This window comes from uncultured Citricoccus sp. (genome assembly GCF_937871995.1).
Taxonomy (GTDB): domain Bacteria; phylum Actinomycetota; class Actinomycetes; order Actinomycetales; family Micrococcaceae; genus Citricoccus.
In genome coordinates this window covers 1-87,142 of record NZ_CALMQR010000031.1, presented here as the reverse complement: position 1 = coordinate 87,142, position 87,142 = coordinate 1, and the positions used below count along the sequence as shown (strand labels likewise).

68 protein-coding genes and 2 riboswitches are annotated in these 87,142 nt (G+C 72.3%); of the genes, 30 read left to right on the top strand and 38 right to left on the bottom strand.

What is annotated here, in order from left to right:
* The 3 genes from Q0283_RS02905 to Q0283_RS02895 all read left to right on the top strand — a co-directional run.
* On the top strand, nucleotides 1-840 hold an 840-nt coding region (locus tag Q0283_RS02905), incomplete at its 5' end, for an aminotransferase class V-fold PLP-dependent enzyme (RefSeq protein WP_298042783.1).
* Complete coding sequence (gene sufU / locus Q0283_RS02900) at nucleotides 837-1,289, top strand: Fe-S cluster assembly sulfur transfer protein SufU (RefSeq protein ID WP_298042780.1); 453 nt, start codon at nucleotides 837-839, stop codon at nucleotides 1,287-1,289. The genes Q0283_RS02905 and sufU, both read left to right, overlap by 4 nt.
* A 132-nt stretch (nucleotides 1,290-1,421) precedes the next feature.
* On the top strand, nucleotides 1,422-2,861 hold the full coding sequence (locus Q0283_RS02895; RefSeq protein ID WP_298042777.1) for a PHB depolymerase family esterase: 1,440 nt from the start codon (nucleotides 1,422-1,424) through the stop codon (nucleotides 2,859-2,861).
* Nucleotides 2,862-2,888: 27 nt separating this feature from the next.
* On the opposite strand, the gene Q0283_RS02890 is transcribed toward Q0283_RS02895, so the two are convergent.
* On the bottom strand, nucleotides 2,889-4,052 hold the full coding sequence (locus Q0283_RS02890; RefSeq protein WP_298042775.1) for an alpha/beta hydrolase: 1,164 nt from the start codon (nucleotides 4,050-4,052) through the stop codon (nucleotides 2,889-2,891).
* Nucleotides 4,053-4,178: 126 nt separating this feature from the next.
* Here Q0283_RS02890 and rlmH point away from each other — a divergent pair, with 126 nt between their 5' ends.
* The 4 genes from rlmH (at nucleotide 4,179) to Q0283_RS02870 (ending at nucleotide 12,378) form a co-directional block, all read left to right on the top strand.
* Nucleotides 4,179-4,637 (top strand): 23S rRNA (pseudouridine(1915)-N(3))-methyltransferase RlmH, encoded by a 459-nt coding sequence (rlmH, locus tag Q0283_RS02885; protein ID WP_298042772.1) that lies wholly within the window; start codon nucleotides 4,179-4,181, stop codon nucleotides 4,635-4,637.
* A 61-nt stretch (nucleotides 4,638-4,698) separates the two neighbouring features.
* Entirely contained in the window at nucleotides 4,699-9,903 is a 5,205-nt protein-coding gene (locus Q0283_RS02880) for an ATP-dependent helicase (RefSeq protein WP_298042770.1), read from the top strand.
* 39 nt (nucleotides 9,904-9,942) lie between these two features.
* Nucleotides 9,943-10,977, top strand: a complete 1,035-nt coding sequence (locus tag Q0283_RS02875) for a DNA-formamidopyrimidine glycosylase family protein (protein ID WP_183523250.1) — start codon at nucleotides 9,943-9,945, stop codon at nucleotides 10,975-10,977.
* Nucleotides 10,978-11,187: 210 nt separating this feature from the next.
* Nucleotides 11,188-12,378 carry a glucose-1-phosphate adenylyltransferase family protein gene (locus tag Q0283_RS02870; protein WP_183523249.1) on the top strand — a complete coding sequence of 397 codons (1,191 nt, stop codon included), beginning with the start codon at nucleotides 11,188-11,190 and terminating at the stop codon, nucleotides 12,376-12,378.
* Nucleotides 12,379-12,504: 126 nt separating this feature from the next.
* On the opposite strand, the gene Q0283_RS02865 is transcribed toward Q0283_RS02870, so the two are convergent.
* Together Q0283_RS02865 and Q0283_RS02860 are read right to left on the bottom strand one after the other, a co-directional pair.
* A complete protein-coding gene (locus Q0283_RS02865) occupies nucleotides 12,505-18,024 on the bottom strand; it encodes a carboxyl transferase domain-containing protein (RefSeq protein WP_183523248.1) in 5,520 nt (1,839 codons plus the stop codon).
* A 58-nt stretch (nucleotides 18,025-18,082) separates the two neighbouring features.
* On the bottom strand, nucleotides 18,083-20,020 hold the full coding sequence (locus Q0283_RS02860) for a ketoacyl-ACP synthase III (RefSeq protein ID WP_183523247.1): 1,938 nt from the start codon (nucleotides 20,018-20,020) through the stop codon (nucleotides 18,083-18,085).
* 270 nt (nucleotides 20,021-20,290) lie between these two features.
* Between Q0283_RS02860 and Q0283_RS02855 the strand changes: the two genes are divergently transcribed.
* Genes Q0283_RS02855 through Q0283_RS02845 form a run of 3 tightly spaced genes read left to right on the top strand, consistent with a single transcriptional unit; the run spans nucleotide 20,291 to nucleotide 23,886 of the window.
* The gene (locus Q0283_RS02855; protein WP_183523246.1) at nucleotides 20,291-21,316 is read left to right on the top strand and encodes a pseudouridine synthase; all 1,026 of its coding nucleotides are present in this window, start codon (nucleotides 20,291-20,293) and stop codon (nucleotides 21,314-21,316) included.
* The gene (locus tag Q0283_RS02850; RefSeq protein WP_183523245.1) at nucleotides 21,313-21,915 is read left to right on the top strand and encodes a DedA family protein; all 603 of its coding nucleotides are present in this window, start codon (nucleotides 21,313-21,315) and stop codon (nucleotides 21,913-21,915) included. Before Q0283_RS02855 ends, Q0283_RS02850 begins: the two co-directional genes overlap by 4 nt.
* Nucleotides 21,916-23,886, top strand: coding sequence for a DMT family transporter (locus tag Q0283_RS02845; protein ID WP_298042759.1), 1,971 nt, complete (start codon nucleotides 21,916-21,918; stop codon nucleotides 23,884-23,886). It begins immediately after the preceding gene.
* Between the two features lie 33 nt (nucleotides 23,887-23,919).
* On the opposite strand, the gene Q0283_RS02840 is transcribed toward Q0283_RS02845, so the two are convergent.
* Nucleotides 23,920-24,237, bottom strand: coding sequence for a hypothetical protein (locus Q0283_RS02840; protein ID WP_183523241.1), 318 nt, complete (start codon nucleotides 24,235-24,237; stop codon nucleotides 23,920-23,922).
* Between the two features lie 73 nt (nucleotides 24,238-24,310).
* Between Q0283_RS02840 and Q0283_RS02835 the strand changes: the two genes are divergently transcribed.
* From Q0283_RS02835 to Q0283_RS02820, 4 genes are all read left to right on the top strand, one after another.
* Nucleotides 24,311-25,468 (top strand): NADH:flavin oxidoreductase/NADH oxidase, encoded by a 1,158-nt coding sequence (locus Q0283_RS02835; protein WP_183523239.1) that lies wholly within the window; start codon nucleotides 24,311-24,313, stop codon nucleotides 25,466-25,468.
* Between the two features lie 22 nt (nucleotides 25,469-25,490).
* Nucleotides 25,491-26,267, top strand: a complete 777-nt coding sequence (locus tag Q0283_RS02830; protein WP_298042755.1) for a glutamine amidotransferase — start codon at nucleotides 25,491-25,493, stop codon at nucleotides 26,265-26,267.
* A gap of 66 nt (nucleotides 26,268-26,333) precedes the next feature.
* Complete coding sequence (locus Q0283_RS02825; protein ID WP_010143666.1) at nucleotides 26,334-26,873, top strand: NUDIX hydrolase family protein; 540 nt, start codon at nucleotides 26,334-26,336, stop codon at nucleotides 26,871-26,873.
* Between the two features lie 3 nt (nucleotides 26,874-26,876).
* Nucleotides 26,877-27,869, top strand: a complete 993-nt coding sequence (locus tag Q0283_RS02820) for a DUF6707 family protein (protein WP_183530149.1) — start codon at nucleotides 26,877-26,879, stop codon at nucleotides 27,867-27,869.
* A 1-nt stretch (nucleotide 27,870) separates the two neighbouring features.
* On the opposite strand, the gene Q0283_RS02815 is transcribed toward Q0283_RS02820, so the two are convergent.
* Entirely contained in the window at nucleotides 27,871-28,971 is a 1,101-nt protein-coding gene (locus Q0283_RS02815; protein ID WP_183530151.1) for an FUSC family protein, read from the bottom strand.
* A 128-nt stretch (nucleotides 28,972-29,099) separates the two neighbouring features.
* Here Q0283_RS02815 and tgt point away from each other — a divergent pair, with 128 nt between their 5' ends.
* Nucleotides 29,100-30,413, top strand: a complete 1,314-nt coding sequence (gene tgt, locus Q0283_RS02810) for a tRNA guanosine(34) transglycosylase Tgt (RefSeq protein ID WP_183530196.1) — start codon at nucleotides 29,100-29,102, stop codon at nucleotides 30,411-30,413.
* A gap of 66 nt (nucleotides 30,414-30,479) precedes the next feature.
* Here tgt and Q0283_RS02805 read toward each other — a convergent pair whose 3' ends face one another.
* The 9 genes from Q0283_RS02805 to Q0283_RS02765 all read right to left on the bottom strand — a co-directional run bounded on the left by Q0283_RS02805 (nucleotide 30,480) and on the right by Q0283_RS02765 (nucleotide 44,099).
* Nucleotides 30,480-32,306 (bottom strand): ABC transporter ATP-binding protein, encoded by a 1,827-nt coding sequence (locus Q0283_RS02805; protein WP_298042747.1) that lies wholly within the window; start codon nucleotides 32,304-32,306, stop codon nucleotides 30,480-30,482.
* Nucleotides 32,303-33,229: an ABC transporter permease gene (locus tag Q0283_RS02800; RefSeq protein ID WP_183530155.1), complete on the bottom strand. Its 927-nt coding sequence runs from the start codon at nucleotides 33,227-33,229 to the stop codon at nucleotides 32,303-32,305. The genes Q0283_RS02805 and Q0283_RS02800 overlap by 4 nt, the downstream gene beginning before the upstream one ends.
* The gene (locus Q0283_RS02795) at nucleotides 33,226-34,215 is read right to left on the bottom strand and encodes an ABC transporter permease (RefSeq protein WP_298042743.1); all 990 of its coding nucleotides are present in this window, start codon (nucleotides 34,213-34,215) and stop codon (nucleotides 33,226-33,228) included. Before Q0283_RS02795 ends, Q0283_RS02800 begins: the two co-directional genes overlap by 4 nt.
* A 123-nt stretch (nucleotides 34,216-34,338) precedes the next feature.
* Complete coding sequence (locus Q0283_RS02790; RefSeq protein WP_298042740.1) at nucleotides 34,339-36,177, bottom strand: ABC transporter substrate-binding protein; 1,839 nt, start codon at nucleotides 36,175-36,177, stop codon at nucleotides 34,339-34,341.
* A gap of 49 nt (nucleotides 36,178-36,226) precedes the next feature.
* Nucleotides 36,227-37,609 (bottom strand): LLM class flavin-dependent oxidoreductase, encoded by a 1,383-nt coding sequence (locus Q0283_RS02785; protein WP_183530159.1) that lies wholly within the window; start codon nucleotides 37,607-37,609, stop codon nucleotides 36,227-36,229.
* Nucleotides 37,610-37,693: 84 nt separating this feature from the next.
* Nucleotides 37,694-37,808, bottom strand: a riboswitch (SAM riboswitch).
* A gap of 209 nt (nucleotides 37,809-38,017) precedes the next feature.
* Entirely contained in the window at nucleotides 38,018-39,313 is a 1,296-nt protein-coding gene (locus Q0283_RS02780; RefSeq protein ID WP_255459795.1) for an acyl-CoA dehydrogenase family protein, read from the bottom strand.
* Entirely contained in the window at nucleotides 39,310-40,722 is a 1,413-nt protein-coding gene (locus Q0283_RS02775; protein ID WP_183530161.1) for an acyl-CoA dehydrogenase, read from the bottom strand. Before Q0283_RS02775 ends, Q0283_RS02780 begins: the two co-directional genes overlap by 4 nt.
* A gap of 94 nt (nucleotides 40,723-40,816) precedes the next feature.
* Nucleotides 40,817-40,932, bottom strand: a riboswitch (SAM riboswitch).
* A 220-nt stretch (nucleotides 40,933-41,152) separates the two neighbouring features.
* Entirely contained in the window at nucleotides 41,153-42,841 is a 1,689-nt protein-coding gene (locus tag Q0283_RS02770) for an AMP-binding protein (protein ID WP_255459796.1), read from the bottom strand.
* A gap of 13 nt (nucleotides 42,842-42,854) precedes the next feature.
* Nucleotides 42,855-44,099 (bottom strand): acyl-CoA dehydrogenase family protein, encoded by a 1,245-nt coding sequence (locus Q0283_RS02765; RefSeq protein WP_183530163.1) that lies wholly within the window; start codon nucleotides 44,097-44,099, stop codon nucleotides 42,855-42,857.
* Between the two features lie 86 nt (nucleotides 44,100-44,185).
* On the opposite strand from Q0283_RS02765, the gene Q0283_RS02760 reads away from it, so the two are divergent.
* Entirely contained in the window at nucleotides 44,186-44,884 is a 699-nt protein-coding gene (locus tag Q0283_RS02760) for a TetR/AcrR family transcriptional regulator (protein ID WP_183530164.1), read from the top strand.
* Between the two features lie 30 nt (nucleotides 44,885-44,914).
* On the opposite strand, the gene Q0283_RS02755 is transcribed toward Q0283_RS02760, so the two are convergent.
* On the bottom strand, nucleotides 44,915-45,709 hold the full coding sequence (locus Q0283_RS02755) for a queuosine precursor transporter (protein WP_183530166.1): 795 nt from the start codon (nucleotides 45,707-45,709) through the stop codon (nucleotides 44,915-44,917).
* A 245-nt stretch (nucleotides 45,710-45,954) separates the two neighbouring features.
* On the opposite strand from Q0283_RS02755, the gene Q0283_RS02750 reads away from it, so the two are divergent.
* Complete coding sequence (locus Q0283_RS02750; RefSeq protein WP_183530168.1) at nucleotides 45,955-46,848, top strand: hypothetical protein; 894 nt, start codon at nucleotides 45,955-45,957, stop codon at nucleotides 46,846-46,848.
* A gap of 38 nt (nucleotides 46,849-46,886) precedes the next feature.
* Here the strand turns inward: Q0283_RS02750 and Q0283_RS02745 are convergent, their stop codons facing one another.
* On the bottom strand, nucleotides 46,887-47,837 hold the full coding sequence (locus Q0283_RS02745) for a DUF6282 family protein (protein ID WP_183530170.1): 951 nt from the start codon (nucleotides 47,835-47,837) through the stop codon (nucleotides 46,887-46,889).
* 118 nt (nucleotides 47,838-47,955) lie between these two features.
* On the opposite strand from Q0283_RS02745, the gene Q0283_RS02740 reads away from it, so the two are divergent.
* Both Q0283_RS02740 and Q0283_RS02735 read left to right on the top strand, forming a co-directional pair.
* Complete coding sequence (locus tag Q0283_RS02740) at nucleotides 47,956-49,290, top strand: MFS transporter (protein WP_183530172.1); 1,335 nt, start codon at nucleotides 47,956-47,958, stop codon at nucleotides 49,288-49,290.
* 249 nt (nucleotides 49,291-49,539) lie between these two features.
* Nucleotides 49,540-49,794 (top strand): hypothetical protein, encoded by a 255-nt coding sequence (locus tag Q0283_RS02735; protein ID WP_183530174.1) that lies wholly within the window; start codon nucleotides 49,540-49,542, stop codon nucleotides 49,792-49,794.
* 173 nt (nucleotides 49,795-49,967) lie between these two features.
* Here the strand turns inward: Q0283_RS02735 and Q0283_RS02730 are convergent, their stop codons facing one another.
* The 13 genes from Q0283_RS02730 to Q0283_RS02670 form a co-directional block, all read right to left on the bottom strand.
* Nucleotides 49,968-51,059 carry an ABC transporter ATP-binding protein gene (locus Q0283_RS02730; protein WP_183530176.1) on the bottom strand — a complete coding sequence of 364 codons (1,092 nt, stop codon included), beginning with the start codon at nucleotides 51,057-51,059 and terminating at the stop codon, nucleotides 49,968-49,970.
* Nucleotides 51,056-52,042, bottom strand: coding sequence for an ABC transporter ATP-binding protein (locus tag Q0283_RS02725; RefSeq protein ID WP_221243877.1), 987 nt, complete (start codon nucleotides 52,040-52,042; stop codon nucleotides 51,056-51,058). Before Q0283_RS02725 ends, Q0283_RS02730 begins: the two co-directional genes overlap by 4 nt.
* Before the next feature lie 83 nt (nucleotides 52,043-52,125).
* Nucleotides 52,126-53,025, bottom strand: a complete 900-nt coding sequence (locus Q0283_RS02720) for an ABC transporter permease (RefSeq protein WP_183530180.1) — start codon at nucleotides 53,023-53,025, stop codon at nucleotides 52,126-52,128.
* The gene (locus Q0283_RS02715) at nucleotides 53,012-54,046 is read right to left on the bottom strand and encodes an ABC transporter permease (protein WP_183530182.1); all 1,035 of its coding nucleotides are present in this window, start codon (nucleotides 54,044-54,046) and stop codon (nucleotides 53,012-53,014) included. Before Q0283_RS02715 ends, Q0283_RS02720 begins: the two co-directional genes overlap by 14 nt.
* On the bottom strand, nucleotides 54,043-55,824 hold the full coding sequence (locus Q0283_RS02710) for an ABC transporter substrate-binding protein (protein ID WP_298042715.1): 1,782 nt from the start codon (nucleotides 55,822-55,824) through the stop codon (nucleotides 54,043-54,045). Before Q0283_RS02710 ends, Q0283_RS02715 begins: the two co-directional genes overlap by 4 nt.
* A gap of 144 nt (nucleotides 55,825-55,968) precedes the next feature.
* Nucleotides 55,969-57,018 carry an amidohydrolase family protein gene (locus tag Q0283_RS02705; RefSeq protein WP_183530186.1) on the bottom strand — a complete coding sequence of 350 codons (1,050 nt, stop codon included), beginning with the start codon at nucleotides 57,016-57,018 and terminating at the stop codon, nucleotides 55,969-55,971.
* 84 nt (nucleotides 57,019-57,102) lie between these two features.
* Nucleotides 57,103-58,206 carry a zinc-binding dehydrogenase gene (locus tag Q0283_RS02700; protein WP_183530188.1) on the bottom strand — a complete coding sequence of 368 codons (1,104 nt, stop codon included), beginning with the start codon at nucleotides 58,204-58,206 and terminating at the stop codon, nucleotides 57,103-57,105.
* Nucleotides 58,207-58,302: 96 nt separating this feature from the next.
* The gene (locus tag Q0283_RS02695; RefSeq protein WP_221243878.1) at nucleotides 58,303-59,175 is read right to left on the bottom strand and encodes an SDR family NAD(P)-dependent oxidoreductase; all 873 of its coding nucleotides are present in this window, start codon (nucleotides 59,173-59,175) and stop codon (nucleotides 58,303-58,305) included.
* A complete protein-coding gene (locus Q0283_RS02690; protein WP_221243879.1) occupies nucleotides 59,168-60,274 on the bottom strand; it encodes a hypothetical protein in 1,107 nt (368 codons plus the stop codon). Before Q0283_RS02690 ends, Q0283_RS02695 begins: the two co-directional genes overlap by 8 nt.
* A complete protein-coding gene (locus Q0283_RS02685; protein ID WP_183530190.1) occupies nucleotides 60,274-60,837 on the bottom strand; it encodes a UGSC family (seleno)protein in 564 nt (187 codons plus the stop codon). Before Q0283_RS02685 ends, Q0283_RS02690 begins: the two co-directional genes overlap by 1 nt.
* Nucleotides 60,838-60,847: 10 nt before the next feature.
* Nucleotides 60,848-62,014 (bottom strand): NDMA-dependent alcohol dehydrogenase, encoded by a 1,167-nt coding sequence (locus Q0283_RS02680; RefSeq protein WP_298042704.1) that lies wholly within the window; start codon nucleotides 62,012-62,014, stop codon nucleotides 60,848-60,850.
* Nucleotides 62,015-62,028: 14 nt separating this feature from the next.
* Nucleotides 62,029-63,519 (bottom strand): aldehyde dehydrogenase, encoded by a 1,491-nt coding sequence (locus tag Q0283_RS02675; RefSeq protein WP_183530432.1) that lies wholly within the window; start codon nucleotides 63,517-63,519, stop codon nucleotides 62,029-62,031.
* Nucleotides 63,520-63,543: 24 nt separating this feature from the next.
* Nucleotides 63,544-64,653, bottom strand: coding sequence for an NDMA-dependent alcohol dehydrogenase (locus Q0283_RS02670; RefSeq protein ID WP_183530430.1), 1,110 nt, complete (start codon nucleotides 64,651-64,653; stop codon nucleotides 63,544-63,546).
* A gap of 340 nt (nucleotides 64,654-64,993) precedes the next feature.
* Between Q0283_RS02670 and Q0283_RS02665 the strand changes: the two genes are divergently transcribed.
* From Q0283_RS02665 to Q0283_RS02655, 3 genes are read left to right on the top strand one after another with little or no spacing between them, the layout of a single operon-like run.
* The gene (locus Q0283_RS02665) at nucleotides 64,994-65,785 is read left to right on the top strand and encodes a 3-oxoacid CoA-transferase subunit A (protein WP_298042700.1); all 792 of its coding nucleotides are present in this window, start codon (nucleotides 64,994-64,996) and stop codon (nucleotides 65,783-65,785) included.
* The gene (locus tag Q0283_RS02660) at nucleotides 65,782-66,459 is read left to right on the top strand and encodes a 3-oxoacid CoA-transferase subunit B (protein WP_183530426.1); all 678 of its coding nucleotides are present in this window, start codon (nucleotides 65,782-65,784) and stop codon (nucleotides 66,457-66,459) included. Before Q0283_RS02665 ends, Q0283_RS02660 begins: the two co-directional genes overlap by 4 nt.
* Nucleotides 66,460-66,503: 44 nt before the next feature.
* Nucleotides 66,504-67,439, top strand: coding sequence for an SDR family oxidoreductase (locus Q0283_RS02655; protein ID WP_298042697.1), 936 nt, complete (start codon nucleotides 66,504-66,506; stop codon nucleotides 67,437-67,439).
* 155 nt (nucleotides 67,440-67,594) lie between these two features.
* Here Q0283_RS02655 and Q0283_RS02650 read toward each other — a convergent pair whose 3' ends face one another.
* A complete protein-coding gene (locus Q0283_RS02650; RefSeq protein ID WP_183530422.1) occupies nucleotides 67,595-68,509 on the bottom strand; it encodes an SDR family NAD(P)-dependent oxidoreductase in 915 nt (304 codons plus the stop codon).
* Between the two features lie 30 nt (nucleotides 68,510-68,539).
* Complete coding sequence (locus tag Q0283_RS02645) at nucleotides 68,540-69,532, bottom strand: SDR family NAD(P)-dependent oxidoreductase (protein ID WP_298042694.1); 993 nt, start codon at nucleotides 69,530-69,532, stop codon at nucleotides 68,540-68,542.
* 247 nt (nucleotides 69,533-69,779) lie between these two features.
* Between Q0283_RS02645 and mftG the strand changes: the two genes are divergently transcribed.
* From mftG to Q0283_RS02605, 8 genes are all read left to right on the top strand, one after another.
* Nucleotides 69,780-71,426 (top strand): mycofactocin system GMC family oxidoreductase MftG, encoded by a 1,647-nt coding sequence (gene mftG, locus Q0283_RS02640; RefSeq protein ID WP_183530418.1) that lies wholly within the window; start codon nucleotides 69,780-69,782, stop codon nucleotides 71,424-71,426.
* A gap of 135 nt (nucleotides 71,427-71,561) precedes the next feature.
* The gene (mftA, locus tag Q0283_RS02635) at nucleotides 71,562-71,684 is read left to right on the top strand and encodes a mycofactocin precursor MftA (RefSeq protein WP_221243873.1); all 123 of its coding nucleotides are present in this window, start codon (nucleotides 71,562-71,564) and stop codon (nucleotides 71,682-71,684) included.
* Nucleotides 71,684-72,013 carry a mycofactocin biosynthesis chaperone MftB gene (mftB, locus tag Q0283_RS02630; protein ID WP_298042690.1) on the top strand — a complete coding sequence of 110 codons (330 nt, stop codon included), beginning with the start codon at nucleotides 71,684-71,686 and terminating at the stop codon, nucleotides 72,011-72,013. Before mftA ends, mftB begins: the two co-directional genes overlap by 1 nt.
* Entirely contained in the window at nucleotides 72,010-73,242 is a 1,233-nt protein-coding gene (gene mftC, locus Q0283_RS02625) for a mycofactocin radical SAM maturase (protein ID WP_183530131.1), read from the top strand. The genes mftB and mftC overlap by 4 nt, the downstream gene beginning before the upstream one ends.
* 30 nt (nucleotides 73,243-73,272) lie before the next feature.
* A complete protein-coding gene (gene mftD / locus Q0283_RS02620) occupies nucleotides 73,273-74,466 on the top strand; it encodes a pre-mycofactocin synthase MftD (RefSeq protein WP_183530129.1) in 1,194 nt (397 codons plus the stop codon).
* Complete coding sequence (gene mftE, locus Q0283_RS02615; protein WP_221243872.1) at nucleotides 74,463-75,212, top strand: mycofactocin biosynthesis peptidyl-dipeptidase MftE; 750 nt, start codon at nucleotides 74,463-74,465, stop codon at nucleotides 75,210-75,212. Before mftD ends, mftE begins: the two co-directional genes overlap by 4 nt.
* A complete protein-coding gene (locus tag Q0283_RS02610; RefSeq protein WP_298042682.1) occupies nucleotides 75,209-76,693 on the top strand; it encodes a glycosyltransferase in 1,485 nt (494 codons plus the stop codon). Before mftE ends, Q0283_RS02610 begins: the two co-directional genes overlap by 4 nt.
* Nucleotides 76,694-76,737: 44 nt before the next feature.
* Nucleotides 76,738-77,514 (top strand): IclR family transcriptional regulator, encoded by a 777-nt coding sequence (locus tag Q0283_RS02605; RefSeq protein WP_221243871.1) that lies wholly within the window; start codon nucleotides 76,738-76,740, stop codon nucleotides 77,512-77,514.
* A 118-nt stretch (nucleotides 77,515-77,632) separates the two neighbouring features.
* On the opposite strand, the gene Q0283_RS02600 is transcribed toward Q0283_RS02605, so the two are convergent.
* The 7 genes from Q0283_RS02600 to glyA all read right to left on the bottom strand — a co-directional run bounded on the left by Q0283_RS02600 (nucleotide 77,633) and on the right by glyA (nucleotide 87,136).
* Nucleotides 77,633-79,045: an aminomethyl transferase family protein gene (locus tag Q0283_RS02600; protein WP_183530126.1), complete on the bottom strand. Its 1,413-nt coding sequence runs from the start codon at nucleotides 79,043-79,045 to the stop codon at nucleotides 77,633-77,635.
* A 246-nt stretch (nucleotides 79,046-79,291) separates the two neighbouring features.
* Nucleotides 79,292-80,686 (bottom strand): L-serine ammonia-lyase, encoded by a 1,395-nt coding sequence (locus tag Q0283_RS02595; protein WP_183530123.1) that lies wholly within the window; start codon nucleotides 80,684-80,686, stop codon nucleotides 79,292-79,294.
* Nucleotides 80,683-81,336, bottom strand: coding sequence for a sarcosine oxidase subunit gamma (locus Q0283_RS02590; protein WP_183530121.1), 654 nt, complete (start codon nucleotides 81,334-81,336; stop codon nucleotides 80,683-80,685). Before Q0283_RS02590 ends, Q0283_RS02595 begins: the two co-directional genes overlap by 4 nt.
* Nucleotides 81,329-84,238, bottom strand: coding sequence for a sarcosine oxidase subunit alpha family protein (locus tag Q0283_RS02585; protein WP_298042674.1), 2,910 nt, complete (start codon nucleotides 84,236-84,238; stop codon nucleotides 81,329-81,331). The genes Q0283_RS02590 and Q0283_RS02585 overlap by 8 nt, the downstream gene beginning before the upstream one ends.
* Nucleotides 84,235-84,591, bottom strand: coding sequence for a sarcosine oxidase subunit delta (locus Q0283_RS02580; protein ID WP_183530117.1), 357 nt, complete (start codon nucleotides 84,589-84,591; stop codon nucleotides 84,235-84,237). The genes Q0283_RS02585 and Q0283_RS02580 overlap by 4 nt, the downstream gene beginning before the upstream one ends.
* Nucleotides 84,592-84,611: 20 nt before the next feature.
* Nucleotides 84,612-85,829, bottom strand: coding sequence for a sarcosine oxidase subunit beta family protein (locus tag Q0283_RS02575; protein ID WP_183530115.1), 1,218 nt, complete (start codon nucleotides 85,827-85,829; stop codon nucleotides 84,612-84,614).
* Nucleotides 85,830-85,831: 2 nt separating this feature from the next.
* Nucleotides 85,832-87,136 carry a serine hydroxymethyltransferase gene (glyA, locus tag Q0283_RS02570; protein ID WP_298042786.1) on the bottom strand — a complete coding sequence of 435 codons (1,305 nt, stop codon included), beginning with the start codon at nucleotides 87,134-87,136 and terminating at the stop codon, nucleotides 85,832-85,834.
* Nucleotides 87,137-87,142 lie beyond the last annotated feature (6 nt).

The window sequence follows — 87,142 nt, the reverse complement described above, 5'->3', positions numbered from 1 at the left end:
CTGGCCGCCCGGACCGGTGCCACGCTGAGGTACATCCCCGTGACCGACGACGGCGCCCTGGACCTGGAGGCGGCCGGCACCGTCATCACCGACCGCACCCGGCTGGTGGCGTTCACCCACGTCTCGAACGTGCTGGGCGTGGTGAACCCGGTCCAGGAGCTGGTGGCCCGCGCTCGCGAGGTCGGCGCCCTCGTGGTGCTCGACGCGTGCCAGTCCGTCCCCCACCTGCCGGTGGACTTCCCCGCGCTCGACGTGGACTTCGCCGCCTTCTCCGGCCACAAGATGCTCGCGCCCACCGGGATCGGCGCCCTCTACGGCCGCCGGGAACTGCTCGCGGCCATGCCGCCGTTCCTCACCGGCGGGTCGATGATCACCACCGTCACCATGGAGGCCGCCGAGTACCTGCCCCCGCCGCAACGCTTCGAGGCCGGCACCCAGAAGGTGTCCCAGGCGATCGCGTGGGCAACCGCGGTGGACTACCTGCAGCAGATCGGCATGGACCGGATCGCCGCCCACGAGGCCGAGCTCGGCCGGCGGCTGCTCGGCGGCCTCCGGGAGATCCCGGGGATCCGGGTGCTTGGCGGGGACATCGAGGGTGAGCGGGTCGGCCTGGCGAGCTTCGACGTCACCGGGGTGCACGCCCACGACGTCGGCCAGTTCCTGGACGATCGCGGGATCGCGGTGCGCGTGGGCCATCACTGCGCCCAGCCGCTGCACCGCCGCTTCGGGGTGACCGCCTCGACACGGGCCAGCACGTACCTGTACACGACCGAGGACGAGGTCACCCGGTTCCTCGAGGGCGTGGCCGGCGTCGGCGAGTTCTTCGGGGTGCGCGCATGAGCGCCGCCGACCTGCAGGGCCTGTACCAGGAACTCATCCTGGACCACGCAAAGACCCCCTCGGGCACCGGGTTGATGGAGTCCGCCGATGGGCAGTCACACCAGCTCAACCCCACCTGCGGGGACGAGATCACGCTGCAGGTGCACCTCGGCGAGGGGGACACCGTCGCCCACCTCCGCTGGCAGGGCCACGGGTGCGCGATCTCCCAGGCCTCGGCCTCGCTGCTGTCCGAGCTCGCGGAGGGCCTGTCCACCGCGGAACTGACCGAACGGATCGACGCGTTCCGCACGGCCATGCAGTCCCGGGGGAAGATCCAGCCCTCTGAGGAGCTGTTCGGCGATGCCGTGGCCCTGGGCGGGGTCTCCCGCTACGTGGCCCGGGTCAAGTGCGCGATGCTCGCCTGGGTGGCCGCGGAGGACGCGCTCGCCCAGGCGACCGCGGGCCGCTGACCGGGACCTTTCGCGGCTGGACGGCATTCCAGCTGTTACCTGAATCACCTATCAGGTGTACCGTGCTGTGATCCAGCTCACAGCCGCAGTGCCCGGGAGAGGATGCCCGGCCGGCGTGAGGGAGGAGGAATCATGACCCCACCCGCTCACCCTGACCGGGACGACGCGTTCGACCGACCGGGCCCCGATCACCGCGGCCCGTCGGTCCCGGGCCCCACCGGACCACGGCGGACCCGTCGGCGACTGGTCCCCGTGCTGCTGGCCACGGTCCTGCTCTCGGCCCTGGCAGCCACCCTGACCCTGGTGGGGACCTCGTCCATGGCACAGGCGATCATCTGTCCACCGGGCTTCGAGACGCTGCCGGGTTGCACGGACACCGCGGGCGACGGGAGCGGTGACGACGGCACGAATCCGACGGGGACATGGACCACCGAGTCCATCGCCGGGATGAGCGTGAACCTCTATGTGCCCGAGACCGCCCCGGCCCACCCGGACGGCAGGGCCCTGATGGTCACCCTGCACGGCTGCGTGCAGAAGGCCGCGGACCTGAGGAACGGCGGGAACTGGGCGGCCACGGCCGACGAGTACGGCATGGTGGTGGCCGTCCCGGCGGCACCGAACGGCGGGGTCCTGCTCGGCTGCTGGGACTACTACGACGCCCACCACTCACGCACCTCCCCCGCCCGGCACGATGACAACCTGCTGGGGCTGGCCTCCGCCCTGACCTCCCGGACCGCGCTGGGAGTGGACGCGGACCAGGTCTACCTGACCGGCCTGAGCTCGGGCGGCGGTCAGAGCATGGTCATGGGCTGCCTGGCCCCGGACGTCTTCGCGGGCATCGGGATCAACGCCGGCCCGACCGTCGGCACCACCTCGGGGCAGATCTCCTCGGTGGCCACCTCCAAGGCCCAGGGCACCTCCACGTGCCGGGCCTTCGCGGACACCGCGGCCTCCTCCTTCGGCACCCAGCTGACCTCGGTCGTCTACGGCAGCAACGACTCCGTGGTGGCACCCGGGTACAACCCGCTCAACGCCGAGATCATGGCGGGGCTGTACGGCGCGACATCGACCTCGTCGTTCTCGCTGGCCGGCCTGGACGGGGCCAACACCGCCGGGGCGGGAACCCTCTACTCGGACGCGGACGGCCCGCGGGTATCCCTGGTCCAGAACACCGGACTGGGACACAACTGGCCCGCGGGCGGCGGTCCAGGCGGTTCCTACATCTCCACCCAGAGCATCGACTACCCAGCGTACGTGACGGAGTTCTTCTTCGAGAACAACCGCCGGACCGGGCCGCCGCCGACCGGGGAACCGACGCCCACGCTGGAACCGGACCCCACGCAGGAGCCGGACCCCACGCAGGAGCCGGAGCCCACCGCCGGTCCGGAGCAGTGTGTCACCGCGGCCAATGCGGACCACCGGTCTGCCGGCCGCGCGACCTCCTACGGCGTCAACCCCTACAACCCGTACTACGCGGTCGGGTCCCAGGACTACCTGGGCCAGGGTGACGCCACGGTGACCAGCCTGCACCGGTCCGCGGACGGCGTCTTCGACCTGGTGCCGTCCTGCTGAGACACCGGCGGAGCAGCCGTTGAGTCCTCAGGACGCAGGGTCCCGCCGCCGGTCCAGCTGCCGGTCCAGGAAGTCGGTGATGACATCCCAGGTCAGCTGCTGGCCCGGCGGCGGGGCCGGGTCCAGGTGGGCGGACTCCACCTCGGTGTCCAGCACGGAACCGGACGCGGCGAAGCGGAAGTCGTGGCCGACGTCGGCCACCTCGTAGTAGGCGGTGGGCACCCCGGCGGCGTCGAGTGCCGCGAACAGCAGTGAGCTCTGCCGGTACGGCACCACCCAGTCGTCGGTCCCGTGCGCGATGAGGGTGGGAGGGTCCCCTGCGTCGATGTACGCCAGGGGGCTCGCGGCGATGGCCAGGTCCGGGTGTCGGAGCGTCGAGGCCCCGATGAGCCGGGACTCGAAGGCCTGCAGGTCATCGTGGCAGCGGGTGACCCCGTAGGTCTCGTTGAACCGGTCGCAGGCCCCGGGCAGCATCTGCGAGGTGATGGAGAGGAAATCGGTGGGGGCGAAGAAGTTCACCACCGCGTGCACCCGCGAGGACACCCCCGTCACTCCCAGTTCCCCCTCCAGCGCCGGCTCGCCCGACGTCACGCCGAGCATGGTGGCGATCCAGCCACCGGAGGAGTTGCCCGCGGCCACGACCCGGTCCGGGTCCAGTCCGAACTCCTCGGCATGGGCGCGGATGAAGCGCACGGCCGCCTTGGCGTCGTGCACCTGGGCCGGGAAGACCGCCTGCTCGGAGCTGCGCACCGAGAACAGCGCCACCGCGTAACCGCGCCGCACCAGCTGTTCCGCCACCGGTTCGCCGCCCAGGTTGCCGTGGTCCGAAGTCCAGCCCGATCCCTGACTCCACAACACCACGGGGTACGGCCCCCTGCCCCGCGCGGGCACGAAGAGGTCCAGGGTGCCCGCGTTGCCGGGCAGGACCGCGTACTCGAGCCCCAGCAGCGCCTCGGCGCCCCGGGGCAGGACCCGGGACGACGGCGGCCCGGCCTGCGCGAGCAGGGCCGGCACGGCCACCGCGATGACCACCGCCAGGGCGATCACCACCGCGAGGACCCCGGCGGGGGTCCAGCTGGGAGTCCAGCGCCGCGGGGAGCGCCGGCGACGGGAGGGGGACCCGGGGTCCGCCGGCGTCGAGGATCCCGGCGAGCCGGCGGGCGGCCCGGGGGCGTCGGCGGGAACGTCCATGCTGGAGCCTTTCGCGGACCTGGCCGGCCCATCCGGCGATGCCTCCACATTAACCGGAGGAATCGCCCCGGTCAGGGCACGGTTCCGTCACGGGCGCGCCGCACGAGGAGATGTCAGGATGGACCCATGAGCGTGAGGATCCTGGCCGTTGGCAAGAAGCACGAGTCCTGGGTGTCCGAGGGCATCGACCGCTACTCCAAGCGCCTGAAGAAGCCCTTCGACCTCTCCTGGCAGCTGCTTCCGCACTCGTCCCGCGAGGGCGACGCCGCGCGTGCCGAGGAGTCCGCGCGGATCCTGGCGAAGGTCGACGGCCGGGACCACCTGATCCTGCTCGACGAGCGGGGCACGGGTTTCGACTCCCCCGGTCTGGCCCGTCACCTCCAGGGGCGGTTCGACCTCGGCCAGCAGGTCACGCTGGTGATCGGCGGCGCCTACGGCGTGGACGCCTCGGTGCACGAGCGGGCGGACACGGTGTGGTCGCTGTCGAAGCTGGTCTTCCCGCACCAGCTGGTCCGGCTCATCCTCGCCGAGCAGCTCTACCGGGCCCAGGAGATCGCCGGGGGCCGGCCCTACCACCACGTCTGAGCGTCCAGCGGCCGTCCCGGCCCCCGTTCCGGTGTCCGCGCCGGGGCGTACGCTGATGCCGATGACAGTTCTCCCGGATGCGCAGGCGGTCCTGGACCGCTTCACGCCCGCCACCCGCGAGTGGTTCGCGGGAGCCTTCGCGGCGCCCACGGACGCCCAGATCGGCGCCTGGGACGCGATCTCCAGCGGCCAGCACGCCCTCGTGGTCGCCCCGACCGGTTCCGGCAAGACCCTCTCGGCCTTCCTCTGGGCCCTCGACGGGTTCCTGCGGCCTGCCGGGGACACCTCGCCGCCGTCCAGGCCGGCACAGGACCCCCTGCCGGGTGACCTGCCCGTCCCGGCCCCGGGGAAGCGGCCGAAGAACCTCACCCGGGTGCTGTACGTCTCCCCGCTCAAGGCCCTCGGCGTGGACGTGGAGCGGAACCTGCGGGCGCCGCTGATCGGGATCACCCAGACCGCCCGGCGGCTGGGCGAGGAACCCCGTGACGTCAGTGTCGGCGTACGCTCCGGTGATACCCCGGCCCGCGAGCGCCGTCAGCTGGTCAGCAGTCCCCCGGACATCCTCATCACCACCCCGGAGTCGCTCTACCTGATGCTGACCTCGCAGGCCCGGTCCACGCTGGCCGGGGTGGAGACCGTCATCGTGGACGAGGTCCACGCGGTGGCCGGGACCAAGCGCGGCGCGCACCTGGCCGTGTCCCTCGAGCGCCTCGACGCCCTGCTCCCCGCCCCGGCCCAGCGGATCGGGCTGTCCGCCACCGTGGAGCCGAAGGAGGAGGTCGCCCGGTTCCTCGGCGGCATCCAGCCGGTGCGGGTGGTGGCCCCGGGGTCGGCCAAGTCCTGGGACGTGCACGTCACCGTCCCGGTGCCGGACATGACCGAGCTGCCCTCGGCGGCCGGCGCCCACGACCTCGGACCCGGTTCCGGCCTGGAGGCCCAGGCCTCGATCTGGCCGCACGTGGAGGAACGGATCGTGGACCTGGTCGCACGCAACCGGTCGACCATCGTCTTCGCGAACTCCCGGCGGCTGGCCGAGCGGCTCACCGGACGGCTCAACGAGATCTGGGAGGAGCGCCGGCTCGCCGCGTCCCTGGACGCGGAGGCCGGATCGGACGCGGCTGACGGCGGGCACGGCGGTGGGCGGGAGGAACCGGCACGCCTCGGTGAGGTCCTGGCCGGGGCGGTGCCCGGCGCCCGGGGAGACCGGCCGGCCCCGGGACATGCTCCCGCCCAGTTGATGGGCGGGTCCGGCCAGTCTGCCGGGACGGCCACCGAGGGCACCGGCACCGAGTTCGCCCGGGCCCACCACGGTTCGGTCTCCAAGGAACAGCGCGCCCTCATCGAGGACGCGCTGAAGACCGGCCAGCTGCGCTGCGTGGTGGCCACCAGCTCGCTGGAGCTCGGCATCGACATGGGCGCCGTGGACCTCGTCATCCAGGTCGAGTCGCCGCCGTCGGTGGCCTCGGGCCTGCAGCGCGTGGGCCGGGCCGGGCACCAGGTCGGGGAGACCTCCTCCGGCTGGTTCTTCCCCAAGCACCGTGGCGACCTGGTGGACACCACCGTCGTGGTGGAGCGGATGCTGGCCGGGAGGATCGAGTCCCTCACGGTGCCGGCCAACCCGCTGGACATCCTGGCCCAGCAGACCGTGGCGGCCTGCGCCCTGGACGAACTCGACGCCGAGGCCTGGTTCGACCGCCTGCGCCGCACCGCCCCCTTCGCGACCCTGCCGCACTCGGCCTACGAGTCCGTCCTGGACCTGCTCTCGGGCCGCTACCCCTCGGACGAGTTCGCCGAGCTGCGCCCCCGCGTGGTCTGGGACCGCGAGGCCGGTACCCTGACCGGTCGCAACGGCTCCCAGTGGCTGGCGGTCACCTCCGGCGGCACGATCCCGGACCGCGGGCTGTTCGGCGTCTTCCTGGCCGGCTCCGATGACCCGGCGGGCGGTGGTGCGGACGGCCCGACGGCGGCCGGCACCGCCCGCACCGGCGGCCGCCGCGTCGGCGAACTGGACGAGGAGATGGTCTACGAGTCCCGGGTCGGGGACGTCATCGTCCTGGGCGCCACCAGCTGGCAGATCCAGGACATCACCCACGACCGGGTGCTCGTCATCCCGGCGTTCGGCCAGCCCGGGCGGCTGCCGTTCTGGCGCGGAGACGCCGAGGGCCGCCCCGCCGAACTGGGCGAGGCGGTCGGGGCCTTCCGCCGCGAGGTGGAGACGGCGCAGTCCGCGGCCGCGCCGTCGTCGGAACCCTCCGCCGAGGACGGGGGCGCCGGCGCCGGGACCCGGGCCGCGGACCGGTTGCAGGCCGCGGGCCTGGACGAGTGGGCCCGGGACAACCTCACTGCCTACCTGACGGAGCAGCGCGAGGCGACCGGGGTGCTGCCCACCGAGAAGACCCTCGTCGTCGAGCGCTTCCACGACGAGCTGGGCGACTGGCGCGTGGTGCTGCACTCCCCCTACGGGATGCCGGTGCACGCCCCATGGGCGCTGGCCGTGGGGGCCCGGCTGCACGCCCGGTACGGGATGGACGGCTCGGCCATGGCCGCGGACGACGGGATCGTGCTGCGCGTGCCGATGATGGAGGACGAGCCGCCCGGAGCCGAGCTGTTCCTGTTCACGGCCGAGGAACTGGAGGAGATCGTCACCGCGGAGGTGGGCGGATCGGCGCTGTTCGCCGCCCGGTTCCGGGAGAACGCCGCCCGTGCCCTGCTGCTGCCGCGGCGAGACCCGCGCAAGCGTTCACCGTTGTGGCAACAGCGCCAGCGGGCGGCCCAGCTGCTGGAGGTCGCCCGGAAGTACCCGCAGTTCCCCATCATCCTGGAGACCGTCCGGGAGTGCCTCCAGGACGTCTACGACCTGCCGGCCCTGAAGCGGCTGGCCGGCCGGATCGAGGACAAGTCCCTGCGCCTGGTGGAGACCACCACGCAATCCCCCTCCCCGTTCGCCCAGTCCCTGCTGTTCGGCTACGTGGCCCAGTTCATCTACGAGGGCGACTCCCCGCTGGCCGAGCGCCGCGCCGCCGCCCTCTCGCTGGATCCCGGGCTGCTCAATGAGCTGCTGGGCCGGGCCGAGCTGGCGGACCTGCTGGACCCGGGCGTCATCGCCACGGTCGAGGCCGACCTGCAGCGGCTCTCCCCCACCCGGCGGGTCAGGGGAACCGAGGGACTGGCGGACCTGTTGCGACTGCTGGGCCCGCTGACCGCCGCCGAGGCCGCCGCCCGCATGCAGTCACCGGAGACCGAGGACTCCGAACCGGGTGCCGGTGCCGCGACGGAACACCAGGCCGCCACCCTGCTCGACGAGCTGGTCGCGGCGAACCGGGCCCTGCGGATCCGGCTGGGCGGGCGGGAACACTACGCCGCCATCGAGGACGCCGCCCGCCTGCGCGACGCCCTCGGCGTCGCCCTGCCCATGGGCGTCCCGCTGGCGTTCATCGAACCGGTCACCGACCCCCTCGGCGACCTGGTCTCCCGCTATGCCCGCACCCACGGCCCCTTCACCGCCACCGAGGCCGGCGCCGCGCTGGGGCTCGGTGCCGCCGTCGTGCTCCAGGTCCTGCAGCGGCTCGCGGCCGAGCGCCGCGTCAGCGAGGGACGCTACCGTCCCGGCGGGACGGGCCAGCCAGGGCCGCTGGACACCGAGTGGTGCGAGGTCGAGGTGCTGCGCCGCATCCGGCGCCGCTCGCTGGCCGCCCTGCGGGCCGAGGTCGAACCGGTGGAACAGCCCGCCTACGCCCGCTTCCTCGCCGACTGGCAGCACCTGGATCCCGCCCCCGGCGGCGGCTCCCCGGCCACCCTGCGCGGCGGGGACGGCGTGGCCACCGTCCTCGACCAGCTCTCCGGCGTGCCGGTCCCGGCCAGTGCGTGGGAGTCGCACGTGCTGCCGGCCCGCGTGCGCGACTACGCCCCGTCCCAGCTCGATGAGCTGCTGGCCACCGGGGAGTTCCTCTGGTCCGGCACCGCCGCGGCGGCCGGCAACGACGGCTGGATCGCGTTCCACCACGTCGACTCGGTGGACCTGAGCCTGGCCCGCGCCGAGGACTTCGAGCCGAACCCGGTGCACCGGTCGCTGCAGGAGGTGCTCGACGGCGGCGGGGCCTGGTTCTTCGGCCCGCTCGCCGGCCGCGTGCGCGAGGGCTGGAGCGGTGACGACGACCGTCCGACGAACGCGGACGTCCTCGCCGCCCTCTGGGACCTGGTCTGGGCCGGGCGCGTCGGCAACGACACCCTGGCCCCGGTCCGCGGGCTGCTCGGCCAGGGACGGACCGCCCACAAGTCCCGGGCGCGCACCCCCCGCGCCCGGCCCGCCCGTCCCGGACGCGGCGCCCGCCTCTCGCGGCTGCGGCGCCTCGAGGAGGTCACCGGTTCCCTCGACGCGGCCCTGGCCGGTGACGACGGGACCTTCCACGGGCCCGCCGGGACGGGACTTCCCACCGAGCTCGGGCCCACGGGAGCCGCGCGGGCCGCGGGACGGTGGTCGCTGCTGCCGGCCCCGGCCACCGACCCCACCCTGAGGGCCCACTCGGCCGCCGAGTACCTGCTGGACCGCTACGGCGTCATCACGCGGGGCTCGGTCATGGCCGAGGAGGTGCCCGGGGGCTTCGCCACCCAGTACCGGCTCCTCACCCGGATGGAGGAGGCCGGCCAGGTCCGCCGCGGGTACTACATCGAGCACCTCGGCGCCGCCCAGTTCTCCACCGGGGCCACCGTGGACCGGTTGCGCGGCTTCGCCCGCCAGGACGTGGCCGAGTCCCCCGCGGCGGGTCCGTCCACGGCGGCCGCCCACGTCGCCCCGGCCGGTGTGACGTGGTCCCCGCCGGCCCCCTCGGCCGCCACCTCCTGGACGCCGCCCGGACGGAACCCCCGTCCTGACCCCGGTCCTCCCGCCGTCGCGCTGGCCGCCACGGATCCCGCCAACCCCTACGGCGCGGCCCTGCCGTGGCCGGAGATCCCCGCCGGCCAGGACGGGGTGCGCCCCACCGGCCAACGTCCGGGACGCAAGGCCGGAGCCGTCGTCGTGCTCGTCTCCGGTGAGCTGGTGCTGTACGTGGAGCGCGGCGGGCGCACCCTGCTGTGCTTCTCCGAGGACCCGGACGTGCTCGGGCCCACGGCCCGGGCCCTGGCGTGGGCACTGCGCACGGCGCGGGTGGAGAAGATGTCGCTGGAGAAGGTCAACGGCCTGCCGGTACCGGGCACGGCCCTGGCCGCCGCCCTGTTGGAGGCGGGCTTCTACTCCTCGCCCTCCGGCATGAGGTTCCGGTCGTGAGGCCCGCCAGGACCTCACGGGAGCGCCCCGGAGGCCGGCATGCCCGAGGGTGACTCCCTGGTCCGGGTGGCCAACCGGTTGCGCCCCGTGCTGGCCGGGCAGTCCCTGCTGCGCACCGACTTCCGGGTCCCCCAGCTGGCCACCGCAGACCTGTCCGGCAGCACCGTGGGCGCGGTGTGGCCGCGGGCCAAGTACCTGGTCATCGAGACCGGTGAGCGCGCCGTGCTGTCCCACCTGAAGATGGAGGGGCACTGGGACGTGTACTCGCGCACCGGTCCCGACGGCGGCCCGGTCCGGCCCCGGTGGCGCTCCCCCGGTTGGCAGGCCCGGTGCGTCCTGGAGACGGCCGGGGACCAGGTCGTCGGGTTCCAGCTCGGACTGCTGGAGGTACTGCCGACGGCCTCCGTCGCCGAGCGGCTGGCCTTCCTGGGACCGGACCTGCTCGATCCGGCGTGGGATGACCCCGCGGACGCGGCCCGGCTGCTCCGTGAGTCGGTGGCGCGGCTGCAGGCGGACCCGCAGCGGCCGATCGGGCTGGCCCTGCTGGACCAGCGCCTGGTCTCCGGGATCGGCAACATCTACCGCTGCGAGACCCTGCTGCTGGCCGGGCTCCACCCCCACCGGCCGGTGGGTGCCGTGCCGGACCTGCCCGGACTGGTGCTGCTGGCGCGGGACCTGATGCGGGTCAACACCGGCCCCGGGCCGCGCGGTACCACCGGGGTCCTGCCCGACGGCGACGCCGCCTACGGCGTCCGGGTGCGGCCCGCCCCGGAGGGGCGCCGCGCGGGGGGCCGGCGGGACGCGGGCGGCGCGCGGTTCACGCCGGGCGGGGTTCCCGTGGACGGCGATCCACGCGGCCGCGCCGGAGCGGCGAGCACGGCAAGCGCTGCCGGCGCTGCCGTTGCTGCCGGTGCCGGGCTGCCCACCCGCCGGCAACCGAACTACTGGGTCTACGGCCGGGAGCGGAAGGGCTGCCTGCGCTGTGGCGGACCGGTCGTCGTCGAGCAGTTCGGGGACCTCGAGTCCGGGACCCCCGAGCGCGTGCTCTTCTGGTGCCCCCACTGCCAACGGTGACGGCCGGGTGGACGGGGTGGATCGGCTGACGACACCTGACGGTTGACGGGGCGGGGTCGGCTGACGGGGTGGTTGCGCACGGGTTACCGTGAAGGCCGGAACGAACGCCGGGGCCTGACACGGTGGCGAGCCTGCGGGCCGCCCACCGGAGGGCGCCCGGGGACCATCCCCGGCGCCGGGAGCCCGGACGCCGACGCGACAGGAGGAGCCATGGCCGACCCCTTCCCCGACGACCCCGCCCGCCGCACCGTGGCCCTGGTGCTGGCCGGCGGCCGCGGATCACGGCTCTCGCCGCTGACCGATGCGCGGTCCAAGCCCGCCGTCCCCGTCGCCGGGCAGTACCGGCTGATCGACGTGGTGCTGTCCAACCTGGCCCACTCGGGGCTCCGGGACGTGTGGGTGGCCGAGCAGTACCGTCCCTTCACCCTGAACCAGCACCTGGCCGGGGGCAGGCCCTGGGACCTGGACGGAACCCGCCACGGCCTGCGGATCCTGCCCCCCGCGGAGGGCCGCATCGAGGAGGGGTTCTCCGCCGGCAACGGCCACGCCCTGTTCCAGCAGCTGTCCCTGCTGGAGGCCTTCGGCGCGGAGACCGTCGTGGTGCTCAGCGCCGACCACCTCTACCAGTTCGACCTCGGTCCGGCCCTGGACCAGCACCGCGAGCGCGGCTCGGACCTGACGGTCGTGACCACCGAGACCGACGAGGACCCGTCCCGGTTCGGCGTGGTGCAGGTGGCCCGCGACGGCACGGTCACCGACTACGACTACAAGCCCGAGGACCCCGCCGGGAACCTGGTGGCGGCCGAGATCTTCCTCTTCGACGTCGCCGCCCTGGCCCGGGCCACCCGCCGCCTCACCGCGGAACGAGACGACCCGGAGGGCACCTCCCTGGGTGACTACGGGGAGACGATCCTGCCGCACTTCGTCCAGGAGTGCCGCGTCCACGAGTACCGGCTCGAGGGGTACTGGAGGGACATCGGGACCATCGACGCCTACTTCAAGGCCCACATGGAGCTGCTGGAGCAGCGAGGCCTGCAATTGAGCAGGCCCGGCTGGCCGTTGATCACCAACGCCGAGTCCACGCCCCCGGCCTGGATCGACACGAGGGCCACCGTCTCGACCTCGCTCATCTCCGCCGGCGCCCGGATCCACGGCGAGGTCGAGCACAGCGTCATCGGGCCCGGCGTGGTCGTGGAGGCCGGGGCCAGGGTGTCCCGGTCGGTCCTGCTGGGCCAGGCGACCGTGCCGGCCGGCGCGGTGCTGGAATCGGTGATCGCCGACGTCGGCGCCGAGATCCCCGCCGGCCGGACGGGCCGCACCCGGCCCGGCCCCGGCAACATCACCGTCCTGGTGCCGGCCGACCGCGGGCCGGACAGCGACGACGAGACCACCGGCCACTGACCCGGACCGCCGGGCCGGACAGCTCAGGTGCGGGACCCGTCGCCGTCCGGGGACGTCCCCGGCGCCGGATCCCGCACCTGATGCACGGGTGGTGCGGGCCCGCGGTGGAGCGGGCCCGCACCGGCCTCACCGCACGTCGGCGGTCTGGGCCTCCTCCGCGTCCTCGAGGGTGACGCCGGCCTGGCGCAGCCCGCGCTCGACGGCATCCACCAGGTAGGGCCGCAGTCCGCCGGCCGGCACGATGACATCCACCGAGCCCACCTCGCGGGCCCGCTCGATGCTGTGCTTGCGGTCGAACTCGGAGCCCACCTCGCTGAGCTTCTCCGAACGCACCTCGGCGCGCAGCTCGGTCAGCTGGACGAGCATCCGGGCACGGTCGGTGTCATCCGCGGCCTCCACGGCGGCGATCAGCTCCTGGACCCGCGGATCCGCGGCCACCCGGGCGTTGACGTCCTTGGTGAACACCACCGCGGCGGCCGAGGACCCGCCGAGCACGGAGGCGTAGGCGCCCTCGACGGCGGCGACCTCCATGGTCTCGTTCAGCGTGCCCGAGAAGACCACGAAGGCACCGCCGTGGTACCGCGTGAGCACGCAGAACACGATCGGGCCGTCGAAGTTCACGATCGCCCGGCCGATCTCGGCGCCGTACTCCAGCTGCCAGGTCCGCATCGACTCCGGGGAGCCGTCGAAGCCGGACAGGTTGGCCAGCACCACCAGCGGCCGGTTGCCGCTGGCCGCGTTGATCGCCCGCGCCGTCTTCTTGGACGAGCGCGGGAACAGGGTGCCCGCGGTCCACTGGTCCGGACCGTCGGTCGGGTACTGGCCCGTGCGCTGCACCGCGCGGGACTCGATGCCCACGAGGCACACCGGGTGACCGCCCAGGTGCGCGTCGAAGACCACGGAGGTGTCGGCGTCGGCCATGTCCGCCCAGCGCTCGAGCACCTTGTGGTCCTGGTCCGCGACCGCCCGCATCACCGTGCGGATGTCGTAGGGCTTCTTCCGGTCCGGGTTCGCCTCGGCCGAGAAGATGTCCCCGACCGTGGTGAAGTCGCTGGACGGGTGGGTGTGCGGATAGGTCCGCACGTCCCGGTCCACCGGGTCCGACGTGGGAGCCGGGCGCGGGAAGCGCTCCCCCGGGGCGACGTAGGCGTGGTCGTAGTGCGCGAACAGCACGTCCACCGCCGAGGCCAGGTCCGGGGCCCAGTACTGCGCCTGGCCGTTCGGGCCCATGACGCGGTCGTAACCACCGATGCCGAAGTTGTCCTCGGCGGAGACACCGCCCGCGTAGTCCAGGGAGTGCTTGCCGGTGAGCACCATGGCGCTGTCCGGGGTCATCACGAGGATGCCCTTGGTGTGCATGAGCATGGTCGCCTCGGCGTTCCAGTACGGCTGCGCACCCACGTTGATCCCGGCCACGACGATGTTCACCTCGCCGCCGCCCTGCGTGAAGGTCACGATCCGGCGCAGCGCGCGGGACACCCAGTCCATGTTCTCGGTGCCGCGATCCATGGAGATCTCGGCACCGGCGGACAGCGCGAACCACTCGACCGGGATGCCCTTCTCCTCGGCGAGGTCGATCGCGGCCACCACCCGGGCGCACTCCGGCTCGGCCAGCGAGCCCAGCGCCTTGGTCGGGTCCCCGAACAGCACCACGCGGCTCATGCCCTCGGGGTACCGCTTGGTCGGCGTGGTGACCACGCCGGCCACGATGCCCGCCGTGTTCTTCCCGTACGGACGGTCCACGGGGACCATCCGGCCGACCTCGTCCAGGTCGTGTTCGCTGAACGAACCCGTCTCGCCGGTGAGCATGGGGATGATCTCGTACGGGTACACGTTCCCGCGGGACCGTGCCCGGTGGACCTTCTGCGTGTAGGCGTCCATCGGCGGCAGCGGCTCCGTGTCCGGCTCCGTCACCCGGATGCTGACGCCTCCGGCCTCGAAGACGTAGCGCAGGGCCTGCTCGTGCGGCTCCGCGCCCGGCCGGTCCTGCATGCGGAAGACCAGGGTGATCTCCTCGAGGCCCACACCCAGGGTCAGCGGACGGAGGTTGCGGGCCACCACGGCCGCGATCTCCTCGATGCGGTGGTCGAACACCGGCCAGGCGTACAGCACCACCCGGTTCGCGAACAGCCGGCGCTTGGTGCCGCGCCGGGCCTGCGCGCGGCGGATGCCGGCCAGGCAGGCGGCGATGGTGCGCTCGGCCACCGGCAGTCCGGTGACGTTGCCCTCCGCGTCCAGGTCCGGGGTGACGTCGCGAATCTCGGCGAGCGCCACGATGCGCTCGTCGGCCGGGTTCTCCTTGGCCTCGAGGTGGAAGAGGAAGGTGTCCGGTTCGGCCGGCAGTCGCGTCCCGTTGAACTCCTTCAGTCGCCACAGTTCCACGCGCTGACCCGTGAGCGGGTGCATGTCCCGCGTGACCCGCTCCTCCTGCAGCTGCCCGCCCGAGGGACGGAAGGTGAACTGGCGGTGGGCCGAGCCCGCGGGGCCGAAGGCGGCGACGCTGACGCGCCGGGCCACGGCGGTCCAGCCGGTCGCCGAGAGCGCCTCCCGCAGCGCGTCGGACATCTCGTCCGGGTCCTCGGGACGGCCGTCCCAGGACAGGTAGAGGTCCAGGACGATCTCGCCGTCGAGTCCGGCCGCGACCGGCTCCAGGGCCGAGAGGGTCTCCCGGAGCCCTTCGAAGGACCCCACGGCGGAGACCAGTGCCAGCCGGGTCCCGCGCAGGTCGAAGGTCCCGGTGATCACGGGGCGCCCCGCCGCCGTGACCGACTGCACGTCGGTCAGGGTGCGGATCTTGTAGAACCGGCGTGTGATGGCCTCGAGCAGTTCGGCCTCGCCGATCCGGTTGCCGCGCACCGACTCCCCGACCAGGCTCAGGATCGGCTCCGGTCCGGCGACGATCTCGTCGATCCGCGCCTGGCGGTCGCCGGCCTCCGGGTGCGCCGCGAGGTAGGAGACGCTGCCCCGCACCCGGTCGAAGACCTGTTCACGGGCAGCCCGGATGCGCGGCTCCTCGAAGAGGCGGTACCGGAGGTTGCGGGCCACGTCGCCGATGACCGAGAACCGGGCCTGGGTCGCCACGACGAGGCGGTCCAGCACCTCCTCCACGCCCCCGATCGTCCGGCCGATCGGCTGGCGGTCCTCGAGCCAGCGCTCGAGCAGCCCCAGGACGACGGGGACCTGGTGGTCGATGCGCTGCTGGGCCAGGAACAGGCGGAAGACCGCCTGCTCCAGCTCCGGGGTGCGGTCCAGGCTCATGACGTCGTAGTGCCGCAGGGCACGGGAGAGCCGGTCCTGGAACGACGTCGGCAGGCCCTCGCCCTCCGCGTCCAGGGAGTGCAGGTAGGTGTGGAAGTGCTCCCGCGGGCTGTGCACGCGGGTGTCCAGTTCGTCCTCCCGCAGTGCCGGCCGGTTGCGGGCGAGTTCGCACAGGTCCGCGAACGTCGTCAGCAGGTCGAGCTCGGCCTGGACCAGTCCGGCATCGTCCAGGGACTCGCGCTGCACGACCTCGTCGTAGTCGGCCAGCAGGTCCTTGCCCCGGGTCTCGCTCACGTCGAAGCCGGTGAGGAGGGCCCGCAGGCCGTGCAGGTGGGCCAGGGCCTCGCTCCGCGAGTCCTCCCCCGTGGTGATGTCCCCGGCGGTGAACTCGACCCGCGGGGCGTCGTCCGCGACGGCCTGGTCGTCCGCGGACTCGAGCCGGACGAGGGAGGCACCGGCGTCGACCTGGGTGTTGACCGCCGCCAGCACCTCCTTGACGCGGCCGGCCTGCGGGGCGCGCACGGAGGTCTCCATCTTCATCGCCTCGAGCACGACGAGCACGTCCCCGGCCTCGACCTCGTCCCCGACGCTGACCGGCACGGACATGACGACCGCCGGGGAGGGGGTGCGGACCAGTCCGGCCTCGTCGCGCGAGATCCGGTGGGAGACGCCGTCGACCTCGATGAGGTGGCCGCCGGTGCCCTCCACGGCGACGACCATGGAGGTCCCCTTGCCGGTGACGACCCGGCGCTCGTACTCACCCAGTCGCTCGACGTCGACCTGGGTCTCCCCGTGGTCGCCGATCACCCGGTACCGGTGCGGCCCGGTCTTCTTGACCGTGAACGCGTAGGGCTGGCCCTGGTGGGCGAGCTCGACCGGGCGGCCGACGGTGTGGTCGGCGCGCGGGCGGCCACCGTAGGCGGCGGCGAGGAAGCGCTGGCGCTCCAGGGCCTCCTCCGCCTCATACACCTCGGCGGCGGCCGTCAGCAGCGCGATGTCGGCCTTGTCGGACAGGGACGTGCCGGTGCCCGCGCCGGTCCGGTCCAGCCAGCCGGTGTCCGCCGAGGCCGTGATGAGCTCCTCGCGGTCCAGCAGGTCCAGCAGGAAGGACTTCGTGGTGGTGCCGCCCTCGATGACCACCGTGGTCTCCCGCAGCGCGGTGCGCAACCGTGCCAGCGCGGAGTCACGGTCCGGGCCCCAGGCGATGATCTTGGCGACCATGGAGTCGAAGTCCGGCGGGATGACGTCGCCCTGGCCGATGCCGGTGTCCACGCGGATGCCCGGTCCCAGCGGCAGGTCGAGCAGCTTCACGGTGCCGGGTGCGGCGGCGAACTCGTTGTCCGCGTCCTCGGCGTTCAGCCGGGCCTCGACCGCGTGACCGTTCTCGGCCGGCATCTCGCCCTCGAGCGGCTGGCCGGCGGCGACCTGCAGCTGCAGGCGGACCAGGTCCAGCCCCGTGGTCTCCTCGGTGATCGGGTGCTCCACCTGGAGCCGGGTGTTGACCTCGAGGAAGGTGAACAGCTGCTGTTCGGGCTGGTAGAGGTACTCCACGGTTCCGGCACCGAGGTACCCGGCGGCCCGGACCAGGTCGGCGGAGACCTGACGCAGGTGATCGGACTGCTCCCGGCTCAGCAGCGGCGAGCTGGACTCCTCGATGACCTTCTGGTTGCGGCGCTGGATCGAGCAGTCGCGCACGCCCGGGGCCCACACGTTGCCGTGGGCGTCCGCCATGACCTGCACCTCGACGTGGCGGGCGTGGGTGACCAGCCGCTCCATGAACACCACCGGGTCACCGAAGGACCGCAGCGCCTCGCCCTGGGTGCGTTCGAAGGCGGTCTCGAGCTCGTCCTCGGCGTACACCTTGCGGATGCCGCGGCCGCCGCCGCCGCTGCGGGCCTTGATGATCAGCGGGTAGCCGATGTTCTGCGCGTGCCGGCGGGCGTCGGCCATGCTCTCCACGGGCCCACCGCTCCACGGGGCCACCGGGACGCCGACCTTCTCGGCCAGCAGCTTCGCGGTCACCTTGTCGCCCAGCCGGCGCATGGCCTCGGCCGAGGGACCGATCAGGGTGATGCCCAGCTTGTCGCACAGCTCGGCGAAGTTGGGGTCCTCGGCCACGAAGCCCCAGCCCACCCAGGCGGCGTCCGCCCGGGACTCGACCAGCGCACGCTCCAGCTCGGCGTAGTCCAGGTAGGGGCTGCCGGTCCCCGTCTTGCGCAGGGCCACCGCCTCGTCGGCCTGGCGGACGAACATGGCCCGCCGCTCGGCCTCCGTGTACATGGCCACGGTGCGGATGCCGTGGCCGAACTGGGCGTTGACCTCCTTCACGGCCCGGATGAGCCGCACTGCGGCCTCACCGCGGTTCACTACTGCGATACGTTCGAACATTCCTGACGTCACCGTCTTTCCGTCACGGGGCTGGGGGGAGTTGTCGGGGTCCACGTGCTCAGTTGAAGGCAACGGCCACGTCCTCGACGGACGACCCGTGCTCGAACACGTGGGCGTCGGCGGCGGCGGCCGGGGCGGCCATCACGGCGGGGTCGACCCGCATGATCGCGTAGCCGGCCACCGATCCGGCACCGAAGCCCGGCGCGAAGATCCGGGTGGGCCGGTCGATCACGCCGTCGCGGACCGCGTCGAAGATCGCCAGGGGAATGGACGCGGAGGAGGTGTTCCCCACCCGGTCGATGTTGAAGAACAGCTGCTCGGGGGTCAGGCCGGACTTCGTGGCCAGGTCGATGACCATGGACTTGTTGGCCTGGTGGGGCACGATCAGCTCGACGCTGTCCAGCAGGGAGGAGGCCCGCCCGTCGGGATCCGGCAGTTCGGAGATCTCGCCCAGCATCTGGGCGAGGTACCGCCCGGCCAGGTCCTTCACCTCGGGCCCGTAGACGGTGAGGTTGTTGTCGAACTCCGGGTTGGGCCAGATGATCGAGTTCACCTGGCTCACCGGGCCGGACGCGTAGGTGTTGAGGTACTCCAGGTCCGGGGTCTCACCCTCGGGCGCGACGCCGATGAGCAGTGCCGCGGCGCCGTCGCCGAAGATCATCCGCGAGGGCCGGACGTTGCCGATCTTGTCCGAGAACTTCTCGGCGCAGACCACCAGCACCGGGCGCTCGACGTCCTGCAGGATGCGCGTGGCCTCGGCGAGCGCGTACGGCAGCCCCGCGCAGGCCGCGATGAGGTCGTAGGAGGCGTTGGTCTGGTGGATCCCCAGCTCCCCGGAGACGTAGGTGGCGATCGAGGGCATCAGCCGATCGTTGGTGCACGTGGCCACGATCACCGCCCCGACCTCCTCGGGCCCCACGCCGGCGTGGTCCAGCGCGGACCGGGCGGCGTTCAGCGCCAGGTCCTCCACCTGGGAGAAGGTGTAGAGGCGCTCGCGGATCCCGGTCTTGTCCACGATCTGCTCGGCGGTCATCGGGGACCAGTTGTAGGCGGAGTTGCGGATCAGGTCGTCGTTGGTGCAGATCTCCTCGCCCCCGGCCACCGCCAGGGCGAGGATCCGGGGCTGGACGGTCAGGTCCCGCACCACGATGGGCTTGTACGGGCGGACGGGGGCCTTGGCCTCGACGGCCGGCGCCCCGGCGCGACGGCGTCCGCTGTGGCCGGTGGTGGCGCGGCGGATGAAGCGCTGGACGTCACGGCTCTTGGGACGGTAGACGATCACGTAGTCCTCGTCCCGCAGCTCCCGGGCCTCGACCAGCTCGGTCTTCGACCGGTCCCAGGGGAACTGGTTGTGCAGCACCATCGACCAGCGGCGCAGGGCCTCCAGCTGGGGGACGTCCTCGTGGACGTCCAGGATCTCCTCGTCCCGGAACACGGGGTAGTTGGGGTCGTAGTCGGTGATCCGTGCCACCAGCTGGGACGGGTCGGCCAGGATCTGCTCGACCGTCGGCTTGATCGCGGACAGCTCGGTGGCGTGGAACCTCCGATGCGCGAACACGTCGAAGAGCGTCTTGAAGACCTCGTCCTCGACCGTCGCGTCCCACCGCGCGTCCAGGGTGGGGTAGACCTCGCGCACGGCCTCGACCTTCCGGCCGCCGTCCTCCCACGGGGTCAGCGCGGGGATGTAGACGTCCTCGCGGTTGCGCGGCACGTCCTTCCACCGGGTCACGTGCTTGTCGTACATCGTCATCGCGTACCGGTTCGTCCAGAACAGGTTCATGGCGATGTCGCGCAGCAGGTCGGAGCGCCGGGCGTACTTGCCCTGTTCGATCCGCTGCAGGATCTCCGTGCCGCTCGGTGCCTTGGACTCGAAGTCCCGCTGGATGACCTCCTCGAGCGTGTCCAGGCTGTCCAGTGCCGTCACATCCAGCTCCGGGATGAAATTGGAGGGGAAGACGAGCCTCCCGTGGCTGTTCTTCATGACGGACTGCAACATCGTGATCTCCTACTGTCTGGACCCATGGGCCTGGTGCGCCGCGGCGGTCTTCTCGCCCCTCCGGGGGTCAGCTACCCCTTCAGTCTCATGGTGATGTGGGTCTCCACGGGAAATGTGAACTGCCATGGCTCTAAATGTGGTCCGAGGGTGAACTCTTGCCCGTTTTAAGTGTTACCGGAAGGTTTATTCAGGTTACTAATTAGTAAATTCGAACTTACTGGTTAGTAGGAGAGCGTAATTGATCTCGTCCTGGTCTGGAAGACTAGAGGCGTGTCCGTTCCCCCTCCCCTGCCCGTGCGCGACGGCGTCAACGCCACCCGCCTCCGGCTCCCCTCCTCGGGCTGGGACAGTGTGCTGGACTACGTGCTGCACCGCTGGGGCCATGTCGACCCCGAGGGCATCGTGGAGCGGTTCCGCACCGGCGAGGTCCGCGCCGCCGACGGGACCGTGGTCGCCGAGGACACCCCGCTGGGGGTGCACGAGTCCGTCTGGTACTACCGGTCCGTGCCCCACGAGGAGCCCATCCCCTACGAGGTGACCGTCCTCCACCAGGACGAGCACCTGCTGGTGGCGGACAAGCCGCACTTCCTGCCCACGACCCCGGGCGGCCGCTTCGTGCAGGAGTCCGCCCTGGTGCGGTTGCGCAACCAACTGGGACTGGACCACCTCGTGCCGATGCACCGCCTGGACCGGGCGACGGCCGGCGTCGTGCTGTTCTCCACCCATCCGGACACCCGCGGCGCCTACCAGGTGCTCTTCGAGCGCCGGCAGGTCTGGAAGGTCTACGAGGCCGTGGCCGCCCTGCAGGCCGGGACACGGCCCGAGACGCTGTCCGCCCGGTTCCCGTTGACCTACCGGAACCGGATGGACAAGGTCAAGGGCGTGCTGACCGCCCGGACCCTGGACTACGGTCCGCTCCATTCCGGGCACTCGCCCGGCACCCCGGCCCGGAAGGGCCGGCGGACCAACCGGCCCACCATCGGCGCCAACGCCGAGACCCGCATCGAGCTGCTGGGCACCGGGGTGTCCACGGGTGCCTGGGCGGGCGCCGCCGTCGCGCACCTGCGGTTGTTCCCGAGGACGGGACGCACCCACCAGCTGCGCGTGCACCTGGCGGCACTGGGCCTGGGCATCCTGAACGACCCGTTCTACCCGCGACTGCTGGACGCCGCCCCGGACGACTACGACCGGCCCCTGCAGCTGCTGGCCCACACCATCGGCTTCACCGATCCGCTGACGGGTGAGCAGCGGCAGTTCAGCTCCGGGCTGCGGCTGCGGGAACGACCCGTGGCATGACCGGGCTCGACGCGGCCTGGATCGAGTCCCTCGGCTGGTGGTTCCACCCGCTGACCGCGCTGCTGGTGGCCCTGGACGCGCCGGTGCCCCCCGTGCCGAGCGAGCTGTTCGTCATCGGCTCCGGGGCCATGGCGCAGCTCGGGACCGTGGGGCTCGCCCCCTCCCTGCTGGCCGCCTGGCTGGGCTGCTGGGCCGGGGACGTGGGGCTCTACGCCCTGTTCCGGTACCGGCTCACCGGCCTGCTGGACCGCGCCACGTGGGGCCAGCGCATCCACCGGGGCATCCTGCGGCTGCTGGACCGGGCCGGCCCGGCCCCCAGCTACGCCACGCTGTTCGTGCTGCGGTTCGTCTCCGGCGGGCGGACCGCCTCGATGGCGACCGCGGGGATCGCGTCCCTGCCCTGGAGGCCCTTCCTGGTGCTGTCCGGCGGTGGGGCCCTGGTCTGGACCCTCTACATGGTGGGCCTGGGCTGGGTCACCGGGAGCGCGACTGGCCTTCCGACATGGGCGAGCGCGGTGGTGGGCATGGTGTTGGGTACCCTTCTAGGGTTGGTCATTGCGGGGGTGATCGCCGTCCGGCGGCGCTCCAGGGAGGGGTGAATGGTGGACGAGACGTCCTCTTCCTCGGCCGCGCTGCACCGGATGAAGGCTGCAGCGGACAGGTCCACCGGCCCGGTGTCGCCCGGCCCGGTCTCCGGGTCGCGCCCGGAGGAACCCGCCGACGGACACTCGTCCGCCCGCCGGTCCGACGGTCCGTCCGGGGAGCAGGTCGGCCGCCAGGACGAACGCCCGGACGGCCGTGGGGTCGAGGCCGTCGACCGCGGTGACCGCGGGACGCCCGGGCACCGCGCGCCGGAGGGCGTCACGGCCGCCCAGGCGCGGTTGCGCCACGCCAACCTGCGCGAACCCGTCAATCCCGTGGAGTCCCTCAACGAGTGGCTGGACGGGCTCGGGGAACCGGACTGGGACAAGGTCTCCCAGGCGATCTACGAGTCCCCCGCCCATGCCAAGGCGGCCTACGAACAGGCCAAGGTCCGCCTGGCCGAGGAACGTGAACGCCGCGCGGAGGAGCGCCGGCAGGCCGAGATCGCCCGCCGCGAGGCCGCCGAGCGCGCCGAGGCCGAGCGGCGGGAGGCCGAACGCCTCGCCGAGGAGGAACGGCTGGAGGCCGAACGGCTCGCCGCCGAGCGGGCCGAGGCCGAGCGCCTGGAGGCCGAGCGCCGCGCACGGGAGCAGGCCCGCCTGGAGGCCCAGCGCCGCGCCGAGGAGGAGGCCCGGCTCGAGGCCGAGCGCCGGCTGGAGGCCCAGCGCGCCGAGGAGGAGGCCCTCCGCCTGGAGATGGAACGCCAGGAGCAGGAGGAGTGGCTCCGGCGCCAGCGCGAGCGGGAGACCTGGGCGTTGCAGGCCGCTGCCCGCGAGGCGGACGGTACCGACTGGGTCCCCCCGGCGGAGCGCCGTCCCCTGCTCGAGGAGCGGGGCGAGGACCTCACCGATGCCGAGCTGCTGGACCGCGCCCGGATCTTCCTGCCGGAGTGGCGGCACCGGTACCGCATCCTGGAGAAGGCCCAGGCCATCGAGGCCGCCACGCTGGGCGGCCGGTCCGCACCGTCGGCCTACGCGCCCCATGAGACCTACGGGGACGACAGCGGCTACGGGGACTACGCAAGTGAGCCGGAGCCCGAGGCCGTCCGGTACATCCCGCCCTACAACCTGCCCTCCCGCGAACCGGACCCCCTGCCGGGGTTCCTCGACCTGCTGCGCCAGGTCACCGTGACCCTCGCCTGGCTGCTGTTCGTGGCCGGCGGGATCTACGGGCTCGGCTTCCTCGGCGAGGACCCCACCGGCCCCTGGCTCCACGACCTGCACGGCGGCCGCTTCGCCGGCGGGTACTCGATGCTGTCCATGGCCTCGTGGGCCATGCTGGTCTGGCCCCTGCTGTGGCTCGCCCTGGGCGTGTACACCATCCACCAGTGGATGCCGTCCCAGGCCGCCGCCGCGCGCCAGCGGACCACCGGGTGGCGCGTGTCCGGGGCCATGGTGGCGGCCGTGGCGTGGTTCGTGATCGCCCGCAGCGGGGTCATGCTCGGTGCCGAACTCGTCGTCTGGCTGGCCCTGACGTCCCTGCTGGTGGGCTCCATCCACCAGCTGAACCTCTACACCGCGCGCACGCCGGTGGAACGGGTCATCACCGACGGGATGATCGGCCTGTTCACCGGCTGGGCGGTCATCTACGCGGCCACGAACACCTCCATCTGGCTGCAGTCCCTGGGCCTGAACCTGCTGTGGATCCCGGGCGCGGTGTGGGCGGTGCTCACGATCGTCGTGGTGGTCTGGGGCACGGCCATGATGGCCATGACCGAGCGCGGACGCATCACCATCGCCCTGGGACTGACCTGGGGGCTGGTGGCCATCCTGGTACCCCGACTGGTCGGATCCATGCACTCCGTGTGGGTCGCGATCGTCGCCGCGATGGGCCTGTTCGTGGTGCTGCTGGCCACGGAGAACCGGCGCTACCGGATCAACCACGCCGAGCACCGGGCGGCGCTGGGCCACGCGGTCGACGACGTCTGACCGTTCCGGGGCGGGCCGGGCCCGGCCCGGCGTTCATCGTCCCGGGCCGACCGGCTCCCACCGGCCGCGGGCGCGGCGCAGGACCTCGAGCCGCCCGGTGGTGGCCACCTCCATCACCGCCAGCCGCATCTGCGCCGCGGCACTGAGGGCCGCGCGGTTCTCCCCGTCCCAGGTGGACTCCGGCACCGTGAACCGCAGGACGATCCGCGGCACCCGGGCCACCACCTCCAGGTCCTTGGCCTCCACCGTGTACACGGACGCCAGGGCGGCCTCCGCGGTGGCCATGACCTCCTCGGGGGCGTGGCCGGGCAGCAGGTCGCCGATCTGCAGGCGGACACGGAAGGAGGGCATGGGAGCCATTCTAGGAAGCGCCGGCCGGGGGACCGGCGGAATACGGCCGGGCCACCGCGTGGTTGTGCCCAGCATGAGCCTTCTCTTCGAACCCGCCACCGTGGCCGGCCAGACCCTCCGCAACCGCCTGATCCTGCCCCCGATGTGCCAGTACATCGTGGGCACGAAGGACGGCGTGCCCGGCCCCTGGCAGATGGTCCACCTGGGCGCGCGGGCGGCCGGTGGCTTCGGCATGGTCGTGGCGGAGGCCACCGCCGTCGTCCCCGAGGGGCGGATCTCCGACCAGGACACCGGGCTGTGGAACGACGCCCAACGCGACGCCTGGGCGCCGATCACCGACTTCATCCGCTCCCAGGGCGCCGTGCCCGGGATCCAGCTGGCCCACGCCGGGTCCAAGGCCTCCACCTGGCCGGCGCGTCCCGGTTTCGACCAGGGCCCCATCCCGCCGGAGGAGGGCGGCTGGGAGACCGTCTCGCCGTCGGGCATCCCCGCCGTCTCCGTGACCGCGCCCACCCGCGAGATGACCGAGGCTGAGATCGAGGAGGTCATCGCGGCCTTCGTCGCCGCGGCACGGCGCGCGGATGCCGCCGGCTTCGACGCGGTGGTGGTCCACGGCGCGCACGGTTACCTGCTGCACCAGTTCCTGTCCCCCGTCACCAACCACCGCACCGACCAGTGGGGCGGTTCCTTCGAGAACCGCACCCGCCTGGTGCGCCGCGTGGTCGCCGGCATCCGCGAGGTCTGGCCCGGTGACAAGGTCCTGGGCCTGCGGCTCTCGGGGTCCGACTGGGTGGAGAGCAGCTGGGCCGCGGAGGACACCGTGCGCCTGGTGCGCACGCTCGTGGCCGACGGGCTGGACTGGGTCGACCTGTCCTCCGGTGGCATCGGGGACACCTACCTCGGCCCGAAGGGCCCGGGGTACCAGGTGCCCCTCGCCGAGGCCGTGAAGCGTGGCACCGAGGACCTCGACCTGGCACCCGGGCGCGGCCTCACGGTGGACGGGCCCGACGGCGGCGCCCGCCGGCTGTTCGTCTCCACCGTCGGTTCCATCACCTCCGACGAGACGGCCGAGGCCGTCCTGGTCAACGACCGCGCGGACGCCGTCGGCATCGGCCGCGCCGCCCTGGTGCGCCCGAACTGGCCCGCCGAGGCGGCCCTGTCCCTGGGGGACGACCGCTTCCGCCAGTTCGTCGCCGCGCCCTACCACGGCGGCAAGTGGGGACGGTCCTGAACCGGCGACTACCCTGACTCAGGTGCTGCCCTTCCTGCTGATCCAGACTCGCGCGGACGACGCCGTCGCCGCGGACGAGGTCCGCTCCACCACCGTCCTGGGCGGTTTCGGCCCCGGCGAGCTGGTCACGCTGCGGCTGGACCGGGTCGTCGCGGCCGCGGGGCCGTCCTCGGGCGGGACGGCGGACCTGGACTGGGCGCAGCTGGTGCCCCGGCACTCCGGGGTGATCGTGGGTGGCAGTCCCTTCACCTCCTCGGACCCGGACGAGTTCAAGTCCGACCTGCAGATCGTGGTGGAGGCCGAGCTGCGCCGGCTGCTGGACGTCGTCCTCGAGCGGGACGTGCCCTTCCTGGGCGCCTGCTACGGGGTCGGCACCCTCGGGCTGCACCAGGGTGCCACGGTGGACGGGACCTTCGGGGAACCGGCCGGGGCCGTCGTCGTGCGCCTGACCGAGGCGGGGAGGACGGACCCGTTGCTGGCGGGCGTGGACCCGGAGTTCGAGGCCTTCGTGGGGCACAAGGAGGCCATCCGCACCCTGCCGGAGCACGCCGTGGTGCTGGTGGCCGGGGACGCCTGCCCGGTGCAGATGTTCCGGATCGGCCGGCACCAGTACGCCACCCAGTTCCACCCGGAGCTGGACCTGGAGGGACTGCTGTACCGGCTGGAGACCTACGCGGACAACGGCTACTACGACCCGGCCGAGGCCGAGGAGCTGTTCGCCCGGGTACGGGCGGCCACCGTGACCGAACCGCGCAAGGTGCTGGAGAACTTCCGGGCGCGGTACGCGCGGCGGGGCTGAGGCCCGTTTGGGGCCTCCCCGGTCAGGCGGCGTGACCGGCGCCCCGGACTCGGGTAGAACTGAGGCATGAGTGTTCGCACCCCCGACCCGAATCCCGGGTGGCTGTCGGAAGAGGATCTCTACGAGGCCCGCCGTCGCCTGCCCATGGTCTACGTGGAGGCCCTGCCCGTCCGCCTGGATGCCCTGGGGTACGTGTCGGAGATCGGCCTGCTGTACCTGGCCGACGGCGGCGGGCACCTGCGCCGCACCTTCGTGTCCGGCCGCGTGATGTACCGCGAGACCGTCCGGGCCGCGCTGATGCGTCACCTGGAGAAGGACCTGGGCCCGCTGGCGCTGCCCCAGCTGCCGCCCTCGATCACCCCCTTCACGGTGGCCGAGTACTTCCCCTCCCCGTCCGAGACGGGCCTGACGGACGACCGCCAGCACGTGGTGTCCCTGGCCTACCTCGTCCCGGTCACCGGTGAGTGCCAGCCCCGCGGCGACGCCCTCGAGCTGACCTGGCTGACCCCCGAGGAGGCGCTGAGCGACGCGATCCAGGCCGAGTTCATCGGCGGCCGTGGCAACCTGGTGCGCCAGGCGCTGGCCCACGTGGGCTGGGGGCGCTGACCCATGTCCGCACCGAACACGGCCGGCCCGGGCGCCGGCTCCGCCGCCTCGCCCGCCTCCGCCGCGTCCTCCCCCGCGCGCCCCGTCTCCTCCCCGCGGTCCCGGCACGACATCGGCGGGGACTACCTGCGCTCCGTCAAGGCCCAGCAGGTCCAGCCCGGTGACCGGTTCCTGACCCGCAGGGGTGAGCCCTCCGCCCCCGTGACGCAGACCCGCATCACCCGGGACGACTTCGGCACCCCCGCCCTCGTCATCGCCACCCTGGCGGACGAGCGGCAGGTCCGGATCGCCTTCGGCTCCACCATCAGGGTGCGCACCCACCGGCCCGCCCCGGCACTGGACACCGCGGCGGACCTGGCCCCCGTCCAGGCGGGGTCCCCGGAGTCCGTCGTGGTGGAGATCGCCCAGCGCCACCCCGACGACCAGCGCCTGCTGGCCCTGGCCGCCAAGCTCTCGCGCGGGATCAACATGCGCTCGGGTGCCCAGCTCGAGGACATCGACACCATGGCCCGGTACCTCTTCGTGGACCTGGACGACTCCGACGGCGCGCTGCAGGCGACCACGCTGCTGACCTCGCTGCCCTTCGACGGGGCGATGGGCCGGTGGAAGTCGATCGAGTCGGCCCTGGCGCTGGCCGCGAACATCCACCACCACCGCGGCGAGCGGGCCGAGGCCGAGGCGACCGGGGCGCGGTTGCGCGAGCCCGACGAGGCCGAGCCGGACCCCATCCGCGCCCAGCGGCAGGCGGAGTTCCGCCAGCGCCAGCTCAACGAGCCGAACCTCTACGACCGGGAGATCCTGCGCGCCGAGAGCGCCGGGGACCTCGCGGCAGAGCGCGGGTGGCGCGAGTCCCGCCTCTCCACGCTGTTCTACCTGCGGGCCCGCGGGGGCTCCGAGACCTACACCGGCGAGGAGCTGGACCGCCTGGTCCGGCTCGAGGTCCAGGCCCTCCGCGAGCTCGCGGACCGGCAGGCGGCGGCCGGCCCCGAGGCCTGACTCAGTCGCGGGCCTCGGTGGCCGGGTCGGCGTCGTGCCGGACCCACTTGCGCCAGGCCCAGGGGTAGAGCACGCAGGCCACGCCGACGGCCGCGCCGATGACGGTCTCGATGAACCGGTCCCTCAGCAGCGCGGGGCCGTCGACCGGTGAACCGGTGCCCACCGTGACCAGGACGGTGGACAGCAGCGCCAGCGGGGTGACCACCACCTGGGCCAGCACGTACTGCCGGGCGATGTAGAGCTCGGCCAGGGTCTGGAAGAGGGCGATGATGAGGATCATCAGCCAGGGCTCCGGCCGGAGCCAGAGGATCCCGGCCATCAGGATCAGCCCGAGGAAGGTGCCGATGACCCGCTGCAGGCCGCGGTTGACGCGGTACCGGGTGGAGTGCCCGGCCAGCGGGACGACGGCGGCGACCATGGCCCAGTAGTTGTGCTCGATGCCCAGCGCGGGCCCCAGCGCCGTGGCCAGGGAACCCGCGGTCCCGGCGGCGATCGCGTACCACAGGGCCTCGAGCCAGATGATCCGGTGCTCGTCCGAGGTGGACCGGTCCCGGGGGGTCCAGGTGATCGGCTGCCGGCGGGACGGCAGGACGCGCGAGCCCAGGCCCACCACCACGGCCCACGCCACCACGGCCACCGCGGTCAGCATCGCCTCGCCGAGCGGGGGCTGGTAGGGCACCGAGGCCACGGCGGCGAAGGCGAAGATGTGGAACAGCGAGCCCGCCGGGCGCAGCCTCCAGTACCCGGCGACCACCGTGCAGAGGCCGGCCACCACGGTGGTCAGGCCGACCAGCGCCCAGGGGCTCTCGGACTCGGAGACGCCGCTGCGTCCGGCCAGGGTGGCCGCCAGGATGACCGCGATCATCAACAGTCCGGCCCGCAACTGCATGTGCAACCGGACCCCGTGCGTGGTGTTGCGGCCGTAGATGCCGGTGAACGCCCCGAAGGAGGCGAAGATCGCCAGGTCGATCCGGTCCATCAGCAGCAGCACCAGCAGCGGGACCAGCACCGTGATGCCGCAGCGGATCCCGACCTCGTGGTCCTTGTTCGCCGGCGCGATGGTGAACAGCGACGGGACCGGGTTGAGGTCCGACATCCGCATGCACGCCTCCCCTCTCCCGTGGTGGTCCTGATGGCTCCTGACTGATACATACCATGGAGGACGTGCCTGAAACCGTTGACTCCCGCCCTGAAGTGACCCACCAGACCCGTGACCGTGAGGCCGGTGACATGCCGGCCCCGGCCTCGCCGCGGGACGCCGGCTTCGTCGTCGGGAGCCGGCTGACCGGTCCGGACGGGACCGCGATGGCCGGGCGCACCGGGACCATCACCACCCCGCACGGGCTGATCCAGACCCCCGCGTTCATCCCCGTGGCCACGCAGGCCACCGTCAAGGCCGTCCTGCCGGAGGCGATGGGCGAGATCGGCGCCCAGGCGCTGCTGGCCAACGCCTACCACCTGTACCTGCAGCCCGGCCCGGACATCCTCGACGAGGCCGGCGGCCTGGGGGCGTTCATGAACTGGTCCGGGCCCACCTTCACGGACTCCGGCGGCTTCCAGGTGATGAGCCTGGGCTCGGGGTTCAAGAAGGTGATCGACATGAAGGGACCGGCCGCACCGTCCGGGCAGGGGGCGGACGACGCGGTGGCCCCCGGCAAGGAGCGGCTGGCCAACGTGGACGAGGACGGGGTCTGGTTCAAGTCCCACCTGAACGGGGACCGGCACCGGTTCACCCCCGAGGTCTCGGTGGGCATCCAGCACCAGCTGGGCGCGGACATCATGTTCGCCTTCGACGAGCTGACCACGCTGCACAACTCGCGCGGTTACCAGGAGGAGGCGCTGGAGCGCACCCGCCGCTGGGCCCAGCGCTGCCTGGACGAGCACGCCCGCCTGACCGGCGAGCGCGCGGCGAAGCCCTACCAGGCCCTGTTCGGGGTCATCCAGGGCGCCCAGTACGAGGACCTGCGGCGCAAGGCCTGCCGGGACCTGGCCGCCATGACCACGGAGTTCCCCGACGACGGCGGGGTCACCTCACACGGCTTCGACGGCTACGGGATCGGCGGGGCGCTGGAGAAGGAGAACCTCGGCACGATCGTGGGCTGGTGCGTGGAGGAACTGCCCGAGGACAAGCCGCGGCACCTGCTGGGGATCTCCGAGCCGGACGACCTGTTCACGGCGGTGGAGAACGGGGCGGACACCTTCGACTGCGTCTCCCCCACCCGCGTGGCCCGCACCGGCGCGTTCTACACCGCCGAGGGCCGCTTCAACCTGCCCGGTGCGCGCTACAAGCGGGACTTCTCCCCCCTGGAGGAGGGCTGCGACTGCTACACCTGCGCGCACTACACCCGGGCCTACATCCACCACCTGATCAAGGCCAAGGAGATGGTGTCCCACACGCTGATCTCCCTCCACAACGAGCGGTTCACCGTCCGCCTGGTGGACCGGATGCGCGCCGCCATCCAGGACGGGACGTTCTGGGACCTGAAGGACGAGGTGCTCGGACGGTACTACGCCTCGTCCCGGCGGGCCCCCTCATCGCTGTGACACGTTCCCGCGCCCACCGGGTCCGGGAGCGCGGGAACGTGTCACCGGGGTGGCCGCGGTGCCGCCCTAGCGGGACGCCACGTGCGTGGACAGCTGCTCGAGGGACTCCAGCAGCTCCCGGGTGTACGGGTGGCGCGGGGCACCGAAGACCTCGTCGGCCGGTCCGTGTTCCACCGCCTCGCCGTCCTTCATCACCAGGATCTCGTCGCTCATGTGGTGGATGACGCCCAGGTCGTGGGAGATGAACAGGTAGGTGGTGCCGAGGGTCTCCTGCAGTTCGGTGAGCAGGTCCAGCACCTGGGCCTGGACGGAGACGTCCAGGGCGGAGACGGCCTCGTCCAGCACCACGACCCGCGGTTCCGGTGCCAGCGCCCGGGCGATGGCCAACCGCTGCCGCTGGCCCCCGGACAGCCGCAGCGGGTGCTTGGCGAGGTGCTCGGGGGCCAGGCCCACCAGTCGCGCCCAGTGGTCGGCCCGCTCGGCCAGCTCCGCCCGGTGGGCCCGCCGTGCCCGGCCCGAGGCGAACGGCCCGGGGGCCGAGCCGGCGTCGAGGGCGTCGGTGAGGATCCGCCGGCCGGTCCAGCGCGGGTCGAAGGAGCTCAACGGGTCCTGGTAGACCACGGTGACCTCCCGGCGCCGCGGCCGGCGCCCCGCGACGGACAGCTCGCTCCACGGCGCCCCCTCCAGCAGCACGGTGCCGGCGTCCGGGGCCACGAAGCCCAGGGCCATGGAGGCCGTGGTGGACTTGCCGGACCCGGACTCCCCCACGATGCCCAGGGTCTGCCCGGCCCGCACGTCGAAGGAGACGTCCCGGACCACGGCCCGGTCCCTCCCGTCCGGCCCCCGGTAGGACTTGGTCAGCCCGCGCGCGGTGAGCACGGCGGGAGGCCCCGCCTCGGCCCTCCGCGTGCCGGCCGGCACCGTCCCCCCGGGCCGCTCCGCGGCCCGACCCCGGCCGGCCTCGGTGAGGTACTCGCCCTTGGTGTGGCCGGAGGGCACGGCGTCCAGCAGCTGGCGGGTGTAGGGGTGCTGCGGGTCGGCCAGCACCTCCGCCGCCGTGCCCGCCTCGACGATCCGGCCGCCCTGCATGACGAGCACCCGGTCGGCCAGCCGGCCGACCACGGAGAAGTCGTGGCTGATCAGCAGGATCGCGGTGCCCTGGTCCTTGCGCTGGGCCAGGACGTCGAGCACCTGGGCCTGGACGGTGACGTCGAGGGCGGTGGTCGGCTCGTCGGCCACCACGAGCGCGGGATGGTTGGCGATGGCCGAGGCGATCAGCGCCCGCTGGCGCAGGCCCCCGGAGAGCTGGTCGGGACGCTGACCGGCCCGCAGCCGCGGCTCCGGAACGCCGACCTCGGCCAGCAGCTGCTCCACCCGGGCGGAACGCTCGGCACGGCCCCGGACCCCGTGCAGGCGCAGGGACTCCCCGATCTCGGCGCCCACCGTGCGCAGCGGGTCCAGGGAGACCAGCGCATCCTGGAGGATGAAGCCCACGTCCCGGCCGCGGATGGACTTCCAGTCCCCGTCCTGCAGCGTGAGCACGTCCCGGCCGAAGAGGGTGGCGGTGGTGGCCTCCACGTGGGCGTTCGGGCCGGTCAGGCCGATCAGCGTGCGGGCGGTCACCGACTTGCCGGACCCGGACTCACCGATGACCGCCACGCACTCGCCGGGACGGATGTCCACGGAGAGGTCGTGGACCACGTGGCGGCGACGGCCGAGGGCGTCGGTGAACCAGACGTTGAGGTCCTCCAGGACGGCCAGGGCGCCGGTGCCGGCGGGTGCGACCGCGGTGGCGGGAGGTCCTGAGGTGGCGGGGGCGCCCGGGCCGGTGGTGGACCGGACGGATCCTGCGGGGGCCAGGGCGGGGATGACGGTGTCGATCAGGGCGTTCATGAGCGGTCTCCTTCGAGGGTGGACTCCACGTGGCGGCCCAGGACGGTGGCGGTCAGGGCGGCGGCCAGGACGGCAAGTCCCGGGATGATCTCCAGCCACCAGGCGGCGGTGATGTAGGGGCGCCCGGCTTCCAGCAGGGCACCCCACTCCGGCGACGGCGGGGCCACGCCGAAGCCGAGGAACGCCAGGCCGGAGGCCCAGACGATGGACTGGCCGATGCCCAGCGTCAGCACCGCCAGCAGCGGGCGCAGCGCGTTGGGCAGCACGTGCCGGGTGAGGATCCTCGCCGGGTGGTGGCCCAGCGCGCGGGCGGCCTGGACGTAACCGGAGCGGCGCACCGACATCACCTGGGCGCGGACCATCCGGGCGTAACCGGGGGCGATGCCCAGGCCGACGGCCAGGATGAGGGTCTGCACCGACGGCCCGTAGACGGCGATGAACACCATGGCCAGCAGCAGGATCGGGAAGGCGAACAGCACCTCGATGCCGCGGCCGATGATCGCGTCCGCCCAGCGGCCACCGAGCGCGGCCCAGGACCCGAGGACCACGGCCAGCCCCACCCCCACGCCGGTGGCGCCCAGGCCGATCAGCAGGGAGGACCCGGTGCCGTGGACGATCCGCGAGTAGAGGTCCCGGCCGGACTGGTCCGTGCCGAACCAGTGGTCCGGCCCCGGCGGGGCCAGCGGGGCGTCCAGGTCGATGGCCCGGGGGTCCGCGGTCGCCAGCAGCCCGGGGGCGAACGAGGCGATCACCAGCAGCATCGCGAACGCGCCGGCGATCCAGACGGTGGCCGGCACGCGGCGCCAGGACGCGGAGGCGCGGGCGGTGCGGTCCGCGGTGCCGGGACCCGGGGTGGGCGATGCCGGGCCACCGGGGACGGACACCCGGCCGGCAGGTGCGGGGGTCAGGGGCGTGGTGCTCATGCTGCCTCCTTCAGGCGGGGGTCGACGAGGATGTAGGCGGTGTCCACCACGAGGTTGGTGATCACGTAGATCACGGCCACGAGCATCACCACGCCGCACACCACCGGGAGGTCGCGGCCGTTGACCGCGGTGACGAGGACCCGGCCGAGGCCGGGGCGGGCGAAGACGTTCTCGGCGATCACGGCCGCGGAGAACTGGGCCCCGACCGCCCACCCGGTCAGGCTCAGGCCCGGCAGCAGGGAGTGGCGCAGCACGTGGCGCAGTCTCACGCCCCCGTCGGACATGCCCCGGGCGCGGGCGGTGAGGACGAAGGGGGCGTCCAGGGTGCGTTCGAACTCGGTGCGCATCACCTGGGCGAGGAAGCCGGCCAGCGGGATGCCGAGCGTCAGGGCCGGAAGCACCAGGCCGGCCGCGCCGCTGCCCGAGACCACGGGGAAGATCCCGAGCCACAGGGCGAAGACCACCAGCAGGATGATGCCGAGCCAGTACTGCGGCAGCGCCGCCGCCGCGGACTCCAGGCCGGAGAAGATCCTCGAGACCCAGGGGGTGCGCCGGGCGGTGAGCACCAGGAGCACCACGGCGATCACCCAGGCGATGGCCAGGGCCGTGAAGGTCAGCACCACGGTGGGCGCGATCTGGTCGCCGATCACGGTGGTGACGGGCTGGTAGAGGGTGTAGGAGATCCCCAGGTCGCCGCGCAGCAGGCCGCCCAGGAAGTCCAGGTACTGCACGATCAGCGGATCGTCGAACCCGAACGCCTCGTTGATCGGCGCGAGCTCCTCCGGGGTGCGCTCCTGGACCTGGCCGGTCTGCTGGTTCAGCAACAGGGTGGCGCGGTCACCGGGCAGCAGGACCTGGATGAGGAACGTGATGGTGGCCGCCGCCCACACGACGAACACGGCCCCGAGGGCCTTGCGGCCGACGGCGAGGGCCACCGCGGCCGGTGACGGCCGGTTGCCGCGGGGCGGGCGGTCCCGTGCTGCCACCGGGTCCGCAGCGGGGGACGAGGCGGGGGGTGAGGCGGGGTGCGATACGGGGGCTGATGCCGGGTGCACCGGCGGTGGGACGGTGGGTGACGGGCTGGGGTGTCGGGTGCTCAGGGACATGGGTCAGTCCTCGTTCTCGACCGGGGCGTCCGCACTGTCTGCGGTGTCCGGGATGTCTGCGGTGTCCGGGGTGAGGGTGCCGGAGGCGTCCCGGGCGTCCTGGGAGGTGAAATGGGCGTCGTGGAACACCGGGCCGCCCTGGGCGGGGTCGAGCCAGAGACCCGTGACGTCCCCGCCCACGGCCAGCGTGTTGGTCTGGGTGTACAGGCCGATCGCCGGGGCCAGTTCGCTGAGTTCGTGCTGGGCCTGGGAGAACCGCTCCGTGACCTCCTCGGGCGTGGGGGCCTGCAGCGCGGACTGGATGGTCGCGAACACCCGGGACTCGTCCAGGAACGTGGTGTTGGCCCCGTTCGGCGCCTCCTCGGTGGAGGGGCGGTAGTTGATGTTCAGGATCCCGGCGTGCGGGCTCGTCCAGTACCCCACCTGGGCGTCATAGCTCTCCGGGGTGGAGAACGCACCCCCGAAGAACTCGGACGGCGTGCCCGGGCGCAGCACCAGGTCGAAGCCTGCGGCCCGTGCCTGCTCCTGGAAGTTCTGGATCACGGTGTTGCCGTCCGGGGTGATGATGCTGTTCAGGCCGTAGACCACGAGCGCCTGCAGGCGTCGGCCGTCCTTCGTCCGGGTCCCGTCGGGGTCCCGGCCGGTCCAGCCGGCCTGGTCCAGCAGCTCGTTGGCCCGGTGCAGGTCGAACGGGTACTCGGCGGCGGCGTCCTCGTCGTAGTCCGGGGTGGTCTGGGAGAGGTAGCCGCTGGGCTCGAAGGGGACGGTGCCGAGGAAGGCCGAGGCCACGTTGGCCTCCCGGTCCGTGGCGAAGCTCAGGGCCTGGCGGACCTGCTGGTCCGTGAAGATGCCCCGCTGCGTGTTCAGGCTCATCACCACGGGCCGGCCCGGGGTGATGTACTGCGTGAAGTCGTAGTCCTCGCGGGCCTGGGCGATGTTCACGGCCGGCACCTCGCCGATCGCATCCATCTCCCCGGACAGCAGCGAACCGTACCGGGACGTGTTGTCCGGGACGATGTTCCACCGGATGCCCGCCACGTGGGCCGGGCCCTGGTGCCGGGCGTTCTGCGGCGCCCAGTCGTAGTCGTCATTGCGCTCGAACTCGATGTACTCCCCGCGCTTCCAGTCCTTGACGGTGAACGGCCCGGAGCCGATGGGCTCGGTGCAGTTCTCCTCATCGGTGCGGGACTGCAGGGCCGTGGGTGACTGCAGGCCGAAGTAGGACTGGGAGATGGTGGACAGGAACGGGGAGAACGGGGCGGACAGGTGGATCCGGACGGTGTGCTCGTCCAGCACCTCCGAGTGGTCGTAGAACCCGCCGAGGTGGGCGGCGGCGGTGCCGTTGCCGCCGTCCAGCCAGTAATCGAAGTTGTAGGCCACGGCCTCGGCGTCCAGGGCGGTGCCGTCCGTGAAGGTCACGTCCTCGCGCAGCCGCAGCGTCCAGGCCCGGCCGTCCTCCGACACCTCCCAGCCGGTGGCGATCCAGGGGACCACCGAGCCGTCCTCGGTGTGGGACACCAGGTTGTCCAGGACCTGGCGGGCGGTGAAGTTCTCCTGGATCCAGCCGCCGAAGATGCAGTTGGGCTCCTGGAGGTGGCCGTACTCGATCACGCCGCCCTGGACCGGCCCGGCACCGGCGGCGCCGGTCAGCGCCGCCTGGTCCGGGCCGGCGTCGGGATCCGTTCCGGCGCCGCGACCGGTGCCGGGACCTGCGGAGCAGGCGCTCAGGACCAGCGTGGCCGCGGTCAGGACGGCGAGCCCGGTGGTCCGGGGCCCGGGGAGTCGAGGGGTGCGGGGCGTCGTCCGGAGTCCGGGCGCGCTCGGGGAAGGTGGGGTGCTCATGGGGTTCCTTTCGCCGTGATCCAGCGCAGGCAGAAGTGGGTGGTGGGGCTCAGGCCCCGGTCGGCACGGTGGCGAAGGCGCCCCGGTACCGGGCGGCCGGGTGCGTCTGGGGCAGGCGGTCCCGGCCGAAGAGCTTCTGGCGCAGGGTGCCCGGCGCGTACTCGGACTGCGCCAGGCCGCGCTCGCGCAGCACGGGCAGGACCTGGTCCGCGAACTCCTCGAAGGAACCGGGGATCACCCAGTTGATGACATTGATGCCGTCCACGCCGGCGTCCTGCCAGTCCTGGAGCCGGTCCGCGATCTGCTCGGGGGTGCCCACCAGGCGGTTGTTGCGGTGGCTGCGCCAGGCGACGTCGGCGACCACGGGCTCGCGGTCCGTGATGGCCTTGGAGGTCCACTCGGAGAAGCCCTTCTGGGTGTTGGTCTCCAGGTCTTTCAACGGGGTCTCGGGAGGGTAGACACGGCCGTCCGGGTCGACCAGGGCGGCGTGGGCCAGGTAGCCCTCCACGGAGGCGTACTCCTCGTACTCGGCCAGCGTGCGCCGGGCCTGCTGCTCCGTCTCGCCGATGACGAAGCTCAGGCCCTGGAAGAACTTGATGTCCTCCGGTGCCCGGCCGGCCTCGACGGCGCGGCGGCGGGTGTCCTCGATCTGCTGGCGGGCGATGTCCGGGGTCGCCGCGATGAGGAACACGGCCTCGGCGTTGCGGGCGGCGAAGTCCCGGCCGGAGGCGGAGGATCCCGCCTGGTACAGCAGCGGTGTCCGCTGCGGGGACGGTGAGGGCAGGTGCGGGCCCTCCACCGAGTAGCGCCGGCCCTCGTGGTGGATCTTGTGGACCTTCGCCGGGTCCGAGTACCGGGAGCCCTGCCGATCCTTGACGACCGCTCCCTCGTCCCACGAGCCCTCCCAGAGCTTGTAGGCGACGTCCACGTACTCCTCGGCCCAGGCGTAGCGCTCGGCGTGGTCGGTCAGCCGTGGCAGGCCGAAGTTGCGTGAACCGTTGTCCTGGGTCCCGGTGACGATGTTCCAGGCGATCCGGCCGTTCGAGATGTGGTCGAGCGTGGAGAGCTGGCGGGCGAACTGGAACGGGTGGGACTGGAAGACGTTGGAGGTGGTGGCCAGGCCCAGGTGCTCGGTCACCACGGCCAGCGCGCCGAGCAGCACGGTCGGGTCGTTGGAGGGGATCTGCAGGCCCTCGTTGACGTACACGGAGTAGTCGGCGTCGGCGTCGCCGTAGTGGCCGACGACGTCCGCGAAGAACATGGCGTCGAACCTCGCGGCCTCGAGGGTGCGGGCCAGGTCGATCCAGGTGCGGACGTCGGTGAACTCGGCCTGCCCGGCGTCGGGGCGACGCCACTGGCCGTGGTGGATGTGACTGGTGGTGTTCATGACGAAAGCGTTGAAGTGCAGGGGCGTGCGGGCGATGGGGGCCATGGTGTCTCTTCCCGGTCGGTGGCACTCCGGGGATGCCCGGAACGCACCGGGGCGCGCGCAGGCGGCCTCGATGCACCGGGCGGGGTGCCGTACTTGCCGGTCACGGGTGCGTGCCGGCCGAATCATCACCTGGAGCACCCCACTACAGCGAGAGGGTTGCTGTCCGGTCAGCCAGGGCTTATGGCCGGATCTCGTGATTCCGTTACCGAGCGTAGACCCCGGCGCCGGTCCCGCCAAGGGATCCGCCGGCACCGGTTAACGTCCCGTCATCCCCGGCCGGGGCGAGGGCCACCGGGTCCTTCCATGACGCCGGGGGGACATACGGCGACATCTGCGCGGGCCGGGCACGCGAAGGCCCCCGCCGTGCGGTGCACGACGGGGGCCGGTGGCGCAGGCCAGGACCGTGGGTCAGGCGGAACCGATGCGGTAGGACCGCGACGGCGGGGTGGCGTTGACCTCCCACTCGCCGATGATCCGCGCGCGGTAGATGAGCGGATTGTGGCTGGCCAGCACGCGCGCGTTGCGCCAGTGCCGGTCCAGGCGCCTCGACTGGCTCGTGGCCGAGGCCCCGCCCACCTCGAACAGCTGGGTCGCGGCGGCCAGCACGTTCTTCGCGATCACCTGCTGGGCCTGGTAGACGCGGACGTACAGGGCGTTGACGTCCTCCTCCGGCAGCACCTCGCCCCCGGCCTCGCGTTCGAGGATTCCTCCCAGGGCGGCGACCACCGCGTCGAGCGCCACGCGGGAGGCGAAGGCCGCCGAGGAGAGCTCACCGACCACCTGCAGCACCTGGGCGTCGTCACGGGGCAGTTCGGTCACCCCGTGACTGAAGGACCGGCGCCGGCCGCGTACGTAGTCCCCGGCGTCACGCACGATCGCCTCGGCGATGCCCGTCAGGGTCGCCAGGTGCAGGAACTGCCAGGACGCCTGGCCGGTGGCCACGCGGGTGCCGTCGTCCAGGCCGGAGGTGTAGACCTCCTCCGGGTCGACCGGGGTGTTGTCGAACACCGTGGTCCCCGAGGCCGTGAGCTGCTGGCCGAACCCGTCCCAGTCGTCCAGGAGCCGGACACCGGGGGCGTCCGCGGGCACGGTCGCGGCGATCTCCTCACCGCGGGCGTCGACCGCCGCCACGATGATCCAGTCCGCGTACAGGGACCCGGTCGAGTAGTACTTGGTGCCGTTGAGCCGCCAGGTGCCCTCGGCGTCCTGCACCAGCCGGGTGGTCCCCTCCCCCACCGCGTTGTTGACCTCGGTGATGGCGTTCCCGACGACGGCCCCCGCGCCCAGACGGCGCAGCCAGCGGTCCCGGAAGGCCGCGTCCGGGTGGCCCAGCACGTTCTCCTGGTTGATCAGGTGGGCACGCAGCGCCTGGGTCAGGTTGGAGTCCGCGGCGGCGAGCTCGACGATCAGCTCCGCGGACTGGGCGAAGCTCAGGCCGGCGCCGCCGTACTCCACCGGCACGCGCAACGAGGTGAAGCCGGCCTCGGCGAGGCGGCGCACGGCGTCGCGGTCGATGATCCGGTCCGCCTCCCGCGCGGCCGCGCTCGATGCGATGGACCGGAAGACCGGGTCCAGGCGCTCGCGGACCTGCACGAACCGCGCTGCGGACCGGTCGGCGGGGTGGTCCGCGGGCCGGCCGGGTGTCCCTGCCGTGGCCGGGGAACCGGCGAGCGGGGCGCGTCGTTCGGATGTCGTGGTCATCATGCTCCTTCGGTGGTGGATGCGGTGGGCGCTCCCGCGCCGGCGGCCGTGGCGCCGGCCCGCGGGTCGGAGTTGCGGGCGGTGGAGTGGAACGGCGGGACGGTGCCGTTGATCCGGTGGTCCCCGACCGCCTGGGTGCGGTAGATCAGCGGGGTGTGGCTGGCGACGGTGCGGGCGTTCAGCCAGTGCCGGTGCAGGTGCCGCGAGGCGTCCGTGGCGGAGGCGCCACCGGACTCGAAGATCTGGTTCGTGGCCTCGAGGATCAGCTCCGAGACCACGACGGTGGCCTCGGACAGGGCGACGTTGGCGCGGGTGTGGGCGTCCAGCACCACCGGGTCCTCGAGGTCCAGGTGGCCGCGCACGCTCCGGTAGGAGTCCTCGACGACGGCGGCGGCACCGGTCACGATGTGCCGGGCGGCGGAGACCTTGGCGGAGACGGAGCCGATGACCTGGTGGACCAGCGGGTCCTCGGCAGGGGTCTCGGCGGTGGCGTGGTCGTAGGTGCGCCGGCGAGCGCGCACGAAGTCCGTGATCGAGGACAGCGCGGCCACGCCGATGCCGGCCTGCGTGGCGGCCAGCACGACCCACAGCACCGCATAGGCCAGCACACCGGTGGGGACGTTGAACTCCTGGGTCCGGTGCGCACGCACGGGGACGTCGTCGAAGGTGGTGGTGCCGGAGGCGGTGAGTCGCTGTCCGAAGCCGTTCCAGTCATCGGTGCGCGTCACGCCCCGGTCCCTCGCGTCCACGATGGCGAAGATCGGTCCCTCGTCCTCGCGGCCGGGCCGGGTGGCCGTCACCAGCAGGTAGTCGGCGAAGACGGCCCCGGTGGAGTAGAACTTGTCCCCCGTGATCTCCGCGATCTCGGTGTCCCCGACCGCCGCGGCCGCCTGGGCGGTGTCCGGGTCCACGTCGACCCAGCGCACGGGACGCCTGCCCGCGGAGGGCGGCAACTCGACGAGGGCGTTGCCGAAGATCCTCCCCGCGGCCACCTCGGCGAGCCACCACTCCGACACTGCTCCCTGGGACTCGTTCTGGTGCTGCTCGGTGAACATGAAGTGCCCGTGCAGGGCCTGCGGCAGGTTCGAGTCCGCGGCGGCCAGGTCCACCAGCAGGCCGGTGAGCTGGGGAAGGCTGGCCCCGATCCCGCCGCGGTCGCGGGCGAGGCGGACCCGGGTGAATCCCGAGCCGCGCAGGTGCTCGATCGCGGCGAAGGCCAGTTCGTGGTCCTGCTCGCGCTGGTGGGCCCCTTCGGCGATGAGCCGGAAGACGGGGGCGAAGTGCTCGCTGAGCTGCGCGTCCGTGGGCGGTGTCCCGGCGGTGGCGGCCCTGAGCTCCTCGAAGCGGGGCAGTCCGGCCCGGGGGGCGTCACCGGGGACTGGGGTGTCCTGCGGGGTGGCGGTGTGGGTCACGAGGGAGCCTTTCGGTCATCCGTGGCACCCGGGGCCCGTGCGGGCCGCGCGGGGGATGCCCGGCCCGCGGCCGCGCGTGGTGTCCCCCGAGGTGGTGCCGTACTTGCCCGCAGCGGTCGCGTACGGGCCGAATCATCACCTGGAGCACCCCACTACGGAAGAGAGGGTTGCCGTCCGGCCAGCCAGGGCTTGACACCGGATCTCGTGATTCTGCAGCCACCGTAGGCGGCGGCCTGCGCCGGGCCAACCGTCGGGGTCATGTTTCGCCACCGCGGGTCACATAGCCCGCCCGTCCCGCTCGCGCACCCCGCGGATGACGCCCGATGACGCCATCAGGACATCGGCACCGGGTGACGTCGCCGGCACGGCATCCTCGTCACGGGGTGGGGCACGCCCCCCGGTGCGGGCGGTCCACCGCCCCTCGGTGGGCTCAGCCCGCCGCCGGGGCGCCGTCCCCGTCCTGCAGCGCCCGCAGGGTGTTCTTGCGGATCTTGCCGGTGGCGGTGCGCGGCAGCTCCTGCACGAACTCGACCCGGTCCGGGACCTTGAACCCGGCCAGGCCCTGCCGGCAGTGGGCCCGCAACTCGTCGGCGGTGACCTGCGCACCGGCCTCGGTCACCACGAACGCCACCGGGCGCTCACCCCACCGGTCGTCCTGGACACCCACCACGGCCACGTCGGAGACCTTCGGGTGGGCGTGCAGCACGCCCTCCACCTCGATGGAGGAGATGTTCTCCCCGCCGGAGATGATGATGTCCTTGGCCCGGTCCATCAGCTGGATGTAGCCGTCCGGGTACATCACCCCCAGGTCACCGGTGTGGTACCAGCCGCCCCGGAAGGCCTCCGCGGTGGCCTCGGGATTCTTGAAGTACTCCTTCATCACGCCGTTGCCGCGCAGCACCACCTCGCCGAGGGTCTCGCCGTCGGCGGGCACCCGGTTCAGGTCCGCGTCCATGACGGCCACCTCCCCGGCGTGCACCATGGGCACGCCCTGCCGGGCCATCAGCCGTGCCCGCTCGGCGGCGGGCAACCGCGCCCACGCCGGCTGCGGCTCGCAGATGGTGAACGGACCGTAGACCTCGGTCAGCCCGTAGACGTGCACGGGGGTGATGTTCAGCGACTCCAGCGCCTCGATGACCGACGGCGGCGGTGCGGCCCCCGCGGTGGTCATCCGCAGTTCCCGGTCCAGGGGGCGGGCGCGCTCGGACTCGTGGATCATGGCGCACACGATCGGCGCCCCGCACAGGTGGGTGATGCCCTCGTGGTCGAACGCGTCCCAGATGGCGTCCTGCCGCACGGCCCGCAGACAGACGTGGGTGCCCGCCGCGGACGTCACGGCCCACGGGGTGCACCAGCCGTTGCAGTGGAACATCGGCAGGGTCCACAGGTAGCGCGTGGCCCCGGTGTAGCCGTTGTGGAACACCGCGCCCTCGGCCGCCAGGTACGCGCCGCGGTGGGTGTAGAGCGCGCCCTTGGGCGGTCCGGTGGTGCCGGAGGTGTAGTTCAGGGTGATCGGTGCCTGCTCGTCCGCCACCCGCCAGGGCAGTTCGGGGCCGGCCGACCCCTGGGCGAGGAAGTCCTCGTAGGTGAGCGAGCCGGCGTCGGGGTCCACCGGGCCGGCGTGCCCGGCGTCGGTGTCCACGATCTCGACCACCAGGGGGGCCTGCGGGAGGTTCCCGACGACGTCGCGCACCGTGGCCACGACGTCACCGTCCGCGAACACGACCCGGGCCTCGGAGTGCTCCAGGATGTAGGCCAGCTCCCGGGCGGTCAGCCGCGGGTTGAGCGGGCTGAGCACGCCCCCGGCCAGGGGCACGGCGAAGTGCGCCATGAGCATGGCCGGGATGTTCGGGGCGATCACCGTGACCGTCTCACCCGGCTGGATCCGTGCCCGCACGGCCCGGGCCAGCTGCTGGACCTCCGCGGCGAACTCGCGGTACGTGGAGCGGCGGGCCCCGTAGACCACGGCCTCGCGGTCCGGGAACACGGCGGCGGCCCGGCCCAGGAATCCCAGGGGCGTGAGGGGTTCGGTGGAGGCGGCGTGGACGTCTGCCGGGGCGGCCGGTGCGGGCCCGGGCTGGGCCTGGGGCGGATGCTGCGTCATGGCGGGCTGTGTCATGGAGGTGATCCTCTCAGGCGAAGGCGGAGACGCCGGTCAGGTCGCGGCCGATGATCAGGGCCTGGACGGTCTCGGTGCCCTCGTAGGTGTGCAGGGCCTCGATGTCGGCGAAGTGCCGGCCGACCTCGTGGCGGATGAGGATGCCGTTGCCCCCCAGCAGGTCCCGGGCGTCCTGGGCGATGGACCGTGCGGCCCGGGTGGCGGAGTACTTGGCCAGGGACGCCTGGGGCCCGGTGAGGGTGCCGCGGTCCTCCAGCTGCGCGGCCCGCAGCACGAGCAGCTGGACCTGGGTGAGCTGGGAGAGCATCCGGGCCAGGCGCTCCTGGACGATCTGGGAGGCGGCGAGCGGGCGGCCGAACTGCCGGCGCTGCTGCACGTACTGCAGGGCGCCCTCGAAGCAGCCCAGGGCCTGGCCGACGGCGGACCAGGCCACGCCCACGCGGGTGGAGAACAGCACGCGGGAGGTGTCGCGGAAGGAGGTCGCGTCCGGCATCACGTGGTCCTCGGGGACGAACACCCCGTCGAGGGTGATGTCCGCCTGGTGGATGGCGCGCAGGGCGATCTTGCCCTCGATGACACCGGCCCGGTACCCCTCGGACTCCTGCGGGACGATGAAGCCGCGGACCTTCTCGTCCTCGGTGGAGCGGGCCCACACCACGGTGATGCCTCCGCTGGCACCGTTGCCGATCCACTTCTTGTGGCCGTTGAGCAGCCAGCCGCCGGCGGTGGGCGTGGCCGTGGTCTCCAGGCCGACGGCGTCGGAGCCGTGCGTGGGCTCGGTCAGCGCGAAGGAGCCGAGCAGCTCGCCACGGGCCAGGGGCGTCAGGTACCGCTGCTTCTGCTCCTCGGAGCCGCACAGTTCGATGGAACGCATGGCCAGCCCGCCCTGCACGGCCACGACCGTGGCCAGGGAGCCGTCCCCGCGCGAGAGCTCCATGGTGGCCAGGCCCGCGGCCACCCGGGAGACCTCCGGCAGCCCCTCCACCGCCACGCCGTCGCGCAGCAGGTCCATCCGGCCCATCTGCCCGACCAGGTCCAGCGGGTACTGCGCCAGGTCCCACGCCCGGTGCATCTGCTGCAGCACCTGGGGGGTGACGAACTGGCGGGCCCGGCGCCAGAGCGCCAGTTCCTCGTCCGGCAGGTCGGCGAAGACCGCGTAGGCGTCGGTGTCCAGCGCCGCGCTGACGTCGTAGTCGGGCTCCGCGGTGGGAAGCTGCGGGCGATCGGTGGGTGCCGACACGTCGGACTGGGTGGTCATGGGGGCCTCCGGAGACGTTCAGGGTGACGCCCACCACTATCCGATGACACCCAGTCTCATGTCAAGAGACGCGGTATCATGAGCGCATGGACCAGCGCACCGCCCCGCAGACCCTGACCGCCCTGCTGCGCCTGCTGGACGCCCAGGGCTGGGACGGCACCACCGTGGACGAACTGGCCCGCGAGGCCGGGATGAGCCGGGCCACCTTCTTCCGGACGTTCGGCGGCAAGGAGGACGTGGTGTTCGCCGACCACACGGACATGCTCACCCGGCTCGAGGACTTCCTGGCCGGCACCGACCATGACACCGCCTCGGCCCTGCGCGAGGGGTTGCTGCTCGTCTTCCGCCATCACCTGGAGGATGCCGACCGCACCATGGCCCGCCACCGGCTGCTGCGCCAGTCACAGGCCCTGCGCAACCGGGAGCTGCTGACCTCGCACCGCTACGAGGCGGTGTTCCGCCACTGGCTGGCCGACCGCCTGGCGGCCACGGGCGCCCTCGCTGACGAAGCCGACGTCGGGCCCCTCTCGGCGGCACTGGCCGGAGCCTGCGTGGCCCTGCACAACTCCTACCTGCGCCGGTGGCTGCGCGAACGGGACGACACCCTGCGGGAGGAGTTCTCCGCGCAGGCCGGGCAGCTCATCCGCGTGATGCTGCAGGGCTACCGGGAGCCGGCGGCCGCCGCCGAGGCGCCGGCGCAGCGGCCCGTCGCCGTCGTGACGGTGGTCGGGCAGCACGCGGACACCGAGGAGATCGTGGACGCGGTGCGCCGGGCGCTGGGCTGAGGCCGGAGGGCACCCCGGCCCGGGCCGGGGTCAGGCATAGGCCGGCTCGGCCCGCTTGACCCGGCCGATCACCCACATGGTCACCGGGGACAGCACGATCTCGACGACCGACTTGAACACGAAGCCGACCACCACGTAATTGAGGAACGTCGGCACGTCCGTGATGCCGATGACCCCCGCGGCGATCGAGCAGAACACGAGGGTGTCCAGGAACTCGCCGACGAGCGTGGAGGCGGCGATGCGCCCGAACAGCTGCCGCTCCCCCGCCCGGCGCTTCAACCGGACCATGAGCCAGGAGTTCGCCAGCTGGCCGACGAGGAAGCCGAGCAGGGAGGCCAGCACGATCAGGGGCACGGGGGCCAGGGTGCGCACGAGGGCGTCCTGGCCGTCGTACCACTCGGCGCCGGGCAGGGCGATGATCACCCAGTAGCAGCCGGCGGCGAAGACCGAGAGGGCGAAGGTCGTGATGATGGCCCGCCGCGAGGCCCGGAAGCCGTACACCTCGGAGACGACGTCACCGATGATGTAGGCCAGCGGGAACAGGAAGAAGCCGCCGTCCGTGACGATCGGCCCGAAGGTCACGCCCTTGGAGGCCCCGATGTTGGACAGGATCAGCACGGTGGCCATCACGGCGGTGAACACGGCGTACAGGCCGGTGCCGGTGGGGGCGAAGCGGGCCGCGGTTCCCGACGGCGGCGCGTCCCGAGGCCGGTCGGGCGCCGGTGCGCCGCCGGACTGGCCGTCGGACTGGCCGTCGGACTGGCCGTCGGGCCGATCCTCCGGCCAGGCGGCAGGGTGGACAGGATGGTGGTCTGCGGGGGTCATCGATTCCTCTGAGGTGGTGGTTCGCCTGGCGGACGGCCGGCTGTATTAGCACTCACGGTCCTCCGGACACGGCGGTCGGCGGTCTCCACGACCCCGCACTCACCCGCTGCCCCGGGTGGCGTCGGAAGGACGGTCCATTGTTTCACAGCGGCCGGCGCCGACCCCGCGCGGGGGCCAGCCGGAGGCCGCCCCGGCCCCGGGGCGTCGCGGCCGGGACTCGCCTGAGCAACGTCTACGCTCGGATCATGACGACCCCCCGATGGACCGCCCTCACCCCCCTGGTCCGCGAGCGCCGCTTCGGTGTCATCGACCGGCCACGGCTGGCCGAGCACCCGGCCTTCGCGGCCGCCTCGACGGCTGCGGTGGTGGGGTTGAGCCTCATCGACCCGCGCCGCCTGGACGGTGCCGCCCGGGCCGCGTACCGCCTGGCGACCGCCGCCTTCACCGGTGGCTACGTGGCCGCCACCGTGCCGGCGGACCTGCCGGTGGCCACCGAGACGCGCGCCGCCGTCGGGACGGCCGCGGGCGGCCTCGCCCTGGGACTGGCGGACCAGTTCGAGCGGCTCGACGGGCGGATCTCCGACTGGCTGACCCAGCGCGGGGTGAACCGCCCGCGCTGGGTGATGGCCGGGCTGGGTGCGGTGGGCGCACTGGCCGGATACGCCTGGGACCGCGCAGAGGGGAGGCGGTGGCTGTCCGTCCTCGAGGCGGCCGGGGACGCCGAGACCGGGATGGACCTGCGGCCCGTGGCCCCCGAGGTGCGCGCGGTCCTCGAGGCACTGCTGGTCGACGGCGTGCCGGGCGTCGAGGCCCTGCGGCGGCAGCTGGACTCCGTCCGGGAGCAGTGGCAGGGCGAGGGGTTCTCCCCGGACGCCTGGTTCGAGGTGCACGAGGACGCCCCGCGCATCGCCCCGCGGACCCAGGTGTGGCCCGTGGCCGGGCTCGTCCAGTGGGGCGGGGCCTGGTTCGAGGCCCGGCTGCAGGTCCACCAGGGCCGGCTCGAGTCGCTGTCCCTCACCGTCGCCGACGACCAGCGCGGCGGCGAACCCGGCGAGGCGGCCGCCTCCGGACTGCTGGACCGGTGGCCCCGGGTGGAGGAACTGGAGATCGCGGTGGAGACCCCCGACCCGGTCCGCTGAGCCCGCGACGGCCGGCCCCGCAGGATCCGGGGGCGGGATCAGCGCAGGTGGGCGGGCGCGTCGTCCAGCGGCCCGGCGCCGGCCAGGTGCCGGGAGTTGTGGACGGTCATCAGGCGGATCTCCGCCTCGGAGTAGCCGTGCTCCAGCATCAGGTCCGCCACGATGGCCAGGCCGTCCTCGACCGGCGGGTTGAAGGGCTGGCCGAGGTCGGTGGAGATGACGGAATTCTCGATGCCGGCCCCGCGGATGTTGGCGTGCCAGGTGTCCCAGGAGACCTTCCCGGTCAGCGGGGTGGTGAGGCAGCGCTCGAGGAACACGCCCTGGGCGGCCAGCGACTGCTGCGCCTGTAACCCCATCCGCTGGGAGGTGAACTCGGGGTGGGTGATGATGATCCGCTCGACCCCTGCCGCCCGCGCCGCCGGGACGAGGGCGGCCGACTCGTCCTGGTGGAGGTGGCCGGTGGCCAGGACCATGGAGTGCTTGGCCATGACCTGGAGGACCTGGGCGGTCCGGGAGGTCGGCGTGCCGTCGCGGTCGAGGACCTGGACGGCCTCCGCCTTCATCCCGGCGTCCTCGAGGTCCTGCTGGAGCTGCGCCCACATGGGCGGGGTGGCCCCCTCGGGCTCCTCCGCCAGGCAGGAACGCTGGTTGTCCGAGTCCACGGTGGGGAACCAGACGACCCTCGCCCCGCCACGGCCGGCGATCTCGACCGCCACCGGGTTCATGCCACCCACCGAGGCGTTCAGCGTGATCGCGCCCAGGGCCTCCACTTCGGGGACGAGACGGCGCACGTGCTCGGCGCGCTCCGCCGTCGGGACGTAGTGGGACTTGATGACGAACCCCGCCAGGCCCAGGTCCCGGAAGCGCCCGGCCAGGGCGATGTCGTCGATGCGGCGCGTCATGACGTCGGGCGCCACGTGGACGTGGAGGTCGTAGGCGCCCCGGACCAGTTCCCGGGCCCGGGCCGAGGGGACGGGATGCGGGCTCATGGCACCAGCATAGGCAGCGGCCGACTGGATTGCCAGCAAAGTTGTTGACAATAAGAACCCCTATCGGGAGAGTTAATGTGATCCAGTTCATAGCCGACCATTCGGGAGAACGGCACTCATGACCTCCTCACCAGCCACCGCCTCGGGCCCGTCGGCCTCGACCCGCCGGACCCCGACCCCGCACGAACGACGCAAGGTCCTGGGCGCCAGCTTCATCGGCACCGCGATCGAGTGGTACGACTTCTTCATCTACGGCTCCGCCGCCGCCCTGATCTTCGGGCCGCAGTTCTTCCCCTCCGAGGAACCCATCACCGGGACGCTGGCGGCGTTCGCGACCTTCGCCGTGGGTTTCATCGCCCGCCCGATCGGCGGACTGCTGGCCGGCCACTTCGGGGACCGGATCGGTCGGAAGAAGATGCTGCTGATCACCATGCTCGTGATGGGCGGGGCCACCGTGGGGATCGGCCTGCTGCCCAACTACGCCAGCATCGGCGTGTGGGCACCGATCCTGCTGGTCCTGCTGCGCTTCACCCAGGGCCTCGGCGTCGGGGGCGAGTGGGGCGGGGCGGTGCTCATGGCCGTGGAGTACGCACCGCGCAAGCGCCGGGCCCTGTACGGCGCCTTCCCCCAGATGGGCCTGCCGGTGGGCATCATCGTGTCCAACCTGGTCTTCATCGTGGTGACGGCCTCGCTCGCCCCGGAGGCCTTCGCGGCCTGGGGCTGGCGAGTGCCGTTCCTGCTCTCGGCGGTGCTCATCCTCGTGGCGCTGTACCTGCGCTTCAGGGTGGAGGACTCCCCCGTCTTCCAGCAGACCCAGGAGCGCCAGGAGGTCGACCGCTTCCCCCTGGGGCGCCTGTTCCGCGACCACGGTGGCACCACGGTGCTGGCCGGGCTGGCCTCTGCCGCGCCCCCGGCCATCGGCTACATCTACTCCGTGTACATGCTGGCCTACGGGACGAAGGCCCTGGGACTGCCCCAGCCCGCCATGCTGTGGCTGATCGTCGGCGGCGCCGTCATCCACCTCGCCACGGTCCTGCTCGGCGCGGTGCTGGCGGACCGGTTCGCCCAGAAGCCGGTGTTCGTCGCCGGTGCCGTCCTGGTCGTCGTGGGGGCCTTCCCCTTCTTCTGGCTCGTCGACACCGCCCAGCCAGTGCTCATCCTGCTCGGCTTCGCACTGGTGCTGCTGGCCCAGTCCCTGATGGCCGGCCCGCAGGCCGCCCTGATCGCCGAGCTGTTCCCCGCGAACGTGCGGTACTCGGGGGCCTCCACGGCCTACCAGATCGGCTCCATCGTCGGTGGCGGCTTCGCCCCGCTCATCGCCACCAGCCTGTACGCCGCCTTCGGGGCCTCCTGGCCGATCTCGCTGTACATCCTCGTCCTGGGCGTCATCGCCCTGGCGTGCATCCTGCCGCTGAGGACCGGACGGTACGACGCCTCGGCGGAGGCCGCCTGACCGGCGCCCGTACCTCACCCACCAGGGCCCGTCCTCCAGCCGGAGGGCGGGCCCTGTGCCTGCGCCGCCCTTCCGCCGCCCTTCCGCCACCTTCCGCCAGGCGACAGCCGGCGCGGGCCCGGCACGCCGGGCCCGCGGTATCGACGGGACTGCTTCCGGGGAACGGAAAACCCGTGGAGCGGCCCCCGGGCTCCACGGGACAGTAGTGGTCAACCCCGCACACGAACGACCCACCACCCGGAGGAACCGATGACCCACCACCTGGACAACCTGCGCAGGACCCTGGATGCCGATGGCTACGTCCTGACCGTGGACGACAGCAGGGACGACCTGCTGGACGTCCGGATCAGCGCCCGGGACGGCATCTGCAGCGACTGCCTGGTGCCCAAGCACCTCATGGCCACCATGATCGCCGCCGCCACCGGCCGCGCCAGTGAGACGATCCGCATCGCCTACCCGGCGGAGGTGCGCGACGACGGCACGCTCGTGGGCGCGGACGGCTGAGTCCCCGCGCAACACACAGGGCGGCGGTGCGTTGATCGCACCGCCGCCCTGTGGTGTCCGGCCCGCCGGTCGCGGGGGTACGGGTCCGGTCGGCATCCGCGCCCTCGCCCCACGGGGACAAGCACGCGCCCAGGCCCGGAGGAGGGGCCCGGCCGCGCGCCGCTCGCCGTGGTTCAGCCCGTGGCGACGTCGAGGGCCTGCCGGGACAGGGGATGCCCCCGGGTGGGCAGGCCCTGGTCGTCCAGCGGGAAGTGGCAGGACACCTGGTGGCCCGGGCCCATGTCCTCCAGGACCGGCGCGCGCTCCGCACAGACGTCCTGGGCGAACGGGCAGCGGGTCCGGAAACGGCACCCGGAGGGCGGATCCAGCGGGCTGGGCACGTCTCCCTTCAGGGTGACGGGTCTCCTGGCCACCCCGGTGTCCGGGTCCAGGCCGGGGACGGAGTCGAGCAGGGCCTTCGTGTACGGATGCCGAGGGGCCCGGTAGATCTCCTCGGAGGGGCCGATCTCCGCCAACTGCCCCAGGTAGAGCACGCCGACCCGGTCGCTGACCTGCTTGACCGTGGCCAGGTCATGGGCGATGAACAGGTAGGACAGGCCCAGTTCACGGCGGAGGGTCTCGAACAGGTTGATCACCTGCGCCTGGATCAGCACGTCGAGCGAGGAGATCGCCTCGTCACAGATGATGACCGCGGGGTCCAGGGCGATCGCCCGGGCGATCGCCACCCGTTGCGCCTGGCCGCCCGAGAGCTCCATGGGGCGCCGGCGCAGGTAGGTCTCCGGCCGCAGGCCGACGAGCTCCAGCAGCTCCCTGACCCGCTCGCGGCGCTGGCCCGCCGTCAGCCGGGTATGGCTCACCAGCGGCTCGGCGATGACGTCCTCGATGCGCCACCGTGGGTTCAGCGAGCCGAAGGGGTCCTGGTACACCATCTGGAAGTTGGCCCAGACCTTCTTCAGGTCGCGGTGCCTGACGGTGGTCAGGTCCCGTCCCTGGAACATCACCGTGCCGGACTTGGGCCGTTCCACCTGGATGACGGCGCGGGCCAGCGTGCTCTTGCCGGAACCGGTCTCCCCCACGATGCCCAGCGTCTCCCCCGGCATCAGGTCGAAGGACACGTCCGAGACCGCGTGGATCACACCCTCCTTCACGCCGCCCGGGCCCCGGCTCTCGAATTCCTGGACGATGTTGCGGACGGCCAACAGCGGTTCGGCGGAAGAGCCCGCCCGCTCCTCGGCCCGCTCGGTCGTCACCGTGGTGTCGGTCATCGCGTTCCTCCTGGGATCTCGGCCGCCGGGGCGGCGGCCACGGGCACCTCGTGCCCGGTGACGGGATGCCAGCAGGCGTAGGAGTGCTCGGGTTCGTGCATGTCCAGGGGTGGAGCGGTCAGGCAGGTGTCGTCGGCCTTGGCGCACCGCGGCCGGAACGGGCACCCCTGGACCGGGCGGCCGGGGTCCGGCGGGTGACCGCCCACCACCGAGAGCAGCGTGTGGGACGGGTGCGAGATCTGCGGGATCGCCTCGACCAGCGCCCGCGTGTAGGGCATGCGCACGTTCGAGAACAGGGTCTGGGTGGGGGCGCGTTCCACCACCTGACCGGCGTACATCACCATGACCTCGTCCGCATAGCTCGCCGCCAGCCCCAGGTCGTGGCTGATCATGACGACCGCCGTGCCCAGCCGCTCGCGCAGGTCCACCAGCAGGTCCATGATCTGTGCCTGCGTGGTGACGTCCAGGGCCGTGGTCGCCTCGTCGGCGACCAGGACGTCCGGCTCGGAGGCCAGGGCGATGGCGATCACCACCCGCTGGCGCATGCCGCCGGAGAGCTGGTGGGGGAATTGGTGGACGCGCTTCTCCGGAGCGGGCATGCGCACGAGGCGCAGCAGCTCCAGGACCCGCTCCGCGGCCTGCGGGCGGGACACCTGCTGGTGGGTCCGCACGGCCTCGGCGATCTGTGCGCCCACCGACATGGTGGGGTTCAACGACCGGGCCGGGTCCTGGAAGATCATGGAGATGTTCATCCCCCGGACCCGTCGCATCTGCTTGTCGCTCATGCCCACCAGCTGGCGCCCGTCCAGCACCGCCGACCCGCTGACCGCCGCGCTGGGCGGCAGCAGGCCCATCAGGGCCCGGACGGTCACGGACTTCCCGGACCCGGACTCCCCGATGATGGCCAGCATCCGGCCGCGCTGGACGTCGAAGGAGACGCCCTTGACGGCCCGGATGCGCCGGCCGTGGCGGGTGAAGGTCACCCGGAGGTCCTCGACCGACAGGACCGGGCGATCACCCACCCCGCCCCTCGGCGCCGACTGTTCCACTGAGGTTCCCACCACGCTCATCGTCCACTCATCTCATCTCGGATGTTCTCGCCCAGCAGGTTGAAGGACAGCACCGTGGCCAACAGGGCCAGGCTGGGCCACAGGACCAGCAACGGGGTCGCCGACATCGACTGCTGGCCCTCGTAGATCATGTTTCCCCAGCTCGGGTTGGGAGCCGGGATACCCAGCCCCAGGAAGCTCAGCGCACCCTCCGTGACGATGACGATTCCCATCCCGAGCATCGCGAAGTTGAGCATCTGGGGCGTGATGTTCGGGGCGATGTGCCGCAGCAGGATCCGCCAGGCCGGACTGCCGCTGAGCTCCGCGGCCTGGACGAACGGCATGGTCTTGATCCGCAGCGTCGCCGAGCGGGCGACGCGGGCGACGGCCGGGATGCTGAAGGCCGTCAGCGCCAGGATCGTGTTCGGCAGGCTGGGCCCGAGCGCCTGGGCGATCGCGATGGTCAGCACCAGCGAGGGGAAGGCGATGAAGACGTCCAGGACGCGCATGATGACGTTGTCCACCCAGCCACCGGCGTAACCGGACAGTGCTCCGATGCCACCGCCGACCACGAGCCCGATCAGGTTGACGGAGATCGCCACGAGCAGCGAGGACTGCCCGCCGTGCAGCAGGCGTGAGAGCACGTCATTGCCGTTGATGTCCGTGCCGAGCGGGTGGGACGGCGAACCGGGCGGCAGGGCGCTGTTGAGGATGTCTCCGCCCACCGGTGGATGCAGGGGCAGGACCAGGGGGCCGACGAAGCACGCCAGGATCAGCAGTGCGACGAAGCCGAGCGGGATGCCCAGCACCAGCCGTCGGCGGATACCGGCCCAGCGCAGGGACCCGCGTTCGGGGTCCAGGACGTCCGGCGCCGGCACCGCGACGACGGCGGCAGCGGGGGCTTCAGTGACTGCCATAGCGGATCCTCGGGTCGAGTACGGCGTACATCAGGTCAACGAAGAGATTGGCCAGGATGGCCACGGCGGCGAACACGAACACGCACATCTGCACCACGGCGACATCCCGGGACATGGCACCCTCGAGCATCATCATTCCCATGCCGGGCATGGCGAAGATCTGCTCGATGATCACGGTGCCGCCCACCAACGTGCCGATGTTCAGCCCGACGATGGTGAGCAGGCCGAAGGAGGAGTTCCGGAAGGCGTGCAACCACAGCACCAGCCACGGGCCCACGCCCTTCGCGCGGGCCGTGTCGATGTAGTCGGCCGCGTTCATCTGCTCCACGAGGTCCCCGCGCAGGAACCGGGTGTAGAACGCCGCCAGGGGTACCGCCAGGGCCAGGACCGGGAGCAGGACGGAGCGCAGGTTGGGCAGCAGCCCCTCCTCCAGCGGGACGAAGCCGATGGCCGGCAGCATGCGCAGCATGATGGCGAACACGAGGACCAGGAGCATCGCCAGGACGTAGTTCGGCACGGCCAGCATGGTCATCGACACGACCATCACGGTACGGTCGAAGATGCCGCCGGGACGGCGGGCGGCCATCAGGGCCACGGGGATGGCGATGAGCAGGGACACGGCGAACGCCAGGGTCACCAGTTCCAGGGTCACGGGGGCACGGTCGCCGAGCATGTCCACGACCGACTGCCCACTGACGGACGACCGGCCGAGGTCTCCCCGGAAGATGCCGAAGAGCCACCCGAAGTAGCGTTCGACGGGGGACTTGTCGAGTCCCATCCGGCGCCGCACGGCCTCGACCTGTTCCTCCGAGGCGTCCATGCCCGCCTGATTGCGGGCGGGGTCTCCCGGCATCAGTTCCAGGAGCAGGAACACCAGGACGCTGACCGCCAGCAGGAGGGGTATGGCCATGAGCAGCCGCCTGGCCAGCAGGCGGACGAAGGGCGACCCCGCCCCGCTCCGCCCGAACCCGCGATCGGCGTCCGGGCGGCGCGGGGCGTCCAGGACGGAGGCACCGGTCATTGCTCGACCCAGACCCGGTCGTACAGGACCGTGGAGTTGACCGTGAGCGCCGGGATCGGGGTGGTCAGGCCCGGCCCGTGGACTCCCTCACGGACCACCTGGGCCGGGGAGAAGGCGAAACCGAACGGGCCGTACGCCTCATCGGAGATCAGCTTGGCCGCCTCCTGGTAGTACTGGCCACGCTCCTGCTCGTCGACCGTGCCGACGGCCTCGGCGAGCACGTCGTCGAGTTCGGTGGTCAGCCCCTGGTTGAAGGCCTCCGTGGCGTTGGCCGCACCGTCCGGCAGCGGAGTGCCGCTGAACGGTGAGCTGGAGCCGAACCGCACGGAGACGCCGATGCCGGCGGCCGGCTCCCAGGCGCCGGCGGTCTGCAACATGGACTCCCACTCACCACTGGTGAACTTGGTGATCACGTCGCCGAGGGGCTGGGCCTCGATCTCGACGTCGATGCCGGCCTCCGCCCACTGCGTCTGCAGTGCCGTGGTCACCGACCGGGCGGTCACGATGTCCGTGGTCCCCAGGTTGACGGTCAGCCCGCCCAGTTCCTCGACGATCTGCCGTGCCTTCTCCGGGTCATGGGTGCGGTACCCCTCGACCTCGGGCTGGTGGAACAACCCGCCGGAGGCGGTGAAGCTCTGGCTCATGTCACCCTGCCCCTGGAAGAGGCCCTCATTGATGGCCTCGAAGTCGGTGGCGTAGTAGATGGCCTCACGGGCGCGCTTGTCGTCGAAGGGTTCCTGACGGGTGTTCAACTGGATGACGTAGGGGGAGGTCGGTGCGCCCAGGGTGGTCGTCAGGTCCGGGTTGTTCTGGGCCTGGGTGATCAGGGCGACGGCCGAGAGGCCCTCGATCGCATCCCCCTGGCCGGCCTGCAGGGTCTGGTAGGCCACCTGGTCACCGGCCACGGACTGGAAGGTGAGATCGTCCAGGTAGGGCAGCCCCTCCTTGAAGTAGTCCTCGTTCTTCTCCAGCGTCAGCTTCTCGCTCAGGCTGTTCTGGACCACCTTGAACGGCCCGGCCGCGACCGGAGTGCGGCTGAATTCCTCCGCGCCCAACTCCTTGTAGGCCGTGGGCGAGCCGATGAGGTTCATGTTCGTGGACGGCATCGTGTTGACGAACGCACCGTTGGGGTCGGCGAAGTGGATGGTCAGGGTCTGGTCGTCCACGACCTCCAGGGCGCCGAGGCGCTGCTCCACCAGCTTCTTGTCCACGTCGTCCGGCAGGGAGGCGTAGAGGTCGTCCAGGAACTGCTGGTCGAGCTCGGGCGCCTCCCGGGTCATGTCCAGAGCGATGCGTGGGGCGCCCGTGCTGCCGGCGCTGAGGTGCCGGATCCAGTTCCAGAGCACCGCCTGGGCGTCCATCGGGGTGCCGTCCGTGAAGGTGATGCCCTCACGGATCTTGATGGTGACGCTCTTGCCGTCCTCGGCGTACTCGAAGCTCTCGGCCTGGTTCGGCACGATCTGCGCGTCCTTGCCCTCCTCATCCGCCTCGAGGGTGAACAGGCCACCGAAGATCGCGGCGTTCTGCCCCAGGTTCGCACCGACGGTGTTGCTGGTCGCGGGATCCAGCCCGGTGGACCAGCCCCCGCCGAACCCGGCGTCCATGAGGACCGTCAGGTCGCCGCCGGCCTGCGGCTCGGCCTGGGCCGCGTCCGCGGCGTTCTCCGCGGGCTCTCCGGCTGATCCGCACCCGGAGAGGACCAGGCCTGCGGTGAGGGTGATGGCCGCGGCCCCGTAGAGCCGACGACGGGTGCCAGGGCGGCGGGGGTTGCTGTTCATGAGGACTCCCAGGGGAAGACGGTAGGGGTACGAGCGGGTCGTGCACGGGACCGGTCACTTGTGATCCAGGTCACGTCTGGTTGTTCTGTGAGTGTGGCCGAGCGGTTGAGTGGGTCACCACGCGCTTTCCGTCCGGCGAAAGGGCTAGGGAAGGGTGGCCGGTGACGCCGCCACGGCGCCTGCCCGCAGGTCGGGGTCTCCGTCCCTCCCCAGCCACCGGAGGGCGTTGCGGGAGGCGATGGCCTCCCAGTCCTCCACCGGCAGGTCCATCTCCCGCAACGTCCGGGCCACCGGCTCCTCCCGCAGCATCGCCGGGAAGTCCGAGCCGACGAGCAGCCGGTCGGCACCGAGCAGGTCGATGAGGTAGCGGATGGCCCGATGGTCGAAGACCATCGAGTCGTAGTAGAACCGCCGGGCGATCTCGAGCGGCGACGGGCCGTCGTCGTGCATCACCGCCCGCTCCGGGTCCACGGGACCCTCGTTCCAGGCGCCACCCCAGAAGTACTGGGCACGGGGCAGCATCATGGCGAAGCCGCCCGCGGCATGGCTGAACGAGATCCGCAGGTCCGGGCAGGCGGCGGCCGTGCCGCCCAGGGCCATCGAGCCGGCCGCGAACATCCCCTCCACGCCCACCACGTACGTGCCCATGGCCGAGGCGGGCAGCCGGGACATGGGCGACGGCATGGCGTGGACGAACACGCTCAGCCCCAGCCGCTCGGCCTCCCGGAAGAAGTCGAGGAACCGCTCATGGCCGATCGACTCACCCAGGACGTTCGAGGCGATCTCCACGCCCGCCAGGCCCAGGTCCCTGATGGCCCGCAGTTCCGCCGTGGCGGCGTCCGGTGACTGCATCGGCACCATGCCGAGCCCGAACAACCGCCCCGGGTCCACCGAGCACATCCCGGCCGTGAACTCGTTCACGTGGCGCGCCAGCGTCAGGCCGTCCTGGTCCGGGAGGTCGTAGCGCAACAGCGGGGGCATGGGACTGATCACCTCCGCGGTGACGTCCGAGGCATCCTGTTCCTCGAGCCGGCGCTCCGCGGCGAAGAAGGCGTCCCGGGCCCGGAACCGCATCGGTCCGAACTCGAGCATCCGGTCCGTGGACCCGTCCACCGCGTGCATGGACGGGAAGCACGAGGGGGCGTCCTGTGGATAGTCGGCCGGCAGGACGTGGGCGTGTGCGTCGATGATCATGGGGTTCTCCGCGCTTTCCTCGAAGGGTGTGGTTGATGGGGCCGGCCGGTGCCGGCGGTGCCGGTGGCCGGCCGCTGCCGGTGTTCAGCGGTGGGGCTCGACGGTGACGTGGAGGGCAGTGCCGTCCCCGCGCTCGCCCGCGAGGGTCTCGATGGCCTCCGCCACCTGGTCGAGCCCGAAGGTGTGAGTGTGCATCCGGGCCAAGTCGAACCGACCGGACTCGAGCAGGGAGATGGCCTTGGCGTTCGCGGCGGCGTCCACGCCGAAGGCGCCCTGGACGCTGAGTGCCCTGTTGATGATCAGGTCGGTGTTGATCGGCAGCTCCCGGCCCCCCTTGAGCCCGGCGAGCACCACGCGCCCACCGTGCCGGACCACGTTGAGGGCGTCCGTCACCGGCCCGGCCGCCATGGGCGTCAGGTCCAGGGCGACGTCGGCCATCCGCCCCGCGGTGAGGCCGGAGACCACCTCGACCACGTCCTGCGCGTCCGGCCCGTCCACCACGACGGTGTGGTCGGCGCCCAGCTGGCGCGCCACCTCGAGCTTGTGCCGGTCCGCCTCCAGGCCGGTGATCACCACCTGCCGGGCGCCGGCGGCCTTGGCCGCGATGACCGCGGCGATGCCCCGCTGGCCGGCGCCGAGCACCACGAGCGTGTCCCCCATTCCGACACCGCCGAGGTCCACGGCCCAGCGGACGCCGGCCCCCAGGGGGTTGTACATGGCGGCGATGTCGATCGGCAGGGAGTTGTCGATGCGGTGCATCACGGCGTTCGGGTCCAGGTACAGGTGCTCGGCGAAGCCCCCGACGACGGCCGGTGCGTCGTCGATCCCGGTCACCCCGTGCGAGTGCCGCCTGCGGCGGCATGATTGGTACCGGCCGACCAGGCAGTCCGCGCAGGACCGGCAGGGCACGATGACCTCCAGGGCGACGCGGTCGCCCACGGACACGCCCCAGCGTTCGGCGGCCCGCTCCCCCAGCTCCTCGATGATGCCCACCGGTTCATGGCCCGGGACGAAGGGCTGGGAGGTCATGCCCATGTGGCCCCGGTAGATCTCGATGTCGCTGCCGCAGATGCCGTTGGCCTCCACGCGCAGCAGGCCGTCGTCCGGCCCGATGGCGGGGCGGGGGAACTCTCGGATCTCGATCTGCCGGGGGCCGGTCTGCACGGCCGCGCGAATGGTCTCGGCCATGATTCGCCTTTCGGTCGGCAGCGCAACGTGGCCCTGGCCACGTGGCGCTGCAGGGTGGTGGTGGAGGACGGTGCCGGCGCCGGGCCGGCGGAGGGGTCAGCCGGCCACGGAGGTGACCGGGGGCCCGGGGGGCGCATGGCGTGCCGGGCCGCCGTCGACGGCCAGGATCTGGCCGGTGAGCCAGCGGGACTGCTCGCTGAGGAGGAACAGCGCGGCGTGGGCGATGTCCCACGCGCTGCCCTCCTTCTGGAGGGTGGTGGACTGGCGCCTCGGCTCCCGGAAGCGCTCGTCCATGTTGGCGGCGGCGAACGAGCCCCAGATGGCACCGACCTCCACGCAGTTCACGCGGATCCCCTGGGGACCCAGGGTGGTGGCGGCCCCCTCGGTGAGGTTCTCCAGTCCCGCCTTGGCCACGCAGTACGGCATGCCCGGCCCGCGGGCGCGCACGCCCACCGAGGAGATGTTGACGATGGAACTGCCCGCGGGCAGCAGCGGGACGGCGTGGCGCGTGGCCGACCATGCCGAGACCAGGTTGAGGGAGAGCAGTTCCTGGAAGCGGTCCGGGGTGACGTCGAAGATCCCCGCCCGGTCCCCGCTGGCCACGTTGTTCACCAGCCCGTCGAGACCGCCCAGCAGCTCCGCCGCCCGGGTGACCGCCTGACCGCAGGTCTCGTCGGCGGTGACGTCCGCGACGACGGGGACGGCGGTGCCCCCGGCCGTGACGATGCGGTCCACCGTGCGCTGGGCGGCTCCCGCGTCTCGGTCCAGCACCGCCACGGAGCCGCCGTGGGAGGCCACGAGCCGGGCGATGGCGTAGCCCACGCCCGGCAGCCCGCCGTTCTGGCCGGCTCCCGTGATCAGGATCCGGCGCCCCTCCATCCAGCCGCGCTCACCGGGCAGGATGGGGTCCTCGAGCGGGTCCGCGTCCCGGGCGGTGCCCGTCCGCGCCGCCAGTGTGGTCTCAGCCATGGAGTGCCCCCTCGGGGATCGTGCCGTCATGGGTGGTGGCCGCCGCCTCCGGGCCGATCACGGGCACGGGCGTCCCGGACCAGTCCGCGAAGTACCGGACCACCATGGAGATGCCCGCGTTGCGCGAACCGGCCACGGCCACGATCACCCTGTCCGGATCGGCCAGGGTGGGCTGGAACCGCTCCGGGTCCCCGCCCTGCCCCGGGAAGCGCACGCCGTTCTGCCCGGCGTCGTCCTTGCCGACGGCCTGCAGCTGCGCGGTGGTCCGTCCGGAGTGCTCCACGAGCCACCGCGCCACGTCCCGCCGCGAGTACCCCGCCCGAGCCAGCAGCTGGGCGTGCTCGGGGCACAGCACCACACCGGCTCCGGCGTGCTGGAAAATCCAGGCCCCGGACCGCCCGATGGTGTCCGCGAAGTCCGCCAGCAGCTGCTCGGGGTCGGAGGTGTGCCGGTTGTCCACGAACTCGCAGGTCCGCAACAGCGTGGTGGTCACGGCGTCACCGGGCACGCCGAGGTCCTCGGCCAGGGGTGGCCAGGGGCTCTCCTCCTCGTTCTCCGCCACCACGATCGACCACCGGCCCGGCAGGCCCTGCGTCGCCTGCTCGAGCTCATGGGGCCGGATGCCGTAGGCATTGCGGACCGTCAGCCCGATCGCCCGGCCGATCGTCGCGTTCGGGCGGAAGCCCGGGCCGAAGACGCCCCCGGAGTGGTTGATGCCGAGCTCCGTGCGGATCGCTCCGTTGACGATCACCAGCGGTGCCGGTCCGCTGGTGGACTGCCAGCCGCCGCCGCTCGTGGCCCGTTCCTTGGTCAGCGCCCGCCAGGCCGCCAGCACCACCGGGAAGTACTCCGGGCGGCATCCCGCCATCGCGGCGTTGATGGCCAGCAGTTCGACCGTGACGGTGCGGTCCACCTGTTGCAGGTGGCCGATGACCTCGTCGGCGGGCCGGCCGCCGGCGGCCAGGAACCGGTCGACCAGGTCCCTCGTGGCCGGGACCAGCGGCAGCCCGTCCGACCATCCCTGGTCGTAGGCGTACTCGATGGCCGCCTGGGCCATCGTCGCGTCCACGCGCTGGTGGCCGTTCTGTCCGGCGTCCATCACGCCGCCTCCGCCATCGTCAGGCGGCCGACGATCTCGGACACGAGGGTCCGGGCGCGGGCCCGGACCTCGTCCTCGGTGAGCACGGCCATCGGATGCTCGGTCTCCACCCACTCGTAGTCGGCGTCACCCTGCACCTGGGCCATGGCCCGGCCGGTGATGTCGAAGGCGTCCGTGAGCACGACGGCGGCCGGCAGTCCGGCGCGCTCGAAGGCGATGCCGTCGGCCACGGCGGCGGCGCTGCACGACCCGCAGTCTCCGACCCCGGTGATGACCACGTCGCAGTGCTCCCGGTACCGGTCGACGATGCTGCGGTCGACGGGCACCGAGAAGTTCTGCTTGGTCTCCACGATGCTCACCTCCCGCGCGCCGTGTTCCGTGGTCAGCAGGTCACCGACCGCACGCAGGAACAACAGGGCGTTGTGCTTGGTGTTGTCCAGCAGGCCGACCCGCAGGCCGGCCAGGGACGGGGGCCGTCGCGCCCGGTCGGCCACCGGCGGGGCCTGCACCTGGGCAGGGCCCGCCCCGGTGGGATCGAGGATCCCGTGAAGAGTGTGACTCATGGTGTCTCCCCTAGTCGTGGACGATGATGCCGCGGATGTTCCGGCCCGCGAGCAGGTCCTCGTATGCCGTGTTGACCTCGTCGAGGGCGTACCGGCGCGTGATGAGCTCCTCGAGCTTGAGGTCCCCGGACCGGTACAGGCCCAGCAGCTTCGGGATGTCGTGGAGCGGATTGCAGTCCCCGAACAGGGCACCGCGGATCTGGCGCTGATAACTGATGAGCATGCCGGCGTGGATGGTGACGGCCTGCTCGTTGAGGTGCCCCACCGAGGTGATGGTCAGCTTGCCGCCCTTGCCGGTCATCGCGATCCCGGCGTTGGCCATCTCCTGGGTGACGACGTCCGCGGTGATGATCACCTTGTCCGCCAGCTGGCCCCAGGTGGTCTCCACGACGAAGTCGTGGGCCTCCTGCGCCGTGGCGAAGGCATGGGTGGCCCCGAACAGTTCCAGTGCCGAATCCCGCTTGAACGCCACGGGGTCGACGACCACGACGTTCTTGGCCCCGGCGTAGCGGGCCCCCTGGACGGCGTTGGACCCGACGCCACCGGCTCCGAAGATCACGACGGTCTCCCCCGCGCGGACCTCGGCGGCGTAGACGGCGGACCCCCAGCCCGTGGGGACGCCGCAGCCGACGAGGGACCCGAGCTCGAAGGGGATGTCGTCCGGCAGCGGGACCACGGCGTACTCGGAGACGACCGTGTACTGGGAGAACGTCCCCAGGGTGCAGAAGCCGCCGACGTCCTCGCCGGCCTCGTCGTGGAAGCGGAACGTGTCGTCCAGGAACATGCCCGTCCCGGCGTTGAGCCCCTTGACGCACATGTTCTGGTGTCCGGTCGAACAGGGACGGCAGTAGCCGCACGCCGGGATGTAGGCGCACACCACGCGGTCCCCCGGCCTGACCCGGGTGACGCTGGGACCCACCGACTCCACCACGCCGGCGCCCTCGTGGCCGCCCACGATCGGGAAGCGGACCGGGGCGTCCCCGGCCGTGATGTGGTGGTCCGAATGGCACAGCCCCGCGGCGTGCAGGCGGACGCGGACCTCGTGCTCCTTCGGGGGGTCCAGCTGCAGTTCGGTGATCTGCCAGCCCTCGTGGGGACCGCGGGCGACGGCGGCCCGCGTGGTGAGGGTCGTCGACCCGGCCTCGTCGGTGGCGACGGAAGACGTCGTCATGGCCATGGTGGTGGCTCCTTTCAGTTCCCGGGGCGCACGGCGCCACGCATCGAGACGGTCTTGACCTGCGTCCAGTTCAGGACGGCGTCAGCGCCCATGGTCCGGCCGAAGCCACTGTTCTTGTATCCGCCGAAGGGCCCGCCGATGACGCCGGCGCCCAGGGCGTTGTTGACGCCGACCTGGCCGGCCTGCAGGGCCCGGGACATCCGCACCGCGGTGCCCACGTCCTCGGTCCAGACCGAGGCGACCAGACCGTACTCGACGCCGTTGGCCACCTCGACGGCCTCGTGCTCGTCGTCCACCGGGATGACCGAGAGCACCGGGCCGAAGATCTCCTCCTGGGCGATGGCCATGTCCGGGCTGACGTTGTCGAAGAGGGTCGGGGTGACGAAGAACCCGTCCCCGAAGTCGCCACCGGAGGGTGCGTCCCCGCCCAGCACCAGGTCGGCCCCGCCGGCCCGGCCGGCCTCGATGTAGCCCATGACGCGTTCGTGCTGGCGCCCGTTGATCAGCGGCCCCATGTTCACCTTCTGGTGCCAGGGTCCCACCGTGACCTCCTGCATCGCGGCGGCGAGGCGCTCCACCATCTCCTGGTGGACGCTGCGGTGCACCACCACCCGGGAGCCCGCGGCACAGATCTGGCCGGTGTTCAGGGTGATGCCGGTGGCGATCGCCGGTGCCGCGACGGAGAGGTCCGCGTCCGGGAAGATCACCTGCGGTGACTTCCCGCCGAGTTCCAGGTGGAGGGGGATGAGGTTCCGGGCGCAGGCCTCCATCACCGTCGACCCGGTGGCCGGGGAGCCCGTGAACCCCACCCGCCGGATCCCGGGATGGTTCGGGATGGCGGCCCCGGCCTCGGAGCCGAAGCCGGTGACCACGTTGATCACGCCCCCGGGGATGCCGGCCTCCTGGGCGAGCCGGGCCAGGGCCAGTGGGGCCAGGGGGGCGTCCTCGGCCGGCTTGATGACGATCGTGTTCCCCGCGGCGATGGCGGCGGCCACCTCGTTCGTGAACATCGGCCCGGGGGCGTTCCACGGGATGATGGCCCCCACCACGCCGTAGGGCTCGCGGAGGGTGAAGCCGAGGACGTCCGGGGAGTAGGTCGGCAGGGAGACACCCTGGACCTTGTCCGCCTGGCCGGCGATGAAGCGGATCATCCCGGCCAGCGGCGAGGGGCCCCAGTGGGGACGGCCGACGTCGCGGGACTCGAGCTGGTCGAGCACCTGGGCGTTCTGCTCCACGAGTTCGGCCCAGCGGTAGAGCAGGCCCGCTCGGGCCGTGGCGTTGAGGTCCCGCCAGGCCGGCAGTGCCCGCTCGGCCGCGCGGACGGCGTCGTCCACGTCCTCGGCGGTCCCCCGCGGCACCCGCCCGAGGACCTCGCGGTTGGCGGGATTGATGACCTCGATGGACTCACCGCCGGCGGCGGGGACCCACTCGCCGCCGATCAGCTGGACATTGTCCTGGAGCAACGGGGTGTCGAGTGCTTCCTGGGGGTCGATGACTGCAGTCATGGTGTTCTCTCTCTCGCGCTTCGATCAGTGCTCGATGGTGATGATGCCGCGGATGTTCTTGCCGTCGAGCATGTCCTGGTATCCCTCGTTGACCTGGTCCATGCTGTAGCGGTTCGTGATGAGCTCGTCGAGCTTGAGCTTGCCGTTCTGGTACATGCTCACCAGGCGGGGGACGTCGTGCAGCGGGTTGCAGGCGCCGAAGATGGCGCCCTGGATCCGCCGCTGGAAGCCGATCAGCATGCCCGGGTGTTCCCTGATGGACCCGTTGCCGACGGCGGTGATGGTGACCTGCCCGGACTTGCCCACGATGTTGATGGCGTCGTGGATGACCTCGTCGTGCAGGCTGCCGACCGTGATGATGGCGTGGTCCGCCAGTTCCCCCCAGGTCGACTCGATGACGAAGTCGGTGGCCTCCTGGGCGGTGGGGAACACGTGGGTCGCCCCGAACTCGAGGGCCTTGTCCCGCTTGAACTCCACGGGGTCCACCACCACGACGCGCTGGGCACCGGCCATGGCCGCCCCCTGGACCGCGTTCATGCCGACGCCGCCCGCACCGAACACCACCGCGGTCTGGCCGGCCTCGACACCGGCGGCGTGGACGGCGGAGCCCCAGCCGGTGGGCACGCCGCAGCCGACCAGGCAGGCCACGTCGAAGGGCAGGTCCTGCGGCACCGGGATCACGGAGTACTCGGAGACCACGGTGTACTGGGAGAAGGTTCCCAGCACGCAGAGCCCGCCGAAGTCCACGCCGTCCTGGTGGAACCGGAACGTCCCGTCCGGGAATTCACCGGTGGCCGCGTTCTTGCCGGAGTCGCAGAGATTCTGGCGCCCGGTGGAACAGTAGCGGCAGGACCCGCAGGCGGGAATGAAGGAGCACACCACGTGGTCGCCGACGCTGACACGGGTGACCCCCTCGCCCACGGCGTCGATGATGCCGGCGCCCTCGTGTCCGCCGACCACGGGCATCCGCATGGGGGCGTCACCCTTCTGGATGTGGTCGTCGGAGTGGCACATCCCGGCGGCCATCATCTTGATGCGGACCTCATTGGCCTTGGGCTCATCGAGGTCGAGTTCGGTGACTTCCCAGGGCTGTCCGGGCTCACGGCACACGACCGCCCGAGTCTTCATGCTCATGGGACCCCTTTCTGACTGAAGCTGGCGTGGTCCGGACGCTGACGGCCTCGGCCGCCTCCGCACCACCGGAGGATGGACCTACCGTCGCCCAGGTGTGACGCCCATCACCAGCGCCCTTCCGTGGCGCGGAAGCAGGCCGGCGCTTCGGACCACGGTGGTGGGTGGCGGGCCGAGCGGTCGTCCTGGGGCCCCCGGGCCCCGACCCGCTCCCGGGGTTCTGTCCGGTGGAAAGGGTGCTGTGCGCGCACCGGTGCGCGGGTTCACTGTCGGAGACGGGCCGTGGCCTGGACCACCTCGGACGTCCCCTCCCGAGGCCATGCACGATGAACGGAGAGCCGAAGTGATCGACAAGTTCCGCCAGGACCTGCACGGGCACCTGGACGCGGTGCCCGACGGCGCCACCGTCGCGGTCGGGGGCTTCGGCGCCTCCGGCCGTCCCGATGCCCTGCTGAACGCGCTGTGCGACCTCGGCAAGACCGAGCTGCACCTGTACGTCAACAACGTCGGCGAGGACTTCAAGGGCGTGGGCCGGTTGCTCCGGGAGGGCCGGTTGCGCCGGCTGACCGCGTCCTTCCCGATCCTGCCGGAGTTCTACGCGGAGTACTTCGCCGGTCGCGTCGAGTTCGAGCTGGTCCCCCAGGGCACCCTGGCCGAGCGCATGCGCGCCGGCGGGGCCGGCATCGCAGCCTTCTACACCCCTTCCGGGGCCCGGACCATGCTCTCGGACGGGGAGTTCGCCCTGTCCTACCGGGACGGACACCCCCACGCTCGGGTCGAGCCGAAGGAGACCCGTGACTTCGACGGCCGTCCCCACGTGCTGGAACGGGGCATCCGCGCCGACGTCGCCCTGGTGAAGGGACACCGCGGGGACCGCAAGGGCAACATCCGGTTCCGCCGCTCGGCGCGCAACTTCAATCCGCTGGCCGGGATGTGCGGCCGGCTCACGTTCGTCGAGGTCGAGGAGCTCGTGGACGTCGACGTCCTCGACCCGGACGACATCCACCTGCCGGGCGTCTTCGTGGACCACGTGGTGATGACGGCCGCAGCAGTGCCCGCCACGGCGCACATCGTGCGCACGGTGCCCGGTGACCACCACGACACCACCATCCCGACCGCCGAGGAGACGCGATGAGTCCGACCCCGACCGAGACCGCCCCGGCCCCGCCTCGCGGGTTGACCCGTGACCAGGTGGCCGCCCGGGTGGCCCGGGACCTGATCGACGGCTACACCGTCAACCTGGGTGTGGGCATCCCCCTGGCCGTGCCCCACTTCATCCCGGAGGACGTCGAGGTCGTCCTGCACGCCGAGAACGGCGTGCTCGGCCTCGGACCCCACCCGGGTGAGGGTCATGAGGACCCGGACCTGACCGACGCGGGGAAGAAACCGGTCTCCCTGCGGCCGGGGGCGGCGATCGTGGACTCGGCGATGTCCTTCGCCGTGATCCGGGGAGGCCACCTGGACGTCACGATCCTGGGTGCCCTCCAGGTCTCCGAGACCGGGGACCTGGCCAACTGGTACGTTCCCGGACGCAATCCCGCCGTGGGCGGGGCGATGGACCTAGTGGCCGGGACGCCGCAGGTGTGGATCTGCATGGAGCACGTCGACCGGCAGGGGCTGCCGAAGCTGGTGAGGCAGTGCACGTTCCCGCTCACGGGTGCGCGCGTCGTCACCCGCGTCTACACCGACCTCGCCGTGTTCCACGTGGAGGACGGTGGGCTGGTCCTCGTGGAGTGCGCCCCCGGCGTCAGTCCCGAGACGGTCCGCCGGCACACGGCCGCCGAGTACACCGAGCGGCTGGCCGGCTGAGACCGCCACGACCGGATCATCGCGAGCGCAAGGAGAGACCACCCATGGACCAGCTCGAGGGAAGGGTCGCCGTCATCACCGGCGGCAGCAGCGGCATCGGCCGCGGCATCGCGTCGGCCTGCCTGGAGGCCGGGATGCGCGTCTACGTCACGGGGAGGACACCCGGGCACCTCCGGGAGACGGTGCAGGACTTCACCGCCCGCGGTCTCGACGCCCGCCCCCTCCAGGTGGACGTCACCGACCTGCCCGCCATGCTGGAGGCGGCCGCGCGGGTGGAGGAGGAGACCGGCGGCATCGACCTGCTGGTCAACAACGCGGGGATCGGCCTGACGGGTCCCGTCAGCGCCGCGACCGCCGCGGACTGGGACTGGCTCATCGACGTCAACATCAAGGGCGTTGGCCACGGGCTGCAGGCCTTCCTGCCCCTCCTGCGGCGGGAGAGCCCGGGGCGGACCGGGGCGCACATCGTCAACACCTCGTCCATGGCCGGGCTGATGCCGATCGTCGCCGGTCTCTACTCGATGACCAAGGCGGCGGTGATCGCCCTGTCCGAGGCCCTCCACATCGAGCTGGCACCGGAGGGCATCGGGGTCAGCGCCTACTGTCCCGGTCCGACGCACTCGAACATCGCCGCGGCCGTCGCCAATCGCCCCGCCGGCTACGGCCCCTCGGGGTACGAGCGGCCGGACCCCGGTCACCTGGAGGCCGCTGCCGGGCAGCCGTACATGAGCGCCGAGGAGGCCGGGCGGCGGGTCCTGGCCGGAGTGCGCCGCGGGGACCTGTTCATCCTGACCCACCCCGAGTTCCGGGACGGCGTGGTCGACCGGCACCGGACCATCGAGGACGCGTTCCCGGACGAGCGCCTCGACGCCGAACGGGCGGCGGCCATCCCGTTCCTGACCTCGTCCCCCGTCTACGGACAGGACCACCGGCTGCCGCCCCCGGTCCACCCGGGACAGGCCGTGGACCTCACCCCCTGAGTGCCCATGCGGCCCCGCGAGTGCCCGCCCGCGGGCCGCATCACCGGCCACCGGTGCACGGACGCACCGCGGACACCGGCGTGCGACGGGCGGCCGGGATGCCCGGCCGCCCGTCGCGGTCGGTTGCGGGCCCCTCCCCAGCCGGACCGCGGCGCTCAACCGCGCAGGTCGAGGGGAACCACGGGGACCGGCCCGGCGAGCTCCGCCGGCCCTGCCGGGTGGTAGGCGAAGTTCTTGGCCCGGGCCCCGCCGTCGACGACCAGGTCCGTGCCCGTCACGAGCCGCGCGTAGTCCGAGGACAGCCAGGCCACGGCGTGGCCGATGTCCGTGGGCGTGCCGGTGGTGCCCATCGGGACCAGCGCGGGACGGTCACCGCCCCACCGGCTCGGGCGCCGCCACGGTTCCCCGCCCTCGGCACCGCCCAGTCCCGTCCCCCGGGGTGGCGGGCCGTCCAGCACGCCGCGCGCCCCGGCCGCCAGCAGGTCCGGATTGTCCGGGGTCGGCGCGGTGGGCGTGAAGCCGTTGACCCGGATGCCGTAGGGGGCCAGGTCCATGGCCGCGGCGCGGACGAAGTTGTTCACCCCGCCCTTGCAGAAGGCATAGGCGATCACCCCCGCCGTCCCGCTCCATCCGTTCGACGAGGAGACGCAGACGATCGACCCCCGGATCCCGCGCTCGGCCATCGCCCGGCCCACGTGCTTGGTGTTGAGGAAGTACCCCAGCGAGGAGACCCGCACCGCACGCTCGTAGGACTCCGCGTCCTCGTCGAGCACGCCGCGCCCGCCCAGCAGGGCGGCATTGTTGACGAGGATGTCGATCCTCCCCCACCGCCGGAGCACGGCGCCGACGTACTCGCCCACCTGCGCCTCGTCGGTCACGTCACCGGGTGCCGCCATGGCCTCGCCGCCATGGGCCTCGATACGGGAGATGCAGGCGTCCATCGACTCCGCGGAGACGTCGTTGCACGCCACCTTCGCACCGTAGCGGGCCAGGGCGAGCGCGATGCCACTGCCGATGTTGGGACCACAGCCGGTCACCAGGGCCACCTTGCCGTCGAGGTTCAGGTCCATCAGGACTCCTTCTGTCAGGGACGTGCGTGTTCAGACGGCGCTGCCGAGCACCGGCTCGGGCCGTCGCAGGGGGAATGGGCTCAGCCCGCCCCCGTCCACCGGAATGGCCTGGCCGGTGACGTACCCGGCATCGGGAGAGGCGAGGAAGGCCACGAGGGCACCGATGTCCGCCGGCATCCCCACCCGTCCCACCGGGATGGCCCGGCCGCGGGCCGCCATGGCCTGCGCCAGGTCGAGGTCGGCCACCGGGTCCAGGACGGCCCGGCTCGTGGCCACCAGCCCGGGGCAGACGGCATTGACGGTGATCCCCCAGGGCCCCAGGTCCATCGACAGGGCCCGCGTCATCCCGATCACGGCGGCCTTGGAGGCCGAGTACGCCACGGAACCCGGTGCCGCGGTGAGCCCGGCCATCGAGGAGACGTTGACGATCCGCCCGTATCCCTGGGCGCGCATCAGGGGTACGGCGGACCGGCACATCCAGTAGGTGCCGCGGACGTTCACGTCGATCTGGAGGTCGAAGGCCTCGTCGGGCACGTCCTCCACGTCCTGGCGGTCCACACCCTGCGGCGCGGCGGCGTTGTTCACCAGGATGTCGAGCCGGCCGTGGACCTCCCGGACGGTGTCGAACAGCCGATCGACGTCGTCACGGACGGAGATGTCGGCCAGCACGGTCTCGACCCGGGCCCCGGCCCGGCCCAGGTCCCCGGCGAACTCCGCCAGGCCCGACGGCGGCGCCTCCCCCCGCCGTCGCTGGCGTTCGTTGGCCACGCCGCGCGGTTCGCGGTCCGTCAGGACGAGGGCCGCGCCCCGCGCGGCCAGCTCCCGGGCGATACCCTGACCCATCCCGTCGGGCTTGCCGCATCCCGTGACCAGCGCGACCTGACCGGCCAGGCTCCCGTGGGCACCCGCACCGGCCGGACCGCCACCGGAGGGCGGCGTGCCCTCACCAGGGTGTCCTGCACGGCCCTCGGTTGCACCCTCGGTGGTGTTCTTGTCCACGTTCTCGTCCACGTTCTCATCCACGTCCGCCACGGTAGGCCCGGCCCCGCGCGCCCGGTGCCCGCCTTCCCCCCGGTGGAAGGCACCGCGCACCACCGGCGTCCATCCGCGAGGATCGGTCACGGGCCGCCGGCCTCCCCCTGGCCGCCCGGGGACCGCGGACCGGGCCGGTCCCGCCTCGGGGTGCGGAAGGGGTGGCGACGGCAGGCAGTGACTGCAGGCGCGGACCGCGGGCGGTGACGGTGAGACGGTGACGGCGGGCGGAGGACCGATGACGGCGACAGAGCGGCACGAGTACGACATCGTGGTGGTCGGAGCGGGTGGGGCCGGCGCGCCCTTCGCCGCCCGCGCGGCCGCCCTGACCGGGGCACGGGTGCTGGTGCTGGAGGCGGGCCCGGTCCCGCGGGACGCGTCCGGTTTCCCGCCGGAGGTTCTCGACGCGGCGGCCCTGCCGACCGTGGCCGGACGCGGCGCGCACACCAGCTGGTTCCCGGCGGAACTGGCACCCGGCACCCCGGCGGACATCGGCCGGGGCGCCGGTGCCGGCGGATGCACCGCCGTGAACGGCGCCTACTTCGTCTGGCCCCGCCTCACGGACCTGGACCGCTGGTCCGCCGCCGGCAACCCCGATTGGGCCCCGGAACGGGTGGTGCCGGTGCTGCGCACCCTGGAGGACGACACGGACTTCGGAGACACCGGGCGGGGCGGTGCCCGCCCGGGAACGGTGGTCCACGGATCGGCCGGTCCCGTGCCGGTCAGCCGGGCCCGCCTCGACCGTTCCCCGGTGGCGCAGGCTTTCTCCGAGGCTGCGGACGACCTGGGATTCGCACCGGTGACCGACCTGAACGACCCCGCCGTGGCCGAGGGGCATGGACCGCTGCCGCTCAACGTCCGCGACGGCGTGCGCATGAACACGGGACTGACCCACCTGTTGCCGGCCCTGCGGGAGGGACACATCACCGCCTGGGGTGACACCACCGTGCGGACGATCCTCCTGGACGGGAACCGGGCCGTGGGGGTCGAGGCCGAACGCGACGGACAGCCGGTCCGCGTCCACTGTGACGAGGTGGTCCTGGCTGCCGGTCCGCTCGCCACCCCCCATCTGCTCATGCTCTCCGGGATCGGCCCGGCGACCGCGCTGCGCCGGGCCGGGGTGCCCGTGGCCGTGGACTCCCCCGGGGTCGGCGCCTCCTTCAGCGACCATCCGGACCTGATGGTGACCGTCCCGCTGCGCCGTCCGGTGCCGAATCCCGACCGCCTGCTCTTCGGGTGGGCACTGCACCTGTCCGGTGAGTCCACGGCCACGCCCGGAGACGTCGAGGTCCTGCCCATGCTGCGCTCCTTCGGCGCGCTGGCCGGGGCCCCCGATGAGTCGGGTGACCTGGCCGTGATCGTCGCATTGCAGCGACCGGAGAGCCGGGGGGACCTCACCCTGGAGTCCGCGGACCCACGCCGACCGCTGCGGATCCGGCACCGCCACCTCTCCACCGAGCATGACCGCGCCCGCCTGCGCACCGGACTCAGGACGACCCATGCGCTCCTGAGGTCCGGTCCGCTGGGAGACCTCCTGGACGCCGGCCGCCTGGAGGATCTGCTGCCTGCGAATGATGCCGCCCTGGACTCCTGGATGGCCCGGAACCTGGGCACGGCCGTGCACACCGCGGGGACGGCACCCATGGGGCCGCCCGAGAGCCCCGGCAGCGTCACCGACCAGCAGGGCCGCGTCCACGGGGTGGAGGGGCTGCGCATCGTGGACACCTCCGTGCTCCCGGACGTGCCCAGCCGCGGGCCGGCCTCCACGGCGGCGCTGGTGGGCACGCACATGGCGACCCTGAGGGGTACGGACACCCGGTCTCGGAGCACCACGCCACCGGGAGGCTTCCATCACGCGGAAGCCACCCTTGGGCTCCGGATGTGATCTCCCTAACATCGAGGTCAGGGCGATCAGCCCCTATGGCGATAGGCACCAGGGCGGAGAGGGCGCACAGCCCCCCACCGGCGTCCTTCCGGTCCCGTCGCCGCCCGGCGAACGATCCCAGAGAGGTCACATCCCATGGCATCCCCGATGGCACCCCAGCACCAGGACGACGTCCAGCCCGCCGACGAGACCCCGGCCGACACCCTCGGCGAGCTGATCGAGGAGGTCTCGATCGACGGCATGTGCGGGGTGTACTGATGTCCACCCCGGTCCAGGCCGCTCCCGCCCTGGACGTGACCGCCAGCCCGTGCCTGGCACGCAGCGTGTCCGTCCGCCCCGAGCGCTTCGGGGCCCTGCTGTACGACTTCCGCACGCGCACGCTGATGTTCCTGAAGTCCCCCCGGCTGGCCCACGTGGTCCGCCTGATGGACGGCACGACGACGGTCGGGGACTGCATGGACCGGGCCGGGGTTCCCGCCGAGGAGCGCGGACCGTTGTTGCAGGTGCTGCACCACCTGCAGCGCATCCGGATGCTGACCGACCACGCCCTGCCCGAGGGCGGGCCCGAGGAAAGAGACACCCCATGACCGCACCGGCCCTGGACCGCCGGCCTCAGAACCGGCTGGTCGACCACTTCGAGCAGGGACTGGACGCCCCGATCTGCCTGACCTGGGAGCTGACCTACGCCTGCAACCTGTCCTGCGCCCACTGCCTGTCCTCCTCCGGACGCCGCGACCCCCGGGAGCTGACCACCGAGCAGTGCGAGGCCGTCATCGACGAACTGCAGCGGATGGGGGTGTTCTACGTCAACATCGGTGGAGGCGAACCCACCGTGAGACCGGACTTCTGGCACCTGGTGGACTACGCCGTCGCCCACCAGGTCGGCGTCAAGTTCTCCACCAACGGCGTGCGGATCACCCCGGAGAACGCCCGCCGCCTGGCCGCCACGGACTACGTGGACGTCCAGGTGTCCCTGGACGGCGCCACCGCGGAGGTCAACGACTACATCCGTGGCCCGGGCTCCTACGACACGGCGCTGCGCGCGCTGGCCAACCTGCACGAGGCAGGGTTCCGGGACGCCAAGGTCTCGGTGGTGGTCACCCGCCAGAACGTGGGCCAGCTGGACGAGTTCAAGGCGATCGCGGACCGCTACGGTGCCACCCTGAGGCTCACCCGGCTGCGCCCCTCCGGACGCGGGGCGGACGTCTGGGACGAGCTGCACGTGCTGCCCGAGCAGCAGCAGGAGCTCTACCGGTGGCTGGTGGCCCACGGTGAGGACGTGCTCACCGGGGACTCCTTCTTCCACCTGGCCCCACTCGGTGGCCCGCTGCCCGGGCTGAACCTCTGCGGCGCCGGCCGGGTGGTGTGCCTCATCGACCCCATCGGTGACGTCTACGCCTGCCCCTTCGCCATCCACGACGAGTTCCTTGCCGGCAACGTGCTCGGTGAGGGCGGGTTCGCCGGTGTCTGGCGCGACTCCGGACTGTTCCGGGAGTTGCGGAACCCCCAGTCCGCCGGGGCCTGTTCGTCGTGCCCCTTCTTCGACTCGTGCCGCGGCGGGTGCATGGCGGCCAAGTTCTTCACCGGCCTGCCCATGGACGGCCCCGATCCGGAGTGCGTCCTGGGCCACAGCGAGACCGCCCTGCTGGGACAGCGATCCGTCCCCCCGGCGAGCCAGGACCACTCCCGGCCGTTCGCCACGCGCAACGAACCGGTCCTGGTACAGCTGCAGCGCCGACGGCCCGATGCCCCGCCGGTCTCGGCCTGTGCCGAGAGCCCCCTCGCCGGGTTCCAGCCGGCCCCCACCCTGCGCTGAACGCGCACCAGACCCGCAAGCAGGAGAACCATGGCAACACGGCTTTCGACCCCCTGGACCAAGAACCCCTGGTTCGAGACGGTGAGCGAGGCGCAGCGGCGGGCACGCAAGCAGCTGCCCTCGCCGGTCTACTCGGCGCTGCTCGCGGGGTCCGAGGCCGGTGTGACGGTCACGGAGAACGTCGCCGCCTTCTCCCGCCTCGGCCTGCGACCGGTGACGGTCGGCCAGACGAGGGGGCATGACCTGGCCACCTCCGTCATGGGCGTCGACCTCTCGATGCCGGTGATGATCTCCCCCACCGGGGTGCAGGCCGTGCACCCCGACGGTGAGGTCGCGGTGGCGCAGGCCGCCCGGAACCGCGGCACGGCGATGGGGTTGAGCTCGTTCGCGAGCAAGCCGATCGAGCAGGTGATCGCCACCAATCCGGACCTGTTCTTCCAGGTGTACTGGACCGGTTCGCGCGAGGACATGGTCCGGCGCATCGAGCGGGCCCGGCAGGCCGGGGCCAAGGGCCTGATCCTCACCACGGACTGGTCCTTCTCCGTGGGGCGCGACTGGGGCAGCCCGGAGATCCCCGAGCGGATCGACCTGCGCTCCGCCCTGCGGCTGGCGCCCTCGGTGGTGACCAGGCCCCGGTGGCTGGCGTCCTTCCTCGCCAACGGCGGGATCCCGGACCTCACCGTGCCCAACCTGGTCGATCCGGGCCAGCTCGGCCCGACGTTCTTCGGCGCCTACGGTGAATGGCTGCAGACGCAGCCTCCCACGTGGCAGGACATCGAGTGGATCATCCGCGAGTGGGGTGGTCCGACCATGGTCAAGGGCGTCATGCAGGTCGAGGAGGCCCGGCGGGCGGTCGACGCCGGCGCCACCGCGATCTCCGTGTCCAACCACGGCGGCAACAACCTGGACAGCACGCCGGCCGCCATCCGCATGCTGCCGGCCATCGCCGAGGCCGTCGGCGACGAGGTGGAGGTCCTGCTCGACGGTGGGGTGCGCCGCGGTTCCGACGTGGTGAAGGCCGTGGCCCTCGGTGCCCGCGCCGTCATGATCGGCCGCGCCTACCTCTGGGGCCTGGCCGCCAACGGCTCCTCCGGCGTGGAGAACGTCCTGGACCTGATGCGCTCGGGCATCGAGGCCTCCCTGACCGGCATGGGCGTCGGGTCCATCCACGACCTGGGCCCGGAGCACCTCGTGGTGCCGGACGACTTCGCCCTCTCGCTGTGACCACCCCCTCCGCACGGGCGATGCCGTCGACCGCGACGCCCACCGGGGCCGTCGGCCTCGAGGCGCGCACGTCCGCGGAGTCGGGAGGGTCGCCGATGCTGCTGGTGCCGCTGGGATCGGTGGAGCAGCACGGCCCGCACCTGCCCCTCGGCACGGACAACGTGATCGCGGGGGAGGTCTGCCGGCGCGTCGCCCCGCGGCTCGGACCGGACTGGGTCCTGGGGCCGCTCATCCCGTTCGGATGCAGCGGCGAGCATGAGGGCTTCGCCGGCACCGTGTCCATCGGGCGGGCCCAGCTCGTCGGGTACCTCGTGGAACTGGTGCGGTCCGCCACCCGCTGGACGCGGGGCGTCCGGTTCGTCACGGGACACGGCGGCAACGTCCCCTCCCTCATCGAGGCGTGCGGACTGTTGGCGTCAGAGGGCCGGGACGCGGCGTGGACCGGCATGGAGCTGGCCGGAGCGGACGCCCATGCCGGGCACACCGAGACCTCGCTGATGCTGCGGTTGCGCCCGGGCCAGGTGCACCACCGGGCGCGTGAACGCGGCCGGACCGATCCGGTCGGGGACCTCATGCCCCGGCTGCGGGAGCATGGTGTCGCCGCCGTCTCCCCCAACGGGGTGCTCGGGGACCCGACCACGGCGACGGCGGCGGCCGGTGACGATCTGTTCGACCGGTTGTGCTCGACGGTGCAGGAGCGGCTGGTGCAGGGCCGGGTGGGCCAGGGCGGGCGTCTCGTGCGATGACCGTGTCCGCGCCCTCCGAGACCCCCCTGCCGGAGGGGTTCCGCGTGCGCCTGACCGCGCGGCACCACCGTCACGGCGTCCTGGAATCGTCCCTCCGGCCCGCCGTGGCCAGGATGAGCCCGTCGGTGCGTGCGCTGCTGGAGGGTGACTCGGTGCGCGTGGGCGAGGACGTCGGCACCGGGGTCGTGCGCCGGCTGATGGAACTGGACATGGCCGTGCCCTGGCCGGATCGGCTCCCCGCGGCACCGGCCCTGGAGGACCTCACGGTCGTGGTCCCCGTGAGGGACCGCCCGGCCGGACTGGACCGCCTGCTCCGCGCCTTGGCCCCCCGCGCCCGTGACGACCGGGCCGCCCCGGGTCCCCCCGTGCCGGTGGTCGACGACGCCTCCGCGGACCCGCGGTCGATCGACCGGGTCGTCCGGGCCCACGGGGCCCGCCTGCTGAGGCTGCCGGCCAACCGGGGGCCGGCCGGCGCCCGCACGGCCGGGATCGCGACGGTGTCCACCCCCTACGTGGCGTTGGTGGACTCCGACGTGACCCTCGGGCCGGCGGATCTGCGCCGGTTGCTCGCCGAGCTGGCGGACCCGCTGGTGGCCGCCGTCGCACCCCGGGTCCGCGCGCACTCCACGCCGGCAGCCCATCCCGTGGTGCGCTACGACCAGAGGTGGGGTGCCCTGGACCTCGGGACGGTGCCCGGCCTCGTCGGACCGGGCCGCCGGGTCTCCTACGTCCCCACCGCCTGCTGGGTGGCCCGGACGGAGGTCCTCCGGGGCGGATTCGACGAGACCCTGCGCGTCGGCGAGGACGTCGACCTGGCCTGGCGGCTGGTGGACCGGGGCTGGTGGGTCCGCTACGTCCCGGAGGTCGTGGTGCGGCACGCGAGCCGGCCCGGCCTGCGCGCCTGGTGCCGCCAGCATGCGGGCTACGGCGAGAGCTCCGGTCCCCTCGCCCGGCGGCACGGCCCCCTCCTGGCCCCGGCCCGGTACACGGTGGGCGGACTGGTGGTCGCCGCCTGCCTCGTCGCCCCCGCGGGATGGTCCACCGCCATCCCCCCGGGCGTGTTCGCCGTGACCGCGCTCCGGTTGCGCGGCCGCCTGGCCCCATTGGGCCTGCCGCCGCGGTCCGTGCTGCGCCTGGCCGCCGCCGGGCTCCGGGCCAACCTGGAGCAGAGCTCGGCCCTGGTGGCCCGCTACTGGTTCTGGCCCCTGGTCCTGGCAGCACCGTCCTCGCGACGGGCGCGGCGCCTCCTGGTGCGTGGCGTCGCCGTGGACCTGGCCCTGCGCCTGCGCCATCCGGCCGACCTTCCCCTGCTGGCCCTGCGGGTGGTCGAGAACGCCGCCTTCGCCTGGGGGACGGTGCGCGGCCTGGCCCGCGGAGGATCGATGAGGGCCCTGCTGCCGGTCCTCATCGGCAGCCGCGCGGGCCCACGGGGGTCCTCGGGACGACGACGGCCCGCGCGACAGAAATACCTATCAAGATAGTTATTCGTTGAATACGATGATGCGATGGTGGACACGGTGAGATCATGACCTCTGCGGTATCCGAAAAGATGACAGCGGCCGGCCGCGTCCTGGCGATCCTGGACGCCTTCTCCGACCGCAACGACAGCCTCACCCTCAGCGAGATCGCCCGGCTGGCGGGACTCACGCTGCCGACGGCCCACCGGCTGGTCGGGGAACTCACCGACTGGGGTGCGCTGGAACGGCAGGCCAGCGGGCAGTACACGGTGGGCCTGAAGATCCTGGAGCTCGGCTCCCTCGCGCAGCACCGCCTGGCGCTCAAGTCGGCCGCGTATCCCTACCTCCATGGCCTGCACCACGCGACCCGTGCCAACGTCCACCTGTCCGTGTCCGTCGGGCACGACGTCCTCTACCTCGAGTCGCTCAAGGCACCCGGCGGGGCGGACGTGGACAGCCGCTTTGGGGGCCGGTGGCCGCGCCACGCCACCGCGACCGGGCGGGTCCTGATGGCGGCCGCCGACCCCTACGAGCAGGACCTCGCCCTCGACCGGCCCCTGGAGTCGTACTCACCCTTCACGGTCACGGACCAGCACGAATTGCGTCAGCTGCTGGCCGAGATCCGGCAGCGCGGCGTCGCCGTCGCCTACGACCAGATCGCCACCGGCGTCATGGCCGTCGCGGCACCGATCGTCGACTCCCACGGCAAGGTCGTCGCGGCCGTCGGCATCACCGTGCAGAAGGACCGCTTCACCTCCCACCAGCTGATCCCCCCGGTCACCACGACGGCCCGCAACATCTCCCGCGAGCTCGCGCGCCTGGCGTACTGCGCCGCCTGCGGGTGAGGCGGGCCCGGGGCGCGGCTCCGGGACCCTCGCGTGCGGGGCGCGGCAGGCGCACGGCGGCCCCGCGACCGGAGGGCTCGCGGGGCCGCCGTGGCGCTGCCTCAGGGACGGGCGCCGGTCAGACGGCCCCCACCTTGCGCCAGGACCCCTCGTAGTTCTCGCGGACCTCGGAGGAGTAGGGCACCGGGGAGACGGTCACGTTGACCTCGATCTGCCGGTGGCGTTCCACGGTGGTCTTGCCGGAACCGCCGTCGGGCTCACCCCACACGACCTTCAGCCGGTCCCCGACCTGCACGTCCGGGTCCACCACCGCGAGGGAGAGCGCGGTGCGCTCGTTGAACGAGTACCCGGTGAACATGGACAGCCCCACCACCCTGCCGGACTCGTCCACCACGGCGTCGAAGTTGGACGAGCCGTAGTTGGCGTTGGGCAGGTCGAAGAACTTGTAGGGCAGCTCGCCCTTGCCGTACATCGAGGCGTGGATGCGCGCCATGTCCTCGTCGTCCCAGGCCAGGGTGACCTTGTGGCGCTGGGCGGACTGGTCCATCTGCTCCAGGGCCTCGCGGCCGATGAAGTCGTGGTCGTACTTGATGAAGTTGCCGTAGCCCAGTTCGAACGGGGTGGTGTAGTAGTCCTCGATGTCCTCGGAGACGAAGGAGCCGGCGATCGTGTTCATCGCCTCGTAGGAGTCCGCACCGAGCCACCGCCGGTACTCGGCGAGCATGCCGTCCCCGGAGTAGATGGCCGGCAGCGGGGACGGGATCCAGCCGGACTCCAGGGTGTTGGAGGAGTACGCCCGGGCGCCCACGGCGGTGAGGCCGAACTCCTCACCGGCCTCCATGAACACCTCGCGGACACGGTCGTAGTCCTCGTACGGGCCCCACAGCTCCAGCCCCGGGGCGCCGGCCATGCCGTGACGCAGCGTGCGCACCTGCGTGCCACCCACGTTCATGGAGCTCATGTGGAAGAACTTCAGCTGCTCGACGGGTCCGCCGTTGACCTTCTCGATCACGTCCCACGCGCGGGGGCCCTGGATCTGCAGGCGCCAGAACTCGCGGGTGACGGCCTTGCCCATCGGTCGGGACGGCGAGCGCCGGTCCACGGTGAGCTCGACGTCGTAGCCACCGGTCTCGGCGTGGAAGGTGATCCAGTCCGTGACCGGGGCGCGGCCCACATAGGTGTACTGGTCCTGCTCGTCATGGAACAGGATGCCGTCGCCGATGACGTGGCCGGCCGGGGTGACCGGGACGATCTGCTTGGCCCGGTCGACCGGGAAGTTCTCCAGCGAGTTGATGGCCACTGTGGACAGCAGCCGGTGGGCGTCCCTGCCCCGGATGATCAGGTTGTCCATGTGGTGGGTCTGGTCGAACATGACGGCGGAGTCGCGCCAGGCGCCCACCTCGTCGCGCCAGTTGGTGAACTCCGGGGCCACCACCGGGTATATGTACGCGCCGGTCTTCACGTTGCGCATGTGGTCCACGGGGTTCCCGGCCGCGTCCAGCACGTCCTGCAGGGTCTTCTTCTCGGTCATGACTGTCTCCTCGCGTCGTCCGGCCGTCGGCAACGATCACCCGGCCGCCAATACCTCTCAGCATAGGTATTGAGGTGTGATCTGGGCAACACTTTTGTCAACGATCCGCGAGACCCGTTCAACGCCGGGCGCCCCCGGTGGTCCCGGGGCCGCCCCTGGTGCAGGGATCCCGCAGGGATCCACCGGGGGCGACGCCGGGACGCCGGGGGCGCGGGACGCCGGGAGCGGGAGGACGGTCAGCCCACCTCAGCACTCCGGGATGTTGACGGCCACGTTCACGGCCAGGCCGCCGCGGGAGGTCTCCTTGTACTTGGACATCATGTCCCGTCCGGTCTCCCGCATGGTGTTGATCGCCTCGTCCAGGGTGACCCGGTGCGAACCGTCCCCCACCAGGGCCAGCCGGGCCGCGTTGATGGCCTTGACCGAGGCGATCGCGTTGCGCTCGATGCAGGGGATCTGGACCAGTCCGGCGATCGGGTCGCAGGTCAGGCCCAGGTTGTGCTCCAGGCCGATCTCCGCCGCGTTCTCGACCTGCTCGGGCGTGCCGCCGAGCACCGCGCACAGGCCGGCCGCCGCCATCGAGCAGGCCGAGCCGACCTCGCCCTGGCAGCCGACCTCCGCGCCGGAGATCGAGGCGTTGCGCTTGAACAGCGTCCCGATCGCCCCGGCGGTGAGCAGGAAGTCCACGACGGCGTCGTCGTCGCACTCCCGGAACCGGTCGAAGTAGTGCAGCACGGCGGGGATGATGCCCGCCGCCCCGTTGGTCGGGGCGGTGACCACCCGGCCGCCCGAGGCGTTCTCCTCGTTGACGGCCAGTGCGAACAGGTTGACCCACTCCATGGCCCAGAGGGTGTCCTTGTCATCCCCCGCCGCCTCCTGCTCCTGGAGCCGGCGGAGCAACCCGGGCGCCCGGCGCCGGGCCTGCAGCCCACCGGGCAGGGTCTCCTCGGTGCGGCCGCACCCGTTCTCCACGCACTCCCTCATGACCGCCCACACGTGGAGCAGGGACGAACGGACCTCGTCCTCACTGTGCCGGGTCAGTTCGTTCGCGAGCATCACCTCGGCGATGGACTTGCCGGACTCCCGGCATCGCTGCAGCAGCTCGGCCGCGTCGGCGAACGGGTACGGCTCCGGGTTGTCCTGGTCCTCCGGTTCCGGCGTGCCCAGGTCCTCGGCCGTCACCACGAAGCCGCCGCCCACGGAGTAGTACTCCTGCGAGGCGACCAGGCCGCCGGCGGCGTCATACGCGGAGACGCGCATGCCGTTGGGGTGGCCGGGCAGGGACTGGCCGCGGTGCAGCACCACGTCCCGGTCCTTGTCGAAGTCGACCTCGTGGGTGCCGTTGAGGGCCAGCCGGCCGGTCTCGATGGCCTCGAGGACGACGCGCGGAGCCTCGTCCGCCTCGATCGTCTCGGGGTCCCGGCCGGCCAGCCCCAGCACGACCGCGGCATCCGAACCGTGCCCGATGCCCGTGGCCGCCAGGGAGCCGAACAGCTCTCCCTGGACACGGGCCACGGACTCCAGCGTCCCGCTCTCCGCCAGGCCGCCCACGAAGATGCGGGCGGCACGCATGGGTCCCACGGTGTGGGACGACGACGGCCCCAGCCCGATGGAGAACAGGTCAAGCACGCTCAGGGTCACAGAACCTCCTCATGGCAGAACTCCTCGGCGGCATCCAGCACCCAGCGTACGAGGTAGTCGGCGAAGGAGGCACGGGGGTAGACCCGGTATCCACTGTCCGCGTAGCGGTGCAGGACCACCGGCACCGGCCCGAGCTGGGTGGCGATGGCGGTGCCCACCCCGAACGACCGGGGGTGCAGGTCGGCGTGGCACCCCTTCTCCAGGACCTCGCGCACCCTCGGACCACGCAGGTCCAGGACGCTGCGGTTGGCCGAGATGTCCACCGCCTGACCGGGCAGGCCCTCCAGCGCGTCCTCCAGCTCGCGCCCCTCGCCGGGCACCTGCTCCCGGGAGACGTCCACGGCGAGGAACTCGTCCGGGGACAGCCACACCACGTGCAGGCCGTCCGGGTCTCCGGTGACCTGTCCGTGTCCGGTGGGCAGGGACACCCCGAGCACGCCCTCCAACGCGGTGGCCGAGGCGGAGTTCGGCCGGGCGCGCAGCCCCAGCTGCACCGGGAAGGCCAGCTCGCGCACGGACACTGCGCCCTGGGAGCGTTCACCCACCTGGGCCATCTCGGCGGCCAGGTGTGCGGCCGGGGTCCGGCGGAGGCCTGCGGCCACCTGGCCGGATGCCTGGGACTGGTCGATCGTCATGGTGTTCTCAGCCATCGCGACGGCTCCCTTCAGGGTCAAACAGGACGGGTGAGGTGATCTCGACATCCACGGATCCGTCCCCGAGCGGGGACTTCACGATCTCGCCGAACCGGTTGCGGCCGTTGTCCACGAGGGCCAGGCCGAACGGCCGGCCCAGGGCCGCCGAGTTGTAGGAGGAGGTGACGTGCCCGATCATCGGGACCGGGCCGGCGTCGGGGGTGATGGGGGTGTCCGCGGCCACCAGCTGGGCGCCTTCCGCGAGCCGCGTGGTGCGGTCCACGGGCAGCACGCCCACCAGGTGCCGGCGGTCCTCCCGGGCCGCGTAGGGCCGGGAGTAGGAGCGCTTGCCCACGAAGTCCTTGAGCTTCGAGACGGCCCACTCCATGCCGGCGTCCTGCGGGGTCACCGTGCCGTCGGTGTCCTGGCCGATGATGATGAGTCCCTTCTCGGCGCGCAGGACGTGCATGGTCTCGGTGCCGTACGGGGTGATGTCGAACTCCGCACCGGCCTCCGCCACGGCCTCCCACGTGGACAACCCGTAGAACGCCTCGACGTTGATCTCGAAGGCGAGCTCACCGGAGAACGAGATCCGGCAGATCCGCGCCGGGGTCCCGTTGGCCAGGGTGGTCTCGCGGAACGCCATGAACGGGAACGCCTCGTTGGAGACGTCCAGCTCCGGGGCCAGCTTCGCGACCACGGCGCGGGACTTCGGCCCCACGACGGCGATCGTGCTCCACTGCTCGGTCACCGAGGTGAACACCACGTCCAGTTCCGGCCACTCGGTCTGGTGCCATTCCTCGAGCCAGTCCAGCACCTTGGCGGCGCCACCGGTCGTGGTGGTCATGAAGAACCGGTCCTCGGCCAGGCGCATGGTCACGCCGTCGTCGAAGAGCATGCCGTCCGCGGTGCACATCAGCCCGTAGCGGCCCATGCCGACCTTCAGCTTCTTGAAGCCGTTGGTGTAGATGCGGTTGAGGAATTCACCGGCGTCCTCGCCACGGATCTCGATCTTGCCCAGCGTGGTCCCGTCCATGAAGCCGACGGACTCGCGCACGGCGGCGCACTCGCGCAGCACGGCCGCGTCCATGTCCTCCCCGTCCTTCGGGAAGTACCAGGGCCGCTTCCACTGGCCCACGTCCTCGAACAGGGCCCCGTTCGCCACGTGCCACGGGTGGATCGAGGTCAGGCGGGCGGGATCGAACAGCTCACCGCGGCGGCGTCCGGCGACGGCGGCGAAGGCCACCGGTGTGAACGGCGCCCGGAAGGTGGTGTTGCCGACCTCGCCCAGGTCCGACTCGTTCAGGGCGGCGGCGATCACGCCGATCGCGTTGACCCCGGAGGTCTTGCCCTGGTCGTTCGCCGTGGAGATGGAGGTGTAGCGCTTGACGTGCTCCACCGAGCGCATCCCGGCCCCGGTGGCGCGCAGCACGTCGGCCACGGTCTGGTCACGCTGCAGGTCCACGAAGTGCGTACGCCACTCCCGCGGCTCGCCCTCCAGGGCCGGCACCAGCCACAGCGAGCGCACCGATCCGTACTCCGACGACGGCGCCTCGGGTACCCGGACCGTTGCACCGAAGCCAGTGCGGTCGGCGGCCAGGCCGCCGGCCTGGGCACCCTGGGACAGGGCACCGGCCAGGGTGTACTCACCGGTCACCGCACCGGCCACGTGCTGGTCGGCGACGGGGGCGGACGGCACGAAGCCGGCGATCTCGGCGTTCCAGTGCAACCGGCCCTGGCGCTGGCTGTGCAGGTGGACCACCGGCGTGAACCCGCCGGCCACGGCGAGCAGGTCGGTCTCGAGGCGCTCGGGCGTGCCGGCGATGGCACCGGACTCGTCGATCTGGGCCACGGTGATGCCGCTGATGCGGCCGGCCGGCCCCTCGCCCTCGGTGTCCACCACCGCGGCGCCGAAGATGCCCCGCACGCCGGTGGCCTCGAGGACCTCCAGGGCGGTGGTCGAGGCATCCGGGCGGGAGTCCACCACGGCGGTGACGCCGATGCCCGCGGCGTGCAGGTCCTGCACGAGGAGGTAGGCGGAGTCGTTGGTGGTGGCGACCGCCACGTTGGTGCCGGCGGCGGCCGCGTACCGGTTCAGGTAGCTGCGGACGGCACCGGCGAGCATGATGCCCGGGCGGTCGTTGTTGGCGAACACCAGCGGGCGCTCGTGGGCGCCGGTGGCCAGCACCACCTGGGAGGCGCGCACGTGCCAGATCCGCTGCCGGGACACGCCCGGGCGCTCGCGCGGCTCGAGGTGGTCGGTGCGGTGCTGGACGGCGACGACGAAGTTGGCGTCGTAGCTGCCGAAGGCGGTGGTGCGCGGCAGGTAGGTGAAGTCCTCCGCACCGGCCAGCTCCGTCAGGGTGTCCTGGGCCCACTGACGGGCGTCGACGCCGTCGATGGTCTCGTCCCTGCCGGACAGCAACGACCCGCCGGCCGTGGGCTGGTCGTCCATCAGGATGGTGCGCGCACCGGTCCGGGCCGCCTCGCGGGCCGCGGCCAGTCCGGCCGGGCCGGCGCCGACGACCAGCACGTCCGTGTGCACGTACTTGTGGTCGTAGACCGCCTCGTCGCGTCCCGGGTCGAGCGTGCCCAGGCCGGACAGGTAACCGGCCCGGAGGCCCTCCGTGAGGCCCACCGTGGTCGCCGGCAGCATGGACTCGTCCACGTGACCGGGGAACCGGGCGGAGACCGTCACCAGGGCGTTGGGCTCCTCCACGCCGGCAGCGAGGATGCCGCGGGGCCGGCCGAGGTACATGGACGGGCCGCAGTCGAGGCGGCCGGCGGCCACGAGGGCACTGGCGAGGGTGTCACCGTGGTGACCGGTGTAGTCCTGGCCGTCCACGGAGAAGGTGATGGTGCGGGTCCGGTCGATGGAATGACCGGGGGCCCGATCGGCGTCCAGTCGTGCGCTGCTCACAGGGTGCCTCCCGCGGGGCTCGAAGGGGTGGTGGAAGGGGTGGAGGGACCGGCCGGCGCCGCCCCCGGGTGGGGGTCGGCGACGTCGGGCCGGGGCTCGCCGACGCGGTAGGTCGCGGCGAACTCGTAGGTGTGGGTGTCACGCAGGGCGTTGAACCACTTGCGGCATCCGGCGGCGTGCTGCCAGCGCTCGGCGAACAGGCCCTTGGGGTTGTCCCGGTAGAAGAGGTACTCCGCCCAGCCACGGTCGTCCAGGCTGTGGGGATCCTCGGGGTAGGCGACGTGCGCCTGGCCCCCGTAGTGGAATTCGATCTCGTCTCGGGGCCCGCACTCGGGGCAGGGAATGGAAAGCATGTCGAAGGCTCCTGAAGCTGTCAGTGGGCCACGGCGGCGGCGCCGTGCTCGTCGATGAGGTGGCCGGTCTCGAAGCGCTCCAGCGCGAACGGGGCGTTCAGCGGGTGCGCCTCACCGGTGGCGATGGTGTGGGCGAAGGTGTACCCGGATGCCGGGGTGCCCTTGAACCCGCCCGTGCCCCAGCCACAGTTGACGTAGAGCTCGTCGATCGGGGTGGTGGACACGATGGGCGAGGCGTCGAAGGTCGTGTCCACGATGCCGCCCCAGGTGCGCAGCAGGTGCGCCCGGGCGAAGATCGGGAACAGCTCCACCGCCGCGGCCAGCTGCTCCTCCACGACGTGGAAGGCACCGCGCTGGCCGTAGCCGTTGTACGAGTCGATGCCCGCACCCATCACCAGTTCGCCCTTGTGCGCCTGGGAGACGTACACGTGCACGTGGTTGGACATCACCACGGTCGGGTGGACCGGTTCGAACAGTTCCGAGACCAGCGCCTGCAGCGGGTGCGAGGAGATCGGCAGGCGGAATCCCGCCAGGTCGGCCAGGACCGAGGAGTGCCCGGCGGCTGCCAGTCCCACCTTGCCCGCGTTGATGCGGCCGCGGGTGGTCTCCACGCCGACGACGCGGTTGCCGTCCTTGACGAAACCGGTCACCTCGCAGTTCTGGATGATGTCCACGCCCATCTCGTCGCACTTGCGGGCGAAGGCCCAGGCCACGTGGTCGTGCTTGGCGATGCCGGCGCGGGGCTGGTAGGTGGCGCCCATGACGGGGTAGCGGATGTCGTCCCCGATGTTGATGATCGGGCACAGCTCCTTGACCTGCTTCGGGTCGAGCCATTCGGCGTCCACCCCGTTCAGGACGTTGGCGTTGACCCGGCGCTGGGACTCGCGCACGTCCTGGAGGGTGTGCGCCAGGTTCATCACGCCGCGCTGGGAGAACAGGAAGTCGTAGTCCAGTTCCTCGGGCAGGCCCTCCCACAGCTTCAGGGAGTGCTCGTAGATGGCGGCGGACTCGTCCCACAGGTAGTTGGAGCGGATGATCGTGGTGTTGCGGGCCATGTTCCCGCCGGCCAGCCAGCCCCGTTCGAGGATGGCGATGTTGGTCATGCCGTGCCTGGAGGCGAGGTAGTACGCGGTGGCCAGGCCATGGCCGCCGCCGCCGACGATCACGGCGTCGTAGCTCTTCTTGGGCTCCGGGTTCCGCCAGAGGAAGTCCGGGTGCTCGGGCAGCAGATCAGCCATGGTCAGGCTCCCATCGGGTCGAGGTTGGGGTAGAGGGGGTGGGCGGCGGCCAGGGCGTGGACGCGGTCGCGCAGGCCGTGCAGTGTCTGCTCGTCGGGGCCGGTGGGGCTGGCCCCGGTGATCAGGGTCTGGGCGATGATCTCGGCGACCTCGGTGAAGGCGGCCTCGTCGAAGCCGCGGGTGGCCAGGGCCGGGGTGCCGATCCGCAGCCCGGAGGTCACCATCGGCGGGCGCGGGTCGAACGGGACCGCGTTGCGGTTGATGGTGATCTCGACCTTCGCCAGCAGGTCCTCACCCTGGCGCCCGTCCAGGGAGGAGTCCCGCAGGTCCACCAGGACCAGGTGCACGTCGGTGCCGCCGGTGAGCACGGTGATCCCGTGCTCGGCCACGTCCGGGCGGGTCAGGCGCTCGGCCAGGATCCGGGCCCCGGCCAGGGTGCGGGCCTGGCGGTCCCGGAAGGACTCCCCGGCGGCGATCTGGAACGCCACCGCCTTGCCGGCGATCACGTGCTCCAGCGGCCCGCCCTGCTGGCCCGGAAACACCGCGGAGTTGACCTTCTTGGCGATCTCGGCGTCGTTGGTCAGGATGATCCCGCCGCGCGGGCCGGCCAGGGTCTTGTGGGTGGTGGAGGTCACCACGTGGGCGTGGGGCACCGGGCTCGGGTGCAGCCCGGTGGCCACCAGCCCGGCGAAGTGGGCCATGTCCACCATCAGGTACGCCCCGACCTCGTCGGCGATCGCCCGGAACCGGGCGAAGTCCAGCTGCCGGGGGTAGGCCGACCAGCCGGCCACGATCAGCTTCGGGGAGTGCTCCCGGGCCAGGGCCGCGACCTGGTCCATGTCCACCTCGTAGGTGTCCTCGTCGACCCCGTAGGCCACGATGTTGTAGAGCCGGCCGGAGAAGTTGATCTTCATCCCGTGCGTCAGGTGCCCGCCGTGGGCCAGGTTCAGCCCCAGCACGGTGTCCCCGGGCCGGATCAGCGCGTGCATCACCGAGGCGTTGGCCTGGGCCCCGGAGTGCGGCTGGACGTTGGCGAACTGCGCCCCGAACAGGGCCTTGACCCGCTCGATCGCGATCGTCTCGATCGCGTCGACGTGCTCGCACCCGCCGTAGTACCGCTTGCCCGGGTACCCCTCGGCGTACTTGTTCGTCAGCACCGAGCCCTGGGCCTGCATCACCGCCGCGGCGGTGTGGTTCTCCGAGGCGATCATCTCCAGGCCCTCACGCTGACGGGCCAGCTCCGCATCGATGTGCCCGGCGATCTCCGGGTCCAACTCCGCCAACGACGACGTCAACTCAACCGGCACCTGCGT

Bases quoted from the DNA above. Each gene is read 5' to 3' on its own strand.
- sufU (WP_298042780.1), top strand. From the start codon at position 837: ATGAGCGCCGCCGACCTGCAGGGCCTGTACCAGGAACTCATCCTGGAC.
- Q0283_RS02895 (WP_298042777.1), top strand. From the start codon at position 1,422: ATGACCCCACCCGCTCACCCTGACCGGGACGACGCGTTCGACCGACCG.
- Q0283_RS02890 (WP_298042775.1), bottom strand. From the start codon at position 4,052: ATGGACGTTCCCGCCGACGCCCCCGGGCCGCCCGCCGGCTCGCCGGGA.
- rlmH (WP_298042772.1), top strand. From the start codon at position 4,179: ATGAGCGTGAGGATCCTGGCCGTTGGCAAGAAGCACGAGTCCTGGGTG.
- Q0283_RS02880 (WP_298042770.1), top strand. From the start codon at position 4,699: ATGACAGTTCTCCCGGATGCGCAGGCGGTCCTGGACCGCTTCACGCCC.
- Q0283_RS02875 (WP_183523250.1), top strand. From the start codon at position 9,943: ATGCCCGAGGGTGACTCCCTGGTCCGGGTGGCCAACCGGTTGCGCCCC.
- Q0283_RS02870 (WP_183523249.1), top strand. From the start codon at position 11,188: ATGGCCGACCCCTTCCCCGACGACCCCGCCCGCCGCACCGTGGCCCTG.
- Q0283_RS02865 (WP_183523248.1), bottom strand. From the start codon at position 18,024: ATGTTCGAACGTATCGCAGTAGTGAACCGCGGTGAGGCCGCAGTGCGG.
- Q0283_RS02860 (WP_183523247.1), bottom strand. From the start codon at position 20,020: ATGTTGCAGTCCGTCATGAAGAACAGCCACGGGAGGCTCGTCTTCCCC.
- Q0283_RS02850 (WP_183523245.1), top strand. From the start codon at position 21,313: ATGACCGGGCTCGACGCGGCCTGGATCGAGTCCCTCGGCTGGTGGTTC.
- Q0283_RS02845 (WP_298042759.1), top strand. From the start codon at position 21,916: ATGGTGGACGAGACGTCCTCTTCCTCGGCCGCGCTGCACCGGATGAAG.
- Q0283_RS02840 (WP_183523241.1), bottom strand. From the start codon at position 24,237: ATGCCCTCCTTCCGTGTCCGCCTGCAGATCGGCGACCTGCTGCCCGGC.
- Q0283_RS02835 (WP_183523239.1), top strand. From the start codon at position 24,311: ATGAGCCTTCTCTTCGAACCCGCCACCGTGGCCGGCCAGACCCTCCGC.
- Q0283_RS02825 (WP_010143666.1), top strand. From the start codon at position 26,334: ATGAGTGTTCGCACCCCCGACCCGAATCCCGGGTGGCTGTCGGAAGAG.
- Q0283_RS02820 (WP_183530149.1), top strand. From the start codon at position 26,877: ATGTCCGCACCGAACACGGCCGGCCCGGGCGCCGGCTCCGCCGCCTCG.
- Q0283_RS02815 (WP_183530151.1), bottom strand. From the start codon at position 28,971: ATGCGGATGTCGGACCTCAACCCGGTCCCGTCGCTGTTCACCATCGCG.
- tgt (WP_183530196.1), top strand. From the start codon at position 29,100: ATGCCGGCCCCGGCCTCGCCGCGGGACGCCGGCTTCGTCGTCGGGAGC.
- Q0283_RS02805 (WP_298042747.1), bottom strand. From the start codon at position 32,306: ATGAACGCCCTGATCGACACCGTCATCCCCGCCCTGGCCCCCGCAGGA.
- Q0283_RS02800 (WP_183530155.1), bottom strand. From the start codon at position 33,229: ATGAGCACCACGCCCCTGACCCCCGCACCTGCCGGCCGGGTGTCCGTC.
- Q0283_RS02790 (WP_298042740.1), bottom strand. From the start codon at position 36,177: ATGAGCACCCCACCTTCCCCGAGCGCGCCCGGACTCCGGACGACGCCC.
- Q0283_RS02785 (WP_183530159.1), bottom strand. From the start codon at position 37,609: ATGGCCCCCATCGCCCGCACGCCCCTGCACTTCAACGCTTTCGTCATG.
- Q0283_RS02780 (WP_255459795.1), bottom strand. From the start codon at position 39,313: ATGATGACCACGACATCCGAACGACGCGCCCCGCTCGCCGGTTCCCCG.
- Q0283_RS02770 (WP_255459796.1), bottom strand. From the start codon at position 42,841: ATGACACAGCCCGCCATGACGCAGCATCCGCCCCAGGCCCAGCCCGGG.
- Q0283_RS02765 (WP_183530163.1), bottom strand. From the start codon at position 44,099: ATGACCACCCAGTCCGACGTGTCGGCACCCACCGATCGCCCGCAGCTT.
- Q0283_RS02760 (WP_183530164.1), top strand. From the start codon at position 44,186: ATGGACCAGCGCACCGCCCCGCAGACCCTGACCGCCCTGCTGCGCCTG.
- Q0283_RS02755 (WP_183530166.1), bottom strand. From the start codon at position 45,709: ATGACCCCCGCAGACCACCATCCTGTCCACCCTGCCGCCTGGCCGGAG.
- Q0283_RS02750 (WP_183530168.1), top strand. From the start codon at position 45,955: ATGACGACCCCCCGATGGACCGCCCTCACCCCCCTGGTCCGCGAGCGC.
- Q0283_RS02745 (WP_183530170.1), bottom strand. From the start codon at position 47,837: ATGAGCCCGCATCCCGTCCCCTCGGCCCGGGCCCGGGAACTGGTCCGG.
- Q0283_RS02740 (WP_183530172.1), top strand. From the start codon at position 47,956: ATGACCTCCTCACCAGCCACCGCCTCGGGCCCGTCGGCCTCGACCCGC.
- Q0283_RS02735 (WP_183530174.1), top strand. From the start codon at position 49,540: ATGACCCACCACCTGGACAACCTGCGCAGGACCCTGGATGCCGATGGC.
- Q0283_RS02730 (WP_183530176.1), bottom strand. From the start codon at position 51,059: ATGACCGACACCACGGTGACGACCGAGCGGGCCGAGGAGCGGGCGGGC.
- Q0283_RS02720 (WP_183530180.1), bottom strand. From the start codon at position 53,025: ATGGCAGTCACTGAAGCCCCCGCTGCCGCCGTCGTCGCGGTGCCGGCG.
- Q0283_RS02715 (WP_183530182.1), bottom strand. From the start codon at position 54,046: ATGACCGGTGCCTCCGTCCTGGACGCCCCGCGCCGCCCGGACGCCGAT.
- Q0283_RS02710 (WP_298042715.1), bottom strand. From the start codon at position 55,824: ATGAACAGCAACCCCCGCCGCCCTGGCACCCGTCGTCGGCTCTACGGG.
- Q0283_RS02705 (WP_183530186.1), bottom strand. From the start codon at position 57,018: ATGATCATCGACGCACACGCCCACGTCCTGCCGGCCGACTATCCACAG.
- Q0283_RS02700 (WP_183530188.1), bottom strand. From the start codon at position 58,206: ATGGCCGAGACCATTCGCGCGGCCGTGCAGACCGGCCCCCGGCAGATC.
- Q0283_RS02695 (WP_221243878.1), bottom strand. From the start codon at position 59,175: ATGGCTGAGACCACACTGGCGGCGCGGACGGGCACCGCCCGGGACGCG.
- Q0283_RS02690 (WP_221243879.1), bottom strand. From the start codon at position 60,274: ATGGACGCCGGACAGAACGGCCACCAGCGCGTGGACGCGACGATGGCC.
- Q0283_RS02685 (WP_183530190.1), bottom strand. From the start codon at position 60,837: ATGAGTCACACTCTTCACGGGATCCTCGATCCCACCGGGGCGGGCCCT.
- Q0283_RS02680 (WP_298042704.1), bottom strand. From the start codon at position 62,014: ATGGCCATGACGACGTCTTCCGTCGCCACCGACGAGGCCGGGTCGACG.
- Q0283_RS02675 (WP_183530432.1), bottom strand. From the start codon at position 63,519: ATGACTGCAGTCATCGACCCCCAGGAAGCACTCGACACCCCGTTGCTC.
- Q0283_RS02670 (WP_183530430.1), bottom strand. From the start codon at position 64,653: ATGAGCATGAAGACTCGGGCGGTCGTGTGCCGTGAGCCCGGACAGCCC.
- Q0283_RS02660 (WP_183530426.1), top strand. From the start codon at position 65,782: ATGAGTCCGACCCCGACCGAGACCGCCCCGGCCCCGCCTCGCGGGTTG.
- Q0283_RS02655 (WP_298042697.1), top strand. From the start codon at position 66,504: ATGGACCAGCTCGAGGGAAGGGTCGCCGTCATCACCGGCGGCAGCAGC.
- Q0283_RS02650 (WP_183530422.1), bottom strand. From the start codon at position 68,509: ATGGACCTGAACCTCGACGGCAAGGTGGCCCTGGTGACCGGCTGTGGT.
- mftG (WP_183530418.1), top strand. From the start codon at position 69,780: ATGACGGCGACAGAGCGGCACGAGTACGACATCGTGGTGGTCGGAGCG.
- mftA (WP_221243873.1), top strand. From the start codon at position 71,562: ATGGCATCCCCGATGGCACCCCAGCACCAGGACGACGTCCAGCCCGCC.
- mftB (WP_298042690.1), top strand. From the start codon at position 71,684: ATGTCCACCCCGGTCCAGGCCGCTCCCGCCCTGGACGTGACCGCCAGC.
- mftC (WP_183530131.1), top strand. From the start codon at position 72,010: ATGACCGCACCGGCCCTGGACCGCCGGCCTCAGAACCGGCTGGTCGAC.
- mftD (WP_183530129.1), top strand. From the start codon at position 73,273: ATGGCAACACGGCTTTCGACCCCCTGGACCAAGAACCCCTGGTTCGAG.
- Q0283_RS02610 (WP_298042682.1), top strand. From the start codon at position 75,209: ATGACCGTGTCCGCGCCCTCCGAGACCCCCCTGCCGGAGGGGTTCCGC.
- Q0283_RS02605 (WP_221243871.1), top strand. From the start codon at position 76,738: ATGACCTCTGCGGTATCCGAAAAGATGACAGCGGCCGGCCGCGTCCTG.
- Q0283_RS02600 (WP_183530126.1), bottom strand. From the start codon at position 79,045: ATGACCGAGAAGAAGACCCTGCAGGACGTGCTGGACGCGGCCGGGAAC.
- Q0283_RS02590 (WP_183530121.1), bottom strand. From the start codon at position 81,336: ATGGCTGAGAACACCATGACGATCGACCAGTCCCAGGCATCCGGCCAG.
- Q0283_RS02580 (WP_183530117.1), bottom strand. From the start codon at position 84,591: ATGCTTTCCATTCCCTGCCCCGAGTGCGGGCCCCGAGACGAGATCGAA.
- Q0283_RS02575 (WP_183530115.1), bottom strand. From the start codon at position 85,829: ATGGCTGATCTGCTGCCCGAGCACCCGGACTTCCTCTGGCGGAACCCG.